Origin of the sequence: Streptomyces sp. NPDC051207 (assembly GCF_040682395.1) — a bacterium.
Classification (GTDB): domain Bacteria; phylum Actinomycetota; class Actinomycetes; order Streptomycetales; family Streptomycetaceae; genus Streptomyces.
Window position 1 is genome coordinate 225,672 of record NZ_JBFBAX010000001.1, and the last position, 115,343, is coordinate 341,014.

At 72.9% G+C, this 115,343-nt stretch carries 88 protein-coding genes, 1 tRNA gene and 6 pseudogenes (2 of these 95 cut by a window edge); 41 read left to right on the plus strand and 54 right to left on the minus strand.

All coding sequences use genetic code 11. From position 1 onward, the window contains the following. Window positions 1-112: the beginning of a GPP34 family phosphoprotein gene (locus tag AB0M97_RS01030; protein WP_365958537.1), read on the minus strand. Its footprint begins 530 nt before the window's first position; 112 of the gene's 642 nt are visible here — the first part of the coding sequence; it begins with the start codon at window positions 110-112; its stop codon lies beyond the left edge, outside the window. A gap of 299 nt (window positions 113-411) precedes the next feature. On the opposite strand from AB0M97_RS01030, the gene AB0M97_RS01035 reads away from it, so the two are divergent. From AB0M97_RS01035 to AB0M97_RS01045, 3 genes are all read left to right on the plus strand, one after another. Next, window positions 412-2,034 (plus strand): ABC-F family ATP-binding cassette domain-containing protein, encoded by a 1,623-nt coding sequence (locus tag AB0M97_RS01035; protein WP_365958538.1) that lies wholly within the window; start codon window positions 412-414, stop codon window positions 2,032-2,034. A 316-nt stretch (window positions 2,035-2,350) separates the two neighbouring features. After that, window positions 2,351-3,127: a dimethylargininase gene (ddaH, locus tag AB0M97_RS01040; protein ID WP_365958539.1), complete on the plus strand. Its 777-nt coding sequence runs from the start codon at window positions 2,351-2,353 to the stop codon at window positions 3,125-3,127. 208 nt (window positions 3,128-3,335) lie between these two features. After that, a complete protein-coding gene (locus AB0M97_RS01045) occupies window positions 3,336-4,313 on the plus strand; it encodes an acyl-ACP desaturase (protein WP_365958540.1) in 978 nt (325 codons plus the stop codon). A gap of 58 nt (window positions 4,314-4,371) precedes the next feature. On the opposite strand, the gene AB0M97_RS01050 is transcribed toward AB0M97_RS01045, so the two are convergent. From AB0M97_RS01050 to AB0M97_RS01060, 3 genes are all read right to left on the minus strand, one after another. Further along, the gene (locus tag AB0M97_RS01050) at window positions 4,372-4,617 is read right to left on the minus strand and encodes a WhiB family transcriptional regulator (RefSeq protein WP_365958541.1); all 246 of its coding nucleotides are present in this window, start codon (window positions 4,615-4,617) and stop codon (window positions 4,372-4,374) included. Between the two features lie 276 nt (window positions 4,618-4,893). Beyond that, a complete protein-coding gene (locus tag AB0M97_RS01055) occupies window positions 4,894-5,931 on the minus strand; it encodes a LacI family DNA-binding transcriptional regulator (RefSeq protein WP_365958542.1) in 1,038 nt (345 codons plus the stop codon). A 198-nt stretch (window positions 5,932-6,129) separates the two neighbouring features. Beyond that, a complete protein-coding gene (locus tag AB0M97_RS01060; protein WP_365958543.1) occupies window positions 6,130-7,089 on the minus strand; it encodes a multicopper oxidase domain-containing protein in 960 nt (319 codons plus the stop codon). 234 nt (window positions 7,090-7,323) lie between these two features. Here AB0M97_RS01060 and AB0M97_RS01065 point away from each other — a divergent pair, with 234 nt between their 5' ends. Together AB0M97_RS01065 and AB0M97_RS01070 are read left to right on the plus strand one after the other, a co-directional pair. Continuing rightward, window positions 7,324-9,807 carry a ThuA domain-containing protein gene (locus tag AB0M97_RS01065; RefSeq protein WP_365958545.1) on the plus strand — a complete coding sequence of 828 codons (2,484 nt, stop codon included), beginning with the start codon at window positions 7,324-7,326 and terminating at the stop codon, window positions 9,805-9,807. 53 nt (window positions 9,808-9,860) lie between these two features. Further along, window positions 9,861-12,011, plus strand: coding sequence for a family 16 glycoside hydrolase (locus AB0M97_RS01070; RefSeq protein WP_365958699.1), 2,151 nt, complete (start codon window positions 9,861-9,863; stop codon window positions 12,009-12,011). Here the strand turns inward: AB0M97_RS01070 and ligD are convergent. Continuing rightward, the gene (gene ligD, locus AB0M97_RS01075) at window positions 12,008-13,024 is read right to left on the minus strand and encodes a non-homologous end-joining DNA ligase (protein WP_365958546.1); all 1,017 of its coding nucleotides are present in this window, start codon (window positions 13,022-13,024) and stop codon (window positions 12,008-12,010) included. The genes AB0M97_RS01070 and ligD overlap by 4 nt on opposite strands. A 73-nt stretch (window positions 13,025-13,097) precedes the next feature. On the opposite strand from ligD, the gene AB0M97_RS01080 reads away from it, so the two are divergent. Further along, window positions 13,098-14,168, plus strand: a complete 1,071-nt coding sequence (locus tag AB0M97_RS01080) for an ATP-dependent DNA ligase (protein ID WP_365958547.1) — start codon at window positions 13,098-13,100, stop codon at window positions 14,166-14,168. Window positions 14,169-14,183: 15 nt separating this feature from the next. Here the strand turns inward: AB0M97_RS01080 and AB0M97_RS01085 are convergent, their stop codons facing one another. Next, window positions 14,184-15,374, minus strand: a complete 1,191-nt coding sequence (locus AB0M97_RS01085; protein ID WP_365958548.1) for a zinc-dependent alcohol dehydrogenase — start codon at window positions 15,372-15,374, stop codon at window positions 14,184-14,186. Window positions 15,375-15,556: 182 nt separating this feature from the next. On the opposite strand from AB0M97_RS01085, the gene AB0M97_RS01090 reads away from it, so the two are divergent. Continuing rightward, entirely contained in the window at window positions 15,557-16,534 is a 978-nt protein-coding gene (locus tag AB0M97_RS01090; protein WP_365958549.1) for a DUF3048 domain-containing protein, read from the plus strand. A gap of 290 nt (window positions 16,535-16,824) precedes the next feature. On the opposite strand, the gene AB0M97_RS01095 is transcribed toward AB0M97_RS01090, so the two are convergent. Further along, window positions 16,825-19,509, minus strand: a complete 2,685-nt coding sequence (locus AB0M97_RS01095; RefSeq protein WP_365958550.1) for an AAA family ATPase — start codon at window positions 19,507-19,509, stop codon at window positions 16,825-16,827. A gap of 297 nt (window positions 19,510-19,806) precedes the next feature. Here AB0M97_RS01095 and AB0M97_RS01100 point away from each other — a divergent pair, with 297 nt between their 5' ends. Beyond that, window positions 19,807-20,760: a DUF2510 domain-containing protein gene (locus tag AB0M97_RS01100; RefSeq protein WP_365958551.1), complete on the plus strand. Its 954-nt coding sequence runs from the start codon at window positions 19,807-19,809 to the stop codon at window positions 20,758-20,760. Here AB0M97_RS01100 and AB0M97_RS01105 read toward each other — a convergent pair. Together AB0M97_RS01105 and AB0M97_RS01110 are read right to left on the minus strand one after the other, a co-directional pair. Further along, the gene (locus AB0M97_RS01105) at window positions 20,748-22,823 is read right to left on the minus strand and encodes a phosphocholine-specific phospholipase C (protein WP_365958552.1); all 2,076 of its coding nucleotides are present in this window, start codon (window positions 22,821-22,823) and stop codon (window positions 20,748-20,750) included. The two genes, AB0M97_RS01100 and AB0M97_RS01105, sit on opposite strands and share 13 nt — an antisense overlap. Window positions 22,824-23,077: 254 nt before the next feature. Further along, window positions 23,078-23,740 (minus strand): hypothetical protein, encoded by a 663-nt coding sequence (locus AB0M97_RS01110; RefSeq protein ID WP_365958553.1) that lies wholly within the window; start codon window positions 23,738-23,740, stop codon window positions 23,078-23,080. 223 nt (window positions 23,741-23,963) lie between these two features. On the opposite strand from AB0M97_RS01110, the gene AB0M97_RS01115 reads away from it, so the two are divergent. The 4 genes and pseudogenes from AB0M97_RS01115 (at window position 23,964) to AB0M97_RS01130 (ending at window position 26,273) form a co-directional block, all read left to right on the plus strand. Beyond that, window positions 23,964-24,629 (plus strand): helix-turn-helix transcriptional regulator, encoded by a 666-nt coding sequence (locus AB0M97_RS01115; protein ID WP_365958554.1) that lies wholly within the window; start codon window positions 23,964-23,966, stop codon window positions 24,627-24,629. Between the two features lie 32 nt (window positions 24,630-24,661). Further along, window positions 24,662-25,195 (plus strand): toxin-antitoxin system, toxin component, encoded by a 534-nt coding sequence (locus AB0M97_RS01120; protein WP_365958555.1) that lies wholly within the window; start codon window positions 24,662-24,664, stop codon window positions 25,193-25,195. Between the two features lie 14 nt (window positions 25,196-25,209). After that, on the plus strand, window positions 25,210-25,803 hold the full coding sequence (locus AB0M97_RS01125) for an NAD(P)H-dependent oxidoreductase (protein ID WP_365958556.1): 594 nt from the start codon (window positions 25,210-25,212) through the stop codon (window positions 25,801-25,803). A 201-nt stretch (window positions 25,804-26,004) separates the two neighbouring features. Further along, window positions 26,005-26,273, plus strand: a pseudogene (locus AB0M97_RS01130) (hypothetical protein). A gap of 43 nt (window positions 26,274-26,316) precedes the next feature. Here AB0M97_RS01130 and AB0M97_RS01135 read toward each other — a convergent pair. Continuing rightward, window positions 26,317-26,997 carry a 4'-phosphopantetheinyl transferase superfamily protein gene (locus AB0M97_RS01135; protein WP_365958557.1) on the minus strand — a complete coding sequence of 227 codons (681 nt, stop codon included), beginning with the start codon at window positions 26,995-26,997 and terminating at the stop codon, window positions 26,317-26,319. Beyond that, a complete protein-coding gene (locus AB0M97_RS01140; protein ID WP_365958559.1) occupies window positions 26,994-27,854 on the minus strand; it encodes a metallophosphoesterase in 861 nt (286 codons plus the stop codon). Before AB0M97_RS01140 ends, AB0M97_RS01135 begins: the two co-directional genes overlap by 4 nt. 340 nt (window positions 27,855-28,194) lie before the next feature. Here AB0M97_RS01140 and AB0M97_RS01145 point away from each other — a divergent pair, with 340 nt between their 5' ends. Further along, complete coding sequence (locus tag AB0M97_RS01145) at window positions 28,195-29,331, plus strand: ATP-grasp domain-containing protein (RefSeq protein ID WP_365958560.1); 1,137 nt, start codon at window positions 28,195-28,197, stop codon at window positions 29,329-29,331. 312 nt (window positions 29,332-29,643) lie between these two features. Further along, window positions 29,644-31,041 (plus strand): glycoside hydrolase family 16 protein, encoded by a 1,398-nt coding sequence (locus AB0M97_RS01150; RefSeq protein WP_365958561.1) that lies wholly within the window; start codon window positions 29,644-29,646, stop codon window positions 31,039-31,041. Window positions 31,042-31,148: 107 nt separating this feature from the next. Here the strand turns inward: AB0M97_RS01150 and AB0M97_RS01155 are convergent, their stop codons facing one another. Both AB0M97_RS01155 and AB0M97_RS01160 read right to left on the minus strand, forming a co-directional pair. After that, window positions 31,149-31,436: a hypothetical protein gene (locus AB0M97_RS01155; protein WP_365958562.1), complete on the minus strand. Its 288-nt coding sequence runs from the start codon at window positions 31,434-31,436 to the stop codon at window positions 31,149-31,151. 205 nt (window positions 31,437-31,641) lie between these two features. Continuing rightward, window positions 31,642-32,369, minus strand: a pseudogene (locus tag AB0M97_RS01160) (helix-turn-helix domain-containing protein); the annotation flags it as partial. A gap of 94 nt (window positions 32,370-32,463) precedes the next feature. Between AB0M97_RS01160 and AB0M97_RS01165 the strand changes: the two are divergent. The 10 genes and pseudogenes from AB0M97_RS01165 to AB0M97_RS01210 form a co-directional block, all read left to right on the plus strand. Beyond that, window positions 32,464-32,967 (plus strand): annotated as a pseudogene (locus AB0M97_RS01165) (transketolase C-terminal domain-containing protein); the annotation flags it as partial. A gap of 27 nt (window positions 32,968-32,994) precedes the next feature. Then, a complete protein-coding gene (locus AB0M97_RS01170) occupies window positions 32,995-33,261 on the plus strand; it encodes a hypothetical protein (RefSeq protein ID WP_365958708.1) in 267 nt (88 codons plus the stop codon). Beyond that, a complete protein-coding gene (gene zwf / locus AB0M97_RS01175; RefSeq protein WP_365958563.1) occupies window positions 33,258-34,937 on the plus strand; it encodes a glucose-6-phosphate dehydrogenase in 1,680 nt (559 codons plus the stop codon). The genes AB0M97_RS01170 and zwf overlap by 4 nt, the downstream gene beginning before the upstream one ends. Then, complete coding sequence (opcA, locus tag AB0M97_RS01180) at window positions 34,934-35,869, plus strand: glucose-6-phosphate dehydrogenase assembly protein OpcA (protein WP_365958565.1); 936 nt, start codon at window positions 34,934-34,936, stop codon at window positions 35,867-35,869. Before zwf ends, opcA begins: the two co-directional genes overlap by 4 nt. Continuing rightward, window positions 35,862-37,511, plus strand: a complete 1,650-nt coding sequence (pgi, locus tag AB0M97_RS01185; RefSeq protein ID WP_365958566.1) for a glucose-6-phosphate isomerase — start codon at window positions 35,862-35,864, stop codon at window positions 37,509-37,511. Before opcA ends, pgi begins: the two co-directional genes overlap by 8 nt. Window position 37,512: 1 nt before the next feature. After that, window positions 37,513-38,394, plus strand: a complete 882-nt coding sequence (gnd, locus tag AB0M97_RS01190; RefSeq protein WP_365958567.1) for a phosphogluconate dehydrogenase (NAD(+)-dependent, decarboxylating) — start codon at window positions 37,513-37,515, stop codon at window positions 38,392-38,394. Window positions 38,395-38,769: 375 nt separating this feature from the next. Then, window positions 38,770-40,233, plus strand: a complete 1,464-nt coding sequence (locus AB0M97_RS01195; protein WP_365958568.1) for a membrane-associated oxidoreductase — start codon at window positions 38,770-38,772, stop codon at window positions 40,231-40,233. A gap of 185 nt (window positions 40,234-40,418) precedes the next feature. Then, complete coding sequence (locus tag AB0M97_RS01200) at window positions 40,419-41,648, plus strand: serine hydrolase domain-containing protein (RefSeq protein ID WP_365958569.1); 1,230 nt, start codon at window positions 40,419-40,421, stop codon at window positions 41,646-41,648. A gap of 48 nt (window positions 41,649-41,696) precedes the next feature. Beyond that, window positions 41,697-41,998, plus strand: a pseudogene (locus AB0M97_RS01205) (hypothetical protein); the annotation flags it as partial. A gap of 64 nt (window positions 41,999-42,062) precedes the next feature. Continuing rightward, window positions 42,063-43,022 carry an ATP-binding protein gene (locus tag AB0M97_RS01210; RefSeq protein WP_365958570.1) on the plus strand — a complete coding sequence of 320 codons (960 nt, stop codon included), beginning with the start codon at window positions 42,063-42,065 and terminating at the stop codon, window positions 43,020-43,022. 31 nt (window positions 43,023-43,053) lie between these two features. Here AB0M97_RS01210 and AB0M97_RS01215 read toward each other — a convergent pair whose 3' ends face one another. After that, window positions 43,054-44,523: a hypothetical protein gene (locus AB0M97_RS01215; protein ID WP_365958571.1), complete on the minus strand. Its 1,470-nt coding sequence runs from the start codon at window positions 44,521-44,523 to the stop codon at window positions 43,054-43,056. A gap of 46 nt (window positions 44,524-44,569) precedes the next feature. Then, the gene (locus tag AB0M97_RS01220; protein WP_365958572.1) at window positions 44,570-44,971 is read right to left on the minus strand and encodes a hypothetical protein; all 402 of its coding nucleotides are present in this window, start codon (window positions 44,969-44,971) and stop codon (window positions 44,570-44,572) included. Window positions 44,972-45,320: 349 nt separating this feature from the next. Here AB0M97_RS01220 and AB0M97_RS01225 point away from each other — a divergent pair, with 349 nt between their 5' ends. Beyond that, complete coding sequence (locus tag AB0M97_RS01225; RefSeq protein ID WP_365958573.1) at window positions 45,321-49,115, plus strand: WD40 repeat domain-containing protein; 3,795 nt, start codon at window positions 45,321-45,323, stop codon at window positions 49,113-49,115. Between the two features lie 127 nt (window positions 49,116-49,242). Here the strand turns inward: AB0M97_RS01225 and AB0M97_RS01230 are convergent, their stop codons facing one another. Beyond that, complete coding sequence (locus AB0M97_RS01230; RefSeq protein ID WP_365958574.1) at window positions 49,243-49,641, minus strand: hypothetical protein; 399 nt, start codon at window positions 49,639-49,641, stop codon at window positions 49,243-49,245. Window positions 49,642-49,960: 319 nt separating this feature from the next. Here AB0M97_RS01230 and AB0M97_RS01235 point away from each other — a divergent pair, with 319 nt between their 5' ends. Together AB0M97_RS01235 and AB0M97_RS01240 are read left to right on the plus strand one after the other, a co-directional pair. Continuing rightward, a complete protein-coding gene (locus AB0M97_RS01235) occupies window positions 49,961-51,748 on the plus strand; it encodes a coagulation factor 5/8 type domain-containing protein (protein ID WP_365958575.1) in 1,788 nt (595 codons plus the stop codon). A gap of 372 nt (window positions 51,749-52,120) precedes the next feature. Continuing rightward, complete coding sequence (locus AB0M97_RS01240) at window positions 52,121-53,419, plus strand: FAD-dependent oxidoreductase (protein ID WP_365958576.1); 1,299 nt, start codon at window positions 52,121-52,123, stop codon at window positions 53,417-53,419. A gap of 226 nt (window positions 53,420-53,645) precedes the next feature. Here the strand turns inward: AB0M97_RS01240 and AB0M97_RS01245 are convergent, their stop codons facing one another. The 25 genes and pseudogenes from AB0M97_RS01245 to AB0M97_RS01365 form a co-directional block, all read right to left on the minus strand. After that, window positions 53,646-54,839 (minus strand): tryptophan dimethylallyltransferase family protein, encoded by a 1,194-nt coding sequence (locus AB0M97_RS01245; protein ID WP_365958577.1) that lies wholly within the window; start codon window positions 54,837-54,839, stop codon window positions 53,646-53,648. Between the two features lie 103 nt (window positions 54,840-54,942). After that, on the minus strand, window positions 54,943-56,292 hold the full coding sequence (locus AB0M97_RS01250; RefSeq protein WP_365958578.1) for a cytochrome P450: 1,350 nt from the start codon (window positions 56,290-56,292) through the stop codon (window positions 54,943-54,945). A 16-nt stretch (window positions 56,293-56,308) separates the two neighbouring features. Then, the gene (locus AB0M97_RS01255) at window positions 56,309-56,902 is read right to left on the minus strand and encodes an ATP/GTP-binding protein (protein ID WP_365958580.1); all 594 of its coding nucleotides are present in this window, start codon (window positions 56,900-56,902) and stop codon (window positions 56,309-56,311) included. After that, window positions 56,877-57,254 carry a DUF742 domain-containing protein gene (locus tag AB0M97_RS01260; protein ID WP_365958582.1) on the minus strand — a complete coding sequence of 126 codons (378 nt, stop codon included), beginning with the start codon at window positions 57,252-57,254 and terminating at the stop codon, window positions 56,877-56,879. The genes AB0M97_RS01255 and AB0M97_RS01260 overlap by 26 nt, the downstream gene beginning before the upstream one ends. Beyond that, complete coding sequence (locus AB0M97_RS01265; protein WP_365958583.1) at window positions 57,251-57,652, minus strand: roadblock/LC7 domain-containing protein; 402 nt, start codon at window positions 57,650-57,652, stop codon at window positions 57,251-57,253. Before AB0M97_RS01265 ends, AB0M97_RS01260 begins: the two co-directional genes overlap by 4 nt. Further along, complete coding sequence (locus AB0M97_RS01270) at window positions 57,649-58,821, minus strand: ATP-binding protein (protein WP_365958585.1); 1,173 nt, start codon at window positions 58,819-58,821, stop codon at window positions 57,649-57,651. Before AB0M97_RS01270 ends, AB0M97_RS01265 begins: the two co-directional genes overlap by 4 nt. Window positions 58,822-59,275: 454 nt before the next feature. Continuing rightward, window positions 59,276-59,360: transfer RNA gene (locus AB0M97_RS01275), tRNA-Leu, on the minus strand. 241 nt (window positions 59,361-59,601) lie between these two features. After that, on the minus strand, window positions 59,602-60,654 hold the full coding sequence (locus AB0M97_RS01280; protein ID WP_365958587.1) for a sugar phosphate isomerase/epimerase: 1,053 nt from the start codon (window positions 60,652-60,654) through the stop codon (window positions 59,602-59,604). 46 nt (window positions 60,655-60,700) lie between these two features. After that, window positions 60,701-62,122 (minus strand): nucleotide pyrophosphatase/phosphodiesterase family protein, encoded by a 1,422-nt coding sequence (locus AB0M97_RS01285; protein ID WP_365958588.1) that lies wholly within the window; start codon window positions 62,120-62,122, stop codon window positions 60,701-60,703. Then, window positions 62,119-63,288 carry a metabolite traffic protein EboE gene (gene eboE / locus AB0M97_RS01290; protein ID WP_365958589.1) on the minus strand — a complete coding sequence of 390 codons (1,170 nt, stop codon included), beginning with the start codon at window positions 63,286-63,288 and terminating at the stop codon, window positions 62,119-62,121. The genes AB0M97_RS01285 and eboE overlap by 4 nt, the downstream gene beginning before the upstream one ends. A 3-nt stretch (window positions 63,289-63,291) precedes the next feature. Further along, entirely contained in the window at window positions 63,292-64,140 is an 849-nt protein-coding gene (locus tag AB0M97_RS01295) for a TatD family hydrolase (protein ID WP_365958590.1), read from the minus strand. Further along, window positions 64,140-64,844, minus strand: a complete 705-nt coding sequence (locus AB0M97_RS01300; protein WP_365958591.1) for an EboA domain-containing protein — start codon at window positions 64,842-64,844, stop codon at window positions 64,140-64,142. Before AB0M97_RS01300 ends, AB0M97_RS01295 begins: the two co-directional genes overlap by 1 nt. After that, window positions 64,841-65,836 (minus strand): sugar phosphate isomerase/epimerase family protein, encoded by a 996-nt coding sequence (locus AB0M97_RS01305; protein WP_365958592.1) that lies wholly within the window; start codon window positions 65,834-65,836, stop codon window positions 64,841-64,843. The genes AB0M97_RS01300 and AB0M97_RS01305 overlap by 4 nt, the downstream gene beginning before the upstream one ends. After that, entirely contained in the window at window positions 65,833-67,314 is a 1,482-nt protein-coding gene (locus AB0M97_RS01310) for an SCO3242 family prenyltransferase (RefSeq protein WP_365958593.1), read from the minus strand. The genes AB0M97_RS01305 and AB0M97_RS01310 overlap by 4 nt, the downstream gene beginning before the upstream one ends. Further along, a complete protein-coding gene (locus AB0M97_RS01315) occupies window positions 67,311-68,555 on the minus strand; it encodes an inositol-3-phosphate synthase (RefSeq protein WP_365958700.1) in 1,245 nt (414 codons plus the stop codon). Before AB0M97_RS01315 ends, AB0M97_RS01310 begins: the two co-directional genes overlap by 4 nt. Before the next feature lie 165 nt (window positions 68,556-68,720). Next, a pseudogene (locus tag AB0M97_RS01320) lies at window positions 68,721-69,068 on the minus strand (family 16 glycoside hydrolase); the annotation flags it as partial. Between the two features lie 93 nt (window positions 69,069-69,161). Next, complete coding sequence (locus AB0M97_RS01325) at window positions 69,162-71,639, minus strand: PQQ-dependent sugar dehydrogenase (RefSeq protein ID WP_365958594.1); 2,478 nt, start codon at window positions 71,637-71,639, stop codon at window positions 69,162-69,164. A 93-nt stretch (window positions 71,640-71,732) separates the two neighbouring features. Beyond that, window positions 71,733-72,731: a sugar phosphate isomerase/epimerase family protein gene (locus tag AB0M97_RS01330; protein WP_365958595.1), complete on the minus strand. Its 999-nt coding sequence runs from the start codon at window positions 72,729-72,731 to the stop codon at window positions 71,733-71,735. A gap of 12 nt (window positions 72,732-72,743) precedes the next feature. Next, on the minus strand, window positions 72,744-73,952 hold the full coding sequence (locus tag AB0M97_RS01335; RefSeq protein WP_365958596.1) for a Gfo/Idh/MocA family oxidoreductase: 1,209 nt from the start codon (window positions 73,950-73,952) through the stop codon (window positions 72,744-72,746). An 82-nt stretch (window positions 73,953-74,034) separates the two neighbouring features. Beyond that, window positions 74,035-75,081: a substrate-binding domain-containing protein gene (locus AB0M97_RS01340; protein ID WP_365958597.1), complete on the minus strand. Its 1,047-nt coding sequence runs from the start codon at window positions 75,079-75,081 to the stop codon at window positions 74,035-74,037. A gap of 17 nt (window positions 75,082-75,098) precedes the next feature. Next, complete coding sequence (locus tag AB0M97_RS01345) at window positions 75,099-76,118, minus strand: ABC transporter permease (RefSeq protein WP_365958598.1); 1,020 nt, start codon at window positions 76,116-76,118, stop codon at window positions 75,099-75,101. Continuing rightward, window positions 76,115-77,635: a sugar ABC transporter ATP-binding protein gene (locus AB0M97_RS01350; protein WP_365958599.1), complete on the minus strand. Its 1,521-nt coding sequence runs from the start codon at window positions 77,633-77,635 to the stop codon at window positions 76,115-76,117. The genes AB0M97_RS01345 and AB0M97_RS01350 overlap by 4 nt, the downstream gene beginning before the upstream one ends. Window positions 77,636-77,887: 252 nt before the next feature. Then, window positions 77,888-79,069 carry an ROK family transcriptional regulator gene (locus AB0M97_RS01355; RefSeq protein ID WP_365958600.1) on the minus strand — a complete coding sequence of 394 codons (1,182 nt, stop codon included), beginning with the start codon at window positions 79,067-79,069 and terminating at the stop codon, window positions 77,888-77,890. 270 nt (window positions 79,070-79,339) lie between these two features. Beyond that, a complete protein-coding gene (locus AB0M97_RS01360) occupies window positions 79,340-80,017 on the minus strand; it encodes a GntR family transcriptional regulator (RefSeq protein ID WP_365958701.1) in 678 nt (225 codons plus the stop codon). 116 nt (window positions 80,018-80,133) lie between these two features. Continuing rightward, window positions 80,134-81,072 carry a beta-ketoacyl-ACP synthase III gene (locus tag AB0M97_RS01365; protein ID WP_365958601.1) on the minus strand — a complete coding sequence of 313 codons (939 nt, stop codon included), beginning with the start codon at window positions 81,070-81,072 and terminating at the stop codon, window positions 80,134-80,136. Between the two features lie 177 nt (window positions 81,073-81,249). Here AB0M97_RS01365 and AB0M97_RS01370 point away from each other — a divergent pair. The 3 genes and pseudogenes from AB0M97_RS01370 to AB0M97_RS01380 form a co-directional block, all read left to right on the plus strand. Beyond that, window positions 81,250-81,357, plus strand: a pseudogene (locus AB0M97_RS01370) (Fe-S-binding domain-containing protein); the annotation flags it as partial. A 23-nt stretch (window positions 81,358-81,380) separates the two neighbouring features. Beyond that, entirely contained in the window at window positions 81,381-82,253 is an 873-nt protein-coding gene (fdhD, locus tag AB0M97_RS01375) for a formate dehydrogenase accessory sulfurtransferase FdhD (RefSeq protein ID WP_365958602.1), read from the plus strand. Between the two features lie 256 nt (window positions 82,254-82,509). After that, window positions 82,510-84,384 carry an exo-alpha-sialidase gene (locus AB0M97_RS01380; RefSeq protein WP_365958603.1) on the plus strand — a complete coding sequence of 625 codons (1,875 nt, stop codon included), beginning with the start codon at window positions 82,510-82,512 and terminating at the stop codon, window positions 84,382-84,384. Window positions 84,385-84,495: 111 nt separating this feature from the next. Here AB0M97_RS01380 and AB0M97_RS01385 read toward each other — a convergent pair whose 3' ends face one another. Beyond that, window positions 84,496-85,509, minus strand: a complete 1,014-nt coding sequence (locus tag AB0M97_RS01385) for a bile acid:sodium symporter family protein (protein WP_365958702.1) — start codon at window positions 85,507-85,509, stop codon at window positions 84,496-84,498. A 184-nt stretch (window positions 85,510-85,693) separates the two neighbouring features. Between AB0M97_RS01385 and AB0M97_RS01390 the strand changes: the two genes are divergently transcribed. The 3 genes from AB0M97_RS01390 (at window position 85,694) to AB0M97_RS01400 (ending at window position 89,687) form a co-directional block, all read left to right on the plus strand. Continuing rightward, on the plus strand, window positions 85,694-86,575 hold the full coding sequence (locus AB0M97_RS01390; RefSeq protein WP_365958604.1) for a LysR substrate-binding domain-containing protein: 882 nt from the start codon (window positions 85,694-85,696) through the stop codon (window positions 86,573-86,575). Between the two features lie 332 nt (window positions 86,576-86,907). After that, entirely contained in the window at window positions 86,908-88,734 is a 1,827-nt protein-coding gene (locus AB0M97_RS01395) for an AMP-dependent synthetase/ligase (RefSeq protein WP_365958605.1), read from the plus strand. Window positions 88,735-88,850: 116 nt separating this feature from the next. After that, complete coding sequence (locus AB0M97_RS01400) at window positions 88,851-89,687, plus strand: aldo/keto reductase (protein WP_365958606.1); 837 nt, start codon at window positions 88,851-88,853, stop codon at window positions 89,685-89,687. 158 nt (window positions 89,688-89,845) lie between these two features. Here AB0M97_RS01400 and AB0M97_RS01405 read toward each other — a convergent pair whose 3' ends face one another. The 3 genes from AB0M97_RS01405 to AB0M97_RS01415 all read right to left on the minus strand — a co-directional run bounded on the left by AB0M97_RS01405 (window position 89,846) and on the right by AB0M97_RS01415 (window position 93,382). Further along, entirely contained in the window at window positions 89,846-90,547 is a 702-nt protein-coding gene (locus AB0M97_RS01405) for an SDR family NAD(P)-dependent oxidoreductase (RefSeq protein ID WP_365958607.1), read from the minus strand. 83 nt (window positions 90,548-90,630) lie between these two features. Then, window positions 90,631-91,524 (minus strand): class I SAM-dependent methyltransferase, encoded by an 894-nt coding sequence (locus tag AB0M97_RS01410; RefSeq protein WP_365958608.1) that lies wholly within the window; start codon window positions 91,522-91,524, stop codon window positions 90,631-90,633. 133 nt (window positions 91,525-91,657) lie between these two features. Beyond that, window positions 91,658-93,382, minus strand: coding sequence for a glycoside hydrolase family 6 protein (locus AB0M97_RS01415; RefSeq protein ID WP_365958609.1), 1,725 nt, complete (start codon window positions 93,380-93,382; stop codon window positions 91,658-91,660). 685 nt (window positions 93,383-94,067) lie between these two features. Between AB0M97_RS01415 and AB0M97_RS01420 the strand changes: the two genes are divergently transcribed. Both AB0M97_RS01420 and AB0M97_RS01425 read left to right on the plus strand, forming a co-directional pair. Next, window positions 94,068-96,980 (plus strand): glycoside hydrolase family 48 protein, encoded by a 2,913-nt coding sequence (locus AB0M97_RS01420; RefSeq protein ID WP_365958610.1) that lies wholly within the window; start codon window positions 94,068-94,070, stop codon window positions 96,978-96,980. Window positions 96,981-97,110: 130 nt separating this feature from the next. Beyond that, complete coding sequence (locus AB0M97_RS01425) at window positions 97,111-99,765, plus strand: cellulose binding domain-containing protein (protein ID WP_365958611.1); 2,655 nt, start codon at window positions 97,111-97,113, stop codon at window positions 99,763-99,765. Between the two features lie 285 nt (window positions 99,766-100,050). Here AB0M97_RS01425 and AB0M97_RS01430 read toward each other — a convergent pair whose 3' ends face one another. Continuing rightward, window positions 100,051-100,800, minus strand: a complete 750-nt coding sequence (locus AB0M97_RS01430; RefSeq protein ID WP_365958612.1) for a class I SAM-dependent methyltransferase — start codon at window positions 100,798-100,800, stop codon at window positions 100,051-100,053. A gap of 5 nt (window positions 100,801-100,805) precedes the next feature. After that, window positions 100,806-101,111: a 4a-hydroxytetrahydrobiopterin dehydratase gene (locus AB0M97_RS01435; RefSeq protein WP_365958613.1), complete on the minus strand. Its 306-nt coding sequence runs from the start codon at window positions 101,109-101,111 to the stop codon at window positions 100,806-100,808. A gap of 717 nt (window positions 101,112-101,828) precedes the next feature. Here AB0M97_RS01435 and AB0M97_RS01440 point away from each other — a divergent pair. Then, the gene (locus tag AB0M97_RS01440) at window positions 101,829-102,668 is read left to right on the plus strand and encodes a helix-turn-helix transcriptional regulator (RefSeq protein WP_365958614.1); all 840 of its coding nucleotides are present in this window, start codon (window positions 101,829-101,831) and stop codon (window positions 102,666-102,668) included. Here AB0M97_RS01440 and AB0M97_RS01445 read toward each other — a convergent pair. Continuing rightward, window positions 102,650-103,075, minus strand: a complete 426-nt coding sequence (locus AB0M97_RS01445) for a hypothetical protein (protein WP_365958615.1) — start codon at window positions 103,073-103,075, stop codon at window positions 102,650-102,652. The two genes, AB0M97_RS01440 and AB0M97_RS01445, sit on opposite strands and share 19 nt — an antisense overlap. A gap of 214 nt (window positions 103,076-103,289) precedes the next feature. Between AB0M97_RS01445 and AB0M97_RS01450 the strand changes: the two genes are divergently transcribed. The 3 genes from AB0M97_RS01450 (at window position 103,290) to AB0M97_RS01460 (ending at window position 106,443) form a co-directional block, all read left to right on the plus strand. Continuing rightward, entirely contained in the window at window positions 103,290-103,502 is a 213-nt protein-coding gene (locus AB0M97_RS01450) for an SAM-dependent methyltransferase (protein WP_365958616.1), read from the plus strand. Between the two features lie 185 nt (window positions 103,503-103,687). Continuing rightward, complete coding sequence (locus AB0M97_RS01455) at window positions 103,688-104,806, plus strand: hypothetical protein (RefSeq protein ID WP_365958617.1); 1,119 nt, start codon at window positions 103,688-103,690, stop codon at window positions 104,804-104,806. Beyond that, on the plus strand, window positions 104,803-106,443 hold the full coding sequence (locus AB0M97_RS01460) for a hypothetical protein (protein ID WP_365958618.1): 1,641 nt from the start codon (window positions 104,803-104,805) through the stop codon (window positions 106,441-106,443). The genes AB0M97_RS01455 and AB0M97_RS01460 overlap by 4 nt, the downstream gene beginning before the upstream one ends. Here the strand turns inward: AB0M97_RS01460 and dnaK are convergent. From dnaK to AB0M97_RS01480, 4 genes are all read right to left on the minus strand, one after another. Then, on the minus strand, window positions 106,440-108,314 hold the full coding sequence (dnaK, locus tag AB0M97_RS01465; RefSeq protein ID WP_365958619.1) for a molecular chaperone DnaK: 1,875 nt from the start codon (window positions 108,312-108,314) through the stop codon (window positions 106,440-106,442). The genes AB0M97_RS01460 and dnaK overlap by 4 nt on opposite strands. A gap of 151 nt (window positions 108,315-108,465) precedes the next feature. Next, a complete protein-coding gene (locus AB0M97_RS01470; RefSeq protein ID WP_365958620.1) occupies window positions 108,466-108,894 on the minus strand; it encodes an OsmC family protein in 429 nt (142 codons plus the stop codon). 131 nt (window positions 108,895-109,025) lie between these two features. Further along, window positions 109,026-111,107 carry an alkaline phosphatase family protein gene (locus tag AB0M97_RS01475; RefSeq protein ID WP_365958621.1) on the minus strand — a complete coding sequence of 694 codons (2,082 nt, stop codon included), beginning with the start codon at window positions 111,105-111,107 and terminating at the stop codon, window positions 109,026-109,028. Between the two features lie 122 nt (window positions 111,108-111,229). Then, window positions 111,230-111,667: a hypothetical protein gene (locus tag AB0M97_RS01480; RefSeq protein WP_365958622.1), complete on the minus strand. Its 438-nt coding sequence runs from the start codon at window positions 111,665-111,667 to the stop codon at window positions 111,230-111,232. An 82-nt stretch (window positions 111,668-111,749) separates the two neighbouring features. Here AB0M97_RS01480 and AB0M97_RS01485 point away from each other — a divergent pair, with 82 nt between their 5' ends. Both AB0M97_RS01485 and AB0M97_RS01490 read left to right on the plus strand, forming a co-directional pair. After that, window positions 111,750-112,523 (plus strand): MBL fold metallo-hydrolase, encoded by a 774-nt coding sequence (locus AB0M97_RS01485; protein ID WP_365958623.1) that lies wholly within the window; start codon window positions 111,750-111,752, stop codon window positions 112,521-112,523. A gap of 2 nt (window positions 112,524-112,525) precedes the next feature. Next, window positions 112,526-113,170: a VTT domain-containing protein gene (locus AB0M97_RS01490; RefSeq protein WP_365958703.1), complete on the plus strand. Its 645-nt coding sequence runs from the start codon at window positions 112,526-112,528 to the stop codon at window positions 113,168-113,170. A gap of 61 nt (window positions 113,171-113,231) precedes the next feature. Here the strand turns inward: AB0M97_RS01490 and AB0M97_RS01495 are convergent, their stop codons facing one another. Both AB0M97_RS01495 and AB0M97_RS01500 read right to left on the minus strand, forming a co-directional pair. Beyond that, window positions 113,232-114,356, minus strand: a complete 1,125-nt coding sequence (locus AB0M97_RS01495) for an MBL fold metallo-hydrolase (RefSeq protein WP_365958624.1) — start codon at window positions 114,354-114,356, stop codon at window positions 113,232-113,234. After that, window positions 114,353-115,343, minus strand: partial view of an aminotransferase class I/II-fold pyridoxal phosphate-dependent enzyme gene (locus tag AB0M97_RS01500; protein ID WP_365958625.1) — the 3' portion only. 257 nt of this gene lie beyond the right edge of the window; only the last 991 of its 1,248 coding nucleotides appear in the window; its start codon lies beyond the right edge, outside the window; the stop codon is at window positions 114,353-114,355. The genes AB0M97_RS01495 and AB0M97_RS01500 overlap by 4 nt, the downstream gene beginning before the upstream one ends.

Here is a 115,343-nt window from a genome sequence, read left to right on the forward strand (position 1 = left end):
CCAGTTCGGTGAGGGCGCCGGCCCGTACCAGGTGGCGCGCCGTCCGCGGCCCCGTGGCGTCGCGCGCCAGCAGCTGGAGCCGGGCGGGCAGGGCGAGCGAACCGTGGAACACGGGGCCTCCTCGGGAAGTCGGGCGGGCGGCGCGGAAATGCGTTGACACCCCACCCGCCCCCTCCTACGGTGAATGGCGGTCCTGTTGCCGTCGATGGGAGAAGGACGTTGCTCCTCTGAGGTCCTGAGACACCGAGTCACACCCGTGTGGGGTGTGCGTCGTGTGCGACCTCGGCGTTCGAGCCGTCCTTGCGGAACAGGGCTTTCCTCATGCGTGCCCTCCCTTCCGGCTGCCGGTCGTGCCTCGCGGTGTCTCGATACGCGATTGCCCCTGACCGCCCCGAGCAACCGCGAGGCAGCATGTCTACTTTCGTCACCTGTACCTCCCTGTCCTTCGCCTGGCCCGACGGGACGCCCGTCTTCGACGGCCTCGACGCCGCGTTCGGCGCCGGCCGCACCGGGCTCGTCGGCGCCAACGGATCGGGGAAGTCGACCCTGTTGAAGCTGATCGCCGGGGAACTCACCCCGGTCGACGGCACCGTCCGCGTCACGGGCGAGGTCGGTCACCTGCCGCAGAACGTCGCGCTCGACACCGCACTGCGCGTCGACGAGGCGCTCGGCATCGCCGCCAAGCGGGCCGCGCTGCACGCCATCGAGGCGGGCGACGTCACCGAGGAGCACTACGAGACCCTCGGCGACGACTGGGACGTCGAGGAGCGCGCCCTGGCCACGCTCGGTGAGCTGGGCCTCGGCCACATCGGCCTGGACCGCACCGTCGGCGAGGTCTCTGGCGGCGAGTCGGTGCTGCTCCGGCTGGCCGCGCTGCTGCTGCGCGGACCGGACGTGCTGCTGCTGGACGAGCCCACGAACAACCTCGACCTGTACGCGCGGCGGCGGCTGTACGCGGCCGTCGCGTCCTGGCCGGGCGTGCTGATCGTGGTCAGCCACGACCGCGAGCTGCTGGACCTCGTCGACCGGATCGCCGATCTGCGCGACGGGGAGGTCACCTGGTACGGCGGGAACTTCTCGGCGTACGAGGAGATCCTGGCCGTCGAGCAGGACGCCGCCGAGCGCATGGTGCGCGTCGCGGAGGCCGACCTGCGCAAGCAGAAGCGCGAACTGGCCGACGCCCGGGTCAAGTTGGCCCGGCGCAAGCGGTACGGGCAGAAGATGTGGGACCAGAAGCGTGAGCCCAAGGTCGTCATGGGGGCGCGCAAGCGCGCGGCGCAGGAGTCCGCGGGCAAGCACCGCATCATGCACGAGGAGAAGCTCGCCGAGGCGAAGGAGCGGCTGGACGAGGCGGCGGAGGCCGTGCGGGACGACGACGAGGTCCGTATCGACCTGCCGTTCACGGCCGTGCCGCCGGGCCGCGACGTCCTCACGCTGCGGGATCTGGAGCTGGTGTACGGGGCCCGGGTGGCCGGCGCCTTCGAGCTGCGCGGCCCGGAGCGGGTCGCGCTGATCGGGCGCAACGGGGCGGGCAAGACGACGTTGCTGCGCACGATCGCCGGGGAGCTGGCTCCGGTGTCGGGCGAGGCGACGGCGCACGTGCCGCTGCGGTTCCTGCCGCAGCGCCTCGACGTGCTCGACGCGGAGCTGTCGGTCGCCGAGAACGTGGCCCGGTTCGCGCCGGGCGCCACCAACAACCGGATCAGGGCGCGGCTGGCCCGCTTCCTGTTCCGGGGCGCCCGCGCCGACCAGCAGGCCGGCACGCTGTCCGGCGGCGAACGCTTCCGGGCGGCGCTGGCCGCGCTGATGCTGGCGGAGCCCGCGCCGCAGCTGCTCATGCTGGACGAGCCGACGAACAACCTCGACATGGCGAGCGTCCGGCAGCTCACCACGGCCCTGGAGTCCTACGAGGGCGCGCTGGTCGTGGCCAGTCACGACCTGCCGTTCCTGGCGTCGCTCGGCATCACGCGCTGGCTGGAACTGGACGGCGAGCTGAGGGAAACCACGCCGGAGGCTGTCGGGGTTTCCGCCTAGGGGGCCGACCGAGCGGGCGGCGGGACGGCTGCCGGGGTGGCCTCCGAAAGGGGCACCGCGGCAGCCGCTCGGCGCCCGCCCCGTTCTTGGCGCAGCATCTCGGGAGGGCCACAGCCCGGCCCCGAGGGTTTTGCCCGCCCGGGCCCGGCGGGCATGATGGCCGCCAACGGCGCACGGGGCGCATCGGCGGCGCACGTCGGCCGACGGGGCGCCCCCATGATCACCGGGGGCGTACGACGGCAGGCCGGATGCGCCTCTTCGCCCCCTGTGCCGCATGATGGCCCCACCAGCACGTCCTCGATCCGGAGACATTCCCGTGCCCAGCAAGAAGGCCCTCGTCCGCCGCCCCGGTCCGCGCCTCGCCGAAGGGCTGGTGACGCACATCGACCGGGAGAAGGTCGACGTCGATCTCGCGGTCGAGCAGTGGGAGGCGTACGCGCAGGCGCTGCGCGGCAACGGCTGGGAGACCGTCGAGGTCGATCCGGCCGACGACTGCCCCGACGCCGTGTTCGTCGAGGACACGGTCGTCGTCTACAAGAACGTCGCGCTGATCGCCCGGCCCGGCGCCGAGTCCCGGCGCCCCGAGACGGCCGGCGTCGAGGAGGCGGTGGCCCGCCTCGGCTGCTCGGTGAACTGGGTCTGGGAGCCCGGCACCCTGGACGGCGGCGACGTCCTGAAGATCGGCGACACGATCTACGTCGGCCGCGGCGGACGCACCAACGCGGCCGGCGTCCAGCAGCTGCGGGCCGCCTTCGAACCGCTGGGCGCGCGGGTGGTCGCCGTGCCCGTGAGCAAGGTGCTGCACCTGAAGTCGGCGGTCACGGCCCTGCCGGACGGCACGGTCGTCGGGCACATCCCGAAGATGGACGTGCCGTCGCTGTTCCCGCGTTTCCTGCCGGTGCCCGAGGAGTCCGGCGCGCACGTCGTGCTGCTCGGCGGCGGCAAGCTGCTGATGGCCGCGAGCGCCCCGAAGACGGCGGAGCTGTTCGCCGACCTCGGCCACGAGCCGGTCGTGGTGGACATCGGCGAGTTCGAGAAGCTGGAGGGCTGTGTGACATGTCTCTCGGTGCGCCTGCGGGAGCTGTACGCCTGAACCCCTGAACGGAACGCCTCATTCGGCCCCCGGCCTGCGGTCGGGGGCCGCGTCGTGCTCCGGGGCGACACGCCGACCGCCCTTGACCATCACCCGGTTGATCAGGCGTCTTTACGTCACACTAACCTACGGCCTCGTAACCTACGGAAACGTAGCCTACGATTCCGTAGGTTCCCGCATTCCGCTCAGCAGTCCCGATGGAGCCTTTATGACGATCACCACTCCCCACCTCGGCAGCCCCGCCGGCACCTGGACCGACGCCCAGCTGTTGCACGCACTGGAGGAAGTGGTCGAGAAGGAACTCAACCGGCATCTGCAGGTCGCCAAGGACTGGATGCCGCACGAGTACGTCCCGTGGAGCGACGGCCGCAACTTCCCCGGCCTCTTCGAGGACGGCGAGGCCTGGGAGAAGGAGCAGTCGAAGGTCACCGAGATCGGCCGCATCGCCCTCGTGGTCAACCTGCTCACCGAGGACAACCTGCCCAGCTACCACCACGAGATCGCCTCCCTCTTCGGCCGCGACGGCGCCTGGGGCACCTGGGTGCACCGCTGGACCGCCGAGGAGGGCCGGCACGGCATCGTGATGCGCGACTACTTGCTCACCTCGCGCGCCGTCGACCCCGACAAGCTGGAGCAGTTCCGCATGTCGCACATGAGTGAGGGCTTCGAGTCCGACAACCGCCACTCCATGCTGCACTCGGTCGCCTACGTCGCCTTCCAGGAACTCGCCACCCGCATCTCGCACCGCAACACCGGCCACCAGTCCGGCGACCCGGTCTGCGACCGCATGCTGGCGCGCATCGCGACCGACGAGAACCTCCACATGGTCTTCTACCGCAACCTGCTGAAGGCCGCCTTCGAACTCGCCCCCGACATGACGATGCAGGCCGTGCGGGACGTCGTGGTCAACTTCCGCATGCCCGGCCACGGCATCCCCGGATTCGAGCGGGCCGCGGCGCAGATGGCCATCGGCGAGGTCTACAACCTGCGGATCCACCACGACGACGTGCTCCAGCCGGTGCTGCGCTTCCTGAGGATCATGGAGATCGACGGTCTCGGCCCCGAGGGCGTGAAGGCGCAGGAGGAGCTGGGCATGTACATGGACGGCCTGGACGCCGAGGCCGCCAAGTTCGACGAGAAGCTGGCGGCGCGCAAGGCCCGCATGGCGGCGCGCGCGAGCGCCTGACGACGGCGCCGCCCGGGCCCGGATGTCCCGGGCCCGGGTGTCCGCGCGGCCCCGCCGGTCAGCGGCCGGTGCGCCTGAGCTCCAGCCGTTCCTTCTCCGACAGGCCGCCCCACACACCGAAGCGCTCGTCGTGGTTGATGGCGTAGTCCAGACAGGCGGAGCGCATCTCGCACATGCCGCAGATGCGCTTCGCCTCGCGCACGGAACTGCCCGGCTCCGGAAAGAAGAAGTCGGCCCCCGTCTGCGCGCACAGGGCGCGCTCCTGCCAGGCGGTGTCGGCCGGGGTGATCGTCTCGAAGTGCATGAGCGCGATCGTGCCGCGCGCTGAAAAACGTTCGATCAACGCGCGATCAACGCCTTCGCGCAGGGCCCCCGGCCGCACCGATGGTCGCGCGGCGCGCGGCGCGACGCACGGCGGCGCGCGGAAGCGGGGGGAAACCCGAGGAGTCCCTCCGTCACCGCCCCCACCACCGAGCGCCGCCCGGCCTTGCCGCGCCGCACCCCGGTGCTCCAGCCCAGACCGCGGCAGGGTGGCCAGGGCTGAGCACCCTCGCCCCGCGCGCCTCCCGGGGCGGGCCGGCTACGCGGACGCGCGGCGCACCAGCGTCGTCGGCAGCACCACGCTCGACGGCGCGCCGACCGGCGCCCCGGACGACTCGTCCCGGTCCAGGCCGCGCAGCAGCAGCCGGGCCATCAGCCGGCCCATCCCCTCTATGTCCTGGCGGACCGTGGTGAGCGCCGGGTCGGTCTGCTCGGCGACCGCCAGCATGTCGTCGAAGCCGATCACGGCGACGTCGTCGGGCACCCTCCGCCCGTGCTCGCGCAGCACCCGCAGCGCGCCGGCGGCGGTCAGGTCGTTCGCGGCGAACACGGCGTCCAGGTCGGGGCAGCGGTCGAGGAGTTCGCGCATGGCCCGCTCACCGCCCGCGGGGGTGAAGTCGGCCTCGGCGACCAGCCGCGGGTCGGCGTCGGCCGTGACGTCCCGGAAACCGTCGAGCCGGTCGACCGCCGACGTCTGGTCGAGCGGGCCGGTGATGTGGGCGATGCGGCTGCGGCCCAGCGCGACCAGGTGCCGCACGGCCTCCCGGGCGCCGCCCCGGTTGTCGCTGTCGACGTACACGACACCGCTCCTGCCGTCGCTCCAGCCGGGCCGGCCGCCGAACACGGTCGGGATGCCGGCCCGCTGAATCAGCCCGGGGAGGGGGTCGTCCAGGTGGAGCGAGAACACCAGCGCCCCGTCGACGTGCCCGCCGGAGAGGTAGCGCGCGACCCGCGTGTGGTCGTCGCGGCCCTCGGTGAGCAGCAGCACGAGCTGGTTGTCGTACGCCGTCAGCTCCTTGCTGATGCCGCGCAGTTGCATGGCGAAGTAGGGGTCGGCGAAGACCCTGGCCTCCGGTTCGGCGATGACGACGGCGACGGCGTCGTGCCGCCGGGTCACCAGGCTGCGGGCGGCCTGGTTCGGCACGTATCCGAGCTCCTCGACGGCTCGCCGGACCCGTTCCACCAAACTTTCGCGTACTCCCTCCGCGCCGTTCACCACCCGGGACACGGTGGCCCGCGAGACCCCGGCCCGCGCGGCCACGGCCTCCAGCGTGGGACGCGGCGCTGTCTCGGTCACTTCGGGGCTCCTGCTCGTTCTCGGCGGCTGCCGCTCAGGATAGCGCCGGGCGGAGCAGGGAGTGACGGCGGACTGAGAGCGCTCTCTCGTTCGGGGAAGGGCGTGGCCGGCTGCCGGTCCCGGCGCCGCACGGGCGCCGCACGCCCTCACGGCGCCGACTGACCGGCCCACCCGCCCCCGCCGTCGGGAAAAGCCGCGTCAGTGCTTGTGCGGCTCGTGCGGCTCGTACCCGGGAATCGTCCCGTCCGCCTTCTTCACCAGGAACAGGCCGACCATCCCCATGTCCGAGTGGCTCTGCACATGGCAGTGGTACATCCACGCCCCGGCCCCGACCCCCTCCCCCGCGATCACCTGGAAGCCGAAGGAGTCGGCGGGACCGACGATCTTGTTGTCGATCACCTGGCTCGGGTCCTCGGGCCCGGTGAGCGTGCCCGTGCGGTTGTCCGCCCAGCGGTGACCGTGCAGGTGGAAGGTGTGGTAGTACTCGCCGTGCGTGATCACCACGAACTCGACGCGGTCGCCCACGGTGGCCTCGAAGTCGGGACCGGTGTGCGGCGGCCTGTTGTTGATCGTCATGTCGTTGAAGACGACCGTGTGCGTCCTGTCGGGCAGTACGTCCCCCTTGCGGCGCACGATCACCGGCCCGTACAGCCCTTTGCGGATGCCGCCCGTGCCGTGCTCGGTGCCCACCACGTGATCGTGGTAGTGCCAGTAGCCCGCGCTGCCCGCCCGCCAGGTGCCGTCCTTGCGGCGGCCGGGTGCGTGGGTGCGCCAGGTGTAGGTCCGGGTGCCGCCGGGCTCCACGTCGCTCTTGTTCGCCTTCGTGCCGTCGCTGAAGATCTCGTAGTCCAGCCCGTGGACGTGCAGGCTCACCGGCACGTCCATCGCGTTCTCGAACTCGATGTGCAGCGTGTCGCCCTCGTTGAGCTCGATCAGCGGGCCGGGGACGCTCGCCCTGCCCTTCTCCAGGCCGTAGCCCATCCGCCCGTCGGCGAGCCTCTCCGCGTACAGCTTGACGCGTCTCACCTCGCCCCCGGCCGGTGCCGTCCTGGCCGGTCCGTCGGCGGCGCCGGCGGTGGACCCAGGGGTGAGGGACAACGATGTCGCGACGGCCGCGCCACCCAGCAGCACCCGTCGGTTGAAGCCGCGTCTGTCCATGCCGAACTCCCCATCCCGATGCGGTAGGTGACGGTCTGTAGGGGGACGTAGCTGTGCGGAACCTGTGCGACGGTACCGACCCGCCGCAGGTTTATCCACACTCAGGACAAAGTTCGTTGAATCCCCTTGTTACCTATTGGCGAACCACACAAAGAGGTCTAGCTTCCTTGGCGCTGTTGCCGCGACCGAGGAGGGGTGGGTGACCACGTGCGATCCACATCGCATCAACGGCCCGTGCATTTACGAGGGTTGAGCGCGAGAAGCACCGGAGGGAGAGTCCGGGTGGCGTCCCTGACCGCCGGATTCGTCGCCGCGGGGCTGCTGTCGGCGCCCGCCGCCGACGCGGGTCCGCTGCCGGAACCGCCCATGACAACGATGTCCGTCGCGTCGCCGCCCGGTGGCGCGAACGTACGGGTGCTGCTGTTCCACGGCTCCGCCGCCGAGGAGGAGAGCCCGGTCGTGAACGCCGGGATCGAGGCCGTGGAGCGGATCGGCCAGTCGGGCCCGGCGGGCGAGCGCTTCCGGGTCGAGGCGACGGACGACGCCTCGGTCTTCACCGACGGGGCCCGGCTGGGGCGTTACCACGCGATCGTGTTCCTGACCGGCGGCGGTGACGTCCTCGACCCGGACCAGGAGGCAGGCCTGGAGGCCTACATGGAGGCCGGCGGCGGCTTCGTCGGCCTCCACGACGCGGCCCGCGCGGAGCCGTACTCGGACTGGTTCACCGGTCTCATCGGTGCCCGGCCGGCCGCGTCCTCCCCGGCGACCGTCCAGCGGGCCACGGTCGAGGTCGGTGACCGGCGGCATCCGGCCACCAAGGACCTGCCGGTGGAGTGGAAGCGGCCGGACCGCTGGCCGAACTGGGTGAAGAACCCCTCCGGTAAGGTGCACACGGTCGCCCGGGTGCGGGAGTCGACGTACCGGCCGGGGCCGGCCGCCAACGGCTGGGACCATCCGGTCAGCTGGTGCCGGGACTACGACGGCGGGCGGTCGTTCTACACCGGCATGGGCGGCACGGTCTCCTCCTACGACGAGACCGACTTCCGCGCCCATCTGCGCGGCGCGCTGCTGTGGGCGACCCGCATCGCGCAGGCCGACTGCAAGGCCACCATCGACGGCAACTACCAGGCCGAGCGCCTCACCCGGCCCAACCAGCCCGGGCAGAACGACCAGATCGGCGAGCCGCACGGGCTGGTCACCGCCCCCGACGGCCGGGTGTTCTTCATCGGCCGGGGCGGCGCCGACGCCTCCCGGCCCGTGATCACCGACTGGAACGACCCCGGCATCGGCAAGGGCACGGGCGAAATCCACGTCTACGACCCCAGGACCGGGAAGGTCACCCTGGCCGGCGAGCTGACCGTCTTCGGCAACAAGGGCGGCGGCGACGAACTGACCAAGGTCGAGGAGGGCCTGCTCGGCATCGAGCTCGACCCCGGCTTCGCGGACAACGGGTGGGTGTATCTGCACTACACCCCGCACTCGGAGATCAACCGCGACACGCACATGGCCGAGCGGCGGGTCTCCCGGTTCACCTTCGACCACGCGGCGGGCAGGCTGGACCTCGGCAGCGAGAAGGTGCTGCTGGCGTGGCCGGTCCAGATCCACAGCTGCTGCCACGCGGGCGGCGGGATGGCCTGGGACTCCAAGGGCAATCTCTACATCGCCACCGGCGACAACAACTCCAGCGGATTCAGCGGGGGTTACTCGGGCAACAACCCGCAGCCCGCCTTCCAGGGCGTGTCGTTCGCCGACGCGCGCCGCACCGCCGGCAACACCAACAACCTCAACGGCAAGATCCTGCGCATCCACCCGGAGCCGGACGGGACGTACACCCTCCCCGACGGCAACCTCTTCACCGGCCGGGAGACCGACGAGGGCGGCGGGAAGACGCGCGGCGAGATCTATGTGATGGGCGTGCGCAACCCGGCGCGCATCTTCGTCGACAAGTCGACCGACATTCTGTACGCGGGCTGGGTCGGGCCCGACGCCGGTCAGCCGTCGCCCACCTGGGGCCCGGCGAAGTACGACACGTTCGCCGTGATCACGGAGGCGGGCAACCGGGGCTGGCCGTACTGCATGGGCAACAAGCAGCCCTACCGGGACCGCAATCTGCCGGACCCGTCCCAGCCGCTCGGCTGGTACGACTGCGACCGGCCGAGGAACGAGTCGCCGCACAACGACGGCCTGGTCAACCTGCCGCCGGTCACCGGCAACAACATCTGGTACGCACCGCAGGGCGGCGCACCGGACTTCCCGCGCGACGCGAACGGCGTCCCGTCGTACAAGGCGGAGGAGGCCGGCTACCGGCTGCCGTGGCTCAAGGGCGGCGGCCAGGCCGCCATGAACGGCCCCGTCTACCGCTACGACGCGGCGGGCACCAGCGCGACCAAGTGGCCGCCGTACTGGGACGGCAAGTGGTTCGTCGGTGACTTCTACGACGCGGGACAACCCCGCAACGCCGTGCTCATGGACCCGCGGACGCAAGGGGACGGCGGGTTGCCGGTGCACTCGGAGTCGCTGAAGGGGATCGTGCCGGTCGGCAACGACGGCATCAAGAACCTCATGGACTGGAAGTTCGGCCCGGACGGCGCGCTGTACGTCCTCGACTACGGGCGGGGCTTCTTCACCTCGGACGCCAGGTCGGCGCTGTGGCGGGTCACGTACACCGGCGGCGGGCCGACGCCCGCCGCCGACCAGCTGGTGAGGAGGAGCCGGTGACACGGCTGACACGGCACGGACGGGTCTGGGCCGCCCTGCTGGCCGGGCTGCTGATGACGCTCGGCCTGCAGACGGGCGCCGCCGGGCAGGACACCCCGTCGGCGCGGGCCGCGCAGGTCCTCACCTGGACCGCGGGCGACGACATCACGGCGTACACGTCCGCTCCCGCGACGGCGGTGGCGGGAGCGGCGACGGTCGTCTTCGAGAACAGCGCGGCGACCGGCAACACCACCGGCATGCCGCACACGCTGACGTTCGTCACGAGCGACCCCGAGTACAACAGCGACGTGCAGCTGAACATCCTGGCGAGCCCCAACGACGACCAGAGGGGCCGGCACACCGCCGAGGTCACGCTGACGCCCGGCCGGTACCTGTACCACTGCACGATCCCCGGGCACGGGGAGATGCGGGGCGTCCTGGTGGTGACCGAGGGTGAGGGCGACGACACCACGGCGCCCGAGGCGACGGCCGAGGTCAGCGGGGTGCGGAACGCCGAGGGGCAGTACGTGGGCTCGGCGAGCGTGGCGATCAGTGCCACGGACGCGGGCGGTTCCGGCGTGGACCGGATCGAGTACGCGCTCGGGGCCGACGGCGCCTGGCAGCCGTACACGGCGCCGGTCGTGGCCGACCGGGCCGGCGACCACACCGTCCGCTACCGGGCGCTGGACAGGGCGGGCAACGTGTCGGCGGAGGAGAGCGTCACGTTCACCGTCGTCGCCCCGCCGTCGGACGACACCACGCCGCCGGACACCTCGGCGACGGTCAGCGGTGAGCGCAACCCCGACGGGACGTACGTCGACATGGCGACAATCACCGTCACCGCCTCCGACACCGGGTCCGGCGTCAACGGCATCGAGTACGCGCTCGGGGCCGACGGCGCCTGGCGGCCGTACACCGCGCCCGTGATGGTGCACGAGGCCGGCACGCACACCGTGCGGTACCGCGCCACCGACCGGGCGGGCAACGTGGCCGCCGTCAAGAGCGTCGAGTTCACCGTCGTCGCGGCGCCGCCGCAGGACACCACGCCGCCGGTGACGGGCGTGACCGTGGAGGGCACGAGGAACTCCGGCGGCGCGTACGTCGGCAGTGCCCGGGTGACGATCGCGGCGACGGACAGCGGCGGTTCCGGTGTCGCCGGTGTCGAGTACTCGCTCGACGGCGGACCGTACCTGGCGTACACCGCGCCGCTGATCGTGGACCGGGCCGGCGCCCACAGCGTCGCCTACCGCGCGACCGACAGGGCCGGCAACACCTCCGAGCCGCGCACGGTGAGCTTCACGGTGGTGGCCGGGGGCGGGGTGCCCGCGCCCGGCTGTCCCGAGTACGACGAGCGGCTGACGGTGATCGTCGGCACGGTCGACTCGGGCGTCCCGAACCGGGTCACGAACAACCGGTGCCGGATCAACGAGCTGATCGAGGACGAGAAGGAGTGGTCCTCGCACGCCCTGTTCCTCAAACACGTGAAGTCCGTCCTGGACGCGCTGCTGAAGGAAGGGGCCGTCGACCAGCGCGAGGCCAACGCCGTCCAGCGGGCCGCCCGACAGTCCGGGATCGGCAAGCCGGGGCAGACCGACGGTTACCGCAGGATCCTGGACGGCACCGCGGAGTCGTTCGCGCGGTGGGAGCAGGTCGGCGGCGGTTCGTTCGCGCTGAACGCGGACGGGTCGATCACCTCGGGCACCACCAAGCCGGGGCTGGGCATGCTGTGGTTCCCGGAGCGCAAGTACGGCGACTTCTCGCTGCGGCTGCAGTGGCGTGACGACGCGCCGGGCACGGGCAACGCCAACTCCGGTGTGTTCGTGCGGTTCCCGTGGGTCCACGACCATCCGGAGGAGCCGCGGCCGGCGTGGGTGGCCATCACGTACGGGCACGAGGTGCAGGTGTTCGACCGGCCCGACGGCGACCTGTACAAGACGGGGTCCGTGTACGGCTTCGACCGCGTGGGCCTGTCCGGTGCGGGCGTGACCCCGAAGGGCACCTGGAACGACTACGAGATCCGGGTGGTCGGCCAGCACTACTCGGTGTTCCGCAACGGCGTGCTGATCAACGAGTTCGACAACACCGGCGGTCAGGTCTTCGAGCCGCCGCGCGCGGACGACCCGGGCACGGACGGGCGGCGCTTCGCCTCCGGCTACCTCGGGCTCCAGGTGCACGGCACGACGGACGTGGTGTCGTACCGGGACGTGCGCATCAGGGAGCTCTAGGACTCCTGCTTCCTGGCCCTGCTCGGCTGCACCCGCCTGGGCTCGCCCGGCATCTTCGGATACTCGGGCGGGTACGGCAGATCGCCGAGCCCGTGGTCGTGCTCGTCCTTCGTCGCCAGCTCCAGCAGGGCGTCGAGGGAGTAGGCATGGTCGTCCATGTCCGCGTGCACGTCGCCGAGTTCGGCGAAGCGCGCGGGCATGGACGCGATGTCGAAGTCCCGCGGGTGGGCCTGCCCGACCTCCTCCCAGCGCAGCGGCGCGGAGACGGGGGCGTGCGGGTGGGGCCGTACGGAGTAGGCGGAGGCGATGGTGCGGTCGCGGGCGGTCTGGTTGTAGTCGAGGAAGATCCGCTCGCCGCGTTCCTCCTTCCACCACTTGATCGTCACGCGGTCCGGCATGCGGCGTTCCATCTCGCGGCCGACGGCGATGGCGGCGCGCCGCACCTGGGTGAAGGTCCAGCGGGGCTCGATGGGCACGAAGACGTGCAGTCCCCGGCCGCCGGAGGTCTTGGGCCAGCCGCGCAGGCCGCCGAACTCGTCGAGGACGGCGCGCAGTTCGTGGGCGGCGCGAGCGGCGTCGTCGTAGTCGGTGCCGGGCTGCGGGTCGAGGTCGATGCGCAGTTCGTCGGGGCGGTCGACGTCGGCGCGGCGTACCGGCCAGGGGTGGAAGGTGAGGGTGCCGTACTGGGCGGCCCACAGCACGGCCGCCTCCTCGGTGGGGCACATCTCGTCGGCGCTGCGTCCGCTGGGGAAGGTGATGTGGGCGGTGGGGATCCAGTCGGGCATGTTCTTGGGGGCCCGTTTCTGGAAGAAGGACTCGCCGGTCACTCCGTCGGGGTAGCGCTCCAGGGTGGTGGGGCGGTCGCGCAGGGCGCGCAGGATGCCGGGGCCGACGGCCACGTAGTACCGGGCGAGGTCCAGCTTGGTGAAGCCGCGCTCCGGGAAGAACACCTTGTCCGGGCTGGACAGCCGTACGGTCCGGCCGCCCGCTTCCAGTTCCACCGCGTCACCCATGCGGCCACGGTAGGCGCAGCGGACGAACCTCGCACACCGGGCGGAGGGGATGTTCCGGGCGCAGAATCGGACCATGGATCTCCCGGTCATGCCGCCCGTGAAGCCGATGCTCGCCAAGTCCGTGGCGAGGATCCCGCCGGGCATGCACTACGAGGCGAAGTGGGACGGGTTCCGCGCGATCGTGTTCCGCGACGGGGACGAGGTGGAGCTGGGCAGCCGCACCACGAAGCCGCTGACGAGGTATTTCCCGGAGCTGGTCGCGGCGCTGCGGGAGCGGCTGCCCGAACGGTGCGTGCTGGACGGGGAGATCGTGATCGCCCGGGAGGGGCGGCTCGACTTCGACGCGCTGACCGAGCGGATCCATCCGGCGGACTCGCGGGTGCGCACCCTGGCCGAGCGGACCCCGGCCTCGTTCGTCGCCTTCGACCTGCTGGCCCTGCACGACGAGTCCCTGCTGGACGTGCCGCTCACCGACCGGCGCGCGCTGCTGGTCCGGGCGCTGTCGGGGGTGACGGCGCCGGTGCACGTGGCGCCCGCGACGACGGACGTGGAGGTGGCCGGGCGGTGGTTCGAGCAGTACGAGGGCGCCGGCCTGGACGGCGTCGTGGCGAAGCCGCTCGGCGTGCGCTACCTCCAGGACGAGCGCGCGATGTTCAAGGTCAAGCACGAGCGGACGGCGGACGTGGTGGTCGCCGGGTACCGGCTGCACAAGAGCGGCCCGGTCGTCGGCTCGCTGCTGCTCGGGCTGTACGACGACCGGGGCGTCCTCCAGCACGTGGGCGTGTCGGCGGCGTTCCCGATGAAGCGGCGCGCCGAGCTGGTGGAGGAGCTGGCGCCGCTGCGGATGGACGACGTGTCCGGCCACCCCTGGGGGGCGTGGGCCGACGAGGCGGCGCACGAGACGGCGCGGCTGCCGGGGGCGCCGAGCCGCTGGTCGGGGAAGAAGGACCTGTCGTGGGTGCCGCTGCGGCCGGAGCGGGTGGCCGAGGTGGCGTACGACCACATGGAGAACGGGGCGCGCTTCCGGCACACGGCGCGGTTCCGCCGCTGGCGCCCGGACCGCACCCCGGAGAGCTGCACGTACGCCCAGCTGGAGGAGCCGGTGCGCTACGACCTCGCGGAGATCTTCGCGCCGCCCGAGTGACGCGGCGCGCGTGGCTCAGGGTTCGATCAGCACCTTCACCGCGCCGTCCTGCTTGCGCTGGAACATCCCGTACGCGTGGGGCGCGTCGGTGAGCGGCACGCGGTGCGTGGCGAAGTCGTCCACGCCGAGGGGGTCCTCGTCCGTGAGGTAGGGCAGGATCTCGTCGCTCCAGCGGCGCACGTTGGCCTGACCCATGCGGATCTGGAGCTGCTTGTCGAACATCGTGAGCATCGGCATGGGGTCGGCCATGCCGCCGTAAACGCCGACGAGGGAGAGGGTGCCGCCGCGGCGGACGAGTTCGATGGCGGTGTAGAGGGCGGCGAGCCGGTCCACGCTGAAGCGTTCGGCGAGCGGGCCGCTCAGGCGGCGGGGCATCATCGCCGCGGCCTGCTGGACCAGGCGGGCGGCGGCACTGCCGTGCGCCTCGGTGCCGACGGCGTCGATCACGGCGTCGGGGCCGCGGCCGTCGGTCTCGTCCCGGATGGCGGCCACGAGTTCCTTCTCGCTGTCGAAGGCCCGCAGGTTGTACGTCTCCACGCCCCGGGAGCGCGCCCGGCGCAGCCGTTCGGGCACCAGGTCGACGCCGAAGACGCGCCCGGCGCCGCGCACCTGGGCGATGCGGCAGGCCATGTCGCCGATGGGCCCGAGGCCGAGGACGGCGACGGTGCCGCCCTGGGGGACATCGGCGTAGGCGACGGCCTGCCAGGCGGTGGGCAGGACGTCGGAGAGGTAGACGAAGCGGTCGTCGGGCGGGCCCTCGGGGACCTTGATGGGGCCGTAGTGGGCCTGCGGGACGCGCAGGTACTCGGCCTGGGCGCCGGGGACGGCGCCGTACAGGCGGGTGTAGCCGAACAGCGCGGCTCCCATGCCCTCGCTGGTGACCTGGGTGGTCTCGCACTGGGTGGGCAGCCCGGTGGAGCACATGAAGCAGTGTCCGCAGGCGATCTGGAAGGGGACGACCACCCGGTCGCCCGGCTTGAGGTGGGTGACCTCGGCGCCGACTTCCTCGACGATGCCCATCGGTTCGTGCCCGAGGATGTCGCCGGGTGTCATGAACGGGGTGAGCACTTCGTACAGGTGGAGGTCGGAGCCGCACAGGCCGGTGGACGTGATGCGGATGACCGCGTCCGTCGGCTCCTGGATCTTCGGATCGGGCACGGTCTCCACGCGCACGTCCCTCTTGCCCTGCCAGGTCACTGCCCTCATCGCGGCCCGCTCCCTCCGTCGGCGTCCGGTCCTCGGGTGCGGCCCGGGTACCCGGCGCCCCTGCGCCGAACCTCGCCGTGGGCCGTTCGGCCCATTCACCGGACGCGACCGTATCCAACCGGGTATGGCCAGATTTGACTGGACAAGCGCACAATCGAGGCAACAGGACAGGGTGGGCGACGGTGGCCAAGGGACGAGGGGCGCGCCGGGGGCGCGCCACGACGACGGCAGCGGTGCTGGCCGGGGCGGTGACGGCGGCACTGGCGGCGGGCTGCACGTCGGGCGGGGACCCGGCGGACGACGGCCGGGCAGCGAGCCGCGGCCCGTCGCGCGGCACGGCGCAGACCACCGCCTCCGTCCTCGCGGTGAAGATCGACAACGCGCCTGCCGCCCGGCCGCACACCGGGCTCGAGGCCGCGGACGTGGTGTACGTGGAACCGGTCGAGGGCGGGCTGAGCCGGCTGATGGCCGTCTACGCGACGCAGTTCCCGGCGGCCGTCGGGCCGGTGCGCAGCGCCCGCGAGTCCGACCTCGAGCTGCTGGCGCAGTTCTGGCGCCCGACCCTCGCCTTCTCGGGGGCGCAGGGCAAGCTCAAGCCGTTGCTGAAGGACGCCCCGCTGCGGGCCGCCTCGCCGGACCAGGAGCGGGACGGCTACTTCCGCGAGCCCGGGCGGGCCGCGCCGCACAACCTCTACGTGCGGCCCCACCGGCTGATGCCGTCCGCGCCGGGCGCGGACGCGCTGACGACCGGCTTCCGGTACGGCGCGGCGCCGGCGGGCGGCCGGGCCGAGCACACGCACACGGTGCGCTATCCGGCGGCCCGCTTCACCTTCACCTGGTCGGACAGCCGCGACGGCTGGCTGGTGGCGATGGACGGCAGGGCGAGCGCGCCGCAGCCGGCTCCGGCGACCGTCGTCGTGCAGTACGTGACCGTCCGCGAGTCCGCCTTCCGTGACTTCCTCGGCAACAACTCGCCGTACACCGAGACGGTGGGCTCCGGGAGGGCGACGGTGCTGCGCGACGGGCGGGCGCACGACGTCGCCTGGAAGCGGCCGTCGGCCACGCAGGGGACGTCGTTCACGCAGGCGGACGGCGCGCCGGTGAACTTCGCCAGGGGCCAGGTGTGGGTGGTGTTCGCGCAGGCTCCCGGCAAGGGCTGAGCGCACTCGTCGCACGGACCCCCACACCGGCGGGTACGGCGGTCAGGGCCGCGTGAGGAAGGGCTCCCCGGGGGTTGCGGGGCCCCTCGGCCGCGTCGGCGACGCGCCGGACGAGATCGAGCAACTGGGCCTGTTCGGCGGCGGATCACCTCGCGGTGCACCACCCGGAGCGGGTGACGTCGCTGGCCGCTGCGGGGTGCCGGCGGCGAACTCGGCGCTCGCGGCGGCGCAGCGGGTGCCGGCCGGGGAGCCCGGAGGGGACGGCGCGTAGCACCCGGCCCCTCCGTCGGTCACCGCAGGGCCGCGCCGGCCGCCAGGAGTTCCTCCGCTCGGGCCGCGAGGCCGTCCGCGCCGCAGGAGCGGGCCAGGGCCAGGCCGCGCTCCAGCTCCGCCGTCGAGCGGGCGGCGATGCCGTACTCGACACGGGCCACGGCGTGTTCGTACTGGCAGGGCGAGGCCTCCAGCCGGGCGACGGCCTGCTCGGCGAGCCGTACCGCGCGCCGGCCCGTCTCCAGGGCCGCCGCGCAGCGCAGCGCCTCCCCTATGGCGGTGTCCGTGCCGAACCGCTCGGCCTGCCGGCGGGCGTCCGCGGCCAGGCGCGCGGCACGCGCCGGGTCCTCGGCGGCCAGCGCGCGGGCGAGGTCGACGGCCCACGGCGTGAGCACCGGGTTGTGGTGGCCGCGCGAGGCGGCGGCCTTCCCGGCCGCCTCCAGCTCGTTGACGCCCTCCTCGGTGCGGCCGGTCGCCAGCAGCAGCCTGCCGCGCACCGAACGCGGGTCCGGCATGACGATCGTCGCCGGGTACGGCGGCGCGAACCCGTGGCGCTCCGCGATGTCCCAGGCCTCCTCGACGTGGCCGCGGGCCAGCAGTGTGTCGACGAGGTTGCACGTCGCCGACCAGTACAGCGGCAGGCCGCGGCCGACCCGCTCGGCCAGGCGCAGGGACTCGCGCAGCGCCTCCTCCGCCTCCCTGAGGCGGCCCCGCCTGCGGTGGCCGAGCCCGACGTAGGCGTACGCCAGGGCGAGGTGACCGCCGCTCCAGCCTGCCGACTCGTACGCCCGCAGCGCCTCGTTGTAGAGGCTCTCGGCGCGGTCGAGGCGGTCCGTGTAGGCGTACGCGGTGGCCAGCATTAGCGGCAGTTCGATGCCCCACTCGGTGTCCGTCCAGCCGATGCCCGGGGCGAGGCGGCCGTTGACCAGGGCGCGGTCGCACAGCTCGGCGACCTCTTCGGCGTTCTCGCCGTGGGTCATGGCGTCGAAGCCGCGCAGCATGAGCAGGGCGCGCTCGGAGTTGTCGCGGCCGACGCAGGTCGCGGCGAGTTCGGCGAGCCGCTCGCTGCGGCCCGGTGAGGTGACCTTTCCGGCGTGGATGCCCTCCCACATGAACTGCACGGCCTGCAGGCGCATCCGGGCGGGGCCCGGTTCGTGCCGGGCGGCCTCGGCCTCGACGGTGCGGACGGCCTCCTCCACCTGGTTGTTGTGGAGCAGCGCCTGCGACAGGCGGACGACGGCGTCGACGCGGGCCTCGCCGTCGAGGCCGGGCATGCCGAGCGCGGTCCGCAGGTGGCCGATGGTCTTGGCGGGTGCGGTGAGCAGGGTGGCGCAGCCGAGTTCGTACAGCACGCGCGCGTGGACGTCGGGGCGGGGCGGTTCGGCCAGGGCGCGTTCCAGGCAGCGCAGGGCCGCGTCCGGGGCACCGACGGCGAGGTGCTCGCGGGCGGCCTCGCGCAGCTGCTCGACGACTTCCTCGTCGTCGTCCGGGTGGACCTCCAGGAGGTGCCGGGAGGCGGCGGCGACACCCCGGCCGGTGTCCAGGACGAGCTGCGCGGCTATGCCGTGCATGGCGGTGCGCAGGGCGCCGGGGATCGACTTGAGGACCGCGGTGGCGATCAGCGGGTGCACGAATTCCAGGTCGCCGTCGTCCACCGGGCCGGACGCCGGGTCGGGGGCGGTCAGGATGCGGGCGTCGGAGAGGAGTTCGGCGCAGCGCACCGCGTCGCTCCTGCTCATGGTGGCGAGCCGGGCCGCGAGGTCGACGGTGATGTCGCTGCCGAGGATGGCGGCGGCCCAGGCGAAGCGGGTGGCGTCGATGCCGAGCTGTTCCAGCCGGGCGACGAGGCCGCCGCCGCGGGCCGAACGGTTCAGGGCGCGCAGTTCGCCGGCCTGCGCCTCGGTGGGCTGCAGCTCGCTGTCCTGGACCTTGGCGAGGAGTTCGACGGTCTCGTACGGGTTGCCGCCGGTGACGGCCCACACCTCGCGGCAGAACGCGGCGTCGGCGTACTCGCCGAGGGTGGCGCGGGTCAGGCCCGCGGTGCCCTCCGGGGTGAGGGCGTTCAGGGCGGCGCCGGGGCGCCCGGAGACGGCGGACACGGTGTCGAGGTGGCGGGCGCTCTCGCCCGCCACCTCGCCGGGGCGGCGCGTCACGACGAGCAGCACGGACAGGTCGTCCATGCGCTCGGCGAACGCGGCCAGCCAGCGCAGCGTCTCCTGGTCGGCCCAGTGGGCGTCGTCGATGAGCAGCACCAGCGGCCAGTCGCGCCGGGCGAGCCGCCGTACGGCGACGACGAGGCCGTCGCACACGGCCTGCGGGTCGGCCTGCCGCTCGCCGGGTTCCGCTATGCCGAGGGCCGGGCCGGCGATGTCGTACCAGTCGGCGAGGTACTCGCGTGCCTCCTCGGGCAGCATCGACACGAGCGCGGGCTGCAGCAGTTGCCGTACCACATTGAAGGGCACGGATTTCAGCGTCTCGCCGCCGCGCGCCGACCACACCGTGCAGCCGCGGGCCTCGGCGATGCGGCGGGCCTCCGCCAGCAGGGCGGTCTTGCCCAGTCCGGCCTCGCCCCGGAACACCAGCACGCTGCCCGACGAGGAGCGGTCCGCGCACAGGATCCCGACCGCCTCCTCGACGGCGGCGACTTCCTCGTCGCGCTCCCACAGGGAAGCCGAGGCGGCGGCCGTGCGCCGTACCTCCGTCATCCCGCTACCTCCCCAAGTCGCCCGAACGACGTACAGAACCCGAGCGTAGCCGCCCGGTCGGCCCAGTGGTGGATGCTCCGCACAGCAGTTGCCGTGACGGGTGACACCTGGTATCGGTGAAGCGACGTCCCTGCCCCGTGACCAGCGGTGCTGCACCTCACGGATCGTCAAATCTGCTTCGCTCAAAGGTGAATTGGCCCAATGGGAGCACGGGGGCCTCACGGGTGGGGGCGGGGCGGGCGGCCGGGAGCGGGGGGTTCTCATCCGGCTTTCACCGATGCCTCATACGGTGGGGGCATGACGCAGGCGACTCCTCCCGGGTGGTACCCCGACCCCGGGCAGACAAGTGACGGTCCGGCCACCGAGCGCTGGTGGGACGGCAAGGCATGGACGGCGCAGACCCGCCCCGCGGGCGGGGCCGCCGTCTGGGGTCCCCCGGGGCAGCCGCAGGCCGGTGGGGCGTATCCGGTGCACCCCGGGTATCCCGGGTATCCGGTGCACCCGCCGGCGGGGGCGCGGCGCGGCCTGCGCACCGGGACGGTCGTGGCGCTGGCCGTGGTGGTGCTGGCGTGCATCGGCGCCGGCGTGTACGTGCTGTCCGACGACGGCGGCCCCGGGAGCAGCACCGCCTCCTCCTCGGGGGACCCGGGCGGCCGGCGGCCCGGCCCCTCCGAGAGTGAGGACGCGAACCCGTCGCCGGACGGGTCGGAGCCGCCGAGGGTCGAGAGCGGTTCCGTGACCGACGGGATGAGCGGGATAAGCCTGCCCATACCCGACGGCTGGTACGGCCAGGCCCTCGACGTCGGCGCGTCGGTGACGTCCGAGGACGCGTACAAGTGCCCCGGCGACACCTCCAAGACGTGCACCAAGGGCGGCGCGTACTCGGCGCCCTCGGTCGCGCTCGGCACGAAGGGCGACACCCCGGAGGAGGTCGCCAAGGCGGACATCGGCAAGAACGCCGAGGAGTCCTACGGCGGCAGGACCTACGGCTCGATCACCTCGCACGACGTGCTCGCGTCCAGGGCCGTCACGGTCGCCGGGCAGAAGGGCTATCTGGTCCGCTGGAAGGCGGTGACCAGCAAGGGCGCCGACGGCTACGTCCAGTCGCTCGCCTTCCCCTCCCCCACCGCGCCCGGGAACATCGTCGTCGTCCGCTTCGGTGTCGACGCCGACGCGTCCCCGTCCGTGATCGACGAGATCACCAAGGGCATCGAGGTGGCGCACGGCGACGGCAGGGGTCAGGAGGTCTGACGGCCGACGCGCTGCTCGGTGGCGATGGCCGGGTCGCTCACCCCCGGCCGCCCGTTCTCCACGTGGCCCGCGAACCGGCGCAGGAACGCGGGGTCGGCCTCCGACGTGACGGTGAGGTCGTACCAGCGGCGGCTCCGGGCGAGGTCGACGGTGTGCCGCGCGGTGGCGCCGGGGCGTACCGTGACCGTCGCCGGCGCGCCGCCGTAGCCGTTGGTGATCTTGAGGCGGACGGTGCCGGGGCCCGCGTTGGAGAGGGCGAGCCGGATGCCGTCGCCGCTGTGGCGGGCGGTCACCTCGGGGCCGGCGGCGCGGCCACGGCCCCGGAAGGCGCGCAGGAAGCCGTTCGGGCCGTGCACGGTGAGGTCGTGGGACCCCTCCGCGTAGGCCGAGTTCCACGTGTCGGAAATGGTCCGGCCGGCCTCGGTGGTGTACGTCCAGGGGCCGTCGGCGCGGTTGCCGGACGTGACGAGGAACGCGGCGCCCGCCTCGGCGCCGGAGGCGAAGGTGAGCGTGAGCGTCCCCGCGCCGGTGTCGGCGGAGGCGTCCACGTACGGCGCGTACTTCAGCGGGCGGGCGGGGCGCAGGCCGCGCTCCTGCCCGGGCAGCCTCGGGTCGGCCGGCGGCAGCGGACGGTAGTCGGGGTGCCGTTCGCGGTCCTGCGGCTCGTACGCGTCGGTGTCCGGCAGCGCCGCCGGCCTGCTGTCCTTGCGGGAGAAGTCGAAGGCGGACGTCAGCTCGCCGCAGACGGCGCGTCGCCACGGCGAGATGTTCGGCTCGCGGACGCCGAAGCGGCGCTCCATGAACCTCAGGATCGAGGTGTGGTCGAAGGTCTCGGAGCAGACGAACCCGCCCTTGCTCCACGGCGACACGACCAGCATCGGCACGCGCGGGCCGAGCCCGTAGAAGCCCTCCACGTGGGTCCTGCTGCCGGGGAAGACGTCGAGGGAGACGTCGACGGAGGAGCGGCCCTGGGCGTCGGACTTCGGCGGCAGCGGCGGCACGACGTGGTCGAAGAAGCCGTCGTTCTCGTCGTAGGTGATGAACAGGGCGGTCCTCGCCCACACCGCCGGGTTCGAGGTGAGCGCGTCGAGGACCTGCGCGATGTACCAGGCGCCGTAGTTCGACGGCCAGTTGGAGTGCTCGGAGAACGCCTCCGGGGCCGCGATCCAGGAGATCTGCGGCAGCGTCCCGGCCCGCACGTCGGCGCGCAGCCGGTCGAAGTAGCCGTCGCCGTTCTTGACGTCGGTGCCGGTGCGGGCCTTGTCGTACAGCGGGTCGCCGGGCCGGGCCGTGCGGTACTGGTTGAAGTACAGCAGGGAGTTGTCGCCGTAGTTGCCGCGGTAGGCGTCCTCGATCCAGCCCCAGTGGCCGGCGGCGTCGAGGCCGTCGCCGATGTCCTGGTAGATCTTCCAGGAGATCCCGGCCCGCTCCAGGCGTTCGGGGTACGTCGTCCAGTCGTAGCCGAGTTCGTCGTTGCCGAGGACCGGGCCGCCGCCCTTGCCGTCGTTGCCCGTGTGGCCGGACCACATGTAGTAGCGGTTGGGGTCGGTGGAGCCGATGAACGAGCAGTGGTAGGCGTCGCAGACGGTGAACGCGTCGGCGAGGGCGTAGTGGAAGGGGATGTCCTCACGCGTCAGGTACGCCATGGTCGTGGTGCCCTTCGCGGGCAGCCACCGGTCGTACGCGCCGTTGTGGTAGGCGGCCTGGCCGTCGGGCCAGCCGTGCGGGAGCCCTTCCAGGAACTGCATGCCGAGGTCGTCGGCGTCCGGGCGGAACGGCAGCACCTCCCGGCCGTCCTGCTCCTGGTGCCACACCGACTTGCCGTTGCGGAGCCGCACCGGCCGGGGGTCGCCGAAGCCGCGGACGCCGCGCAGCGTGCCGAAGTAGTGGTCGAACGAACGGTTCTCCTGCATGAGGACGACGATGTGCTCGACGTCCTCGATGGTCCCCGAGCGGTGGTTCGCCGGGAGGGCCGCGGCCCGCTGGACGCTGGCGGACAGCGCGGAGAACGCCGTGGTGCCACCCGCGAGTTGGAGGAAACGGCGCCGGTTGACTTCGGGCATGACGGGGGCCTCTCGCACGGAAAAGGGGGGTGGGCCGGCCGGGTGCGACCGAGTGCGCGCGAGAGGGAGTGTTCCAGGAGCGTCGAACGTCAGGAAAGGGTGCGATGGCGGACGCGTGAAAGTCGGCGGTACGCCGTCCGACGGGCGGGACCGGCGGGCGATTCTCCCCGCAAGACGGTGCGCGGGCGTTCATGGACGCGGAGTCGTCGTGGCCCTCCACGGAGATGTCGGGCGGCACGCCCGGACGGCCGCCGTCACTCCGGCGCGCCGACCACCCTCAGATGGGCGGCGGTGCGGCGTGCCCCGCGGTCGCGGGCGGCCGGTGCGCGGCGGGTCTCGCGCAGGGCCAGCGTCAGGCGCGTGTAGCCCATGTCCCGCAGTGTCCGCGGGGTCTCCACGACGATCCGGCACTCGGTGCTGCCCCAGCGCGGGTCGGGGTGCAGCAGCGGGCGCACCGCGCCGTCGTGCTCGACGGCGCCCTTGCCCACGGCGCGGATCCAGTGCGGCAGGCCCTGCCGGTAGGCGGCTTCCATGATCGGGTCCTGGGCGATCTCCCGGCGCACGGCCTGCAGGACATGATCGTGCCCGTGCCGCTCCACGGCGTCCGCGAAGTGCGCCAGCATCGGCAGGCACCAGCTCGACTCGTGCTCGCCGAGGACCGTGCCCGCGTCCGGGTGGAAGAGGACGAACCGCAGGAAGTTGTCCCCCGGCATGGCCGTGGGGTGCGGGCCGATGCCACGGAAGAGCGAGCGGAACGCGCTGTTGGCCAGGACGACGTCCCAGCGGTGGTCCACGACGAGGGAGGGGAAGGGCACGGCCTCCAGATAGCCGGCGTAGTCCCGCACGTACGCCTGGTCGTCACAACCTGCGGGGACGGGCCGCGGCGCCGACCGCTGCCCTCCTGCCTGAAACGCCATCGGGAGGTCACCCCTCTTGCCTATGCGGCCTTCACGCGGCGCCCCGATCCTGCTGCCCAGAAGCTTGTCATGTCAACTATCGTGGCATTTCATGCCCGTCGACGGCTGAAATTGGCCACAGTTGTGGCGAGACCTGGATGTGAGTTCGAGACAGGGGCTACTCTCCGGGAAGTTCACGGCAACCGCTTGTGAGAAGCCTGTGAGAGACGTAGGAGATCTGGCGGTGACGGATGGCACGGAGGGCTTCGAGGGTCCGGGCGTCACGTCTTCCGCCACGCTGACGGCCGTCGTCGCCCGCGTCACCGCACTCGCCGACCGGCTCGGAGTGCCGCACGCCGAAGTTTTCGACGTCGTCCGCCTGTCCGTCGCCTCCGGCGTCCCCGAGCCCGTGGTCAAGGCCCTGCTGAACGGGCGCGACGCGGGCGAACCCGATGTGCAGGCCCGCTTCCTCCAGCGCCTCGACCTGCTGCGCCGCACCCGCCTGAAGCCGAACGGCCGCAAGTACACCCAGCAGGAGATCGCCGACGGCGCCGGCATGTCGCGGCAGCAGGCGGGCGCCCTCATCAACGGCGACCGGCGTCCCACCATGGAGCACTGCGACGCCATCCAGCGCTTCTTCCGGGTGCACGCCGGTTTCCTCACCGCCGAGGACCCCGAGGCGCTCACCGGCGCCCTCCAGCGCACCGAGCAGGAACTGCTGCAGAAGCTCGCCGACACCGAGCGCCGCGCCGCCGCGGCCGCCGACGATCCGCTGGAGCGGCTGCTGCAGGACCACGGCGTCCGCGGGATCGCCTGGCGGGCCGCGCAGCTGCCCACCGACCAGCACCGCGACAAGGTCGCGGAGTGGCTGGACATGCTTCTGGAGAGCGTCAAGCGGCCCGAGTCCTGACCGTGGGGAGAAGTGTGGGAACCGGAAGGGAAATGCGCCGCCTGTGCGGCGAACTGGTCGCGGAGCTGACGCTTCCCGCACCGGCACGGCCCGCCGACCTGTACGGCGCGCTGTGCGACGCGATGAGCAGACGCCGCGGCCGTCCCGTCCTCTTCCGTACGGCCGCCTTCCCGCCCGGCACCGCGAGCGGGCTGTGGCTCGACATGGCCGAGCAGGACCTCGTCGTGATCGAGGAACGCACCGCGCCCGACCACCAGTTGGTGATCCTCGGTCACGAGCTGTGGCACATGAAGGCCGGGCACTGCGCGCACCACGTGGAGGGCGCGGCGGTCGCGGCCCGGCTGCTCGACGACGAGGCCGACCTGCACGCGACGGTCCTGAAGGTGGCGGCCCGTACCCGGTTCGACCTCGCGGACGAGAAGGAGGCCGAGAGCTTCGGCCTGCTGCTGGCGAGCAAGTGCCGCACGTGGCTGGCCGGTTCGTCGCTGCGCGGCCCGGTGCAGCGGGACCGGCTGGCCGGCCGCATCGAGACGTCGCTGGGCTATCCGGGCCGTCAGCAGAGCTGAACGGGGACACCTTCATGCGCATCGGCGCCTACCTCGCCCATCCCAGGCCGGGGAGCTTCAACCACGCCCTGTTCGACACCGTCGTGACCGAACTGCGCGGGCGCGGCTGCCAGGTGCTCGCGCACGACCTGTGCGCCGAGGGCTTCCCGCCGGTGCTGTCCGCCGACGAGACGCAGACCGTACGGGAGGCGGGGCGCGCCGGGGACGAGCAGGTGGCGCTGCACCGCGCCGAGGTGGCGGCCCTCGACGCGCTGGTGTTCGTGCACCCGAACTGGTGGGGCATGCCGCCCGCGGTCCTCACCGGCTGGGTGCAGCGGGTCCTCGTGCCGGGCGTCGCCTACAAGCTGGGCACCGCCGAGGGCGAGCCCGCGGGGCTGCTGACGGCGGGCCGGGCGCTCGTCCTGAACACCTCCGACACACCGGCCGACCGCGAGGAGGGCGAGTTCGGCGACCCGCTGGAGAGCATCTGGTCGGCGTGCGTCCTGCCGTACGTCGGCGTGCCCGACGTACGGCGGATCGTCTTCCGTACGGTGTCCGACTCGGCCGACGGGACACGCGCGGCCTGGCTGGCGCGGGCCCGGCGGGAGGCGGCGGCGCTGGTCGCCTGACACGGGCCGGGTGCGGCGCCGCGCCGCCGCACCCGGCAGGGCGCGTTCCGCCAGCGGGGCGTCGCTCCGCCGAGCGGGCGAACCGGCCCGGGACGGGGCCGGATTGTCAGTGGTGGGCGGCAAGCTGGAAGTGCGCCGCCGTACGGGGCGCACGCGCCACGGCGCGGGACATGACGACGCCGACACGGGGAGAGCCGACCGATGCCCACCGCCGTACTGACCGACCGCGAACGCACCGCCGTCCAGGCCTACCTCCGGCTGCTGCACACGGTGCGGGCCGCTCTCGACACGGCGTCGGGCCCGCCGGGCACCGGCCGCGAGCCCGGCGCACGACCCACCGCCCCGCCCGCCATCCCGCCCGTCGTCCCGCCGTCGGTCCTCGCGGAGGCCGAACTGGCCCGGAGGCGGGCCTGAACGGGAACGAGGAGGCGTTCTTCCGGCTGCTGCGCCACTGGTGCCCGGAGCCGTGAAGGCCGGGACGGCGGGCGGAACGCTCGCCGCTCGCCCCGCCGTTCACTCGTGCGTGATCGACACCGCGGTCGCCAGCAGCCCGTGCTGTGCCGTCCAGCGGCCGTCGAAGTGGTCGACGCGGCGGCTGCCGACCCACGGGCCGGGGACGAGGAGCGCGGCGCGGAAGGTGCCGCCAAGGCGGCCGCCCGGGTCGACGGAGATCTCGATGTCGGCCTGGCTGAAGTCCAGCCACTTCCGGGTCAGCGGGAACCACGCCTTGTAGACCGATTCCTTGGCGCTGAACAGCAGCCGGTCCCAGTGCACCTCGGGCCGCTCGGCGGCCAGCAGGCGCAGCCGCTCCGCCTCGGCCGGCAGCGCCACTGCGGGCAGCACGCCGTCGGGCAGCGGCCCGGCGGGCTCGGCGTCGATGCCGAGGGACGCCAGATCGCCGGCGCGGGCGAGGGCGGCGCCGCAGAAGCCCGCGCAGTGGGTCATGCTGCCGACCAGGCCGTCCGGCCAGCGCGGGGCGCCGCGTTCGCCGGGCAGCACCGGCTGCGGGGGCACGCCGAGCTTCTCCATGGCGCGGCGCGCGCAGGAGCGTACGCCGGCGAACTCCCGGCGGCGCTTGGCGACGGCCCGCGCGACGAGCGCCTCCTCCTCGGGGTACAGCGGCGCCTCACCGGCGTCCTCGCCGCCGTGGATCTCCACGACGACGGCGGTGTCCGGCAGCAACTCCTCGATCACGGCGTCCGGTCCTCTCCGGGCAGGATGCGCTTGAGCCGTCCCGGCGGCTGGGGCCGCTTGCGCCACTCACGGGGGTATCCCACCGACACCTCCTCGAAGCGGACGCCGTCGTGCCAGGTGGTCCGGGGGATGTGGAGGTGGCCGTAGACCATGGTGTGCACGCGGAACCGGCGGTGCCAATCCGCGGTCAGCCGGGTGCCGCACCACATGGCGAACTCGGGGTACCACAGGACGTTCGTGGGATGCCGGTCCAGCGGGTAGTGGTTGACGAGCACCGTCGGCAGGTCGTCCGGCAGTTCGGCGAGCCTGCGTTCGGTCTCGGCGACCCGCGCCCGGCACCAGTCCTCGCGGGTGGGGTAGGGGTCGGGGTGCAGCAGGTACTCGTCGTTGCACACGACTCCGGTGCCGTGCGCGTAGGCCAGCCCCTCCTCCTTGGTCGCGGACCCGGCCGGCAGGAACGAGTAGTCGTAGAGCAGGAACAGGGGCGCGACGGCGACCGGGCCGCCCGGGCCCTCCCAGACGGGGTACGGGTCCTCGGGGGTGAGCACGCCGAGGTCGCGGCACAGGGCGACGAGATGGTCGTAGCGTTCCACGCCGCGCAGGGTGACGGAGTCGCTGGGGTGGGTCCACAGTTCGTGGTTGCCGGGCGCCCAGACGACCTTGCGGAACCGGCCGGCCAGCGTCTTGAGCGCCCAGCGGATGTCCGCCACCTTCTCGGAGACGTCACCGGCGACGAGGAGCCAGTCGTCGTCCGAGGCGGGCTGCATCCGCTCGACCAGGGCGCGGTTCTCGGAATAGCTGATGTGCAGGTCGCTGACGGCCCATACCTGTCCGCCGGTGCCGTTCGTTAACGTCACGTCCCCGTCCCCGTCCCCGTCCCCTCCGAGCGCACGTTCGCCATTACGAGATCACATCCCGCGCGCCCGGACAAGGGCGGTCCGGACGCGCCCGCCGCGGCGCGCGGCGGCACCGCGACAGCCACCGGGCCGCACCCGGGCCACGGCACCGGGGCGGCCCCTCGTGATCGTCCGGATCCCTGACACCCGCGTTGCACGCGGCACCCCCCGGAACCCCCTATGATCGGCCCAACACCACCGCCTCGATCGCCTTCGCGCAGGGTGGTTCGGTGTACCTCCATTCGTCCTGCCCGGGCACGGGCCGCTCAGCCCTGCCCGCGAACCGTGAAAGGCGGCCTGCATGGTCTCTCGCGTACGCGTCTGGCTCAACCGCACGTACGCGGAGAACGTGTTCTTCATGGATCAGCTGCGGAGAAATCCCAGCGACCGGGCCGTCGAGATCCATGCCACGCACGGCGACCCCGACTCTCCCGTGCTGGCCGCCGCCGACACCGCCGAACTGGAACCGGACGGGCTGTCCCCGGCCGCGTACGTCGAATTCGCGCTCGACCAGTGCGCGCGGCGCGGCATCGACGTGTTCGTGCCGCGGCTGCACCAGGCCGCGATCGTCGCGCACCGCGCGGAGTTCGAGGCGGCCGGTACGGCACTGCTGGCGCCGCCGCCCGAGGCGGTGGCCGTCTTCCAGGACAAGGTGGTCGCCTACGAGGCCGTGCAGGCGATCGGCGTCCCGGTGCCGCCCTGGTGGCGGGTCCGCTCGGCCGACGAACTGCTCGCCGCCGTCGAGGAGTTGGAGGCGAACGGGCACCGGGCCTGCCTCAAGCCGGCGTCCGGGGCGGGCGGCGTGGGCTTCCGCATGATCACACGCGCCCCCTTCTCGCTCTCGCACCTGAACGGCTTCCCGAGCCCGTACGTGCCGCTGGACCTGGTCCTGGAGGCGCTGCGGACCGCCGAGGAGCCGGTGGACTGGCTGGTGATGCCGCGGCTGGAGCAGCCGGAGGTGTCGGTGGACTGCCTGACCGGTCCCGACAACCGCGTCCGGATGGCCGTGGGGCGCACCAAGAACGGCCGGCGCCGGGGCTTCACGCTGCACGAGCGGTGGCTGGGGCCCGCCCGGCGCATCGCCGAGGGCTTCGGGCTGCACCACCTGTCCAACATCCAGTTCCGGATGTACGGCGACGAGCCGGTGCTCATGGACGTCAACACCCGCCCGGCCGGCGGGCTGCACCAACTGTCGCTGTGCGGCATCAACGCGCCCTGGGCGGCGGTACGGCTGGCCCTCGGCGAGGACCCCGGCGAGGTGACGCCACCGTTCCTCGGGCAGGACTACACGGTGGTGTCCGGGCCGCGCCCGCTGCGCCCGGTGTCCCTGCCGCAGCAGCAGCGCGAGGAGGACACGGGCCCGCTGCTGCCGGCCCAGGCCCTCCCGGCACCGGCCGAGTCGGTGACGACGCATACGGCTCAGGCACTGCCCTTGTAGGCCGCCCGCGTGCGCCGCGGGGTGGAGAGCGGTCCCGCGTCGACTTCTGTCCGGCGGATCACATCCTGTGACGTGATCCGCCGGATGCGGTGACGGCCGCCCCAGGGGGCACCAGCCCGTGCTTTCGGCGCCTTCCCGGCATTCACCGCCTGAACTCTCCCCCACCTCGCGCACTTTCTCGGTTTCACCTCTTGACGGCCGGGCCGTCCGGGAGCACATTGAGCGCGTTTGAGAGCGCTCTCAGAAGATGATCGCGGAGGCGCTCCGCAGACACGCCCGCATCCCACTCCCGTCCCCGAGAGGCACCCCCACATGAGCGATCCCTCCGGCGTTCACGGCGGACGGCGGTCCGTCCGGCGCGCCCTCGTCGCCGTCGTCAGCACCCTCGGCCTCGCCGCCGCCGCGGCCACCGCCGCCTCCCCGGCCGCGACCGCCGCCGCGCCCCCTCCCCCGTCGGGCTGGACGCAGGTCTTCGTCGACGACTTCAACGGCGCGGCCGGCTCCGGCGTCAACACCGCCAACTGGCAGTACGCGACCGGCACCGGCTACCCGGGCGGTCCCGCCAACTGGGGCACCGGCGAGAAGGAGACGATGACGTCCAGCACGAGCAATGTCTCGCTGGACGGCAACGGCAACCTCCGCATCACCCCGCGCCGCGACGCGGCGGGCAACTGGACGTCGGGCCGCATCGAGACCAACCGCACCGACTTCCAGCCCCCGGCGGGCGGCAAGCTGCGCGTCGAGTCCCGCATCCAGGTCCCGAACGTCACGGGCGCGGCGGCGAAGGGCTACTGGCCGGCGTTCTGGATGCTGGGCTCCCCCTACCGCGGCAACTACTGGAACTGGCCCGCCGTCGGCGAGCTGGACATCATGGAGAACGCCAACGGCATGAACACGGTGTTCGCCACGATGCACTGCGGCACGTCGCCCGGCGGCCCCTGCAACGAGACCTCGGGCATCGGCGGCAACACCACGTGCTCCGGCACGACCTGCCAGGCGGGCTTCCACACGTACCGGATGGAATGGGACCGCTCCACCAGTGTCGAGGAGATCCGCTTCTACCTGGACGGGGTCAACTACCACACGGTGCGCGCCAACCAGGTCGACGCGACCACGTGGGCGAACGCCACGAACCACGGCTACTACATCATCCTCAACGTCGCGATGGGCGGCGGCTTCCCGGACGCCTTCGGCGGCGGCCCGGACGCCGGCACGCAGCCCGGGCACGCGATGCTCGTGGACTACGTGCAGGTCCTGTCGTCCGGTGGGAGCGGTACCACGCCTCCGCCGAGCGGCGGCCGGGACGCCTACGGCACCATCCAGGCCGAATCGTTCGACAGCCAGTCCGGTGTGATCACCGAGGGCACCAGCGACACGGGCGGCGGGCAGAACATCGGTGCGATCGCCAACGGCGACTGGGCGCTGTTCAAGGGCGTCAACTTCGGTTCCACGGCGGCCCGGCAGTTCAGCGCCCGGGTGGCGAGCGGTGCCGCGTCCGGCGTCAGCGGCCTCGTGGAGGTCCGGCTCGACAGCCGTGGCAGCGCCCCCATCGGCAGTTTCGCGGTGGGCAACACGGGCGGCTGGCAGTCGTGGCGGACCATCCCGGCGAACATCAGCTCGGTGACGGGAACGCACGACGTGTATCTGACGTTCACCAGCGGCCAGCCGGCCGACTTCGTGAACGTCAACTGGCTCACCTTCGGGCGGTGACCGGCCGACCGGGCGTCATCCGATTCCACCTCGGCCGCCGACCGGCCGGTTCCTCCCCGTGACGCCGGGGGCGGCTCTCGTACGGAGGCCGCCCCCGGTGTCGCTGCTCAGTCGTCCGTGACGCCGGGCAGGGACTGGGTGAAGTCCGGGCCGGGGGTGCGGCCCTGCGGCGGGTACTCGCAGTCCGGCTGGGTCACGTCGAACTCGCGGCTGCCGTCGTCCCCCTCGACGGTCACCACGGCCGTGCACACCCTGCCGTGCTTGTCGGTGAACGTGGCCACGTAGGGCGGTTCCGCCTGGCCGCCGCACGCGGTCAGCGTGAGCGCGGCACCGGCCGCGATCACGGCCGACGCGAGCCGGACGCCTCGTCTGTTCCCTCTGACACTGATCGACACGATTCCCCCTGTCATTCCCCCTGTGACGGCCGGCGGGTTCCCGGCCGCGGGCACCGGGCGGAGCTCCCACCCGTCCGGTGAGCATCACGGGGCGGCACATGGTGAGGGAGAACGGCGGAAGGCGCGGCGGCAACCGGTCGGCGACGGAAAGCCGAACGACCGTCAGGCGGCGGACGACCGGGGGTGACCGGGGGCCGCTCCGGGCTCACCTCCCCCGCAGCTCCGCCCGGAACGCCGCGGGCGTCGCGTCCGTGTGCTGGTGGAAGAACTTGGAGAAGTCGGCCGCGTCCGGGAATCCGACCGCCGCGCCGACCCGGCAGGTCGGTGTGGGCGAGGAGGCGCTTGGCCTCCAGGACGACCCGCTTGTCGATGAAGGCCTTGGGCGTCTCGCCGGTCGCGGCGCACACCGCGCGGACGAGGGGACGGCGGGAGGAGCCGGCGCGTCGGCGTGGGCGCTGACGCTGTGACGGGTGGCGAAGCCTTCCGCCACCGCGTCCCTGAACAGCGTGAACGTGGTGTCGGCCTGCCGGCGCTCGCCCTCGGCGGAGCCGGCCGCGAGGTGGGTGAGACGCAGCAGGAACGCGGTCGGCGTGTGCCGCGGGACCGCCGTGTGCGGGCCGGGCGGCAGCGTGCCGGTGTCCTCGTACTCGCGGCGCAGCTGGGCGAGGCCGTGGCGCAGTGCGGTGGGCTGCGCCCGGTCGGGGGGGGGCAGGGGCGGCAGGTCGTGGCGGTACAGGCCGGTGGCCTCGACGGTGGTGCGGGGCAGGAAGCCGGGCTGCATGGTCAGGACGGTTCCGCGGTACTCGCCGTCCGTGGCGAAGCGGTGGGCCTGTCCCGGGCGGATCCACAGCAGGTCGCCGGCGCGTGCCTCGTACTCTCGGCGAAGTCGATCGTGTGGCGTACGGGGCCGGCGTCGAACAGCATCACGAAGTGACAGGGCCGTTACTCTGCCGCAATCGAGGACTCCTTGAAGATGAGCACGCAGAGCGCACAGAGCCTGGAGGGCTTCGAGTGGACCGACGTGGCCCACATGCGCAAAGCCGTGCGCCTGTCCGCGCTCATGCAGCTGCCGGTGACGTACGTCTGGACGCACGACTCCATCGGCCTCGGCGAGGACGGCCCGACCCACCCAGCCGGTCGAGCACCTGGCCTCGCTGCGCGCCATCCCGGCCCCGGAGGTGATCCTGATCGGCACCGGGTCGGAGGTGCGGCTCGCCGTCGCCGCGCGGGAGCGGCTGGAGGCCGGCGGGACGGTGGTGCGGGTCGTGTCGATGCCGTGCGTGGAGGGGTTCGAGGACCAGCCGCGCGAGTACCGCGACCCGGTTCTGCCGCCGTCCGTGACGGCGCGCGTCGCGGTCGAGGCCGGTGTGGGGCTGACGTGGTACCGGTTCGTGGGCGACACGGGACGCATCGTCTCCCCGAACACTTCGGCGCGTCCGCCGACGCGGACACCCTGTTCGCCGAGTACGGCTTCACGCCGGAGAACGTCGTCGCCGCCGCCCGGGAATCCGTCGCCGCCGCGCGCGGTTGATCCGACCGCAGAGAGAAGATGATCACTGTGACCGAAGCGACCGCGACCGCGGGAGCCCTCCAGCAGCCGTCCGGCTGGGACGTGTCGATCCGGCGGGACGACCTGTCGCGCAGGCGGATCACGCCCACCTCGACGCAGATCCGGCCGTCACGGCCACCGGTCGCCTCGCACACGGAACGCAGAACGCCGGCGGCGGCGCGCACGTCGGCGGCCGTCGGCACGCGGACCGCGTGGCAGGAGCTGCTGGACGCGGGCAGGAAGTCCCTGAACAGCGAGGGAGATGACGCGGAATGAGCAAGAAGCGCACCGAGCCGGGGTCCACGAGGACGTCCGGGGCCACCAAGGCCTCCGGGGCCACGAGGACCGCCCGGAGCGGCAAGGCTTCCCGGAGCCGGAAGGCCGGGTCCGGGCGGCGCACTGCCGGGCAGGCCGCCGCCGTTGCGGCACCGGGGTGGGTGAACCCGCTGCGCGACGCGGGCGACCGGCGGCTGCCGCGGATCGCCGGCCCGTCCGGGCTCGTCATCTTCGGCGTCACCGGCGACCTGTCCCGCAAGAAGCTGGTGCCGGCCGTGTACGACCTGGCCAACCGGGGCCTGCTGCCGCCGGGCTTCTCGCTCGTCGGGTTCGCGCGCCGGGAATGGGAGGACCAGGACTTCGCCCAGGTCGTGCACGATGCGGTCCGCGAGCACGCCCGTACGCCGTTCCGTGAGGAGGTGTGGCGGCAGCTCGCGGAGGGCATGCGGTTCATCCCCGGCGACTTCGACGACGACACGGCGTTCAAGCAACTGCGCACGGCGGTCGAGGAGCTGGACGCCTCGCGCGGCACCAGCGGCAACTACGCCTTCTATCTGTCGGTGCCGCCGAAGTTCTTCCCGAAGGTCGTGCAGCAGCTCGAGAAGCACGGCCTGGCGGACGCCCCGGAGGGCGCGTGGCGGCGCGCGGTCATCGAGAAGCCGTTCGGGCGCGACCTGGCGAGCGCCTGCGAGCTGAACGCGATCGTGCACCAGGTGTTCGAACCGGACCAGGTGTTCCGCATCGACCACTACCTCGGCAAGGAGACCGTCCAGAACATCCTGGCGCTGCGGTTCGCCAACCAGATGTTCGAGCCGATCTGGAACCGGTCGTACGTCGACCACGTGCAGATCACCATGGCCGAGGACATCGGCATCGGCGGCCGGGCCGGCTACTACGACGGCATCGGCGCCGCCCGTGACGTCATCCAGAACCACCTGCTCCAGCTGCTCGCGCTGACCGCGATGGAGGAGCCCGCCTCCTTCGACGCGGAGTCGCTGCTCACCGAGAAGCTGAAGGTGTTCCGGGCCGTGAAGCTGCCGGACGACCTGGGCCTGCACACCGTGCGCGGCCAGTACGCGCCGGCCTGGCAGGGCGGCGAGCAGGTGCGCGGCTACCTGGAGGAGGAGGGCATCGACCCCGAGTCCAGGACCGACACGTACGCGGCGGTCAAGCTGGGCATCGACAACCGTCGCTGGGCGGGCGTTCCGTTCTACCTGCGCACCGGCAAGCGGCTCGGCCGCCGTGTCACGGAGATCGCGGTCGTCTTCCAGCGCGCCCCGCACTCCCCCTTCGACTCGACGGCCACCGAGGAGCTGGGCTCCAACGCGATCGTGATCCGCGTCCAGCCCGACGAGGGCGTCACCGTCCGCTTCGGCTCCAAGGTGCCGGGCACCTCGATGGAGATCCGGGACGTGACGATGGACTTCGCCTACGGCGAGTCGTTCACGGAGTCCAGCCCGGAGGCGTACGAGCGGCTCATCCTGGACGTCCTGCTCGGCGACGCGAACCTCTTCCCGCGTCATCAGGAAGTGGAAGAGTCCTGGAGGATCCTGGACCCGGTCGAGGAGTACTGGGCCGCGCACGGCAGGCCCGCGCAGTACGCCTCGGGCACCTGGGGTCCCCGGGAAGCCGACGAGATGCTCGCACGAGACGGACGGAGCTGGCGCAGGCCATGAAGATCGATCTGACCGACACCACGTCAAGCAAGATCAACAAGGCGCTGGTGCAGGGCCGCCGCGCGATCGGCACGCCCGCCGTGGGCATGGTCCTGACGATGGTGATCGTCACGGACGAGGAGAACGCCTACGACTCGATCAAGGCGGCGGAGGACGCCTCGCACGAGCACCCCTCGCGCACCCTGGTCGTCATCAAGCGCCACGCCCGCACCCCGCGCGACCGCACCCGCTCCCACCTGGACGCCGAGGTGCGGGTCGGCGCCGACGCGGGCACCGGCGAGACGGTCGTGCTGCGGATGTACGGCGAGGTGTCGGAGCACGCCGACTCGGTGGTGCTGCCGCTGCTGCTGCCGGACGCCCCGGTGGTGGTCTGGTGGCCGGTGAACGCCCCGCTGGACCCGGCCAGCGATCCGCTGGGCGCCCTCGCGCAGCGCCGCATCACCGACCTCTACACCACGGAGAGCCCGCTCGCGGACCTGGAGGCCCGGGCCCGCTCCTACGCGCCCGGCGACACCGACCTCGCCTGGACCCGGCTCACCCCGTGGCGGTCCATGCTGGCCGCGGCCCTGGACCAGGCCCGGGTGCCGGTGGTGTCGGCGGCCGTGGAGGCCGAGGCGGACAACCCGGCCGCCGAACTGCTGGCCCGCTGGCTGGAGGCCCGCCTCCATGTGCGCGCCGAGCGGGTCGTCACCGACGGGCCGGTGGTCACGGGCGTCCGGCTGGGCACGGCGGACGGCGACATCGTCATCGACCGTCCCGAGGGCCCGCTGGCCACGCTGACGCTGCCCGGCCAGCCCCCGCGCACCCTGGCGCTGAAGGTCCGCGCCACCTGCGAACTCATCGCCGAGGAGCTGCGGCGCCTCGACGCGGACGAGATGTACGCCGTCGCCCTGCGGGGCGAGGGCACCAAGGAGACTCCCGCCCATGCCTGACTCCCCCGAGCTCACGAAGCGCCCCGAGTGGACGGCCCTCGCGGACCACCGCGCCGGGACGCTGCCCCACCCGGACCTGCGTGAGCTGTTCGCCGCCGACCCCTCCCGCGTGGAGCGGTACGTCGTGCACGTCGGCGATCTGCGCATCGACTACTCGAAGAACCTCGTCACCGACGAGACGCTCGCCCTGCTCCGGGAACTGGCCGCCGCGACCGACGTGTTCGGGCTGCGGGACGCCATGTTCGACGGCGAGAGGATCAACGTCACCGAGGACCGCGCCGTGCTGCACACCGCGCTGCGCGCCCCGGCGGACGCCGTGATCGAGGTCGACGGCGAGAACGTCGTGCCGAAGGTGCACGCCGTCCTCGACAGGATGACCGACTTCGCCCACCGGGTCCGCTCCGGGGAGTGGACCGGGCACACCGGCAGGCGGATCAGGAACGTCGTCAACATCGGCATCGGCGGCTCCGACCTCGGCCCGGCGATGGCCTACGAGGCGCTGCGGGCGTACACGGCACGGGACGTGACCTTCCGCTTCGTGTCGAACGTGGACGGGGCCGACCTGCACGAGGCCTTGCGGGACCTGGACCCGGCCGAGACGCTGTTCATCGTGGCGTCCAAGACGTTCACCACCATCGAGACGATCACGAACGCGACGTCGGCCCGCTCCTGGCTGCTCGGTGCGCTGGGCGACGAGAAGGCGGTGGCGCAGCACTTCGTCGCCCTGTCGACCAACGCGGAGAAGGTCGCCGGGTTCGGCATCGACACGGCGAACATGTTCGAGTTCTGGGACTGGGTCGGCGGACGCTACTCCTTCGACTCCGCGATCGGCCTGTCGCTGATGATCGCGATCGGCCCGGACCGGTTCCGCGAGATGCTCGACGGCTTCCGCCTCGTGGACGAGCACTTCCGGGCCGCCCCGGCGGAGGCCAACGCCCCGCTGATCCTCGGCCTGCTGGGCGTCTGGTACGGCAACTTCCTGGGCGCCCAGTCGCACGCGGTGCTGCCCTACAGCCACTACCTGTCCAAGTTCACCGCCTACCTCCAGCAGCTCGACATGGAGTCCAACGGCAAGTCGGTGGACCGCGAGGGCCGGCCCGTGCAGTGGCAGACCGGCCCGGTCGTGTGGGGCACGCCCGGCACGAACGGGCAGCACGCCTACTACCAGCTGATCCACCAGGGCACCAAGCTGATCCCGGCCGACCTGATCGGCTTCGCCCGCCCCGTCGCCGAGCTGAGCGACGACCTCAAGGCGCAGCACGACCTGCTGATGGCGAACCTGTTCGCGCAGGGCCAGGCGCTGGCCTTCGGCAAGACCGCCGACGAGGTGCGCGCCGAGGGCGTGCCCGAGGAGCAGGTGCCGCACCGCACGTTCCGGGGCAACCACCCGACGACCACGATCCTGGCCCGCGAGCTGACGCCGTCCGTCCTCGGCCAGCTGATCGCGCTCTACGAGCACAAGGTGTTCGTGCAGGGCGCGATCTGGAACATCGACTCCTTCGACCAGTGGGGCGTCGAACTCGGCAAGGTCCTCGCCAAGCGCGTCGAACCCGCCCTCACCGAGGGCGCCGACGTCCCCGGTCTCGACCCGTCCACGGCCGCCCTGGTGGCCGCGTACCGCACGCTCAAGGAAGTGAACTGACATGCAGCTCGGTCTCATCGGCCTCGGCCGGATGGGTGGCAACATGCGCGAGCGGATCCGCCGCGCCGGCCACACCGTCGTCGGCTACGACCGCAATCCGGAAGTCTCCGACGTGGGCAGCGTCGCCGAACTGGTCGAGCGGCTCGACGCGCCGCGCACCGTCTGGGTGATGGTCCCGGCCGGCGCCCCCACCCAGTCCGTCATCGACGAACTCGGCGGCCTGCTGCGGCCCGGCGACACCGTGGTCGACGGCGGCAACTCCCGCTGGAGCGACGACGAGAAGCACGCCGCCGAACTCGGCGCCAAGGGCATCGGTTTCGTGGACTGCGGCGTCTCGGGCGGCGTGTGGGGCCTGGAGAACGGCTACGCCCTGATGGTCGGCGGCGACACCGAGCACGTCGAGCGCCTCCGCCCGATCTTCGACGCGCTCAAGCCGGAGGGCCCCTACGGCTACGTCCACGCGGGCAAGGTCGGTGCCGGGCACTTCTCGAAGATGGTCCACAACGGCATCGAGTACGCCATGATGCAGGCCTACGCCGAGGGCTGGGAGCTGCTGGAGAAGGTCGACTCGGTGACCGACGTCCGGGAGGTCTTCCGCTCCTGGCAGGAGGGCACCGTCATCCGCTCCTGGCTGCTCGACCTCGCGGTCGACGCCCTCGACCAGGACGAGCACCTCGACAAGCTGCGCGGCTACGCCGAGGACTCCGGCGAGGGACGCTGGACCGTGGAGGCCGCCATCGACAACGCGGTCCCGCTGCCCGCGATCACCGCCTCCCTGTTCGCCCGGTTCGCCTCCCGGCAGGACGACTCGCCGCAGATGAAGATGATCGCGGCGCTGCGCAACCAGTTCGGCGGCCACGCCGTCGAGTCGGCGAAGGAGTAACCGCCGTGGGGGACCTCCTCCTGGTCCTCCCCCACTGTCCGAAGGACGTGGGAGGTCCCCCCGCGGCTTGACGGAGGGGGGCAGGTCGGGCCGCCACACCGGCCGGACCGACCTGCCCCTGACCCCGCGCGGCGAGGACCAGGCCCCTCGCCCCGCTGCCCACCGGGCGGCCCGTCTCGCTCGTCCTCACCGGCCCGCTCGCCCTTCCTGCACGTCCTCACCGCCCGCACGGGCGGCTGTTCCGCGTCGAGACAGGCACCCGCGACCGCCTGTCGGCGGAACACGGCAGGCCCGTCGTCGCGGAGTGGAACATCAAGCCGCAGGCAGAAAAGGGCAGTTGACACCCGTGGTGCGGCCGGGCCAGAGTCGCCGCTGATGGAGATCACCGACCTGACACCGGCCGAACTGCGCGTGTGGCGGGCCTTTCCGCGCGGCGAGGCCGTCGACTTCCGCGACCCCGCGCACGAGGACGCCGCCGGGGGCGCCGACTGGGGTCCAGAACGCACCGTGCGCGCCTCGGTGCTGAGGTACCTCCTGGTCAACTGCCCCCGGGAGGACGGCGAGATACCCTCCCTCGCCCTGGCCGGGGCCCGCGTCACCGGCATGCTCGACCTGCAGTACGCCACCGTCGACCAGCCCGTGCGCCTCAGACACTGCCACTTCGACGAGCCGCCCCGCCTCTACGGCGGCCGGCTCCGCGAACTCAACCTCAGCGAGTCCGTGCTGCCCGGCCTCGTCGCGCACGCCGTGACGGTGGACGGCGTGCTGCGCCTGACCCGCTGCCGGTTCCTCGGCCGGGTGCGGCTGGGCGGGGCGCAGATCTCCGGCAGCCTGTACATGGAGAGCGCCACGTTCGGCGACCCGGACATCTCCCAGCCGGTGCTCCAGCTCAACCAGGCCGTCATCGGCGCCGACCTGTGGGCCCCCGGGCTGCGCGCCGAAGGGCCGGTGCGGCTCAACGGCGCCAAGATCACCGGCTCGGTGAGCCTGTCCGAGGCGCGGCTGAGCAACCCCGGGCAGTGCGCCGTCGACGCGGAGACCCTCGCCGTCGAGGGCGACCTGCTGTTCAGGAAGGCGGACGTGCAGGGCTGGGTCGGCCTGCGCGGCTCCCGCATCACCGGCCGGCTGGACCTGTCGTACACCCGGCTGTCCAACCCGAGCGGCACGGCTCTGCGGGCCAGCAGCGCCACCATCAGTGAACTGTGGCTGCGCAAGAGCCCGCCGCTGGAGGGCACCCTCAACCTGCGCCGCTCACAGCTCGAAGTGCTGTTCGTCGACCCCGCCGTGACGCCCCCGCAGGTGCTGCTCAACGGCCTCGTCTACACGACGCTCACCCCGCACGAGCCGGCCGCCCGCCGCCTGCCGATGCTGGAACGCGACCGGGACGGCTATGTCCCGCACGCCTACGAGCAGCTGACCGCCGCCTACCGCCGCATCGGGGACGACGACGCGGCCCGCGTGGTGCAGCTGGCCAAGCAGCGCCGGCACCGCCGCACCCTGCCGTGGTACGCCCGGCTGTGGGGCCTCGTGCAGGACGCCACCGTCGGCTACGGCTTCCGGCCGCTGCGCGCCGCCGGCTGGCTGCTGTCCCTGCTGACCGTGGGCTCCACCGCCTACGCCCTGGACCATCCGCGTGCGCTGAAGGCGTCCGAGGCGCCGGACTTCCACCCGGTGTTCTACACCCTCGACCTGCTGCTGCCGGTGATCTCCTTCGGGCAGGAGGCGGCGTTCGCGCCGGACGGCTGGCGCCAGGTGCTGTCCTACGTCCTGGTCATCACGGGCTGGATCCTCGCCACCGCGGTCCTCGCGGGCGTGACGCGCACCGTCAGCCGCCCGTGACGGCCCGCACCGCGGGCCGGGCGGCCGACCGCGCCGGCGCGTTCAGGGGGCCGCCCGGCCCGCGGTGGGAGCGGTGACGGCCTCCCAGGGCTCCGGTCTGCCGTTTCCTGCGCGACGATGAAGGTTGGAGGGTGCCCGCTCGCGGGTATGCCGGACCGCACCGTGGAAGGTGACGGAGGAGAACGATGGCACAGCTGCGACAAGAGGTGGACCCGGGCGAGGTGGGTCTCGACGCGAAGGCACTGGACCGCCTGGACCGGCATTTCGCCGACGCGGTGGACGAGGGCCGCCTGCCCGGATACCTGGTGGCCGTGGCCCGCGGCGGGCGCGTCGCCCACCTCACGACGCACGGCCTGCGCGACGTCGCGGCCGGGCTGCCCGTCGAACCGGACACGCTGTGGCGGATCTACTCCATGACCAAGCCGGTCACCGCGGTCGCCGCCCTGATGCTGATGGAGGAGGGCCGGCTGTCCCTGGACGACCCGCTCGCCCGGCACCTGCCGGTCTTCGCCGACGCCCGGGTCTACGACAGCGGCTCCGGCCCGGACGTCAGGACGCGGCCCGCTGCCGGGCCGATCCTGCTGCGGCACCTGATGACCCACACCGCGGGCCTGACCTTCGGCTTCTACCACACCCACCCGGTCGACGCGCTGTACCGCGCGGCGGGCCTGGAGTCGTCGGTGCCGCCGGGCAAGGACCTGGCGCAGACGATGGACGTGTACGCGAGCCTGCCGCTGCAGTTCGACCCGGGCACCCAGTGGAACTACTCGGTGGCCAGCAACGTCCTCGGCCGGGTGATCGAGGTGGTCTCCGGGCAGCCCCTCGACGCGTTCCTCGCCGAGCGGATCTTCCGGCCGCTGGGCATGCCGGACGCCGGCTTCCACGTCACCGGCGAACAGGCCGGGCGGCTGGCCGAGTTGTACGGGGAGGCCGACGGCGGCGGCATCAAGCCGATCCCGGGTCTGCCGCTGCACGGCCGGCCGCGGTTCCTGTCCGGCAGCGGCGGCATGGTGGCCTCCGCGTACGACATGCACCGCTTCATGGAGCTGCTGCGCCGCCGCGGCGAACTCGACGGCGTCCGCCTGCTCGCGCCCGGCACCGTGGACCTGATGACGTCCAACCACCTGCCCGGCGGCGCCGATCTGCGCACGGTGGGCAGCCGCCCCGCGCACGACGAGCCCGGCAACGAGGGCGTCGGCTTCGGCCTCGGCGTCTCCGTGGTCATCGACCCGTCCCGCACGCAGGAGCCGTCCGGGCTCGGCACGTACGGCTGGAGCGGCGTGGCGACGACGACGTTCTGGGTCGACCCGGGCCGCGACCTCACGGTGCAGTTCATGACCCAGGTCCGCCCGAAGTCCTCGCACACCGTCTTCCGCGACCTCAAGCGCCTGGTGCACGAGGCGGTCACGGGCTGACCGGCGGGGCGTCTCGCACGGCGGTATCAGCAGGGGCACCTGCTCGGCGCCGCTGGGGCCCGGTTCGCCATGGAGGTCGACGCGTTCCTGATCCTGGTGCTCAGCGTGTACGTGGCCACGCAGCCGGGGTGCGCCTGCTGCCGCACGCGGTGAGCGGCGCGGTCGCGGCGCCGGCGCTGCTGGTGTGGTCGTTCGGCCGGGACGTGCGGTGGCCGTGGCTGCGGCGGCCGTCGCGCACCGCGCTGCCGACGGAAGGGACAGCAGCCACGGCGCACGTACCGGAAGCAACGCCACCACCGCCGACCCCGCGCACGGCCGGAACCATCCTCCACCCCGCGCGCCGGATTTGACACCCTCTCCGCCACCCCCTAGACCTACCTACATGACATTCATTTTCACCAACGGGGAGCGATAGTGCGCGTCGCGTTCGTCGGCAAGGGCGGCAGCGGCAAGACCACGCTGTCGGCCCTCTTCTCCCGCCATCTGGCGGCCTCCGGCGCCCCGGTCCTGGCCGTCGACGGCGACATCAACCAGCACCTGGCCGAGGCGCTCGCCCCGGACGAGGAGCCCGTACCGCCCGCGCCGCTGGGCGCGCACCTCGGTGAGATCAAAGACTTCCTGCGCGGCACGAACCCGCGCATCGCCTCCCGCGAGGCGATGACCAAGACCACGCCTCCGGGCCGCGGTTCACGGCTGCTGCGGCTGCTCGGCGACGACGAGCTGCACGCGCGGCACGTCGGCCGCGCGGGCGGCGTGCCGCTGATGGTGACGGGCGAGTTCGAGGAGAGCGACCTGGGCGTGGCCTGCTACCACTCCAAGCTCGGCGGGGTGGAGCTGTACCTGGGCCATCTGGTCGACGGCCCGGGCGAGTACGTGGTGGTCGACATGACGGCGGGCGCGGACGCGTTCGCCTCCGGTCTGTTCACGCGGTTCGACATCACGTTCCTGGTGGCGGAACCGACCCGCAAGGGTGTGTCCGTGTACCGCCAGTACCGTGACCACGCGCGGGAGTTCGGGGTGCGGATCGCGGTGGTCGGCAACAAGGTCACCTGCGAGGACGACCTGCTGTTCCTCAAGGAGGAGGTGGGTGACGACCTGCTCACCCACCTGGTGCACTCCCCCTGGGTGCGCGCCGCGGAACGGGGCCGCCCGCAGGACGGCGGCCTCGCCTCCCTCGAACCGCACAACCGTCACGCCCTGAACGTCCTGCGCGAGGCCGTCGACTCCCGCCCCCGCGACTGGGAGCGGCTGCACCGCCACGCGGTCGAGTTCCACCTGCGCAACGCCCGCGCCTGGGCGAACGCCGCGACCGGGAGGGACCTGGCCGAGCAGGTGGACCCGGAGTTCGTCCCCGGGGTGACGGCGCACGCCTGAACACCCCTGGACGTGCGGCCAGTTCCTCCTCTCACCGCCGGACGACCGGGGAGAACGCGTCGCGTACGTCGGAGGCCGACGGCGTGACGTACTTGTCGGACGGGGGAAGGCCGTAGTACATGAAGGAGTACGGGCAGCTCGTGCCGCTGATCTGCACCTTGCGGTTGGCCACGAGCCTGCCGGTGCGCAGCTCGTACACCTTCACCGGGATCCGGACCTTGTGGAAGGTGACGTAGGTGATGCCGCTTCCGGAGCCGGACGTCGGCCGGTAGGGGCACGTCCTGACGGCGGACCCGAAATCGCTCGAACCCGTGCACACCACGAGCGCGGCCCGGGCCGGGTCCGTGGTCCGCCACCCGTCGGGCAGCTTCTCCGTGTACTCGCCCTCGCCCAGGAACAGCGCACGGCTGGTTCCCCTGCGGTACGCGGGGGCGCCGCCGTACTTCGCCGGGTCGGCGCAGTACCCGGTCTTCGCGCTGTGCGTCCCGGCCACCAGCTGCCGGACGTGGTCGAGTTCGATGGCCAGGCCGGCCTTCTTGACGCCGCTGCGGGCCTTGCCGGTGCGGTCGTCGCCGGGGTACTGGTCGAGCAGCTGCCGGTAGTGCGCCCGCGCCTGCCTCCAGTCCTCGCGGTTCATGTGGTCGTCGCCGCATTCCAGGAGTGCGGCCGGTGCGGTACGGGCGGCGGCGGCCGACGACCGGTCGAGCACCTCGTGCCCCGGCTTCCTGGCGCGGAGCCAGTCGGTGACGACCACCGTCCGGCAGGGGTCGCCGTCGGGCAGCCGGGCGAGGAATCCGTCCAGGGCCGCGGCGACGGCCGGTTCGTTGGCCGGGTCCTTCAGGAGCGAAACCAGCTTCCGGTAGCCGGATGCGAGCAGGTCGACCTCGGCGTCGAGTCCGCCGGACAGGTCGGCGCGGGCGCTGTCCAGGCGCTCGCAGGCGTCCACCGCCGCGTCGCCCCGCGCGGCCACGGGCGCGCCGGCGAGCCGGTGGCCGGGCCCGATGTCCTCCTGGGCGTCCGCGACAGCCGCACAGTCGCCCTGCTCCCGGGCCTCGTTCACGCGGTCCTGGACGCCGTGGGTGTCCAGCCGCAGCCAGCCGGCGGCCAGCAGCACCGGCACCGTGATGCCGAGCGCGACGAGGCGCTGGCCGCGCGGGGTGCGCCGGGCGCCCTCGTCACGGCCGCGGGCCCCCTGCCAGCCGTGGGCGACGAGCGCCGCCCACCACAGCAGCAGGACGACCTCGCTCCACGTCTCGGCGGTCGCCACGACCGTCCAGACGAGCGCGACGGTGACCGCCCCGGTGGCGAGGAACAGCCCGCGGCGCCCCATGAGGAGGTAGCCCACGCCGAGCAGCGAGGCGTTCCCGGCGGCGACGGCCAGGGGATCGGGTGCGGCGTCCCGGACGACGAGCGGCCGGGAGGGCTCGGGCAGCCCGGGAGGACCGAAAGGTTCGGAGAAGTCGGCGTGGTCCGGATACTCCGGGACGTCCGGGTGGTTCATGGCGTGGCCCCTCGTGCCTCGGTGCGGTTCATGGTCCGGCCGCCCCTCACGTTTCGCTCGCCGGCCCGTCGGCGTGCAGCAGGGCCGTCCTGGCCCGGACGTAGCGCTCGGCCGCCGGCCGGTACAGCAGGACCACCCCCGGGACGGCGAACGCGCATGCGAGGGCGAGGGTCGGGCCGCCGTACAGCGGGTCGGCGAGCGCGAACGGCGCGGCGAGCAGCAGGATCACCGCCGTCAGGCAGGTGACCGTGGTCCGGGCGACCCGCCGACCGCGCCCGGCCCGCACCGCGAACCAGGAACAGGCCAGCACGAGCAGGGTCAGCAAGGTCGGCGCCCGGGACGCCTGCGGGTCGGACATCCCCGCCACGGCGGCCGTCAGCGCCCCCAGGACGAGCAGGATCACGGCGAGGGTCACGCTCCGCGGCCGGCGGGCCTCGTCGAGGTTCAACCGGTGTCCTCCTTGTGCGGGGTACGGGCGTACAGAACGTGCGGGGGTCGGGGACGGCGCGGTCCATGGCCGGCACGGCGTGCGCGCCGTCCCCTGCTTCCCCCTCGGGTGATCCCAGCGCGGAGAAGGGTTGTTCAGCAGCCCGTGCGCCGCGCTGAACAATGCGCGGGCCACCCCGGACCGCGCGAGGGGCGCAAAGGGTGAAGACACCGTGAACCCCCCGTGTGCGGGCCTGCGCCGCTTGCGGCCGCTCCGCGCCGCTCCCTACGGTGGGCGCCCGTACGAACACCGAGCGCACACGGCGGCGGCGTTCGCCGGGCACACACGGACACACACAACGGGGCGGATCGTGGCGGGACATGGGGTGGGACGCCGGGAGCGGGGACTGGATCCGCAGGCCGGGCCGGTGCAGAGGTTCGCCGCGCAGCTGCGCGCCCTGCGGGAGTCCGCGGGGCGGCCGACGTACCGGGCGATGGCGCAGAAGGTGCCGTTCTCCGTGACCGCCCTGTCGCAGGCGGCGGCCGGGCGGCAACTGCCCAGCCTGCCGGTGACGCTCGCCTACGTGGAGGCCTGCGGCGGCGACCTGGAGGAGTGGCGCAGGCGCTGGGAGGAGACGTCGGCGCAGGCGGCCCCGGCCGCCGACGCGGACGACACGCCGCCGCCGTACCGTGGCCTCGCCCGGTACGAACCGGACGACGCCGCCCTGTTCTTCGGGCGCGACCGGCTCGTGGACCGGCTCGGCGAACTCACCCGGCACCGCCGCTTCACCGCCGTCTTCGGCTCGTCCGGAAGCGGCAAGTCCTCACTGCTGCGGGCCGGTCTGATACCCCGGCTGCGCGCCGCGGGCGACGGCGCCCCCGCCGCCGTACGGGTCCTCACGCCCGGAGCGGACCCGTTGAACACGCACGGCGAGCGGCTGACGCCGGTGCCGGACACGGACGCGGACACCTGGCTGATCGTCGACCAGTTCGAGGAGCTGTACACCCTGTGCGCCGACCCGGCGGCGCGGGACGGCTTCGTGGACCGTCTGCTGGCCGCCACCGCGCCGGACAGCCGCCTGCGCGTGGTGATCGCCGTACGCGCCGACTTCCTCGGCCGCTGCGCCGAACACCCCGGCCTGACCGCCGCCTTGCAGGACGCCACGCTGCTCGTCGGCCCGATGACCCGGGAGGAGCTGCGGGAGGCGGTCGTCCGCCCGGCGACCGCGGCCGGCCTGATCGTGGAGCGCTCCCTGACCAGGCGGCTGCTCACGGAGGTCGAGGACGCCCCGGGCGGACTGCCGCTGATGTCGCACGCCCTGCTGGAGACCTGGCGGCACCGCACCGGCCGGACGCTGACGGAGAGCACGTACGAGGCGACGGGCGGCCTGCACGGCGCCGTCGTCCGCACCGCGGAGCAGGTCTACGCCGAACTCACCGAGCCGCAGGCCGACTTGGCGCGCCGCATCCTGCTGCGCCTGGTCGCCCCGGGCGACGGCACACCGGACACCAGGCGTCCCGCGGACCGCGCGGAACTCGCCCTCGGCGACCCCGGCGACACCCGCGCCGTCCTGGACCGGCTGGTGCGCGCGCGGCTGCTGACCCTCGACCACGGCACGGTCGACCTGGCCCACGAGGCCCTCATCACCGCCTGGCCGCGGCTGCGCGACTGGATCGACGCCGAACGCGACCGGCTGCGCGTGCACCGCTCGCTGTCCGAGGCGGCCCGCACCTGGCGGGAGCTGGGCCGGGAGAGCGCGGCCCTGTACGCGGGCTCGCGGCTGGCGGCGGCCCGCGAGGCGTTCCCCGAGGACCGCAGGGACGACGAACTGACGCGTGCGGAACGGGAGTTCCTGTCGGCGTCGGAACGCCGCCTGCGCCGTGGGATGTGGCGGCGGCGGGCGGTGTCGGCCGTGCTCGCCGTGCTGGTGCTGGTCGCCTCGGGCACCGCGGTCGTCGCGCTGCGGCTGAGCGCCACGGCGCAGGCCGAGCGGGACGATGCGGTGTTCGGCCGGATCACGGCGGAGGCGGACCGCCTGCGTGACACGAGCGCCTCCCTCGCCGCCGGCCTGGACGTCGCCGCCCACCGCATGCGGTCGACGCCGGATCTGCACACGCGGCTCATCACGGACGCGGGCCGTGTGCTGTCCACCCGGCTGCCGGGGCACCGGGGGGTGGGCAGTTCCGTGGCGTACGCGCCGGACGGCCGCACGCTGGCCAGCGGCGGCCACGACGGCACCGTACGGCTGTGGGACGTGGCGGGTGGCCGGGACGGAGGCGACGGCGGGCCCCCGTCCCCGGAGGCGGCGCTGGGCGAGCCGCTCCGCTTCCCGTCCGGCCCGGTCGGCGCGGTGGCGTTCTCCCCGGACGGCACGCTGCTGGCGGCGACGGGCCGGGGCGGCGGCATCCGGCTGTGGAACGTGGCGGACCGCACGGCACCACGCCCCGTGGGCGCGCCGCTGACCAGTCACGACGCGGAGAACATCGTCTCGGTCACGTTCGCCCCGGACGGCCGCACCCTGGCCACTGCGGGGGACGACGGCACCGTACGCCTGTGGGACCTCGGCGACCCGGCGCGCCCCGCACCGCTCGGCCCCCCGGCCCGCGCGGACGAACGCAGCGTCCGGGCGGTCGCGTTCACGCCGGACGGCCGCACCCTGGCCACGGCCGGATACACGGGGACGGTGCGCATGTGGCGCGTCGGCGGCACCGACGGCCTGTCACGGCTCGGCAAGCCGCTGCGTGCGCACGACGCGTCGGTGTGGACGGTGGCGTTCTCCCCCGACGGCCGCACCCTCGCCAGCGGCGGCTTCGACGAGACGGTGCGGCTGTACGACGCCACCGACCCTGCACGGGTCGTGCCCCTGGGCGACGCGCTCACCGTGCACTCGGCACCGGTGTGGTCCGTGACGTTCGCACCCGACGGCCGCACGCTGGCCGGCGCCGGGCAGGACGACACGGTCGTGCTGTGGAACGTGGCCAACCCGAAGTACCCGCAGCAGCTGGGCGAACCGCTCACCGGTCACACCGAGGGCGTGTGGGAGGTGGCGTTCGCGCCGGACGGCCGCACCCTGGCGAGCACGGGCGCCGACCGGAGCGTCCGCCTCTGGCACCTGCCCAGGACGACGCTCACCGACTTCACGAACCCCCTCACGTCCGTGGCGTACAGCCCCGACGGCGCACTGCTGGCGGCGGCGAGCACGGACGACGCCCTGGTCCGCCTGTGGGACGTACGGCGGCCGGGCCAGCCCCGCCGCCTGCCGCGCCCCTTGACGGGCCATGAGGCGGAGGTCATGACGGTGGCGTTCGCCCCGGACGGCCGCACGGTGGCGAGCGGTGCGCAGGACGGCACGGTACGCCTGTGGTCGGTGGCGTCCCCGTCCCGCCCGGCGCCTTCCGGGACCCTGCGCGCGGCGCACCCCGGCGGCGTCCTGTCCGTGGCCTTCTCCCCCGACGGCCGCACGCTCGCCACGGCGGGCGGGGACGGCAGGATCCGCCTGTGGGACACGGCGGGCGGCGGCGCCCCGCGCCCGGTCGGCGCACCCCTGCCCGCACACGAGGACGCGGTGACGTCACTGGCGTTCGCGCCGGACGGCCGCACCCTCGCCGGCGCGGGCGAGGACCGGACGGCCCGCCTGTGGGACGTCACCGACCGCGGCACACCCCGCCGGATCGGCCGCCCCCTGCGGAGCCACACGGACACGGTGACGTCGGTGGCCTTCGGCCCGGACGGCCGCACCCTGGCCACGGCGAGCCGGGACCGCACGGTACGCCTGTGGGACGTCGACCGCCTCGACGCACCGCGCCCGGCGGGCAGGCCCCTGACCGGTCACCGCGGCGGCGTCACGTCGGTGGCCTTCTCCCCCGACGGCCGCACCCTGGCAACGGGCGGCGAGGACCACGCGGTACGCCTGTGGGACGCCGCGACGGCCGAACCGCACGGCGAGGAGCTCACCGGCCACCTGGAAACCGTCACGTCGGTCGCCTTCAGCCCCGACGGTCACACCCTCACCTCGGCGAGCAACGACCTGACGGCACGCGTGTGGACGCTGGACACGGACCGCGCGGTCCGCCACATCTGCGCCCGCACCGGGGGCGACCTCACGAAGGCGGCGTGGGGGGAGCTGCTGCCGGGGGTGGGGCACCGGGAGGGGTGCGGGGAGTAGCGCTTCCCGCAGTCTGCCGCGCCCCCGGCCTGCCGACTCCCCGGCCGGCCGCGCTCCCCCGGTCCCGGTGCTCACCAGTCCCGGCGCTCACCGTCCCCGGCGCTTCCGGCCGGCCGTTCGGCGACGGTCAGAGACCCGCCCGCTCCAGCAGCACCGGCAGCGCCTCCGGCTTCACCTTCTGCACCGACCGGACCTGGCCGATGCCCAGTTCGTCGCGGCTCACCGGGTCGCGGTGCAGCGCCTTCGTCGCCTCGGGCAGCAGGCTCACCCCGACCACATAGGTGACGTCGGGGTCGTCCGGGTCCTCCCAGGGCTCCTCGTCGACCTCGGCCACCGCGGCGACCGCCGGGTCCGGGCGGGTGAAGAGGAACCAGAGGCGGTCGCCCGGCTTCATGCGGCTGCGGCGGCCGAGCCAGAACTCCAGCTCCGGTTCTTCCTCCGCGAGTCGGCGGATGGTGTCCCTGCCGGCCGGCTCACCGTCCAGGGTGTCCCTGTGCGGATCGAGGACGTAGATCCAGTCCGCCACGGTTTCCCCCTCGGTCAGGGCACACGGCCCACGGCAACGCGACACGCAGCAACGCAACACAGCAGTGCGCGCCCATGGTGCCAGGATCTCGCCCCGCGCGCGTAGGCATTTTCCCAGCCGGGATCTGCGGCACGGACCGGCGGGGACCGGCACGGCTCCCCCCGGGCGGCGCCGATCCCGCGGGCCGAACGGCCGTCCGGTGCGCACGAGATCCGGTCGGACCTCTTGACTCGTGCTTCTCGCGGATGAAGCATGCACGCCGAGAGAGCGCTCCCAAACCCCCCACCACGTTCACTTCCTGAACCAGGAGAGCCGCCCCATGCCCGCTTCCTCCCCGCACTCCCGGCTGCCCTCGATAGGCCGCCGGACCGTCCTGGGCGCCGCAGCGGCGACCGCTCCCGCCGTGCTCGGCCTGTCCGGTGCCGCCTCCGCCGCCCCCGGGCGGAACAAGCCGCGCAAGCTCAAGGGCGGCGGCGACCTCGGCCCGAACGTCCTCGTCTTCGACCCGTCGACCCCAGGCATCCAGGCGAAACTCGACGAGATCTTCCGTGCGCAGGAGTCGGCGCAGTTCGGTACGGGCCGCTACGCGCTGCTGTTCAAGCCGGGCACCTACCACGGGCTCAACGCCCAGATCGGCTTCTACACCTCGATCACGGGCCTGGGCCTGTCGCCCGACGACACCACCATCAACGGCGACGTGACGGTCGACGCCGGCTGGTTCGACGGCAACGCCACCCAGAACTTCTGGCGTTCCGCCGAGAACCTCGCGCTCGTCCCCGTCAACGGAACCAACCGGTGGGCGGTCGCGCAGGCGGCCCCGTTCCGCCGCATGCACGTGCGCGGCAGCCTCGACCTCGCGCCCTCCGGATACGGCTGGGCGAGCGGCGGCTACATCGCGGACAGCCGCATCGACGGCCAGGTCGGCCCGTACTCCCAGCAGCAGTGGTACACCCGGGACAGCGCGGTCGGCGGTTGGACCAACGCCGTGTGGAACATGGTGTTCTCCGGCGTCGAGGGCGCCCCGGCACAGAGCTTCCCGAACCCGCCGTACACCACGCTCGACACCACCCCGGTCTCCCGCGAGAAGCCGTTCCTGTACCTCGACGGCGAGGAGTACAAGGTCTTCCTGCCCGAGAAGCGGACCGGCTCCCGCGGCGTCACCTGGGGCAACGGCACCCCGCGCGGCACCTCCGTCCCGCTCACGCGGTTCTACGTCGCCAAGCCGGGCGACTCGGCCGCCACTCTCAACCAGGCGCTCGCGCAGGGCCTGCACCTGCTGCTGACGCCGGGCATCTACCACGTCGACCAGCCGCTGCGGGTCGACCGCCCCGACACCGTGGTGCTCGGCCTGGGGTACGCCACCCTGATCCCGGACAACGGCGCCACGGCGGTGAAGGTCGCCGACGTCGACGGCGTACGGCTCGCCGGGTTCCTCATCGACGCCGGAACCGTCAACTCCGAGACACTGCTGGAAGTCGGGCCGCAGGGCGCGTCCAAGGACCACTCCGCGAACCCGACCACCGTCCAGGACGTGTTCGTCCGCGTCGGCGGGGCGGGCGCCGGCAAGGCCACCACCTGCATCGTCGTCAACAGCCGGCACACCGTCGTCGACCACACCTGGGTCTGGCGCGCCGACCACGGCGAGGGCGTCGGCTGGGACACCAACCGCTGCGACTACGGCGTCGTCGTCAACGGCGACGACGTGCTCGCCACCGGCCTGTTCGTCGAGCACTTCAACAAGTACGACGTGCAGTGGTTCGGCGAGCGGGGCCGCACCATCTTCTTCCAGAACGAGAAGGCCTACGACGCCCCGAACCAGGCCGCCGTCCAGAACGGTCCAGTGAAGGGCTACGCCGCCTACCGGGTCGGCGACGGCGTGACCACGCACGAGGGCTGGGGCATGGGCAGTTACTGCTACTACAACGTCGACCCGACCATCGTCCAGCACCACGGCTTCGCCGCCCCGGACACGCCCGGGGTGCGCTTCCACGGTCTGAGCGTCGTGTCGCTCAGCGGGCACGGGCAGTACGAGTGCGTCATCAACGACACGGGCGCGCCCACGTCGGGCACGAACACCGTGCCGTCGACGGTGGTGTCGTACCCGTGACCGCGTGATCCGGTGAGGCGGCGGGTCGCGGTCGACCGTCGGCGGCGACCGCCGCCCCCGAGCGGATGACGGCACATTGCCTACACGTGCCGTCATCTTGTGAACGGTCGGCGCCGTCATGTCAGGGATGGCGCCGACCGTCTCCCCCGACGGGCCGCCGCGCACGCGGCGGCCCGTGACCACCACCGCCGGGGAGCGACACCGGCGGTGCGGTCAGCACGGGGCCTCCTCCCGCACACCCGCTCCTCTGCGGCGCACGGTTGCGTGTGAGAACCGACACGTCCCACCGGCCGTCGCCCTGGTGTGAGGCGAGATCCGGATGGGCAGTGAATGCACGTTCGAGAGGATGGTGTCGGGCTTGTGGGAGTATCCGTGCGAGTGTGCGTGATCGGTGCAGGTCTGTCAGGACTGGCGACGGCGCACGCGCTCAACGCCAGGGGCATCGACGTCGTCTGCCTGGAGAAGGCACCCGACGTCGGCGGCATGTGGCGCCAGCCGGGGGCCGGCGAGCGCAGCCCGGCCTACCTGGCGCTGCACCTCAACAGCGCCAAGCAGCTCACGGGTTTCGCGGACTTCCCGATGCCGTCCGAACTGCCCCTGTATCCCAGCCACAGCGACGTCGCCACGTACCTGAAGTCGTTCGCCGAGTGGGCCGGGCTGCTGTCCCGCGTCGAGCTGCGCACCGAGGTGCGGTCGGTGCGGCAGGAGGCCGACGGGACGTGGACGGTCCTCAGCCGGGACGCGCGGGGCGTGGTGTCGGCGCGGCGTTTCGACCGGGTGGTCGTCGCCTCGGGGCACAACACGGAACCGGCGATGCCGCACCCCCTGCCGCCGGGCGCCGACACCTTCGGGGGCACGATCATCCACTCGATGGACTACCGCACCGGCGAGGACTTCACGGGCCGGCGCGTGGTCGTCGTGGGCCTCGGCGCGTCCGCCGTCGACATCGCCGCCGACCTCTCCCGGCACGCGGCACGGACCCTGCTCTCCGTCCGCCGCGGCCTGCACATCATCCCGAAGCAGCTCTACGGCATCTCCGTCGACCTGATCGCCGAGGCGCCGTGGTTCACGGCCATGTCGCTCGCCGAGCAGCGGCAGTTCGTGGAGCAGGCGCTGCACGTGGCGCGGGGCAGGCTGTCGGACTACGGGCTGCCCGAGCCCGACCATCCGGTCTTCTCCTCGGCCGTGACCATCTCGGACGAGATCCTCAGCCGCATCCGGCACGGCGCGGTGATCCCGAGGCCGGCCATCGCCTCCTTCGAGCCCGGTCGCGTCGTGTTCACCGACGGGACGTCCGAGGAGGCCGACGCGGTCGTCCACTGCACCGGCTACCGGATGGCGTTCCCCTTCCTGCCGCCGGGCTGCCCGGCGGGCCCGCGGGGGACGGTCGAGCTGTACCGGCGCATCGTGTCCCCGGACCGTCCCGGGCTGTACTTCGTCGGGCTGATCCGGCCCGTGGGCTCGATCACCCGCCTCGTCGAGGCACAGGCGCAGTGGGTGGCCCGGCTCGTCGCCGGCGACGCCGCCCTGCCGTCCGAGGAGGAGATGCGCGGGGAGATCACCGCGTACCTGACGGCCGTCGAGCAGCGCTACGGCCGTACCGAGGGCGCCTCGATCCAGGTGGACGTCGGCACGTATCTGCGGGAACTGCGGGAGTTGCAGGACGCGTAGAGGGGCGGCTGCGGAGCGTGTCCGTGGTGCGACGACGGTCCGACGGCCGGTACCCACCCGGCCGGTCCGCCCTTCGGCACGTTGGCAGGCGTCTGTCCCGATGGTGTGGGACCCGGCGGAGGCCCGGCGTCGGCGGGCGGCGTCGTCCGTCCGGCGCGCAGGCCTGCGGCCCAAGCTCCCTGTGGCCGCCCTCCACGGGGAGCTTTCGCCGCCCGGGCCGTGTGTGTCAGTGCACGGCCTGGGGCTGCGGGGCCGGGAGGTTCGGCGGCCTGACCCGGTAGGCCTCGGCGGAGACGTAGACGGTCACCCGGGGCGGCCTGCCCTGCTGGTGGGCGAGCGACACATAGGCGACGAGCCCGACGCCGTCCGTGAGCCGCCGGTCGGTGACCGCGGGGACGGCCCGGATCAGCGGGCCGGCGTCCATGCCGTGGCGTTCGAGGACGGTCACCGCCCGCTCCAGGGCCTCCGCGTCGTGCCGGGCGTGGTCCCGGACGGGGACGTAGAGGGTGAAGCCGCTCGGCAGGCCGCTCGCCGTCTCGGTGAAGGCGTGGCAGGACTGGAAGGGCCGTCGCGTGAGTCCCGGGCCGTCGTGCGTGCCGCCGGTGACGGTGTGGAAGAAGTCCCGGAACTCGGCGTGCCCGGCTCGGCCCGCGGTACGGGACAGCGCGCCGGCTCCGGCGGCGGACACGTCCTGGTGGGCGAGGTAGACCTTCACCCGGGGCTCGTCCCAGTCGCCGAGGTCCAGCGCGAAGAAGAGCAGGCGGTCGGCCGGGGGCAGGGTGGCGAACGCGCGCCGGTGGCCGAGCCGGTGCAGCGCCTCCCGCACGGTCTCGGCGGAACGCTGTGCGCCCCGGGCCGCCGGATTGAGGTACACCTTCACCTTCGGTACGCCGCCGGGACGCAGCTCCAGCGCGCACCACAGGGCCAGCGGTCCCTGCGGGTCCGGCGGCAGGAACAGGTCGGCCAGCTCGTCGAGCCGTTCGGTGGAGAAGTTCCAGCGCCGGGCCATCCGCCGTACGACGTCCAGGCCGACGCGTCCGCCGCGAGCCAGGCTGTCTGCGCCGCAGCCCGGATCCAGCAGTACGCGCAGCACGGGCGCCTCGCCCGGTGTGAAGGACAGCGAGTACTCCACGGGCGTGTGGTCGTCGGACAGGAAGGTGTCGGTGGCGGGCGGCAGGTCGAGGGGCCGCCCGGCCACGGTGCCCAGCGCCGCGACGACCGCGTCGACGTACCCGCGCGTGTCTCCCGGGTCGAGGCCCGCGACCTCGCACAGCCGGCTCAGCTGACCGGCCGTGAGCGCGCCGAGCGTGCCCCCCGGCACGCCCTGGGGCGCAAGAAGACACCCGCCTTTCGGGGCGGGTATCCGGTCCCATCCGGCGGGGTCGTGCATGAAAGCGGCGTCAGTGGATATGTGGTCCATGACACCTCCTTTGCCTCGATAGCATCACGTCGTACCGCGATGCTCACTACCCGTGAGGCCAAACCTTCATGCTCTTGTGCAGAGTTGATGGGTGTTGTGTGAATCACCTCGTGAGCCAGTGGAGGAACTGACTCCACCGTCCCCCGCGTTCGGGCCTGCGCTCCTGCGCGGCGTGGCCGGAAGGCGCCGGGGCCGCCGCCTTCGTCTCGGGGGCGGAGCGCGGGGCGGGCTCCACCGGGGTGAAGCGGGCGGGCAGGGTCGCCAGGCCACGGTTGAACGGGCCGGGGCGCCAGGTCAGGCTGTCCTCGGGCACGGCGAGTTCGACGTCGGGCAGCCGGGTGAGCAGGTTCTCCAGGGCGGTCATGGTGATCTGCCGCGCGGGTTCCTTCGACGGGCAGGCGTGCGGGCCCGCGCTCCACGCCAGGTGGGCGCGGTTGCTGCCGGCCTCCCGGGCCGCCGTCAGCGCCGGGCCGGTGTTGGCGGCGGCGAAGCTGACGAGCACCAGGTCGCCCGACTGGAGCTGCTGTCCGGCGAACTCCATGTCCATGGCCGGATAGTGCGGCGCGAGGTTGGCGATCGGCGGGTTCTCCCACAGCGTGTCGTCGACGGCCTCGTCGATCAGCCCGCCCTTGTGGGCGTACGCGTCGTGGGTGAGCAGCCGGTGCAGGGTGTTGCCGATGAGGTTGCGCAGCGGTTCGGTGCCGGCGCCGAGCAGCAGCGCGACCTGGTGCACCATCTCCTCGTCGGTCAGCTGCGCCTGGTGCTGCATCAGCCAGGTGGTGACGTCGTCGCCGGGCCGGGACCGCTTGAGTGCGACGAGTTCACCGACGGCCTCGAACAGCACCTCGGCCGCCTTCTCGGCGTTGACCCCGTCGAACATGCCGGAGACACCGAACAGCACGCGGTCGCCGATGCCCGCGGGGCAGCCGAACAGCTCGTTGAACACGAACAGCGGGAGCTGCTTGGCGTAGTCGCCGAGCAGGTCGGCGGAGCCGCGCGCGGAGAACTGCGCCATGAGGTAGTCGGAGACCTGCTCGGTGCTGCGGCTCAGCCGCCGCGTGTCGACGCGGGCCATGCTGTCGGTGACGGCCTGGCGCAGCCGCAGGTGCTCGGCGCCGTCGGCGAACATGCAGTTCGGCCGGTACGCCAGCAGCGGCACGACGGGGCTGTCGTGGCCGACCTTGCCCTCGTTGAAGGCCCGCCAGCGGCGCGAGTCCTTGCGGAACGACCCGGAGTCCTGTAGGAGGTGCAGCGCCGCCGTGTAGTCGGTGACGAGGGTGGCCTCCACGCCCGGCGCGAGCTCCACGGGCGCGGCGGGACCGTAGTGCCGCAGGTAGGCGTAGTAGGCCTGGGGGTCGGCCGCGAAGTCCGGTCCGTGCAGCGGCACGCGGGCGCCGGTGCCGTGGGCCGGGCACCCGGGCGGCGGCACCGGGGCGGTGGGGTGAGCGTCCATGTCTGCTCTCAGCTTCCTATTGGGCACGGTCCAGCAAGTAGCGGACGAGGGTGGTCAGTGCGGCGGCCGACGACTTCTCGTCGCGGGCGTCGCAGGTGACGACGGGGGTGTCGTCGAGCAGGTCCAGTGCCTCGCGCAGCGCCCGTTCGTCGCGCGTCGGTGCCCCGTCGAAGTGGTTGACGGCGATGGCGTAGTCGAGCCCGTAGTGCTCGATCAGGTCGATGACGGGGAAGGAGTCCGCCAGCCGCTCCGGGTCGACGAGGACCAGGGCGCCGAGCGCGCCGAGCGCCATGTCCTCCCACATCTGGACGAAGCGCTGCTGGCCCGGCGTCCCGAACAGGTACAGCACGACCCGGTCGCTGATGGTGAGCCGGCCGAAGTCCATGGCGACGGTGGTGGTGGTCTTGCCGTCGACGCCCTTGAGGTCGTCGACCGACTCGGCCGCCCGGGTCATGGTTTCCTCGGTGGTCAGCGGCTCGATCTCGGAGATCGCCCGGATGAACGTCGTCTTGCCGACCGCGAAGTGCCCGACCACGAGGATCTTCACGGCAGTCTGCGACGCCCCGTCGCGGACGTAGTCCTGCTCATCCAAACTTGGCGCGGAGACCATGCAGCACCTCCTCCAGGATCTGCTTGTCCGCGAGGGGCGCGCGCCGCACCGGCGGGCGGGTGATGACGAACCCGGCCTCGGAGAGCGAGGCGAGGAGGATCCTCACCACGCCCAGGGGGAGCCGGGTGTGCCCGGCGATCTCCGCGACCGAGAGGTAGCCGGCGGAGCAGATGTCCAGCAGGTTCTGCTCCTCCGGGGACAGCCGGGTGGGCCGTCGCGCGTGCTCGGGGGCGGCGGTGACCAGGGTGATCAGGGAGAGCTGTTCCTCGTCGGGCAGGCCGCGGCCCCTGGTGATGACGTACGGCCGTACCAGCTCCGGCGCCTCCGGCTCCCAGCCGTCGGGGCCGGTCATGAGCGCGCGCCGAGGTTCTCGCGCGGCGGCGTCGTCAGCTCCTTGCCGAGCTGCGCGACGAGCTGCTGCATACGGAAGGTGATGTCGGCCATGTCGACGTCCGGCGAGGCGGAGACACCGAGGTAGGCGCCCTCACCGGCGGAGATCAGGAAGACCCAGCCGCCGTCGAACTCCACGAGCGTCTGCCGCCACTGCTGGGAGGTGTCCTCGCAGAAGAAGGCGAGGGACCGGCTGAGCGACTGGACCCCGCTCATGGCCGCGGCGACCCGGTCGGCGTCGTCCTTGTCGAAGTCCTTGGTCCTGGCCATCAGCAGGCCGTCGGCGGATATCAGGACCGCGTGCAGGGCCCCGGGAATCTCCAGGGCGCTGTCGAGCATCCAGGAAAGATCGTGCTTCACGAGACCTCATCACCTTCGCTGCTTGCACCGCGGGTTCGGCTCGCCCGCTCCGCTGAGTCGGGTTGCGCGGCGCGGCCGGACTGCGTGCCGCGCTGGAAGGCGCCCATGATCGCCGCCTTCTCCGCGCCGGAGCGGGCGGGTGCGCCGGTGGTCGGGGCGCTGCCCGGCACGATGGCCATCGGCCGCTTGCGGCGCCGCCGGGGCAGGCCGTCCGCGGTCGCGGACAGGGCCGCCGCGGGCTCGGGTCCACTGCTCTGGCCGGCGCCCGCCGCCGCGGGGACGGCCGGCACGGGGGCCTTCCTCTCCGGCATGGCGGTGAGCAGGTCGTGCGGGATCAGGAGCACCGCGCGCACCCCGCCGTAGGGGGAGCTGGAGTCGACGGACACCTCGAAGCCGAAGCGTTCGCAGAGGACGCCGATGACGGCGAAGCCGAACTGCGGCGGGTTGCCGAGCCCGGCGACGCCGGAGGCGATCTCGCTGGAGAGCAGCTTCTCGGCGCGGGCGCGTTCCTCGTCGCTCATGCCGACACCGGCGTCGTCGACGACGATGCAGATGCCCTTGGGCACGGTGCGGATGTTGATCTCGACGACGGTGTCGGGGCTGGAGTAGCTGGTGGCGTTGTCGAGGAGTTCGGCGAGGGCCAGCGCGACCGGCTCGACGGCACGGCTGGTGATGCCGAAGTCGACCTGGGAGAGGATGTCGACGCGGCGGTAGTGCCGGATCCTGCCCTGCGCGCTGCGCACCACGTCGTACACGGAGGCCACGTCGCGCTGGCGGCCGAGCCAGCCGTCGCACAGCACCGCGATGGACTGGGCGCGCCGGCCGAACTGCGAGTTGGTGTGGTCGATCTCCAGCAGGTCCTGGAGCATGTCCGTGTCGCCGTATTTGGACTGCAGGCGGGAAACGACCAGCTGCTGTTCGGCGGCAAGGCCCTGAAGTGTCCGCATCGCGGACTTCAGCACGGTTTTCGTGGCTTCCTCGGCCTCCTCCTGAGCTGCCCGGACGGACTGTGCGTAGTCGTTCTCCAGCTCGGTGTAATGGGACGTGAGCCCTTCGATCTCCTGTCGCAATGCACGCGCCACCCTGCGCTGCCGAACAATGAGGGCGACGGCGAGAACGATGGCGACGAGCAGAGCCCAGAGCACCGGGTTCTGTATGTATTCCGTCATAAGACTCTCTTCAGGCGACCGACGGCCGGCTTGCTGGAATTCCCGTCCATGCGGATGGGTCGGCGGACCGCCTCCGCCCGGGTTGTCACCCGGACGCCCCTGAAGGCCGGACATGTCGTGCTACCCATCCGCCCGCTCCGCAAAACGCGGTGATCGTATCACCGGACAAAGTGCTGAACGGACGTCAGAAGACCTGCGCAGGTGGGTTGTTGAGACAAAATCAGGACGCCCTGGACGGGCCTTGCCCGGCATCCGCGGAGCGGGAACCGTCGTGCACTCCATCGCCTACGGGTTACACCCAGCTGTCCGGATTGTTTCGCCGACACGACATGTTGTGCCAGGAACGGCAAAATGCCGGAACGACGAAAATCCGGACGGCACATTCGGACAGCAAACGGGACGGCAAAAAGGCCCCGACCTCGCGGTCGGGACCTTCTTATTCTGCTCCTGAGAGTGTCCGAGGGGGGACTTGAACCCCCACGCCCGATAAAGGGCACTAGCACCTCAAGCTAGCGCGTCTGCCATTCCGCCACCCGGACCAGGTGCCCGCCGCCCGACGGGAGCTTCTCCCCGCGCGGCGACGAGGACAACAATACCAAGCTTTCGGAGCGCCTTTCACCTGCGTTTCCGTCCACCGGACCGCCACGGGCACGACGCCACGCCGCCTTCACGAGGAGTGATCAACTAGTCACTCTCCGCATATGCGCCCATGGTCAGAGGGACCCTCCCCCGGGTGCGGGGAGGGCTCCTTCGGGTGCGTGCCGGGGGTCGGCCCCGGGGTCAGCAGTCCTCGCGCAGGGAGTGCAGGTGCTCGCTGGAGCGGCGGGCGAAGGTGAAGGACTCGGCCGGGTTGTCGTGCTCGGCCTGCCAGTGGTGGGCGAGGCGCTCGCCGCGCAGCCGGGTCACGCCGGAGATGAACCGCCGGTAGTCGATGTCGCCGTCACCGACGTCCGTCATGCGGTAGCCGTACGGGTTCGACGGGTCGCTCTCGCCGTCCTTGACGTGGAACAGCGGGTAGCGGTGCGGCTGCTTGAGGACGTAGTCGAGCGGCTCGAACGGCGCCGCCGTGCCGTCGGGCCGCTTCGAGAAGCGGAACTGGCCGACGTACGCCCAGTAGATGTCCATCTCCAGGTGGACGAGGTCGGGGTCGGTCTCGGCGAGCAGGACGTCGTAGAGCCGCACCTTGGGGTCGTCGGTGGCGAAGGAGAATTCCTCGGAGTGGTTGTGCTGGTAGAACTTGATGCCGCGGGCCTTCGCCGCCGCGCCGTAGGTGTTGAAGTCGTCGGCGGCGCGCTTCCAGGCGTCGACGGTCGAGCCGTAGCGGAAGGGGCTCGCGGCGGTGCCTATGTGCTTGAGGCCGAGGGCCTCGGCGTCGTCGAGGACCTTGGTGAGGTTCTGCGCGAAGGTGTAGGCGTTCGGGTCGCTGGAGTAGTAGCCGACGTGGCTGCCGATCGGGTTCAGGCCGTGGTCCCTCGCCAGGCGCTTGAGCTGGGCGAGCGTGATGGGGCCCGCCGAACCCTGGCTGTAGCCGGCGAACTCGATCTCGTCGTAGCCGTACTTGGCCAGCTCGGCGAAGACGCGGGCGAAGCCGAGGGTGGAGACCTTGTCGCGCAGGCTGTACAGCTGGATGCCGAGCCGTCCGGGCGGCAGGACGGGACGGCCGCGGCCGGAGGCGCTGGCGCTGGAGGCGGGGGCGGCGGTCGCGGGGGCGGCGGTCGCGGGGGCGGCGGCGCCGAGCAGGGCGGCGGCGGTGGCACCCGCTGCCACGCCGAGCATGCCTCGCCTGCTGAGGCGTTGGGTGAGTTCGGGGTCGGGGTGTGACAAGCGGCTCATGCCTGGGACCTCTCGGAGTCGGAGGGCGTTGTCAGTGGTGAGTGCTTCACTTGTGACCAGTGGGGGACGGGTCGGTCGCCGGCCCGTCGGCGAGACCGGCGAGGTGGAGCAGCAGGGACTTCACGTCGGTGGCCGCGACACGGTCGCCGACCGCATGGGGGGTGGAGCAGATGAGGAGCGGACCGTCGTCGTCGCTCTGCGGAAGGCGGCCGTGGCTGCCGCGAATAGGTGAAGGGTCCAGAGGCACGACCGCCATGCGGTAGCGCATGCCGAGCTTCTTGCGGAGCAGGGCCGCGCCCGCCTTGACCTTCACATAGGGGTCGAGCGGGTCCATGAACAGCTCGACCGGGTCGTAGCCGGGTTTGCGGTGGATCTCCACGAGCTGCGCGAAGTCGGGCGCGCGTGCGTCGTCGAGCCAGTAGTAGTACGTGAACCAGGCGTCCGGCTCGGCGACGGCGACCAGTTCGCCGGAGCGCGGATGGTCGAGGTGGTGGGCCTTCTTGCCCTCGTCGTCGAGCAGCTGGTCGATGCCGGGCAGCCCGTCGAGCGCGGCGCGAGTGGCCGCGAGGTCCTCGGGCCGGCGGACGTAGACGTGGGCGATCTGGTGGTCGGCGACGGCGAAGGCGCGCGACGCCATCGGGTCGAGGTACTCCATGCCGTCCTGCGTGTGCACCTCCAGCAGTCCGGCGCGGCGCAGGGCGCGGTTGATGTCGACCGGGCGGCTGACGCGTGTGATGCCGTACTCGGACAGCGCCACGACGGTGCGGCCCTCGGCGCGGGCGTCGTCCAGGAGCGGGGCGAGCGCCGCGTCCAGGTCGGTGGCGGCCTGCCGGGAGCGCGGGTCGTCGGGTCCGAAACGCTGCAGGTCGTAGTCGAGGTGCGGGATGTAGCACAGGGTCAGGTCCGGGTGCCGGGTGGCCATGATGTGGCGGGTGACGTCGATGATCCACTGGCTGGACACCAGGTCGGCGCCGGGGCCCCAGAAGTGGAACAGGGGGAAGGTGCCGAATTTGTCGGTGAGTTCGTCGTGCAGGGCCGGGGGCCGGGTGTAGCAGTCGGGTTCCTTGCGGCCGTCGGCGTAGTAGACGGGACGGGGGGTGACGGTGAGGTCGGTGTCGGCGCCCATGGCGTACCACCAGCAGATGTTGGCGACGGTGTAGCCGGGGTGGGCGCGGCGCGCGGCGTCCCAGAGCTTGTCGCCGGCGACGAGTCCGTTGTGCTGGCGCCACAGCAGTACGTCGCCCAGCTCGCGGAAGTACCAGCCGTTGCCGACGATGCCGTGCTCGGCGGGGTGGGCCCCGGTGAGGAAGGTGGACTGGGCGGCGCAGGTGACGGCGGGCAGGACCGTGCCGAGCGGGGCGTGGGAGCCGGACCGGGCGAGCCGCTTGAGGTGGGGCATGTGGTCGAGGAGACGGGGGGTGAGGCCGACCACGTCGAGGACGAGAAGCGGGGTGGGGCCGGTGCTCATGGCAGCTCCTTCAGGCCGAGGTCCGTCAGCAGGTCGCGGGCGAGGGTGAGTTCGGCGGCGATGCCGTCGGCGAGCTGGGCGCGGGCGCGGGGCCGCAGCTGCGGCGGGAGGGCCTGCCAGGTGTAGGTCTCGACCTCGAGGTGGTGGGTGAGCGGGCGCGGGCCGCCGACGAGCCGGGTCAGCGCGGCCTTCAGCACCGGGAGCGTGGAGGTGAGGGGTGCGGCGGGGGCCTCGTGCAGGGGGACGTGGAAGTGGGCGCGCCAGGGTGCCGTGTCGGGCAGGGCCCGGCCGGTGAGTGCCTCGCCGAGGTCGTCGGTGCCTCGCAGGCCGGCGTCGGTGGTGGTGCGGGTCTGGTGCAGGAAGCGGGGTTCGGCGAAGGCGGCGAGCGCCTCGCGGACCTCGGGCAGGTGGGGCTGTTCGGCGTGCAGGGCGGCGGACAGCTGGGACTTGACGACGGGGACGTGTGCCTCGGTGAGCGCGTCGAGTGCGGTGTGCGGGTCTTCGAAGGAGGTGGCGAGGTGGCAGGTGTCGACACAGATGCCGATGCGGTCGTGGCCGATCGCGGTGAGCGGGGCGATGGCGTCGCCGGTGGTTTCGATGACGCAGCCCGGTTCGGGTTCCAGGCCGACGCGGACGGACCGGCCGGTCAGTTCCTGGAGCGCGTCGAGGCGTTCGGCGAGGGTGCGCAGGGCGGTGCGGGCCGTGTCGGTGCGGTCGTCGCCGGCCGCGGTGCGCCAGGCGAGCGGCAGGGTGGAGATGCTGCCCTCGGTGACGTCGTCGGGGAGCAGCCCGGCGAGGACGCGGGCGAGGGCGGTGGTGTGGTCGAGGCGTTCCGGGTCGGCCCAGTCGGGCTTGTAGACGCGGTATTTGACCTCGTCGGCGCCGAAGCCCTGGTAGGGGAAGCCGTTGAGGGTGACGACCTCCAGGCCGCGCCGGTCGAGTTCGCGGCGCAGGCCGCGGAGCGCGGACGGCTCGGAGACGAGGGTGTGCGCGGCGTCGTGGGCCAGCCACAGGCCGATGCCGAGACGGTCCCGGCCCAGGCGGCGGCGGACGGGCTCGCAGTGGTCGCGGAGCTGGGCGAGGACGCCGTCGAGGGTTTCGGCCGGGTGCACGTTGGTGCAGTAGGCGAGGTGGACGGTGGAGCCGTCGGGATGACGGAAGCGCATGCCTCACTCCCCGCCGCGCAGTATGGAGTTGCCCTCGTGGGTGGCGTCCGCCGGGGCGACGTCGAGGTTCAGGCGTCCGCTGAGGCCGTAGAAGGCGACGGGGTTGCGCCACAGCACCTGGTCGACGTCGTCCTCGGTGAAGCCCTCGGCGAGCATCAGGTCGCCGACCTTGCGGGTCTTGAGCGGGTCGCTGCGGCCCCAGTCGGCGGCGGAGTTCACCAGGACCTTCTCGAGGCCGTGGCTCCGGAGGATCGCGACCATGCGCGCCTCGTCCATCTTGGTGTCCGGATAGACGGAGAAGCCGAGCCATGCGCCGCTGTCCTTGGCCTCCTTGACGGTGGTCTCGTTGAGGTGGTCGACCAGGACGCGGTCCGTGGGCAGCGCCGACTCGCGCACCACGTCGAGGGTGCGGCGCAGCCCGGCGAGCTTGTCGCGGTGCGGGGTGTGCACGAGCGCGGGCAGGCCGTGGTCGGCGGCGAGCTGGAGCTGCGCGGCCAGGGCGGTGTCCTCGGCCGGCGTCATCGAGTCGTACCCGATCTCGCCGACGGCGACGACACCGTCCTTCACGAGATACCGGGGCAGTTCGTCCAGGACGGGGAGGCAGCGCGGGTCGTTCGCCTCCTTCGGGTTGAGGGCGATCGTGCAGTGGTGGGCGATGCCGTACTGGGCGGCGCGGAAGGGTTCCCAGCCGAGGAGGGAGTCGAAGTAGTCGCGGAAGGAGGCGGGCGAGGTGCGGGGCTGGCCGAGCCAGAAGGACGGCTCCACCACGGCTCTGACGCCCGCGGCGTACATGGCCTCGTAGTCGTCGGTGGTCCGGGACGTCATGTGGATGTGCGGGTCGAAGATGCGCATCAGGATTCCTTGCCGTGAGGGTCGTCCGTGCGGTGCGGCGGCGGGGTCCCGGCCCCCGTCAGGGCCAGGACGCGGTACAGGTCCTCGGGGACGGCGCGGCCGGCGGCCTCGCGTTCGGCGGCGTAGTCGCCGAGCATCCGGGCGAGTTCGGTGTCCTGGTGGGCGCGGCGCGCCAGGTCCGCCACACCGGCCACGGGCACGCCGGTGAACAGGCACTTCAGTACGGCGTGCCGCCACTGGTGGGCGTCCAGGTGCCGGGCGGCGTACGGGCCGACGGCGGCCGCCAGCAGCCGCGTGTCGTTGGTGCGCAGGGCGTCCTCGACGAGCGGCAGCGCCTCGGGGCCGGGCACGAGGTGGGGCAGGGCGTGCAGGACGGCGCGGCGTTCGTCGGCGGTGCCCTGGGCGTACACGCGGCTGAGCGCCTCGAGGTCGGCGCGGGCGGCGAGGAGGATGAGGATGCGCGCGGCGTCGGCGTGGGCGGCGCCGCAGCGGCGGCCGGCCTCGGCGAGGCGCAGCTCCCACACGGAGATCGGCCCGTGGATGCCGGGCTGGGCGGCGGCCTCGTCGAGGGCCTGGTCGAGCCAGGCGCGGGCGGACGCGTCGAGACCGGCGTCGAGGACGTGGCGCAGCTCGGCGACGGGGGCGGTGCCAGGGGTTTCGTCGGGGCCCGGCGCCGGGGAGCCGGGGGTGTGGGACCGAATCATGGGGTGCTGCTCCCTTCGGGGGTGACGGAGGGACGGCCGGGAAGCGGGGCGGCGGGCGTGCTGCCGGACGGTGCGGGTGGTGCGGTCGCCGCGAGGCGCTCGGCGTCGCGGAGGAAGGGCAGGGAGCGGATGGCGTGGTGCGGGCCGGCATGGGAGTGCCGCGGGAGTTCGACGACCGTCAGGCCCCGGTAGCCGACGGCGGCGAGGGCGGCGAGGACGGGCGGGAAGTCGATCTCGCCGTCGCCGAACGGGAGATGGTCGTGGACGCCGCGGCGCATGTCCTCGATCTGGACGTGCCGCAGCCACGGCGCGGCGGCACGGACGCAGTCGGCGGGAGGGAGGGGTTCGAGGCACTGGCAGTGGCCGATGTCCAGCGTGAGTCCGAGGTTCTCGGGGTCACCGAGGGCGCGGCGCAGGTGGTGGAAGTCGGCGAGGGTGGCGAGGAGGTGGCCGGGTTCGGGTTCGACGGCGAGCGGGACGCCGGCGGTGTCGGCGGCGTCCAGTACGGGGGCGAGGGCTTCCGCGAGGCGCTTCCACGCCGTGTCTTCGTCAGTGCCGTCGGGCAGCGTGCCGCTGAAGCAGTGCACGGCGTGGGCACCGAGGTCGGCGGCGACCCGCACGGCGCGGATCAGCAGGTCGACGCGGCGGGCCCGGTCGTCGGGGTCGGGGTCCAGCAGGGACGGGCCGTGCTTGCGGCGCGGGTCCAGCACATAGCGGGCGCCCGTCTCCACGGTGACGCCGAGCCCGAGTGCGTCCAGCCGGCGGGCGACCTGGCGGGTGCGGGCGGCAAGGTCGGGCGCCAGCGGGTCCAGGTGCATGTGGTCGAGGGTCAGGCCGACGCCGTCGTAGCCGAGGTCGGCGAGGAGGCAGAGAGCGTCGTCGAGCCGGAGGTCGGCCAGGCCGTTGGTGCCGTAGCCGAAGCGGAGAGGGCTGGGGGCGGGATGGGGTTCGCCGGGTGCGGTGTGCGGGGATCGCCGAGGCTGCGGGTTCATGTGACGCTCACCTTCCTGGCGAACTTCCGGCCGGCCGGAGCCAGTGCCGCGACGAGCAGGGCGACGCCGCTCGCACCGGAGCGGGCGGCGAGGGCGGCCTGGAGGGGGATGGTGGCGCGGATGCCCGCGCCGACGGCGCGCTGGGTGAGAGGGGGTGACGGGTTGAGGGCGGCGTGGAAGTAGGGGCGCGCGGTGGTGGCCGCGTAGGCGGCGCCGAGAACCGTGGCGAGACGAGGCGCGGCAGCAACCGGTCCCGCTCCGCGGCCTGTTGTGGAGCCCGGCAGGCCGGGGGCGGCTGCTGCCCGTCGGCCTGCCGGTGGCTGGGTGGTGCGGCGGGTCACCAGGTGGGCCAGGAGGCCGGTCGTGGCGAGGGCCGCAAGGGGCGGCAGGGGCGAGCCGTGCCGGGTCTCCTGGCGGGAGACGGTGGTGACCGCGAGGGTGTGCGAGCCCAGGAGGGCGGCGGTGGGCAGTGCCGCGCGGGTGTGGCCGGTGGTGGCGGCAGCGCCGAGGAGCAGGTCGAGGCCGCGGGCCGCCGCCATGGCGAGGGGTCCGGCCGGGGTGTGCTTCAGGGCGAGGTCGTAGGACCAGACGGTCGCCGCGAGGGGTGCGGCGACCGCGAGTGCGGGGCGCCCGGCGCGGGCGGCGAGGGCGAGGCCGGCGCCGGTGAGGGCGCAGGCCGCGGTGAGGGCGGCGGCAGGGCGGACACGGCCGGAGGGCAGGGGGCGGTGCGGGCGTTCGGCGGCGTCCTCGTCGCGGTCGGCCCAGTCGTTGAGGGCCATGCCGGCCTCGTACAGGCAGAGGGAGGAACCGATGGCGAGCAGCACACGCGGACCGGGCCGCGCACCGGCCGCGGCGGCACCGGCGAGGGCGTCACCGGGGACGGTGAACAGGGCGGGGAGCCGCAGCAGTTCGGCCCAGGCACGCCGACGGCCGGCGCCGGGGGCGCGCCGCTGGGTCGGGCGGGGGTGGGCCGGGCCGGGGTCATTGCCGGGGGCTGTGCCGGTACCCCTGCCGGGGTCCGTTCCGGCGTCCGCGCCAACGCCCCTGCCGGCACCCGCGCCGGGGTTTTCGCCGGCCTCCGTGCCAACAACCCTGCCGGGGGCTGCGCCGGTGTCCCTCCCGGGGGCCGTGCCAGTGGCCCTGCGGGGGTCCGCGCCGACGCCCGCGCCGGCGACCCTGTCGGCACCCGCGTCGGGGTTTTCGCCGGCGTCTGCGCCGGCGCCCATTCCGGTGTCTGTGGCGGCGTCCACGCCGGCGCTCACCTCGGCGCCCGCGCCGGGGTCCCTGCTGGGGTCGGTGCCGGCATCCGCGCCGGTGACCTTGCCGGCATCCGTGCCGACGTCCCTGGCGGCGTCCGCGCCAACGCCCCTGCCTAGGCCCGTTCCGGCGTTCGCGTCAGCGCCCCCGTCCGCAGCCGCGCCGGTGGCACTGCCCCGTGCCACCGTCGGCCGGGGCCGCACCCGCTCGTCCCAGCTCATCGGCTCTCCCCGGCGCTGTCGGCTCCGTCGGTTCCGTCAGCCCCGGGCGCCGCATCCGCCCCGGAGGCCACCGCCGGCTCCACCCCGGGCGTCCTGTCCGCCGCCCGGGGTCCGGCCTCGCCCCCCGCGGTCCGCAGCCGCTCCCCCAGCGTCGCCAGTGCCGCGTACTGTTCCGACAGGCCGGCCGGGGAGTCTCCCGTCGGGTCCTTGAAGTAGAAGCCGAGTTCGCCGATGGGGCCGGACAGGCCCGCCTCGTGGGCGCGGGCGAGGATGCGGGCGAGGTCGAGGACCAACGGGGCGGCCAGGGCCGAGTCGCAGCCCTGCCAGATGGTCTGGAGGATCATCCGCGTGCCGAGGAAACCGTCGAAGGCGATGTGGTCCCAGGCGGTCTTCCAGTCGCCGAGCGCGGGCACGTCGTCGATGTGCACCTCGCCCTCGGGGACGGTGCCGAGGGTGTCGGCGAGGACGCGTTCCTTGCCGGCGTTCTTCGCCGCGGCGGCGGCCGGGTCGGCGAGGGCGGCGCCGTCGCCGCCGCCGAGCAGGTTCGTCCCGGACCACGCGCGCACGGCCAGGGCGCGTTGGGTGAACATCGGCCCGAGCACCGCGCGCAGCAGCGTCTGCCCGGTCTTGCCGTCGCGGCCCGCGTACGGCAGTCCGGACGCCTCGGCGGCCGGGGCCAGCGCCGGGTGGTGCAGGCCCGTGGAGGGGGTGAAGTTGACGTAGGGGCAGCCGGCGCGCAGGGCGGCTGCCGCGTAGAGGGAGCTGGCGGGGAGTTCGGGGCCGGTCGGAGCGGGTTCCGTGGAGGCGACGTTGACCACGACCGCGCGGGCGAGCCGGTTGCGTCGTACGAAGTCGTCGATGTCCGCGGCGAAGGCGGAGATCAGTGCGTCGGTGTCGCGGGTGTCGCCGGGCAGGGGGCCGCCGGCGCGGATCTCGCGGTCGGCGGCGTCCAACTCGGCTCGGACGGCGGCGGGCAGGCCGGGCGGGAGGACGCCTTGGGCGGCGAGGGCCTCGGCGCGTTTGGGCAGCGGGCAGTCGACGGTGTCGTGACCGCCGAAGACGAGGTCCGCAAGGGCGGGCAGGCCGCTGTCGGCGAACAGGGGCGTCTCGGTCACCAGGCCTGTCGGCGGGCGCAGCCCCGCGGTCAGTGCGGCGCAGCCCGCCACGACGGTCGTGGCGACGGAGCCGCGGGCCCCTATCAGCCAGACGCCGGTGCGGGAGTCGGAACGGGACGCGGACATTGGCAGCCTCCTTGTCGTACGCGAACCCTGGGGTGGGGCGCGCTCGGACGCGCGCGCCCCTGGGCACGACGTCGAGACGGCGGGCGGGAGTCCGGGGTCTCCCGCCCGCCGTCGCTCGGTCGCCCTGTGCGGGCAGCCACCATACGCGGGCAGTTCACCCCACGCAGGCGGTTCCTTGGTCCGGATGTCCCGGGAGGACACGTGGTCGTCGTGGCGTTGAGCCGGACGCGGAGGCGCTCACCCTCCACGCGGGTCCCGTACGGGTTCCACTCCCCCGGCGGGTTCGGCGCGCGGTCGCGTTTCTTGAGGTCGGCGGAGTGGAAGCCGTAGGCGGAGCCGGTCGTCTTTTCGGACACGTCGGTGGCGTCGGTCCGGATTTCGCGGCCGTTGTGCACGGCCTGGCACGGGTCGTCGGAGGGCGGGAGCCCACGACATCCGGGAGGTGTCGTCGCCAGCCATCCTCCAGTCGGGCTTGAGCGAGCAGGAGCCGAGGTTCTAGGCGGGGTACCAGAGCTTGCTCTTGCCGCCGCGGGGGATGAGGGTGGCGCAGCCCGGCGGGAGGGCGGCGGTGGTGGTGCGTGCTCGTGTGCGCATGGTCTCCTCCCCTCAGCCGGTCGTGAACGTGAAGTCGTCCAGCTCGTACAGGGCTCCGGTGCCGCTGCCCTTGAAGACGAGGTGGAGCGTGGTCGTGCCGCGCGGGGCGCGGGACAGGTCGGCGCCGACGTCCTGGAAGGTGTCCCAGCCGCCGGTGACGGGCACGGTCGCGGTGCCGAGCAGGGTGCCCGTGGGGGAGCCCGCCCGGACCTCGAGGGTGCCGCCGCTGCCGCCGGACGAGACGCGGGCGGTGATCTTCTTGGCGTTGCTCAGTGCGTACGGCGTGAAGGAGATCCAGTCGCCGTCGTGGATGTCGCCGACGGCCCGGCCGCCGTGCGCGCTGTCCCTGGTGACGACGGAGATGCCGGCGGCGTCGCCGTGGTGCTCGGCCTGCCGGTGCCTGGGCTGGGCGACGTTCTGGTCGTGGGTGGTCAGCGCGGCCTGGCCGCCGCCTCCGCCGTCGGTGTACTCGGCGTCGAAGACCCCGAAGATGTCGGCGTCGTCGTCGTGGCCGCCGTCGGCGCTGGTCCGGATGGTGCCGGAGCAGCCGTTCGCGGAGGTCAGCGGGTGGCCGTGGGTGTCGTGGCCGAGGATGAAGCTGACCTTGACCTTGGCGCAGTCGATCGCCGTGCCGTCCTCGGCGTCGGTGACCTTCACCTTGAACGGCACCGCGTCGCCGAAGCTGAACAGTTCCCCGTCCTGCGGCAGTTCCAGGGTCACCTTGGGGGCGGTGTTGCCGACGACGATCCGCACGCTCGCGCTTCCGGTGCGGCCGGAGGTGTCCTTGGCGGTGAGGGTGGCGGTGTAGGTGCCGTTCTTCTTGTACCGGTACGTGGGGTTGGCGGCGGTCGAGGTGCCGCCGTCGCCGAAGTCCCAGCTGTGGGTGAGGGCGTCGCCGTCCTGGTCACTGGTGCCGGTGGAGGAGAACTGCACCCTCAGCGGTGCCTGCCCGGAGGTGCGGCTTGCCGTGGCCCGGGCGACGGGCGAGTGGCCGTCGGTGGCGTTCTCGATGCGGTACAGGGCGGAGTGCTCGTCGCCGCCGAACCAGGCGGTGCCGTAGTCGAGGACGTACAGCGCGCCGTCCGGGCCGAAGGCCATGTCCATGATCTGTGTGCCGGTCCAGGGCACGGGGTTGATCGACTGCACGGTGCCGTCGGCGTCGCTGGTGATCCGCTTGATCCAGCGGCGGCCGAACTCCCCGGCGAAGAAGTCGCCGTCGTAGGCCTCGGGGAACTTGACCGGCGAGTCGAGCGCGGGGTCGTAGTGGTAGACCGGGCCGCCCATCGGGGATTCGGGGCCGCTGCCGAACTCCGGTACGGAGCCGTCGTCGTAGGGGATCCAGGCGGGCTGGGCCGGGGGCAGGTCGGTGAGGCCGGTGTTGTTCGGCGAGGTGTTCTTCGGGGCGGCGCAGTCGAAGGGCGCGCCGGAGGCGCCGGTGGCGAAGTCGTGGTCGACGTAGGCGTCGTTGTCGCCCGTGCAGTACGGCCAGCCGAAGTTGCCGGGGCCGGTGACCCGGGCGAACTCGACCTGGCCGGCCGGGCCGCGCGCCGGGTCGGCGGAGCCGGCGTCCGGCCCGTAGTCGCCCACGTACAGGATGCCGGTCCTCTTGTCGACGCTGAAGCGGAACGGGTTGCGGAAGCCCATCGCGTAGATCTCGGGCCGGGTTTTCGCGGTGTCGGGCGGGAAGAGGTTGCCCTCGGGGACGGAGTACGAGCCGTCGGCGTTGACCTTGATGCGCAGGATCTTGCCGCGCAGGTCGTTGGTGTTGCCCGAGGAACGCTGGGCGTCGAAGGCCGGGTTGCGGTTCGGGCGCTCGTCGATCGGGGTGAAGCCGTCCGACTGGAAGGGGTTGGAGTCGTCGCCCGTCGACAGGTACAGGTTGCCCGCGGCGTCGAAGTCGATGTCGCCGCCGACGTGGCAGCAGATGCCGCGCGAGGCGGGCACGTCGAGGATCTTCTTCTCGCTGGCGAGGTCGAGGGTGCCGTCGAGGGTGAGCACGAACCGGGAGAGCCGGTTGACGCCGTTGAACGGTGCGAAGTCGGCCGCGCTGCCGGTCTCGGGGGCGTCGCCCGCCGGGGTGTTCATCGGGGGCGCGTAGTACAGGTAGATGAAACGGTTCTCCGTGAAGCCGGGGTCGACGCCGATGCCCTGGAGGCCTTCCTCGTCGTGGGAGTACACGTCGAGCTTGCCGGCGAGTCCGGTGTTGCCGGCGGCGTCGGTGAGGCGCAGTTCGCCGTCGCGGGAGGTGTGCAGGACCGAGCGGTCCGGGAGCACGGCGAGCGACATGGGCTCGCCGACCTCCGGCTCGCCCTTGGCGAGGGTGACCTGCTGGAAGTCCTCGGCGGCGGCCGGGGCGGCGGCTGCGCCGGCCTGCGGGGCGGTCAGGGTGAGGGAGGCTCCCGCGAGCAGGGCGCCGCCGAGCAGCGCCACCGCCTTGCGGAAGCGCGCGCGTCGGCCGGGGGTGGGGGTGGTGGGGTCGTTCCCGTGCACGAATGCCTCCAGGAAGGGGCCGGTGGTACGGGGCGGGTGCCTGCGCCGGGATGAGCCGTCATCCCGGCGGGCAAGGCGGTGGGGGCGCCGGGGTCAGTTGCCGAAGGCCGCGTCGAAGGAGGCCGTCGGCGGTTCGAAGTCGAAGGCCTTGAGGCGGGTGAGGGCCTCGGGGGCGCCCTGGAGCCGGTCCATGCCGGCGTCCTCCCACTCGACGGACACCGGGCCCCGGTAGTCGATGGCGCGCAGCATCCGGAAGACGTCCTCCCAGGGCACGTCGCCGTGGCCGGCGGACACGAAGTCCCAGCCGCGGCGCGGGTCGCCCCAGGGCAGGTGGGAGCCGAGGCGGCCGTTGCGGCCGTCGAGGCGCTTGCGGGCCTCCTTGCAGTCGACGTGGTAGATGCGGTCGCGGAAGTCCCACAGGAAGCCGACCGGGTCGAGGTCCTGCCACACGAAGTGGGAGGGGTCGAAGTTGAGGCCGAAGGCCGGGCGGCGGTCCACGGCCTCCAGGGTGCGTACGGTCGTCCAGTAGTCGTAGGCGATCTCGCTGGGGTGGACCTCGTGGGCGAACCGCACGCCCTCCGTGTCGAAGACGTCGAGGATCGGGTTCCAGCGCTCGGCGAAGTCCTGGTAGCCGCGGTCGATCATCGACGCGGGCGCGGGCGGGAACATGGCGACGAGGTGCCAGATGGCGGAGCCGGTGAAGCCGATGACGGTGTCGACGCCGAAGCGGGCCGCGGCGCGCGCGGTGTCCTTCATCTCGGCGGCGGCCCGCTGCCGTACGCCCTCGGGCTCGCCGTCGCCCCAGATGCGGGCGGGCAGGATCGCCTGGTGGCGTTCGTCGATGATGGCGTCGCAGACCGCCTGGCCGACCAGGTGGTTGGAGACCGCCCAGCACTTCAGGCCGTACTTGTCGAGGAGCTGGTGGCGGGAGTCGACGTAGGAGGGGTCGGCGAGGGCCTTGTCGACCTCGAAGTGGTCGCCCCAGCAGGCGAGTTCGAGGCCGTCGTAGCCGAAGTCGCGGGCCAGGCGACAGACCTCCTCCAGGGGCAGGTCCGCCCACTGGCCGGTGAACAGCGTGAAGGTGCGCGGCATCCGTGGGCCTCCTCAGGCGGTGACGGGCGTGTAGACGGAGTTCTTCTCGGCGCTCTCCTCCACCGCGGCCAGCACGCGCTGCACCTGCAGCCCGTCGGCGAAGGAGGGTTCCACCGGTCCGCCCTCGGCGACGGCGTGCACCAGGTCGCGGGCCTGGTGGACGAAGGTGTGCTCGTAGCCGAGGCCGTGGCCGGGCGGCCACCAGGCGTCCAGGTAGGGGTGCTCGGGTTCGGTGACGAGGATGCGGCGGAAACCGGCGTGCGCGGCGGGCTCCGTGCCGTCGTGGTACGACAGCTCGTTCAGGCGCTCCAGGTCGAAGGCGAGCGAGCCGTGCGAGCCGTTGAGTTCCAGGCGCAGGGCGTTCTTGCGGCCGGTGGCGTAGCGGGTGGCCTCGAAGGAGGCGAGGGCGCCGGAGGTGAAGCGGCCGGTGAACACGGCGGCGTCGTCCACGGTGACCTGCCCGGTGCCGCCGGCCGACTCGGCGGCCAGGCCGCGCGGGGCGCCGCCGGGCAGCGGGCGTTGCCGGACGAAGGTCTCGATGAGGGCGGAGACACCGGCGAGGTGCTCGCCCGCGAGGTGCTGCGCGAGGTCGACGACGTGCGCGCCGAGGTCGCCGAGCGCCCCGGAGCCGGCCTGCTCCTTGCGCAGCCGCCAGGTGAGCGGGAACTGCGGGTCGACCAGCCAGTCCTGGAGGTAGGTCACCCGGACGTGGCGCAGCGCGCCGAGCCTGCCCTCGGCGACCATCGCGCGGGCCAGGGCCATGGCGGGCACCCGGCGGTAGTTGAAGCCGACCATCGCCACCTGGCCGCGCCGGGCGGCCTCGTCGGCGGCGCGGGTCATGGCCGCCGCCTCCTCGACGGTGTTGGCGAGGGGTTTCTCGCACAGGACGTGCTTGCCGGCGGCCAGCGCGGCCAGCGCGATCTCGGCGTGGCTGTCGCCGGGGGTGCAGATGTCCACGAGGTCGACGTCGTCCCGTTCGACCAGGGCGCGCCAGTCGGTCTCGGCCGACGCCCAGCCGTGCCGGTCGGCCGCCGCGCGCACCGCGGCGGCGTCGCGGCCGCAGATCGCGGCGAGCACCGGGCGGCGCGGCAGGTCGAAGACGCGGCCCGCGGTGCGCCAGCCCTGGGAGTGGGCGGCGCCCATGAAGGCGTAGCCGACCATGCCGACCCTGAGCGGCGGCTTGCCGGTCTGCGTCCCCTCTTGCTGCTGCGGCTGTCCCATGCGGAAGGTCCTCCTCGTCGTGACGGCGCGGTGGGGGTGGGCCCGCCCCCACGAGGCGCGGGGCCGGGCCTGGCGGGCGCCTCTACTTGAAGCCGGTCGGCATGTACTGGTCGACGTTGGTCTTGTCGACCACGGCCGAGTAGAGGGTGAGGGACGCCGGGATCTCGAACTCGGCGAGGCCGCCGACGCCCTTGCCCTGGCCGAGGGCGCGGGCCAGGTCGATGGCGGACGCGGCCATGGTCGGCGGGTACAGGACGGTCGCCTTCAGGACGCCGTTGTCCTGCTTGATGGCCTGGAACGCGGAGAGGGCGCCGGCGCCGCCGACCATCAGGAAGTCGTCGCGGCCGGCCTGCTCGATGGCGCGCAGGGCGCCCACGCCCTGATCGTCGTCGTGGTTCCACAGGGCGTCGAACTTCGGCTGTGCCTGTAGCAGCTGGGCCATCTTGGCCTGGCCGGACTCGACGGTGAACTCGGCCGCCTGGCGGGCCACCTTCTTGATGTTCGGGTAGTTCTTCAGGGCGTCGTCGAAGCCCTGGGTGCGCTGCTTGGTCAGTTCCAGGTTGTCGAGGCCGGCGAGTTCGATGACCCGGGCGTTCGCCTTGCCCTTGAGCTTCTCGCCGATGTAGTGGCCGGCGTTGAGGCCCATGCCGTAGTTGTCGCCGCCGATCCAGCAGCGGTAGGCCTGCGGGGAGTTGAAGATCCGGTCGAGGTTGACGACCGGGATGCCCGCGCGCATCGCCTTCAGGCCGACCTGGGTGAGGGCCTTGCCGTCGGCGGGCAGCACCACCAGCACGTCGACCTTCTTGTTGATGAGGGTCTCGATCTGGCCTATCTGCTGGGCGGTGTCGTTGGAGCCCTCGGTGATCTCCAGGGTGACGTCCTGGTACTTCTCGGCGCGGCTCTTGGCGTTCTGGTTGATGGCGTTGAGCCAGCCGTGGTCGGCCTGCGGGCCGGCGAAGCCGATGGTGACCTGCTTGCCGGGCTGGTCGTCGGCGGCGGGCTCGTTGCCGGCGGCCTTGTCGGCGCCCTTGTCCGACGGCTCGTTGCTCGTGCAACCTGCGAGGAGCGCACCGGCCGACACGGCGGCGGTCCCGAAGAGCAGTCCTCTGCGACTGGTGAGTGGAGACATGGCGGTGAACCCTTTCCTCAGGTCGTGCTCGCGGTACGGCGCTGGACCAGCACGGCGGCGACGATGATCGCGCCCTTAGCGATCTGCTGGACGTCGCTCTGCAGGTTGTTCAGGGCGAAGATGTTGGTGATCGTGGTGAAGATCAGGACGCCGAGCACGGAGCCGGTGATGGTGCCGCGCCCGCCGCTGAGCAGGGTCCCGCCGATGATCGCGGCGGCGATGGCGTCGAGTTCGTAGAGGTTGCCGTTGGTGTTCTGGCCGGAGCCGGACAGGACGATCAGCAGGAAGGCGGCGATGCCGCAGCACAGCCCGGACAGCAGGTAGAGGTACAGGCGCTGGCGGCGGACGTCGATGCCGGCCAGCCGGGCCGCCTCGCTGTTGCCGCCGACGGCGACGGTGCGGCGGCCGAAGGTGGTGCGGTTGAGCACCAGCCAGCCGATGACCGTGACCACGGCGAAGACGAGGACGAGCGGCGGTATGCCGAGGACGTACGCGTCGCGTTCGCCGAGATCCAGTACGCCCTCGACGGTGACGATCTGGGTGCTGCCGTCGGTGATCTGCAGGGCGAGGCCGCGCGCGGAGGCGAGCATGGCGAGCGTGGCGATGAACGGCACCATCGCCCCGTAGGCGATGAGCACGCCGTTGACGAGTCCGCAGCCCACCCCGACGACGATCGCGGTGAACAGGATGCCGAGGAAGCCGTACTCCTGGGTGGCGACCGTGGTCGCCCACACGGAGGCGAGGGCGACGATCGCGCCGACGGACAGGTCGATGCCGCCGGAGATGATGACGAAGGTCATGCCGACGGTGACGACACCGATCACGGAGGCCTGCGTGAGGACGAGTTGCAGGTTGCGGGTGTCGAGGAACTCGTCGGGCTTGGTGATGCCGCCGATGAGGACCAGGGCGGCGAGCACCCCGAGCAGGGACAGGGTGCGGACGTCGGCGCGGGCGAGCCTGCCGCGCCAGGCGGGCGGCCCGTCCACCGGGGCCGTCTTGCCGGTGCCGTCCCGGGGTGGGGACATGTGCTGCGTCATGACGCCGGACTTCCTTCCATGACGAGGTCGAGGACGCGGTGTTCGTCGAGTTCGCGGGCCGGCGCCGTGTGGACGACGCTGCCCTCGCGCAGGACCAGGACGCGGTCGGCGAGGCCGAGCACCTCGGGCACCTCGCTGGAGACCAGCAGGACGGCGAGGCCCTCGTCCGCCAGCCGGCGGATGACCGCGTACAGCTCGGCGCGGGCGCCGACGTCGACGCCGCGGGTGGGTTCGTCCAGCAGCAGCACGCGGCAGCCGCGCAGCAGCCAGCGGGCGAGGACGGCCTTTTGCTGGTTGCCGCCGGACAGGGTGCGCACCGGCACGGACGGGTTGTCGGGCCGCAGCGACAGTTCGCGGGTCGCGGCCCGGGCGGCGCCCCGTTCGGCGCCGCGGTCGATCCAGCCGCCGCGTGCGAAGCGGGACATGGAGGACACCGACACGTTGCGGGTGACGGACTCCAGCATGAGCAGGGCCTGCGCCTTGCGTTCCTCGGGCGCGAGCCCGAGCCCGGCACGAACGGCGGCACGGACGCTGCCGGGCCTGAGCGGCCGTCCGTCGACGACGACCTGACCGGCCGTCGGCTTGCGGGCGCCGTAGACGGTCTCCAGTATTTCGGACCGCCCGGAGCCGACGAGTCCCGCCAGGCCGACGATCTCCCCGGCATGCACGGTCAGGTCCAGCGGCGCGAACTCGCCCTCGCGCGCCAGTCCGCGCACCTGGAGGACCGGTGTGCCCGCGGACGTGTCCCGCGCGGGCCGCTCGGGGAAGACGTACTCCACGTTGCGTCCCGTCATCAGCGCGACCACCTCCCGGGTCGGCGTCGACTTCGCGGGCAGCCCGCCCGCGACGGCGCGTCCGTCCTTCAGCACGGTGACCCGGTCGCCGATGCGGCGGATCTCCTCCAGGCGGTGGGAGATGTAGACGACGGCGACGCCGTCGGCCGTGAGGTCGCCGACGATGCGGAAGAGGTTGTCGACCTCGTCGGGGTCGAGGGCGGCGGACGGCTCGTCCATGACGATGAGCCGTACGTCGTGGGAGAGCGCCCGCGCCATGGACACGATCTGCTGCTGCGCCGCCGACAACTCCCCCACCAGGCGGCCCGGTTCGATCTCGGGGTGGCCGAGCCGCCGCAGCAGCGCGGCCGTCGAGGCGCGGGCGGCCTTGCCGCGTACGACGAAACCGGCGGTGGTGGGTTCGTGGCCGAGGTGGACGTTCTCGGCGACCGACAGGTGCTCCACCAGGTCGAGTTCCTGGTAGATGGTGGCGATGCCGAGGCGCATGGCGGCGATGGGCGAGCGGAGGGTGACCTTCTCGCCGCGCCACCGGATGGTGCCGGTGTCGGGCTGGTGGGCGCCGGCCAGCACCTTGATGAGGGTGGACTTCCCGGCGCCGTTCTGGCCGAGCAGGCAGTGCACCTCGCCGGCCTGGACCTCCAGGTCGACGCCGTCGAGGGCCCGGACGCCGGGGAAGGACTTGGTGATGCCGTTCATGCTGAGCAGCGGTGGTTCTGGTGCCATGCGATTTCCCCTCGGCGGGCGTGCGGGCCGGTTCCAGGGCGCTTGTCGAGCGGGCCTTCTCGGGGGCGAGCGGGCCGTACGGGCCTGCGCGGGGACAGGCCGTTTCCGGGCAGGGCGGAGCAGGGAGTGGTGCGGGGGTGCCGTGCCGGGCATGGGGGTGCCGTGCCGGGTGCGGTGGAGGCGTACTGCGGGTGCTGGTGTGCTGCGGGTGGGCCGTACTGGGGTTGCGTGTCTGCGCGGGTGCGTGCGTGTCTACGCGGGTGAGAACAGGTGGTCGCTGATGAGCCGGGCCGCGCCGGTGACTCCGGCTGTGGGGCCCAGCTCGCCCAGCACGATGGGCAGGTTGCCGGTCGCCAGGGGCAGTGACTGGCGGTAGACCTGGGTGCGGATCGCGGCGAGCAGGGTGTGGCCGAGGCCGGTCACTCCGCCGCCGATCACCACGAGACCGGGGTTGAAGAAGCTGACCAGGCCGGCGATCACCTGGCCGGTGCGGTTGCCGCCCTCACGGATCAGGTCGAGCGCGGTGGCGTCACCCGCGGCGGCAGCGGCGGCGACGTCGATCGCGCTCAGGGTGCCGCTCTCGTCGAGCATGGCGGCGAGTACCGCCGACAGGCCCTGCTGGGCGGCCTCGGTGGCGTCCCGAGCGAGGGCCGCACCGCTGAAGTGGGCTTCCAGACAGCCCCGGTTGCCGCAGGCGCAGGGCCGGCCGTCGGGCACCGCCTGGATGTGCCCGATGTCGCCGGCGCTGCCCGTCGTCCCGCGGTAGACCTCGCCGCCGACGACGATGCCGCAGCCGATGCCGGTGCCGATCTTGACGCAGAGGAAGTCGGCCACGCTGCGGGCGACACCGGCGTGCTGCTCCCCCATCGCCATCAGGTTCACGTCGTTGTCGACCATGACCGGGCAGCCGAGTTCCTGGCTGAGCGCCTCCCGCACGGGGAAGCCGTCCCAGCCGGGCATGATCGGCGGTGCGACCGGTACGCCCTCGGGGAAGCGGACCGGGCCGGGGACGCCGATGCCGGCTCCGTCGAACCCTTCCGCGAGCCCGGAGGCCTTGAGCTTGCCGGCCATGGCGAGGACCTGCTCGAAGACCGCGACGGGGCCCTCGCGCACGTCCATCGGCTGGTTGATGTGCCCGAGGACCTCCAGTTCGGCGTTGGTGACGGCGACGTCGACGGAGGTCGCGCCGATGTCGACGCCGAGGAACCTCAGTTCGGGCGCGAGGCGGATGTTGTGGGAACGGCGCCCGCCGCGGGAGGCGGCGAGTCCGTCGGCCACGACCAGCCCCGTCTCCAGCAGGCGGTCCACCTCCACGGCCAGCTTGGACCGGGACAGGTCGACCTGGTCGCCCAGCTGGGCACGGGAGTGGGGGCCGCCGTCGCGCAGCAGCTTGAGCAGCCGGGCCTGGTGGGCGTTCGCGGGCCGTGCCGTCATGCGTCTCACGATCCCCTCCCCCGCTTCCATGGGCCTGTGCGCGCCGGATTCCGGCCACACCGTCGGCTGCTTCGTAGGGGAAAGTAGCAGTGGCTGCCCGGGCTGGGAAGAAGTCACGCACAAATTCCCGCCGACTTTCTCCACTCGCAGGACAAAGACTGGTCTCTCCGCGGCTTTTGTGTCGCCGGGAGCGGATGCGGCAGGCGCACGCCGACAGGTCGGGCCGCCGACAGCGACGGTGCGCCGGCCGCTCGGGCCGCCGACGGGAATCTACGACCGGTCGTGCGCGCGGTACGAGCGCCGGGTCTGTTCGATGTGCTCCCGCATCAGCCGCGCGGCGCGCTGCTCGTCGCGGTGCACGACGGCGGTGAGCAGCTCCTGGTGCTCGGCCCAGGACTGCCGCCCGCGCCGCCGGGCGACCGGGGCGGCGTACCAGCGCACTCGCCGGTCCACCTGCGCGGCGAGCCCGGCGAGGACGGCGTTGCCCGCCAGCTCCATGACCTTGCCGTGGAAGCGTGCGCCGAGCGCGACGGCGGTGTCCGTGTCGCCGGACCGGGCGGCCACCAGGCCCTGCTCGACGATCCGGCCCAGGTCGCGGATGCCGTCCTCGTCGGCGTTCAGGGCGGCGAGGCGGGCGGCCTCGGCCTCCAGCAGCGCCCGGACCGCCAGGAGCTGGCCGGCCTCCTCGTCGGTCGGCTCCCGCACGAACGCGCCCTGGGCCGGACGGAGGTCGACCCAGCCCTCGGTGCCGAGCCGCTGGAGCGCCTCGCGCACGGGCTGCCGGGACACGCCCAGCCGGCCGGCGAGTTCGCTCTCCACGAGGTGCCGGCCCGGCTGGAGGGCGTGCGTCGTGATGAGTTCGAGGAGGGCCTCGTAGACGCGGTCGCGCAGCGGCCCGGGCCGTTCGAGTCTGGTTGCCGCTCCCTGCGGCAGCCCTGACGGCAGCATCACGATCCCTCCCCGGCACGTCCCGTGCACCCGCGACCGAGACCCGCCACGGATTGTCTACAGTTTACGGCGCCCAAAGGGGCCGACCAGCAAGGAAGTTGACGAACCGTCACAACTCACGGGCACCGGACGACCTGCCCCGCGTAGGAGAGGTTGCCCCCGAACCCGAACAGCAGGACCGGGTCGCCGGTGCTGATGGCGCCCTGTTCGACCAGCTTGGAGAAGGCGAGCGGGATGCTCGCGGCGGAGGTGTTGCCGGACTCGGTGACGTCACGGGCGACGACGGCGTTCACGGCGCCGATCTTCTCGGCGAGGGGTTCGATGATGCGCAGGTTGGCCTGGTGCGTGACGACCGCGGCGAGGTCGGCCGGGGAGAAACCCGCCCGTTCGCACGCGGCGCGCGCCACGGGCGGCAGTTGCGTGGTGGCCCAGCGGTAGACGCTCTGGCCCTCCTGGGCGAACCGCGGCGGGCTGCCCTCGATGCGCACCGCCCGCCCCATCTCCGGCACCGAACCCCACAGCACGGGCCCGATGCCGGGTTCCTCGGCGGCCTCCACGACCGCGGCGCCCGCGCCGTCGCCGACCAGGACGCAGGTGGTGCGGTCGTTCCAGTCGGCGACGTCGGACATCTTGTCGGCGCCGACGACCAGCGCCCGGGTCGAGGCGCCCGCCCGCACGGCGTGGTCGGCGGCGGCCAGGGCGTGGGTGAACCCGGCGCACACGACGTTGACGTCCATCGCGGCCGGCGACGGCACGCCGAGGCGGGCGGCGACGCGGGCGGCCATGTTCGGGGAGCGGTCGATGGCGGTCGAGGTGGCGACCAGGATCAGGTCGATGTCGCAGGCCGACAGGCCGGCCGAGGCGAGCGCCTTGGCGGCGGCGTGGGCGGCCAGCTCGTCCACGGGTTCGTCGGGACCGGCGATGTGGCGGGTACGGATGCCCACCCGGCTCGTGATCCACTCGTCACTGGTGTCCACCATGCCCGCCAGATCCTGGTTCGTCAGGATGCCGGCGGGCTGGTAATGGCCGACGGCGGCGATCCGCGAGCCGTTCATGGCGTCCCCCTTGATGCTGTGTGGAGCGGGATTCACCAGTCTGATCAGTGACTCGCGAGTAGCGCGGCGGGTGAAGCGACAGGAAAGCCGAGCCCGGCTTGTCGGCTTCCGTCAGACCCTCGGACGACCGAACAACGCCGTGACCGGCCGGGCGGCGCCGACCGCGACCCGCCGCCCGTGCAGGACAATGACACGGTGAAGGTCACCGCCCCGCCGGACGATGCGGTGACCCACGGCAACCTCCGCACCAGGGGCCGCTTCCACCACCAGCACGTACAGACACGTACAGAACCGGGGCTGATCAGGACATGGGACGAGTCACGGAACGACGCAAGGTGCTCCGCATCCGGGACGGTGCCGTCTCGTCCCGCCCGGACACCCTGGTGGCCGAGGAACCGCTGGAGATCCGGCTGAACGGCAAGCCGCTCGCCGTCACCATGCGTACGCCGGGCGACGACTTCCCGCTGGCGGCGGGCTTCCTCGTCAGTGAGGGCGTTCTGGCCGCCGCGTCCGATCTGCGCACCATCGTCTACTGCGCCGGGGCGACGAGTGACAGCGCCTCCTCCGGCGGTGCGGAGGGCGCGAACACGTACAACGTCGTGGACGTACGGACGGCCCCCGGCGTGGTGATCCCGGACATCACCCTGGAACGGAACGTGTACACGACCTCGTCGTGCGGCCTGTGCGGCAAGGCGAGCCTGGACGCGGTCCGCACGTCGGCCCGCTGGCCCATCGCCGACACTCCCCCGGTCCGGGTCACGCCCGGCCTGCTGGCGAGCCTTCCCGACCGGCTGCGGGCGGCCCAGCGGGTCTTCGACCGGACCGGGGGCCTGCACGCGGCGGCGCTGTTCTCCGAGACCGGTGAGCTGCTGGACGTACGGGAGGACGTGGGCCGGCACAACGCGGTCGACAAGCTGGTCGGCCGCGCCCTGCAGAACGGCGACCTGCCGCTGTCCCGGGCGATCCTGCTGGTGTCGGGCCGGGCGTCGTTCGAGTTGGCGCAGAAGGCGGTCATGGCGGGCATCCCCGTACTGGCGGCGGTGTCCGCTCCGTCGTCCCTCGCGGTGGACCTGGCCGCGGAGACGGGCCTGACCCTGGTGGGCTTCCTGCGGGGCGGCTCCATGAACGTGTACGCGGGTGAGGAACGCGTCGCCCTGCGGACCCCGGCGACCCGGGGCTGACGGGCACTCGGCCGTGCCCGTGCACGGCGGGCCGCCCTCGTGAACGGTCCCCCGCCACCAAGCGGGTGACGGGAGTTCGGGTCGCGGCGTGGTTAGGGCGGCGACACGTGCACGGTTCTTGCGGGGCGGGTGGCCGCGCAACTAACGTCGGCCGCCCACCCCTGGACATGGGATGTCCTGATGTTCAGATGTCCGACCCGCCGTCTGCGCCACTGACCGGACCACACGACCAGACCTAAGAAGGGCAGGTCGCACCATGCCGGCACGTCTTCGCACCCGCCTGAGATCCCCCCTCGTCGCCCTGCTCGCCCTCGCGGCGACGGCCGTACTGCCCGCCCCCGCCGAGGCCCAACCCCCTTCGGCCGCGCCGCACTTCGAACAGCAGACCCTCTTCAAGGCGTCCCAGGACCCCGGTTACGCCTGCTTCCGCATCCCGGCGATCGTGCGGACCACGCACGGCACGCTGCTCGCCTTCGCCGAGGGCCGGGTCCTCAACTGCGGGGACGCCGCCGACATCGACATCGTCCTCAAGCGGTCCACCGACGGCGGCCGTACCTGGGGCCCGCTCCAGGTCGTCAACGAGGGCGCCGGCGACACGCACGGAAACCCGGCGCCGCTGGTCGACCGCTCCACGGGCCGGATCCTGCTCGCCGAGACGTACAACACGGGCCGCACCGACAGCGGCAACTGCACGGTGCCCTGCGACCGCACCCCCCATCTGCAGTACAGCGACGACGACGGCCGCACCTGGTCCCGGCCGCGCGACCTGAGCGACCAGATCCTGCCCCCGCACTGGAACTCCTGGTACGCGACCGGCCCCGTGCACGGCATCCAGCTGACCCGGGGCCGGCACGCCGGGCGGCTGGTGTTCGGCGTCAACACCGAGACGTGGGACGGCACGCGCATAAGCGCCAATCACGCGGCGCTCGTCGTCAGCGACGACGGCGGCGACTCCTGGCGGATCGGCGCGACCGACAGCTGGCCGGTCGCCGCGGACGGCACGTTCCGGCAGAAGCCCTCCGAAGTGACCCTCACCGAGCGCGTCGACGGCTCGATCCTGGTCAGCGGCCGGGAACAGGAGGGCACCGATCTCGGCCACCGCTCCCAGGCCGTCAGCCGGGACGGCGGCGACAGCTTCGCCGCGCCCTTCCGTGCCCTCCCCGACCTGTACACACCGCAGGTCCAGGGCGCCGTCCTGCGCCGCGGCGACCGCATCCTGCTGTCCGCGCCCGCCGACCCCGACCGCCGCCGCACGATGATGATCCGCTCCTCCTACGACGGCGGGCGCACCTGGGACAGCGTGGACCGCGGCACGGTCGTCACGCGGGACTGGTCCGGCTACTCCGACCTGGTCGGTATCGACCGGGACACGGTGGGGCTGATGTACGAGGGCGGCACGGCCGACGCCCGGGACGAGATCCGCTTCGCCCGGTTCACGGACGACTGGCTGGCACCGCGCCGCGGCCCCGACCCGACGACCGCCGACCTCGCCGCGCACGGCAGGCCCGCGGCCGTCCTCGGCGGTGCCCGCGCGACGGACGGCGTGCGGGGCGGCGCGCTCTCCTTCGACGGCGCCGACGACGCCGTACGCCTCCCCTACCGTGAGCAACTGCGGCTCGGCGAAGGGGACTTCACGGCCTCGCTGTCGTTCCGGTACACGGCCGCCTCGGGTGAGCAGCCGTTGCTGTGGATGGGCGGCATCGGTACCGGGCAGCCGCAGGTGTGGCTGCGCGGGGAACCCGCGAGCAACCGCGTGCAGGGCCTGATGACCGTCCGCGACGGCGCCGCCGCCCCCCGCTCGGCGTGGGTGCGCACCACGGGCGCGTACAACGACGGCGCGTGGCACCGGCTGGCGCTGCGCCGGGCCGGTGGCACGCTGACGATGTTCCTGGACGGCACGCCGGTCGGTTCCGCGGACGCGCCGGCCGGCTCGGTCAGCCGGAACTCGCCGTTCGGTGTGCACATCGGCCAGCGCATGGACAGCCGGGCGTTCTTCACCGGCGCGATCGACGACGTACGGGTGTGGAACCGGGCGCTCACCGACGAGGAACTCGCCACCGGGCGGACGGCTCCGGCCGCGCGGGGCCCGGTGGCGTGGCTGCCCCTGGACCGGGTGGGGGGCAGCCGCTGACGTCCCCCGGCGGCGCTGCTCGGCGGGGCCCCGTGGGACCGGCGGTGCCGCTCGGCGGGGCCGCCGGGCCGGCCCGTGGCTTCACTCCCCCGCTGCCGGGGACGGGCCGGCTCAGCCGGACGGTGGCGCCGTACCGGCCCCCGCTCCTGACGCTGCGGTTCGCCCCGGCGAGGCGGCGTCCTCGTGGGGGTCGCGCGAGCGGCGCCTGGCGATCACGGCGCACACCATCAGCTGCATCTGGTGGAACAGCATCAGCGGCAGCACGGCCAGGGAGGCGTGGGCGCCGAACAGGACGCTCGCCATGGGCAGCCCGGCGGCGAGGGACTTCTTGGACCCGGCGAACTGGATGGTGATCCGGTCCGCCCTGCCGAAGCCGAGCGCCCTCGCGCCGTACCAGGTCAGGGCCAGCATCACGGCGAGCAGGACGGCCTCGACGGCGAGCAGTCCGGCCAGCCGGGCGGGGCTCACCCGGTGCCAGACGCCCTGCACCATGCCCGCGCTGAACGCGGTGTAGACGACGAGGAGGATCGACCCGCGGTCGACCAGCCCGAGGACCTTGCGGTGCCGGGCGACGAAGCCGCCGATCCAGCGGCGCAGCAGCTGCCCGGCGGCGAACGGCACGAGCAGGTGCAGCACGATCCTCACGACCGAGTCGGCGGAGAAGCCCCCGGCGGCGCCGCCGAGCAGGGCGGCGGCGAGCAGCGGCGTGAGGACGATGCCGACGAGGGAGGAGAAGGACCCGGCGCAGATCGCGGCGGGCACGTTGCCCCGGGCGATGGAGGTGAGGGCGATGGACGACTGGATGGTCGACGGGACCAGGGTGAGGAAGAGCAGGCCCTGGTGGAGGGGGTCGGTCAGGAGCACCGGGACGAGTCCGCGGGCGGCCAGGCCGAGCAGCGGGAACACGAGGAAGGTGCAGGCCAGGACGGTGAGGTGGAGCCGCCAGTGCCTGAGGCCTTCGAGGGCCTCGCGGGTGGACAGGCGGGCGCCGTAGAGGAAGAACAGGAAGGCGACGGCGGCGGTGGAGGCGCCGGAGGCGATGCCGACCGCTGTCCCGCGGACCGGGAGGAGCGCGGCGAGGCCCACCGTGGCGAGGAGCAGCAGGACGTAGGGGTCGACCGGCATCCGGCTCGGCCAGCGCAGGCGTTTCACGGTGCTCCACTTGCTCGGTGACGGGCTCGGGGTGAGGGTTCCCCGGTCCGTCGCGGTCTCTGCCGCCCATCGTGCTCTCTTCCCCGGCGATCGGGAATCCCGCACACCGCACTCACTGTCATCGTGATGCGTGATGGGCGACGGTAGGCTGGCGGGTGTGTACGAGCCTTCCCACCTGCGGACCTTCCTGGCGGTGGCGCAGACGCTGAGCTTCACGCAGGCCGCCCGGCGGCTCGGGCTGCGCCAGTCGACCGTGAGCCAGCACGTGCGGCGGCTGGAGGACGCCACCGGCCGGCAGTTGTTCTCCCGGGACACGCACTCGGTGGAGCTGACCGAGGACGGCGAGGCGATGCTCGGGTTCGCGCGCCGGATGCTTCAGGTGCACGAGGAGGCGACGGCGTTCTTCGCGGGCACCCGGCTGCGCGGGCGGCTGCGGTTCGGCGCGTCGGAGGACTTCGTGCTGACCCGGCTGCCGGAGGTCCTGGAGGGTTTCCGGCACGACCACCCCGAGGTCGACTTGGAGCTGACGGTGGAGCTGTCCGGCACGCTGCACGAGCGGCTGGCGGCCGGGAAGCTGGACCTGGTGCTGGCCAAGCGGCGGTCCGAGGACCCGCGCGGCGAACCGGTCTGGCGGGACCGGCTGGTGTGGATCGGCGCGGAGCGGCTGCGGCTGGACCTGGACCGCCCGGTGCCGCTCATCGTGTATCCGCCGCCCGGCATCACCCGGGCGCTCGCGTTGGAGGCGCTGCAACGGCAGGGGCGCCCGTGGCGGGTCGCGTGCACGAGCGGCAGCCTCAATGGCCTGGTCGCGGCGGCGCGCGCCGGGCTCGGTGTGATGGCGCACGCGCGGCGTCTGATCCCGCCGGGTCTGGTGCGGGTGCCGGAGCGTGCGGGGCTGCCGGAGCTGGGGCGGGTGGACTTCGTGCTGGTGCACGGGCGGCGCAGCACCACGGCGCAGGACGCGGCCGACGCGCTGGCCGCGCGGATCCTGGCGGGCGGCGACCGGCTGCAGCAGCAGCGGCGCGGCGAGGGCCCGTGAGGCCTGGGCGCTCGGAGCAGCTCGGGGTGACGCATGGCGCGGCGCCGACGCTGATGAGGAACAGAGGGCGACACGCCCCGGACGACAGCCACGGGTACCCCGGGGCGCGGGGGCGCGGCCGGGTCGTACAGATTCGGTGGAGGTTACGGCCCCGAACCTCGCTCAACCGTCAGGAATCCGCCCGACCCTTCCCCAAGTGAGCGCATTGTCCCCCGCTGACCAGGGCGGACGGGAGCGCGCCCGGAAACCGGGCCCCTCCCGGCCGGTCGGTGGGTGGGGTAGCTTTCACCGCGCCACAGGCAGACCGGGGGGCCGAGAAGCGGGGAGCGGGTTTGCGCGAGTTCACCAACCCTCCGTCGGCACTGGCACCGCCGGTGGGCGGTCTGGCCGACGCCGTCTTCGAGCACGCCCGGCAGGACCCGCTGCGCATCGCGCTGGGCCGCAAGGACGCGGCGGGCCGCTGGCGGGACGTGACGTCCGCCGAGTTCCGCGACGAGGTGCTGGCCGTCGCCAAGGGCCTGCTGGCGCGCGGGATCAGGTTCGGGGACCGGGTCGCGGTCATGTCCCGCACCCGCTACGAGTGGACGCTGTTCGACTTCGCGCTGTGGGCGATCGGCGCGCGGGTGGTGCCGGTGTACCCGACGTCGTCGGCGGAGCAGTGCTGCTGGATGCTGTACGACGCGCAGGTGTCGGCGGCGGTCGTGGAGCACGAGGACCACGCGATGACGATCGCCACGGTCATCGACCGGCTGCCGCGGCTGCGCCGGCTGTGGCAGCTGGACGCGGGCGCGGTGCAGGAGCTGTACGACGCGGGCGCGCACCTCGACGACGAGGTGGTGCACCGGCACCGGCAGGCCGTCACGCCGGACTCGATCGCGACGATCATCTACACGTCGGGCACGACGGGCCGCCCCAAGGGCTGTGTGATCTCGCACGGCAACCTCATGTACGAGGCGGACACCGTGATCGAGCGGTGGGAGCCGGTGTTCCACTCCAAGAAGGGCGACGAGGCCTCCACACTGCTGTTCCTGCCGCTCGCGCACGTCTTCGGGCGGATGGTGGAGGTCGCGGCGATCCGCGGCCGGGTGAAGTTCGGGCACCAGCCGCAGCTGAACGCGGCGGCGCTGCTGCCGGACCTGGCGGCGTTCCGGCCGACGTTCATCCTGGCGGTGCCGTACATCTTCGAGAAGGTGCTCGACTCCGCGCGCCGCAAGGCGGAGAAGGAGGGCAGGGCGGGGCCGTTCGAGAGGGCCGTCGACGTCGCGGTGCGGTACGCGGACGCCGTGGAGGCGAAGGCGTGGGGCACCGGGCCGGGGCCGTCGGCGGGGCTGCGCGTGCAGCACCAGCTGTTCGACAAACTGGTGTACTCCAAGGTGCGGGCGGCGATGGGCGGGCGGATCCGGCACGCGATGTCGGGCGGTTCGGCCATGGACCGGCGGCTCGGCCTGTTCTTCGCCGGCGCGGGCGTGCACGTCTACGAGGGCTACGGCCTGACCGAGTCGACGGCGGCGGCGACCGCGAACCCGCCCGGACGCACCCGGTACGGCACGGTCGGGCAGCCCATTCCGGGCGTCACCGTGCACATCGCGGACGACGGCGAGGTGTGGCTGCGCGGCCCCACCATCTTCCAGGGCTACCTCAACAACCCGAAGGCGACCGACCAGACCCTGCACGACGGCTGGCTCGCCACCGGCGACCTCGGCTCCCTCGACGGGGACGGCTACCTCACCATCGCCGGCCGCAAGAAGGAGATCCTGGTCACCTCCAGCGGCAAGAGCGTCGCGCCGGGCGTGCTGGAGGAGCGAGTGCGGGACCATCCGCTGGTCGGCCGGTGCATCGTCGTCGGCAACGACCGCCCGTACATCGCGGCGCTGGTCACGCTGGACGTCGAGGCCGTCGAGCACTGGCTGGCCATGCGCGGCAAGCCCCGCCCGGCGCCGGCGGAGCTGGTGCGCGACCCGGACCTGGAGGCGGAGGTGCGGCGCGCGGTGGTGGCCGCGAACACGCTGGTGTCGCAGGCCGAGTCGATCCGGACGTTCCGCGTCCTGGCGCAGCCGTTCACGGAGGAGCACGGTCTGCTGACGCCGTCGCTGAAGCTGAAGCGCAAGGCGATCGAGAAGGCGTACGCCAGTGAGGTCGACGCGCTCTACCGGGCGTGAGCGCCGGGGCCGCACCGCGCGGCGGCGACCGGAAATCCGCGGTCAGGAATGCGGCGCGGCCCGTGATCGTTGACGATGGGAAGGCCATCCGACCACAACCGAAGGATCAAGAGCTCGTGAGCAGCAAGGTCCCCCCGATCATCCTGAACAACGGCGTCGAGATGCCCCAGCTGGGCTACGGCGTGTGGCAGGTGCCGGACGACGAGGCCGAGTCGGCCGTGGTGACGGCGCTGGAGGCCGGGTACCGCAGCATCGACACAGCGGCGATCTACGGCAACGAACAGGGCACCGGCAAGGCCATCGCCGCCTCGGGCATCGCCCGCGAGGAGCTGTTCGTCACGACCAAGCTCTGGAACAGCGAACAGGGGTACGACTCGACGCTGCGCGCGTTCGACGCGTCGCTGGACCGGCTCGGCCTGGACTACGTGGACCTGTACCTGATCCACTGGCCGCTGCCGTCCCGGGACCGGTACGTCGACACGTACCGGGCGTTCGAGAAGCTGCACGCCGACGGCCGGATCCGGGCGATCGGCGTGTCCAACTTCCTGCCGGAGCACCTGGAGCGGCTGATCGGCGAGACGTCGGTCGTTCCGGCGGTGAACCAGATCGAGCTGCACCCGCACCTGCAGCAGCGCGTCGCCCGTGAGTACCACGCGGAGCACGGCATCGCCACGGAGGCCTGGTCGCCGCTCGGCCAGGGCAAGGGCCTGCTGGAGGTCCCGGCGATCGTCGCCATCGCGCGCAAGCACGACCGCACCCCGGCCCAGGTGGTGCTGCGCTGGCACCTCCAGCTCGGCAACGTCGTCATCCCGAAGTCGGTGACGCCGTCCCGCATCCGGGAGAACATCGCGGTGTTCGACTTCAGCCTGGACGACGAGGACCTCGCGGCGATCAGCGCGCTGAACGAGGACCGGCGGCTGGGCCCGGACCCGGCCGAGTTCGACATGGCCTGAGCCCTTCCGCCCCCTGGATGGGAGCGGGGGCGGCCCGTGTGGCCCCCGGACCCGCGTGGTCCGGGGGCCACACGCCGGTCGGGGGCCTTCCTCGACCGGGCCCGGACCGGCGGTTCGGCGTGGACGGCACCGTGGTGCCGCCCGCGCCGCCCCGCCTCTCAGTTCGGCTGTCCCACAGGCCGTACCACGACGGTGTTGACGTCGACGCCCTCCGGTTGGCGGACCGCCCAGGCGACCGAGTCGGCGAGCTGTTCGGCGGTCAGCAGGTGTCCCGGCGGCAGACTCCCGTAGGAGTCCCAGAACGGGGTCTCCACCCGGCCCGGCGCGACGAGGGTCACGCCGACGCCCCACTCGGTGACCTGGCGCCGGGTGTTCTCGGCGAGGCCGGTCACCGCCCACTTGGTCGCCCCGTAGAGGTTGCCGGGCGCCGGCACGAACCCGGCGACGCTGCCCACCAGCACGATCCGGCCGCGTGTCGCCCGCAGCGCGTCGATGGACGCCCGGATCAGCAGCGCGGGCCCGAGGACGTTGGTCAGCACCATCTCCGTCCAGCCGGCGGGGTCACCCTCGGCGACGGTGTCGTGCGTGGCGAACCCGGCGTTGGCGACGGCCACGTCGAGCCGCCCGAACCTGTGCACGGTGGCGTCGACGGCGGCCCGCACCTGCGCGTGGTCGGCGGCGTTCCCGGGAAGCGTCAGCAGCCTGTCCGGCTCGGCCACTTCCGCGGCGAACGCCCGCAGCCGTTCCTCCCCGCGCCCGGTGACGGCGACCCGGTGGCCGTCCGCCAGCAGCCGCCGCGCGATGGCGGCCCCGATGCCGCTGCCCCCGCCGGTGACGAGTGCGACCGGAGTGTCGGTCATGATGAACCCCCTGCGTTTCGGTGAATGCCGGGGAGTCCATCAGCTGGAGCGCTCTCCAGGTCAAGGGCCGCCACGCAGGTGCGTCACACCGGCCGGACCGCCGTGTGGACGGTGTGGGCGGCGAGGACGAACACGTCGCGCCGGTGGTGGACGCTTCCCGGGTCGCCGGGGTCGAGCAGCCGGTCCAGCGTGGCCCGGTCGGAGGCGTCGAGATCGTCGGCCAGGACGTCCCGGGTGCGGGTGAGCGCGGCCACGACGTAGCCGCGGGCGCGGTCCGTGGCCGGGGCGGGCAGGTCGAGGAGGAAGCTGCGGGTCCTGGTGTGCTTCAGGCCCGCCGCCGTGAGCAGCGCCGGCCAGTCCTCGGTCTCGGCGACCGAGCCGGGCAGCTCGGCCCGCATCCGGGTGAAACGCTCCTCGTCCAGGGCGTCGATGCGCGCCTGGAGGCCGGGGCGGCCGAAGCCGATGTCGCGCGGCAGGTAGCGCGGGGGCAGGCCGCCCTCCAGCACGGCCAGGGTGCCGCCGGGCGCGAGGCGCTCGGCGAACGCGGTGAGCGCGGCGCGCTGGTCACCGAGGTGGTGGAGGCTGCGGCTGGCCCACAGCAGATCGGCCGGATAGTCCAGCTCCCCGAGGACGTCGGGCAGTTCGCCGAGCAGCGTGCCGAAGCGGTCGGCGGCGCCCTCGCGGGCGGCGCGGTCCCTGGCCCGTTCCAGCAAGGGCCCGGAGCTGTCGACGGCGACCACCCGGGCGCCCGGGAACGTCTCGGCGAACAGGCAGGACAGCACGCCGGGGCCGCTGCCCGCGTCGACGATCAGGCCCGGCTCGGTGACGTCCTTCGCCAGCCAGGCGAGGGCCTTCTCGTACAGGGGGGTGAACAGTTCCGCCTGCGCCTCCAGCAGCGGCGCCACCTCGGCCCAGTCAATGCCGGTGTGCGCGTGCTGGTGGGAGTGGGTGTGCTCGTGGTGGTGGTCGTGCGCCATGGGATCAGCCTCTCGTCCGGGTGTCGTCAGAGTGCGACGGCACACCGGACGGAGGCCACTGCTGTTGCCGTTCCCGCAAAGCGCGCACCCGGTGCCGGGGCCCGGAAGGCCGGGCCCCGGCGGGGTGCTCCGCTCAGGAAAGCGGCGGGTAGGCGTTCTTCATGAGCTCCTGGAACTGGGCCGAGAACCACTGGCCGGCGATCGGGGCGCCTCCGAGCGCGCCGGTCGGGTTGTTGCCGTTGCGGGCGTTGCCCCCGTACGTCGGGTCGCACATGCGGTCGAACCGCTTGCCCTCGTTGTTCGGGATCTCCTGGCTCGCGCCGTCGGACTCACCCGGGGGCTTCACCCACACGTAGGCGTCTATCCCGGCGGCAGGCGCGGCCTTGGGCCGTTCACCGATGCCGGCGCCGCTCTGGTTGCACCAGTTGCCGGCGTGGATGCGCCGGTCGATGCGGCCACCGTCCACGTAGGCGTCGACCGAGGTCTGCGGGCCGGGACCGGCGGGCCGGGCCGTGCCGCCCCAGCCGTTGCGCGAGGTGTCGATCAGCATGCCGAGGCCCGACGAGAAGCCGGCCGCGACGAGCTTGCTGCGCAGCGCCTGGGCGAAGGACTGCTCGTCCGTGTAGTTGTTCCAGTCGAGCCACTTCGACTGGCGCACCGTCTGCCCGTTGACGGAATCGGTGATCTTGAAGTTGGGCTCCACCGTGGCGCTGTAGTTGGCCGTGTTGGTGACGAAGCCGTGGACGTCGCTCAGGCTCGCGCCGTTGGTGGTGGCCACCTTCTTGAACAGCTGGACGGCGGGGTCGAGGTTGGTGTCCCAGCCGAGCCAGCCGTGGTGGGCGGCGTCGATGTAGTTGTAGACGTTCGGGATGGCGCCGAGCTTGTCGAGGGCGTAGCTGACGCCCTTCTCGTAGTTGCCGTTGGTCTTCATGGTCACGCAGGCGTCGGTGGTGGTGTTGGTGCCGCCGGCGTTGGTGACCAGGTTGGGCAGGGAGTCGGGCTCGATGACGGTGGCGATGCGCAGGCTCGCGTACTTCGGGTCGGACAGGATCGCGGCGATCGGGTCGATGTACTGGGTCTTGTACTTGTCGATCTCCGTCGGGCCGAGCTCGCCGTTGGAGGCGAGCGCCGCGCAGTCACGGCCGGGCAGGTCGTAGATGACGACCTTGACGACCAGCTGGCCGGTGCCCTTCTGCCGCAGGGCCTCGTCGAGGTGCGCGCGCAGGCCCATGGCCTCGCTGGAGCCCGCGATGGCGGCGATGCGGTCCATCCACACGGCGGTGGGCTGGCTGGAGACGCGGCTGCCGCCCGGTTCGGCCGCGGCCTTCTTCGACCAGTCCGGGTTGACGTACATCTTCGCGCCCGTGAACGGGTTGTCGACCTTGTCGCCGGGCGGCGGGTCGGTCGGGTTCGGGGGCGGGTCGGTGGGTCCGCCGCCGGAGTCGACGTTGCAGGTGACGCCGTCGAGGGTGAAGGTCGCGGGGATCGCGTTGGTGCCGCTGTACGAGCCCTGGAATCCGAAGCTGACCGAACCACCGCTCGACAGCGACCCGTTGTACGTCTCGTTGGCTGCGGTGACGGCCGCGCCGCTCTGGGTGATCCGGGCGTTCCAGCCGCTGGTGACCTTCTGGTTGCCTGCGTAGGTCCACTTCACCGCCCAGGAGTTCTTGGCGGCGCCGTTGTTGGTGACGGTCACGGCGGCGGTGAAGCCGGTGGACCACTGGTTCTGGACCTTGTAGTCCACGGTGCAGGGGACGGCGGCGGTGCCGACGCCCCCGGAGGTCGCGGCGAGCGCGGTCCCGGATGCTCCGGCGACCAGCGCCAAGGCGGCGATCATCGCTGTTCTGCTACGGCTCATGAGTGCGGGTTCCCTTGTCCGTTGAGCGGGTGTTGACGGTGCGGGCCGTGGTCGACGCCGGGCGGACGGCTGGTCGTGCCGTCGTGCCGTCGGGCCTGGTGCCGGTCACGCAGGGCGCGGGAGCGCTCCCACCGCCCGGCGGCCCGGCAGGGCCGTCGGTGCGGAGGGAAGGCTCGGCGTCGGCCTTGCCGGTCGTGCCGTGGAACTCTGTGCGAACGAGGTGGAACTCGGTGCGAGCGGGGCGGACGTGCTCCCCGCAGGAACGCGACGGTCCCCGCTCCGGGACGCCGGGCGCACGGGGCGGCCGGGTCGCCGGGGTCCCTCGGGGCAGGCCGGAAGCCGGCGGTGACGCAGTGGCACACCGGGCGGGTTGCCGTGACCGCCCGTGAGGGACGAAAGAGCTGAACGCGGGGGGTGTCGCATGAGCGACTCCTTGCAGTTCGGGCATGCCGTGACAGGCGTGCCGACTGATGGAATCGCTCCCACTGGTGCAACGAAGCTAGCGCCAAGTGACCGGGAAGGACAGAGGAGTTGCAAATTTTCCTGGTCGAAGGCAGTCGAATCTTTTCGACTCTTCAAGCGTCTTGACCCCTTCCGGCCCTTTCCCCACTATGGGAGCGCTCCCACTGGTTCAAGGCTTGTTGCTCCTCCCCCACTTCTCCGAGCCGCAAGGAGGAACCAGCACATGCAACCCAGCCGCAGACGCCGCACGACGCGGCGGCTGCTGACCGCTGTCGTGGCGGCCCTCGCGTTACCGCTGACCATGCTGTCGACCGGGTCGACTCCCGCCCGGGCGGCGGCCGTTCAGTGCAGCGTCGACTACAAGACCAACGACTGGGGCTCCGGCTTCACCGCCGACCTCACCATCACCAACCGCGGTTCGGACGCCATCGACGGCTGGACCCTGACGTACGCGTACGCCGGCAACCAGAAGCTGACCAACGGCTGGAACGGCAGCTGGTCGCAGTCGGGGCAGTCGGTCACGGTGAAGAACGTCTCCTACAACGCGCGGATCGCCGCGGGCGCCGCCGTCACCACGGGCGCGCAGTTCACCTACAGCGGCACCAACACCGCGCCGGCCTCCTTCACGGTCAACGGCACCGCCTGCAACGGCGCGCACCAGCCGCCGATCGCGGTGCTGACCAGCCCCTCGGCCGGTGCGGTCTACACGCAGGGCCAGGCGGTCCCGCTGGCGGCGACCGCGGCCGCCGCCGACCGGGCGACGATCAGCAAGGTGGAGTTCTACGACGACACCCGGCTGCTCGGCACGGACACCAGCTCGCCGTACTCGCTCTCCGTCTCCGACCTGTCGGTGGGCAGCCACTCGCTGGTGGCGAAGGCCTACGACAGCCTCGGCGCGTCCGCCAGCTCCACGCCGGTCGGCATCACGGTGACGTCCGGTCCGACCGTGGTCGCCACGCCGGCCCAACTCGCCGTGCAGCAGGGCAAGACGGGCACCTACGAGGTGAAACTGTCCAAGCAGCCCGCCTCCAACGTCACCGTCACCACCGCCCGCGCGAGCGGCAACACGGGGCTGTCGGTCACCGGCGGCGCGTCGCTGACCTTCACGCCGTCGAACTGGGCCACCGCGCAGAAGGTGACCGTCACCGCCGACGCCACCGGGACCGGTGCGGCCGTCTTCGAGTCGACGGCGCCGGGCCACGGCAAGGCGTCGGTCACCGTGACGCAGATCGGGGCGACGAAGGCGTACGAGGCCCGCTTCCTCGACCTGTACGGGAAGATCACCAACCCGGCGAACGGCTACTTCTCCCCCGAGGGCATCCCGTACCACTCGGTCGAGACGCTGATCGTCGAGGCGCCGGACCACGGCCACGAGACCACCTCGGAGGCGTACAGCTACCTGCTGTGGCTGCAGGCCATGTACGGCAAGGTGACGGGCGACTGGACCAAGTTCAACGGGGCCTGGGAGATCATGGAGAAGTACATGATCCCCACCCGCGCGGACCAGCCGACCAACTCCTTCTACAACCCGTCGAAGCCGGCGACGTACGCGCCGGAGTACGACAACGTGAACCAGTACCCGTCCGCGCTCGACACGGGCGTCTCGGTGGGGCCGGACCCGATCGCCGGTGAGCTGAAGTCCACGTACGGCACGGACGACGTCTACGGCATGCACTGGATCCAGGACGTCGACAACATCTACGGCTTCGGCAACGAGCCCGGCAAGTGCGAGGCCGGGCCGACCGCGACCGGACCGTCGTACATCAACACCTTCCAGCGCGGCCCGCAGGAGTCGGTGTGGGAGACGGTCCCGCAGCCCACCTGCGACGCCTTCAAGTACGGCGGCCGCAACGGCTTCCTGGACCTGTTCACCAAGGACGCGTCCTACGCCAAGCAGTGGAAGTTCACCAACGCCCCGGACGCCGACGCGCGGGCCGTGCAGGCGGCGTACTGGGCGGACATCTGGGCGAAGCAGCAGGGCAAGGGCTCCCAGGTCTCGGCGACCGTCGCCAAGGCCGCGAAGATGGGCGACTACCTGCGCTACGCCATGTTCGACAAGTACTTCAAGAAGATCGGCAACTGCACCAGCCCGTCCTGCCCGGCCGGCACCGGCAAGGACTCCTCGCACTACCTGCTGTCCTGGTACTACGCCTGGGGCGGCGCCACCGACACCTCGGCGGGCTGGGCCTGGCGCATCGGCTCCAGCCACGCGCACGGCGGCTACCAGAACCCGCTCGCGGCGTACGCGCTGAGCAACTACGCCGACCTGAAGCCGAAGTCGGCGACGGGTGCGGCGGACTGGGCCAAGTCGCTGCAGCGGCAGGTGGAGTTCTACCGCTGGCTGCAGGCCGACGAGGGCGGCATCGCGGGCGGCGCGACCAACAGCTGGGCGGGCCGGTACGCGTCACCGCCGGCCGGTGTGTCGACGTTCTACGGCATGTACTACGACGAGAAGCCCGTCTACCACGACCCGCCGTCGAACCAGTGGTTCGGTTTCCAGGCGTGGTCGATGGAGCGGGTCGCCGAGTACTACCAGCAGTCGGGCAACGCGCTCGCGAAGTCGGTCCTGGACAAGTGGGTCGACTGGGCGCTGTCGCACACCACGGTCAACCCGGACGGCACCTTCCGGATCCCGTCGACGCTCAAGTGGTCGGGCCAGCCCGACACCTGGAACGCGACGAGCCCGGGCGCCAACAGCAACCTGCACGTCACGGTGGCCGACTACACCAACGACGTCGGTGTGGCGGCGGCGTACGCCAAGACCCTGACGTACTACGCCGACCGCTCCGGTGACACCGAGGCCGCCACCACGGCGAAGGCGCTGCTGGACGGCATGTGGAAGAACCACCAGGACGACCTCGGCATCGCCGTCCAGGAGACCCGCTCCGACTACAACCGCTTCAACGACAGCCTGTACGTCCCGAGCGGCTGGACCGGCACCATGCCGAACGGTGACGTGATCAACTCGTCGTCGACCTTCGCGTCGATCCGCTCCTTCTACAAGAACGACCCGGCCTGGTCGAAGATCGAGGCCTATCTCGCGGGCGGAGCCGCGCCCACGTTCACGTACCACCGGTTCTGGGCCCAGGCGGACATCGCCCTCGCCATGGGCTCGTACGCGGAGCTCCTCGAATAGTCCCCGCTCTCCGCGTACCGCGCGCCGGGCGGCCCCACCCGCACAGGGGCCGCCCGGTCGTCGTGTCGCTCCCGGACCAGGGAGCGGCGGCAGCCCTCCCCCTTCTCCTCATCGGAAGGACCTCACAGCCATGCGAAGAAAGCGCTTGCTCGTGGCCGTGTCGGCACTCGCCGCCGGCCTGCTGTTCGCGGGCTCCCCGCCCGCACCGGCCGCCGACAGCCCGAGGACGGCTGTGGCGGCCGACACGTACACCTGGAAGAACGCCCGGATCGACGGCGGCGGCTTCGTGCCGGGCATCGTCTTCAACCGCACGGAGAAGGACCTCGCCTACGCCCGCACCGACATCGGCGGCGCCTACCGCTGGCAGGAGGCGACGCGGACCTGGACGCCGTTGCTGGACTCGGTCGGCTGGGACGAGTGGGGCCACACCGGCGTCGTCTCGCTCGCCTCCGACTCCGTCGACCCCGACCGGGTGTACGCGGCGGTCGGCACGTACACCAACAGCTGGGATCCGACGAACGGTGCCGTGCTGCGGTCCTCGGACCGGGGCGCGAGCTGGCGGAAGGCGGACCTGCCGTTCAAGCTGGGCGGCAACATGCCCGGCCGCGGCATGGGCGAACGCCTCGCCGTCGACCCGAACAGGAACAGCGTGCTGTATCTCGGCGCGCCCAGCGGCAAGGGCCTGTGGCGGTCGACGGACTCGGGGGCCACCTGGTCGCAGGTGGCGAACTTCCCGAACGTCGGCAACTACGCGCAGGACCCGAGCGACACGAGCGGCTACGCGAGCGACAACCAGGGCATCGTCTGGGTCACCTTCGACGAGTCCACGGGCACGGCGGGCAGCGCGACCAAGACGATCTACGTCGGGGTGGCGGACAAGGCCAATGCCGTGTACCGGTCGACGGACGCGGGCGCCACCTGGCAGCGGCTGGCCGGCCAGCCCACGGGCTACCTCGCCCACAAGGGCGTCCTGGACACGAAGAACGGCCACCTGTACCTCGCGTACAGCGATTCGGGGGGTCCCTACGACGGCGGGAAGGGCCGCCTGTACCGGTACGCGACGGCGTCCGGCACCTGGACGGACATCAGCCCGGTCGCCGAGGCCGACACCTACTTCGGCTTCAGCGGGCTGACCGTCGACCGGCAGGACCCCGGCACGGTGATGGCGACGGCGTACAGCTCCTGGTGGCCGGACACGCAGATCTTCCGGTCCACGGACAGCGGCGCGACCTGGACGAAGGCCTGGGACTACACGTCGTATCCGACCCGCGAGAACCGCTACACGATGGACGTGTCGTCGTCGCCGTGGCTGACGTGGGGCGCGAACCCGTCGCCTCCCGAGCAGACCCCCAAGCTGGGCTGGATGACGGAGTCGCTGGAGATCGACCCGTTCGACTCCGACCGCATGATGTACGGCACGGGCGCGACGGTCTACGGCACCGAGAACCTCACGAACTGGGACTCGGGCGCGAAGTTCACCATCACGCCGATGGTGCGGGGCCTGGAGGAGACCGCGGTCAACGACATCGCCTCACCCCCGTCGGGTGCCCCGCTGCTCAGCGCGCTCGGCGACATCGGCGGCTTCCGGCACACGGACCTCACCAAGGTGCCGGCGATGATGTACACGCAGCCGAACTTCACCTCCACGACCAGCCTGGACTACGCCGAGAGCAACCCGAACACGGTCGTGCGGGTGGGCAACCTCGACTCCGGTCCGCACATCGCGTTCTCCACGGACAACGGCGCCAACTGGTTCGGCGGGACCGACCCGTCGGGCGTGAGCGGCGGCGGAACGGTCGCGGCGGCGGCCGACGGCAGCCGGTTCGTGTGGAGCCCGCAGGGCGCGGGCGTGCACCACACGACCGGCTTCGGCACGTCCTGGTCGGCGTCCACGGGCATCCCGGCGGGCGCCGTCGTGGAGTCGGACCGGGTCGACCCGAAGGTGTTCTACGGCTTCAAGTCCGGCAAGTTCTACGTCAGCACGGACGGCGGCGCCACGTTCACGGCGTCCGCGGCGACCGGCCTGCCCTCCGGCGACAGCGTGCGTTTCAAGGCGCTGCCGGGCGCGAAGGGCGACGTGTGGCTGGCGGGCGGCGCGAGCGACGGCGCGTACGGTCTGTGGCACTCCACGAACAGCGGCGCGAGCTTCACGAAGCTGCCGAACGTCGAGCAGGCCGACACGATCGGCTTCGGCAAGGCGGCACCGGGCGCCTCGTACCAGACGCTGTTCACCAGCGCCAAGATCGGCGGGGTGCGCGGCATCTTCCGCTCCACCGACAAGGGCGCGACCTGGACCCGCGTCAACGACGACGCCCACCAGTGGGGCTGGACGGGCGCGGCGATCACGGGCGACCCGCGGGTGTACGGCCGGGTGTACGTGGCGACGAACGGGCGGGGCGTCATCTACGGCGACACCTCCGACTCCGGCACCGGCCCGGGCCCCGGTCCGGACCCGGAGCCGGCCGGCGCCTGCTCGGTGACGTACAAGGTCACCAACCAGTGGACGGGCGGCTTCCAGGCGGACGTCCGGCTCGGCAACACCGGCCCGAGCGCCTGGAATGGCTGGTCGCTGGCCTGGTCCTTCGCCAACGGGCAGAAGGTCACGCAGATGTGGAACGCGCAGCACACCCAGTCGGGTGCCGCGGTGACCGCGAAGAACCTGGGCTGGAACGGGACCGTCGCGGCGGGTTCGTCGGTGAGCTTCGGCTTCACGGGCGAGTGGTCGGGCACGAACACCAAACCGGTCGCGTTCAGGATGGGTGACAAGACCTGCGCGGTGCAGTGACCGCGCGGAAAGGGCGCGTGCCGGGTGTCGGCACGCGCCCTTTCCTCATGTGCCGAGGCCTTACGGCGTGTATACGGCGGGCCAGCCGGGTGTCGGACGACGTGCCGTACTTGTCGACGCGGGCCGTCGAGGAGTTCGCGGACGACGTCACCGTCCCACCAGGCCGGGAAGTCGGCGCTGGACGGGGTGCCTCGTGGGAACGGGCCTCCTGGGAGGCGGGGGTTCCGGGGGTGTTCCGTCTCCCAGTCGCCGCCGGGCGCCGCGGGGTTGCCGCCGCCGCGGGGTCTACTTCCCGGGTGCCTTGACGAACGCGCGGAGGGTGAAGACCGGGTCCGCGCGGGGCCGGTCCTGGTCCGGGAGGGCGGCCAGGCGGGCGGCGAAGCGGTCGCTGAGCGGGTCGCCCGGGGGCAGCGTGACGAACCAGCCGCGGCGCAGGTCGGCGATGGTGCGCCGGGGGCTGCGGCCCTGTCCGTGGCCCCGGAAGCGGGCCTGCCCGGCGGGGCTGAGGCCGTGTCCGGCCGCGTACGCCTCGACGGCGGCGGCGTCGTCGCGGGCGGGGCGCGGCGGGCGGGAGGACAGGACGGCGTCGATGTCGCTGCCGACGTTGTGGGCGGCGGCCTTGTCGACGGTGGTGACGTACACGCCGCCGGGCCGCAGGACCCGGGCGCATTCGCCGACGATGCGCCGGACGTCCTCGGCGCGTTCGGCCAGGTGCAGCAGCCACACGCTGGTCACGGCGTCGAACTCGCCGTCTCTGAAGGGCAGTCGGCGGCTGTCGCCGAGGACGACGGCGCCGGGCAGCCGGGCGGCGGCGCGGCGGGCCATGGCCGGGGTGAGGTCGACGCCGGTCACGCGCAGCGCGGGCCGTGCGGCGGCGAGGCGGCGGGTGACGATGCCGGTGCCGCAGGCCACGTCGAGGAGGCTGCGCGCGCCGGGCGGTATCAGGCCGAGGACGGCTCCGGCCGCGGCGGCCGCCCGGGGTTCCCCGCCGCGTGAGGCGTCGTAGCGTTCGGCTTCCCTGTCGTAGTCGAGCACATGCCTCAGTGTGCCCCGTGGCCCGGGGCGAGGTCCGCCACCCTGCGGGCCAGCTCGAAGTCCTTCTCGGTGACGGCGCCGCCCGCGCTGTGGGTGTGCACGGCGAGGGTCACGGTGTTGTAGCCGAGGGTGAGGTCGCTGTGGTGGTCGAGTTCGTCCTGCACCTGGGCGATGTGGACGACCATGGCCGTCGCCGCGAAGTGCGTGCCGAGGCGGTAGGTACGGGTGAGCCGGCCGTCCTGGACGGACCAGCCCGGCAGGTCACCGAGACGCTCCTCGATCTCCTCCTGCGACAGCGGTTCGACGGGCATGGTCCGCGCTCCTTCCGTGACACCGGGGTGCGCCTTCAGCGTGCCACAGACGGTCGGCGGGGGCGCGGGGCGCTGCGCGCTCCTGCGGGGCCTCGGCGTGCCCCGCTGCGGGCGGGACGGTGCCCGACGCCACCGGGCGGAAGGTCGCGCGGGGCGCACGCGCGGCCCTGCGGCACCTCGGCGTGCGCCGCCGCGGGCGGGGCGGCCGTGCGGGTGCTGCGGGCGCGGCCTTGCGGGGCTTCGCGTGCGCCGCCGCAGGCGGGGCGGTCGTGCGGGTGCTGCGCACGGCTCTGCGTTCCCTCGACGTACACCCGCCGCACCCGGGGCGGGTGTGCTGGCGCTACGCGCGGCCCTGCGGCACCTCGGCGTACACCGCCGCGGGCGGCGCGCCGCGAAACGCGGCCTTGCGGGGCTTCGCGCGCGCCGCCGGCGAGGGGGGCCGTGCAGGCGCTGCGCGCGGTCCTGCGGCACCTCGGGTGGGGCGGGCCGTGCGGGGCGCTGCCCGCGCGACCCTGCGGGCCCCGCGCACGTCGGCGGGCGGGAGGCCGCGCGGCGCCCTCGCAGGGCCGCGCCCGCCGCACCCGGGGCGGCCTTGCCGACCGCTGTCCGCGCGGCCCTGCGACCCCCGCGCACGCCGCCGTGCGCGGGGTGGTTGCTCAGGGTGCTGCGGGCGCCCGTGCGCCCCCCGCACGCGGGCCGGTCGACTACCGTCGTGCCATGACCACGATGCCCGTGTCCTCCGCCGCAGCCCCTGCCGCCGGGCGGGGTGTGGGTCCGCTGCTGCGGGCCTGGCGGGAGCAGCGCAGGATCAGCCAGCTGGAGCTGGCGCTGCGCGCCGACTCCTCCGCCCGGCACATCAGCTTCGTCGAGACGGGCCGGGCGCGGCCCAGCGAGGAGATGGTGCTGCGGCTGGCCGAGCACCTGGACGTCCCCGTGCGGGAGCGCAACGCGCTGCTGCTCGCGGCCGGCTACGCCCCCCGCTACCCGGAGACCCCGCTGGACGACCCGGCCCTGGGCGCCCTGCGCGAGGGCATCGAGCGGCTCATCCAGGGCTACGAGCCGTATCCGGCGGTGGTGGTGGACGCGACGTACCAGGTGGTGGCGGCCAACCAGGGCATCCTGATGTTCCTGGAGGGCGTCGCGGACCATCTGCTCGAGCCGCCGCTGAACGCGATGCGGCTGACGCTGCACCCGGAGGGCATGGCGCCCCGCATCCGCAATCTGCGCGAGTGGCGCGGGCATCTGCTCGGGCAGATGGAGCGGCAGATAGCGCTGCACCGCTCCGAGGCGCTGCGGGCGCTGTACGAGGAGGTCGCGGCGTATCCGGTGCCGGACGACGCGACGGGCCCCGAGGCGGCGGCGGGCGAGGGGGCGGCGGCGTATCCGTACGTCGCGCTGCCGATGCTGATCGAGCACGACGGGCGGACGCTGTCGTTCGTCTCGTCGATCTCCACCTTCAACACGCCGATGGACGTGACGGTCGCCGAGCTGGCCATCGAGACGTTCCTCCCGGCCGACCCGGTGACGGCCAAGTACCTTCAGAACCGGTCGGACTGACGTGCCTTCAGCGCCTGGTGCTGGAGCCCGGCGAACCCGGTCACGGTCAGCGCCTGGAGGATCGTCCACACCGTGCCCGCCGCGGACGGCGTGAGCCACAGCGCGAGGGCGAGGAAACTGAGCAGGGCCCAGGCGAGGTTGGCCTCCACCACGATCCGCACGCCGAGGGCCGGTGGATGCGCCCGGGATGCGGTCAGGCCCACGGCTGCCGCGTACACGGCGAGGAACACGCCGAGGACGAGCAGCAGCCCGGGGCGGACGCCGAGGAAGCGGCCGAGCGGGCCGGAGACGGCGAGGTAGGCGACGGCGTTGGTGCCGGTCACCACCGCGTCGAGCGCCAGGAAGCGGCGCAGCATCCGCTGCGGCTCCGGGGTGCGGGCGAGCGCGGCAAGCTGTGTCGCGGTCATGGCGAATCACCCTCCATCGGGGTCGAGTTGCGCTGGTGGCCGGGTCCCGGGCCGGAGTGCGCCGGCCCGGAACCCGGTAGGTCCACGATCGTCGGAGCGGTGCGCGCAGTCGATTACCCCTGAGGTAATGCCGGCGGTGGTGCGCCGGGCGCTCAATGCGCCCGGCAGGTCGGCGAGTTGGCGGCGGGCGCTGTGAGACCTGGGAGGGGCGGGCATGTCGATCGAGAAGGTGACCGGTCTGTGCGCCCGCGGCGGCACCCCGTTCCACCCGCGCACGCTGGCCGATTTCACCCGCTTCTTCGAGGGCCTGGAGCTGCTGGGCCCCGGCGTCGTCGCGGTCACCGGCTGGCGCCCGGAGCCGGAGGACGTGGCGGCACAGGCGGAGGGCATCGTGCCGGTGTACGCCGGGGTGGCGCGCAAGCCCTGACGGGGCCCGGTCAGGGACGTTTTCCGTACGGCCGCGACGGGACGAGCGCGAAATCAGGCCAATGACGGAGCGTCAACCGTTCTGCGCTTGCGAGTAGTTGGAGCTGCGTAATATTCATGAGCCCCCGAACCCACAGGACCCCAAGGCGCCCAGGGCTCGGGGGCACGTGAGGACGGGGGAAACAGTTGGACCACGAGCGTCTTCTCACCCGCATCGTCTCCGGCCTGGTGATGGAGCCGCGGAACCGGCCGAGCGCGGGAAGCAGGCTGCGACGCAAGGGCGGGCCGCCGGTCATCGAGGTGGTGGGACTCGACCGGACGCAGCAGAGCCGCCTCCTGCGCACTTTGCGCGACAAGTACGCGGAACGGCTGCCGGTGAACGTGCCCGAAGTCCCGATGGACAAAGGGGTCGCGGACTCCTTCTGGTATCTGTCGACCCGGATGACCGGCCTGAGCGGTCCCGCCGGCCGCCGCGCCCCGTCCTTCGCGCGTTTCCACCTCGGGCTGCTCGCCCACGCCTGGGCCGCGAAACACGCGGACCTCGAACTGGAGCGGCTGCAGTACGCGCACCGGGCCCTGGTGCGCGACCTGGGCAGGAAGCGGCAGGAGGAGACATCCAGGCGCGACACACTGCTGCAGGAGCTGGAGCAGCCGATGGCGGCGGCCGGCACGGTGGGCGCCGTCCTGGCGTCGCTGTCCACGCTGGTGCGCTTCGTGACCCTGCGCCCGCGGGCCGACCGCGTGGCCCTGCGCTGGTGGGGGCAGGCCCTGAAGGTGCGAACGGGTGGGGCGTTCTCCAGCCGCGAGGCGATCGCCATCAGGATGTTCCACTTCTTCCGGCCGCGCCCGCCGCGCCCCGACGACCCGGAGGAGGTGCGCGAGGAGGCGGCCCAGCAGGAGGAGATCCGGGTCACCCACCGCAACGAATTCCTCATCGCCGCCTTCCTCGCGGACATCGACGCGCACTACGGCCTGCTGCGCCGGCTGAACAGGAACCAGCCCCCGCTGATGCTGCTCGAAGTGCACGACGCCGAGGGTCGGACCGTCCTCGACGCGTACCTCGCCGCCCACAAGCACATGCGCAGCCTGGTGAAGTGGGGAACGATCACCCACCCCGTGGTCCTGGTGGTCAGCGACGACGCGGAGGCGGGGCTCACGGCGGCTCCCCTCGCGGAGCTGGAGACGCTTCTCGACAGCTGGGAGCTGCGTGTGGAGGACGGCAAGCGCGAGCGCAGGCTGCTGCGGGTGACGGTGCGGGATTCGGTGTCGGCGCCACCGCGGGCCACCTTGGGGGAGGCACAGTGACGGAGACTCACGACCACCCCGGGCACGGCCCGGTGTTCATGGCGGCGGTCGCCCTGGGTGTGGTCATGGCGCTGCTGGCCGCATGGCTCCTGTGGGAGGAGTTCGGGCCCGAGACTCCCGATCCGTGCGGCCCCGGCCTGCGGACCACGAACGGCGAGTGCATCGGCGTCAGTGACGGCGGCGGCAAGCCCTTCATGCCCGAGCTCGCCGACGTCATGAAGCGCATCAAGGAGGAGAACGACCGCATCGACGGCCAGCCGCATGCCACCATCGCCCTGATGATCCCGATGACCTCCGACCACAAGGAGGTCAGGAAGCAGATCCTGCACGAGGTCCAGGGCGCCTACATCGCGCAGTACTTCGCCAACGGCGCCACCAGGGCCGAGAAGCAGAGCGGCGGGGAGCACCCCAAGATCCGCATGGTGCTCGCCAACCCGGGCAAGGACCGCAAGCAGTGGCGGCCGGTGGCCGACCAGCTCGCCCGCCTCGCCGAGGACAAGAAGCACAACCTCCGGACCGTGTTCGGCTTCGACCTCAGCGTGCGGCCGACCGCCCAGGCCATCGCGTATCTGACGAAGGAGAAGAAGATCCCCGTCGTCGGAGGCCCCATCACCGGCAACGAGTTCACCGGCTACCCCCTGTTCGCCCGGGTCGCGCCCACCAACAGCGACCAGGCCGACGCCCTGGTGCACTTCGACAAGACGCTGGACCTCGAGCACGCCATCCTGGTCAAGGACACCCGCCAACCGGACCCGTACAACGAGTCGCTGCTGCAGGCGTACGAGCGCAAGCTGAAGAGGTCGCCGCACGAGCCGATGCCCTTCGTTTCCGAGGACACGGACATCGAGGGCGGTCTGTCCAGCGAGTTCAAGCGCATGGCCACGGACATCTGCGTGCTGCGGCCGCAGGTCAACACCGTCTACTTCGCCGGCCGGCCCACCCATCTGCGGCAGTTCCTCAACGAACTGGCCCGGAACCGCCCGTGCAAGGAGGAGTCCTTCACGGTGGTCAGCGGATCCGGCGCGTCCACGCTGTACTCCGACGCCAAGCTGGACTGGAACGCGCTGCGCGGCCTGCGCGGCGACGGCGGCCGGTGGAAGGGCAAAGTGACCGTCCTGTACACCTCCATCGCACACCCCGACGCATGGCTCGGCACACGGCCCCGGCCGCCCGAGACCGGTGGCTCACCGGGTGTCGTGCGCGAGCTGGCGCAGCGGCTGAAGGCGCCGTCGCCCGTCGGGCCGATCGGGCCGTCCGACATCTACGACTCGCGCACCATTTCCGTGCACGACTCCGCCAAGACCGCCATCGCGGGCATCCGGCTGCACGCCGAGGGCAAGAAGAGCGGCCACATCCCGACGCTCCGGGAGATCGGCACCGACTGGAACGCCCTGCGGGGCGTGCACAAGGTCGACGGGGCCAGCGGCTGGATCTGCATCGACAACCAGGGCAACGCGTACAACAAGGCCGTCGCCGTGGTCCGGCTCGATCCGGAAGACACGAGCGAGCGGCCGGTCTTCGTGGGTCTCGCCTGGCCGGAGAAGGTCCCGCCGCCCAAGGGCCAGGAGGGCAGCGGGGCCTGCCAGATCCCCCGCTCCCAGGAAGCGTCCGGGCGAGGCTCCGCGGCTTCCCCCTAGGCCGCGCCGCCCTTGTCGCCGGTCGTGCCGGTGTCCTTCTCGTCGTCCACGATCTCCGCGTCGACCACGCCGTCCTCGGGCGTGCCGTGGTCCTCGCCCGTGCCGCCGGCTGCGGTGGGCCCGGTCTGCTCGTACATGGCGCGGCCCATGCTCTGGCTGACGGTGGCGAGCTTCTCGACGCCGGTCCGCAGCTCCTCGGTGCCGGCCTGCCGTTCGAGGAGGTCCTTGAGTTCGCTGACGGCCGACTCGACCTGCGTCCTCGTCTCCGCGCCGACCCGGTCGCCGCTGTCGCGGAGGAAGTTCTCGGTCTGGTAGACGAGCTGTTCGGCCTGGTTGCGGGTCTCGGCGGCCTCGCGGCGGGCGCGGTCCTCCGCGGCGTACTGCTCGGCCTCCCGCATCATGCGGTCGATGTCCTCCTTCGGCAGCGCGGAGCCGCCGGTGACGGTCATCTTCTGCTCGCGGCCGGTCGCCAGGTCCTTCGCGGAGACGTGCATGATGCCGTTGGCGTCGATGTCGAAGGCGACCTCGATCTGCGGCACGCCGCGCGGCGCGGGCGGCAGGCCGGTGAGGTCGAAGACGCCGAGCTTCTTGTTGTACGCGGCGATCTCCCGTTCGCCCTGGTAGACCTGGATGCCGACCGAGGGCTGGTTGTCGGCGGCGGTCGTGAAGATCTCCGAACGGCGGGTGGGGATCGTGGTGTTGCGTTCGATGAGCTTCGTCATGATGCCGCCCTTGGTCTCGATGCCGAGGGACAGCGGGGTGACGTCGAGGAGCAGGACGTCCTTGACGTCGCCGCGGATCACGCCCGCCTGGAGGGCGGCGCCGAGGGCCACGACCTCGTCGGGGTTGACGCCCTTGTGCGGGTCCTTGCCGGTGAGTTCCCTGACCAGGTCGGTGACGGCGGGCATCCGGGTGGAGCCGCCGACGAGGATCACGTGGTCGACGGCGGAGAGCTTGATGCCGGCGTCCTTCACCGCCTGGTGGAAGGGCGCCTTGCAGCGGTCGAGGAGGTCGGCGGTGAGCTCCTGGAACCGGGTGCGGGTGAGTTTCTCGTCCAGGTGCAGCGGGCCCTCGGCGGAGGCCGTGATGTAGGGCAGGTTGATGGTGGTCTCGGTGGAGCTGGACAGCTCCGTCTTGGCCTTCTCGGCGCCCTCGCGGAGCCGCTGCACGGCCATCTTGTCCTTGGCCAGGTCGATGCCGTACCGGCCCTTGAACTGCGTGACGAGATACTCGACGATCCGCTGGTCCCAGTCGTCGCCGCCGAGGTGCGTGTCGCCGTTGGTGGCCTTGACCTCGATGACGCCGTCGCCGATCTCCAGCAGCGACACGTCGAAGGTGCCGCCGCCGAGGTCGAACACGAGCACGGTCTGCTCGTCGCCGCGGTCGAGCCCGTAGGCGAGGGCGGCGGCGGTCGGCTCGTTGATGATGCGCAGGACCTTCAGGCCCGCGATCTCCCCGGCCTCCTTGGTGGCCTGCCGCTGCGCGTCGTCGAAGTAGGCGGGCACGGTGATCACGGCGTCGGTGACGTCCTCGCCGAGGTAGGACTCGGCGTCCCGCTTGAGTTTCTGCAGCACGCGCGCGGACAGCTCCTGCGCCCGGTAGCGCACGCCGTCGATGTCGCCCTGCTCGGGGAAGCGCCAGCCGGCGTCGCCCATGTGGCGTTTCACGGAGCGCGCGGTGCGCTCGACGTTGGTCACGGCCTGCCGTTTGGCGACCTCGCCGACCAGGACCTCGCCGTGCTTGGCGAACGCCACCACGGACGGTGTGGTCCTCGCGCCCTCCGCGTTGCCGATGACCGTGGGCTCGCCGCCCTCCAGGACGGCCACCACGGAGTTCGTGGTCCCGAGATCGATGCCGACCGCGCGTCCCATCACTGTCCCCTTCCCGCCGCTCCCGAAGACACTTACCCAGAATCCAGCACAAATCCTGAGCGGGACGTTGTCAATGCCACGGGGTGCGGCACGGCGACGGCGCACGGCCCGCCGGGATGGACGGGCCGCGCGCCGCGGTCGGTACGCCGGGTCAGGCGAGCTTCGCCGACAGGGTGATCGGTACGGCCTTCAGGGCCTGGCTGACCGGGCAGTTGACCTTGGCGTCCTCCGCCGCGGCGACGAACGCGTCGTTGTCCACGCCCGGCACGGTGCCCTCCACGGTGAGGTGGATGCCCGTGATGCCCTCACCCGGCTGGAAGGTGACGTCCGCCGAGGTGACGAGCCTGGTGGGCGGGGTGCCCGCCTGGGCCAGGGCGTGCGAGAACGCCATGGAGAAGCAGCTGGAGTGGGCGGCGGCGATCAGCTCCTCGGGGCTGGTCCTGCCGTTCGCCTCCTGGGTGCGGGCGGCCCACGTCACCGGCTGCTGGTCGATCGCGCCGGAGGAGTCGAAGGTGACGACGCCGTTGCCCTCGAGCAGGGCGCCTTCCCAGACGGTGTGTGCGGAGCGCGTGGTAGCCACGATTAGTCCTTTCGCGTGTGGGCCCGTTGCCGGGTTCCGTGTCCCCCATCCGATCACACTCGGGCGCCGCGCATCCGCAAGACCGGTGGGCGCCGCGGTGAACCGCGGGCCGGTCCACCGCGGCGGGGCCCTCACAGCGCGTTCTCCCGCTCGGTCCGCGCCGGCGGCACCTGGGGCCCGTGGGACTCGCGCAGCCAGCGGCGCAGGACCCGGTGGACGTGTTCGGCGCCGGCCAGGTCCTCGCCGTCGGCGACCGGCGCGGACAGCGCCAGCGGCGACAGCAGGAAGGCCTTGCCCTGGGCGCCACCGAGGCCGCCGTGCGAACCGATCTGCTCCTCGAACGCGAGGACCTCCCCGTCGGCCGGGTCGTGGAAGGAGTTGACCATGATGTCGGCGGTGTGCGGGAAGGAGTGCGTGCGCCGTACGGCGTCGGCGGCGCCCGGCCCGAAGCCGGCCAGCGGGCCCTGCTTGTCGTCCAGTTCGGCCAGCGGGATCTCCGCGCCGAACGCGCCGAGCACCACGCCGTCGTGCGCCCGGCTGCGCACCAGCAGGAAGCCGATGCCGGGATGGTTGGCGAGCGTGGACAGCAGCGCCGGGTGGCGGGCGTCGATCTCCTCCTTGGTCATGCGGTGCGGCACGTCGGGGAAGGAGATCAGGCCGAGGTTCCCGGACGCCAGCACGATCGGCTCGGAGCGCCGGGCCGGGCGGTGCTGCTCGCCGGACTCCTCCACCGGGATGCGCAGCGCGGCCCGCACGGCCGCGCGGGCCTCGGCGCCGCTGCGGGTGCGCTGCGCGCGGCGCGGCACGGGCAGCCCGCAGCCCGCCCGGACCAGGTCGCCGAGGGTGAGGCCGTAGCGGGAGCGGAACGTCTCGCCGGGGCTCTGGCCGTGGTCGGACAGCACGACGATGCGGTAGGGGCGCGGCGCGTGCTCGGCGACCTTCTCGATCAGCGCGAGGGAGCGGTCGAGGCGGGCGAGGACCTGTTCGGCGTCCCGGCTGGTGGGCCCGGAGTGGTGCGCGACCTCGTCGTAGGCCACGAGGTCGGCGTAGACGGCGGTCCGTCCGGCGAGCATGTCGCCGGTCACCGCGGCGACCACGACGTCCCGCTCCACGACGGTGGCGAAGGCCCGCACGAGCGGGTAGAGGCCGCCGCGGGAGACGCGCGGGCGCTGCTTGCGCAGCCGGGCGCGGCTGGACTGGCAGATCTCCCGGCCGACCTCGGCGACGAACGACAGGGCGGTGCGCACGGCGTTGGCGGGGTCGGAGAAGTACGCGAAGTAGCCCGCCCGGGACCGGGTTTCCTTGCGGCGCCGGGTGGCGATGGACAGCACGAGGGCCTGCTCGTCGGCGCCGCCGCCGAAGAGGTTCCCGCGGCTGGCGCCGTCGGCGGTGAGCAGGCCCTCGTGGCCCGCGTGCCGCACGGCGCGGCGCTGGAGTTCGGCGGCGCTGGTCGGCCGGTTGCAGACCATCACCTCGCGGGTGTCCTTCTCGTACCAGCGGAAGGCGGGCACGTCGTGGTTGCTGCCGTGCAGGATGCCGAGCTGGCTGGCGCCGGTCTGGCTGGACCAGTCGGTGCGCCAGGGAGTGAGCCGGTGGGTGGTGCGGCGGCCCTCGCCGCCGTGCAGCCAGCGGGCCACGGTGGGCATCAGGCCCTTGGCGACGGCGTCCGCCAGGACGTCGTGGCCGACGCCGTCGAGTTGCAGGAAGACGGTGCCGTGCCCGGCGGGGCTCGGCGGGGCCGTTCTGCGGCGGCGGTCGGCGAGCCGGTACAGGCGGCGCCGGTAGGCGTCGTCGTCGCGCACGGCGAGGGCGCCTCCGGTGGCAGAGGCGACGGCGGACATCACGGCGGCCACGACGACCGCGGTCTCGGGGGCCGCCGCGCCCCGCTCCGACGGGTTCAGGCCGAGGGCGACCAGCAGCAGCGCGCCGTTGAGGAAGAACACCAGCAGGCCCAGCACCAGCGCCGGGACCAGGAGCAGCAGGCGGACCAGCAGGGGCCACACCACGGCGGACAGCAGACCGAAGGCGCCGGCGCCGAGCGCGGCGGTCACGGCGATGGTGGTGGCGCTGTCACCGTCGGCCGACTGGAGCTGGAAGTCCGGCAGGATCCCGGCCAGGACGAGCATGGTGCCCGTGGAGACCGCCCACACCGTGATGCTCCGCCCGACCTGACTGGCGATCCGCCGCCACCGCCCGTCCCGCACGCCGCGCACACCTCACGTCCCCGGGCCCGTCCTCGCCGCGGGTCCCACCCCACACTGACACAACGCCGGGCAGGGCCGGTTCGTCCCCCGGCGCCGCCCGCCGGATGCGGCCGGGCGGCGGCGGGCGGTGGTCAGCGGCCGTCGTAGCCGGCCGTCGGCATCGACAGACGGCGGTGCACGCACGCCTTCATCTCCGCGTCGTACCGCGGCTCGGCGTCCTCCACGGTCACCACCCGCACCCCGCGCCGCGCGCACTCGGCGGTGAACTCCTCGACGGAGGCGAGCGCGCTGCGCAGGACGCGGCGGCTCGGCGCGACGAACAGGTCGACGCCGGGCCGGACGCCGTCCCACAGGGCGCAGTGGTCGGGCCGCAGGCCGCGCACCAGCAGCTCCCGGGTGACGACGTAGCCGTGTTCGGCGGCCCAGCGGGCGCACATGGCGTACTGGCTGCGGGAGTCCACCAGGAACGGGTCGGCGTCCAGTTCCTCCAGCGGTGTCAGGCTGGCGATCGCCGTCACCCGTACCGGCGCCGCGGCCGACCCCCCCGGAAAACCCCGCAGTTGTGCCATGGCGCTCCCCTCACCTCCGGTTTCGCCGCCGACCCTACTCCTGCCCGTAGGCTTCGGGCAGTCGCGCGAAGGAGGCAAAGAGGTGCCGGTGGAGATCACCTGGTGGGGGCACGCCACCTGCACGGTCGCGGACTCGGGCGTACGCGTGCTCACCGATCCCCTGTTCGCACGCCGGCTCGCGCATCTGCGCCGTCGGCGGGGTGCGGTGCCGCCGCCCGGTGCGTGGCGCGCGGACGTGGCGCTGGTGTCGCACCTGCACGCCGACCATCTGCACGTGCCGTCGCTCGCGCGGCTCGCGCCGGGCACGCGCCTGCTCGTGCCCCGGGGCGCACCACGGGCGGTGCCGGGGCTGCGCCGGCTCACTCACCTGCGGGTGACCGAGGTGGCGCCCGGCGACGCGACCCCGGTCGGTGATCTCGTCGTACGGGCCGTGCCCGCGCGGCACGACGGGCGGCGGCTGCCGCTCGGGCCGCACCGCTCCCCCGCGCTCGGGTTCGTCCTGGAGGGCGAGGCCAGGACGTACTTCGCCGGGGACACCGGGCTGTTCGACTCGATGGCGAAGGAGGTCGGGCCGGTCGACGTGGCGCTGCTGCCGGTCGGCGGCTGGGGGCCGCACCTCGGTGAGGGGCACCTGGACGCGGGGCGGGCGGCGGAGGCGCTGGTCCGGCTGGCGCCGCGCTGCGCGGTGCCGGTGCACTACGGCACGTACTGGCCGATCGGGATGGACGCCGTGCGCCCCCACGAGTTCCACGCGCCGGGCGCGGAGTTCGTGCGGCTGGCCGCGCTGCGCGCGCCGGAGGTGGCGGTGCACCGGCTGGAGCACGGCGAGAGCGTGCGCCCGGGAGTCGCGCGGTGAGCCTGCCCGCGGCCTCGGCGACCGTGCTGGCCGCCGCCGCGCCCGCGGCGGTGCCCGCGGAGTCGACGCAGCAGGCGATCGGCTATCCCTCGCTGTTCCTGCTGGTGCTGATCGGGGCTCTGGTGCCGGTGGTGCCGACGGGTGCGCTGGTGAGTTCGGCGGCCGTGGTCGCCGTGCACCAGACGACGCCGTTCTCGCTGGCGATGGTGTTCGTGACGGCGTCGCTGGCGGCGTTCCTCGGCGACGTGGCGCTGTACTGGCTGGGGCGGCGCGGGATGGGCTCGAAGAACGGCTCGCGGTGGCTGGAGGCCCTCCGGTCGCGGGCGCCCGAGGACCGGCTGGCGCAGGCGCAGGAGAAGCTCGCCGGGCACGGGGTGGCGGTGCTGGTGCTGTCCCGGCTGATGCCGGCGGGCCGCATCCCGGTGATGCTGGCCTGCCTGATGGCGCGGTGGCCGCTGCGCCGGTTCGTCCGCGGCAACCTGCCGGCCTGCCTGGCGTGGGCGGTGACGTACCAGCTGATCGGGATTCTCGGCGGTTCGCTGTTCCCGGAGCCGTGGGAGGGCGTGGTCGCCGCGGTCGCGCTGACCCTGCTGATCAGCGCGACGCCGAGCGTGTGGCGGCGGGTGCGGGGGGCGCGGGCGCGGTGAGGCCCCGGGCGGTTTCGCCCGGGGCCGGTGCGCAGGGCTGGGGCCGGTGCGCGGGGCCGGTTCAGCCGAGGTGGGTGTGTGCCAGGACGCGGGAGGCTCCCACCGGCAGGTCCCACAGGTCCTCCCTGGGCAGGCCCGCCTTCTCCCAGGCGGCACGCACGCGCGTGAGCGGTTCCAGGACGGGCTCCGCGGACAGCACGAACGTCCCCCAGTGCATCGGCGCCATGCGGCGCGCGCCGAGGTCCTGGCAGGCCCGGACGGCCTCCTCCGGGTCGCAGTGCACGTCGCTGAGCCACCAGCGCGGGTCGTACGCGCCGATGGGCAGCAGCGCCAGGTCGATCCCCGGGTAACGCTGCCCGATGCGGGTGAACCAGTGGCCGTAGCCGGTGTCCCCCGCGAAGTACACGCGCTGCCCGTCGGGGGCGGTGAGCACCCAGCCGCCCCACAGGGAGCGGCAGGTGTCGGTGAGGGTGCGCTTGGACCAGTGGTGCGCCGGCACGAAGTCGAAGCGGACCGTCCCCCGCCCGCCGCCCGCCTCGGCCGGTGCGCCGTCGGTGCCGCCGCCCGCGGGCAGTTCGGCCGCCTCCCACCAGTCCAGCTCGGTGACGCGGGTGAACCGCCGCCGCTCGAACCAGCGGCCCAGCCCGGCCGGCACGAACACCGGGGTGTCGCGCGGGAGGCGGCGCAGCGTCGGGGCGTCCAGGTGGTCGTAGTGGTTGTGGCTGATGACGACCGCGTCCACGCGCGGCAGGGCGCTCCACTCGACACCGACGGGGGTGATACGGCCCGGGGTGCCGAGGATGCGGCGGGACCACACCGGGTCGGTGAGGACGGTGAGCCCGCCGATGCGCACCACCCAGCTGGCGTGTCCCGCCCAGGTGACGGCGACGGTACGGGCGTCGACGCGGGGCAGCGGGCCGGGCTCGTAGGGCAGCAGGGGGATGCCGGCGAGGCCTTCGCGGTCCGGTCGTACGGCGCCCTCGCGGGCGAAGCGGGCGACGGCCTTGAGGCCGGGCAGCGGGGCGGTCAGCCGGTCGTGGAAGCTCCGCGGCCACACCCGCCGCTCCCCCAGCGGCCGGGGTTCGGGGAGCGGGGGGCCCGGGGGCGCGAGGGGCGACGGGGCCGCCGGCGCGCCGGTGCCCCGGGCGTCCGGGCTGGTGGTGGTCGACTCGGACTGCTGCGTCATCGGGGAGACTCCCATCGCTGAGCGTCGTCGCGGAGATCGTCGAAGACCGCCTTCAGGTGGATCATCGCGCGCCGCGGGTGCGGCAGTTCAAACGGTTCAGCCGTTCTGAGGCATTCCTCGAGTTCCGCGTCGGTGCCGCCGAGCAGCGGGCCGGTCGACAGGCGCACGCGCAGCGCCCCGAGGTCGTCGCCGAACCGGTGCCCGCCCGGCGCGGGCATACCCAGCCGTACCGCCAGGAAATCCTCCAGCTCCTGCGCGTCGCCCACACCCCGCGCGGACAGCGCGGCGCGCAGCGGGTCGAGGTCGGCGTACACGTGCCGGCCGGCCTGCGGGGGGCGGGCCACGGCCCCCGCGTCGACGACGGCGGTGTGCACGGCGGCGGCCACGCGCGCGTGGAGGCGTACGGCGGCGGCGGCCCGGGCGGTGACCGGCTCGGGCTCGGCCAGCGCGTAGGCGGCGGCCGCGGCGACCGGGGCCGCGACGCGGGCGCCGAGCGCGGTCAGCACGTCGAGCACACGCGCGTGCAGGCCGTCCCCGCCGTCGCCCGCCGGGAGCCGGGCCACCGCGGCGGGCCAGCCCGGCGGCAGCAGCGCGCCGGCCAGGTCGGTGACGACGGTGACGTGCTCGGGCAGCATCTCGGCGGGGCTGAGCAGCACGGTGCCGTGCGGGTCGTGCAGGGTGTCGCGCCAGGTCTCGTCGCTCACCAGGTGCAGGCCCTCGCCGGTGGCGGCCTCCAGGGTCTCGTGCAGCACGTCGGGGGGTGCGACGGTGGCGGTGGGGTCGTCGGCGACGGACAGCACCAGCAGCCGCGGGTCGCCGCCCTCGTGGCGCACCCGGCGCACGGTCTCCAGCAGCGCGTACGGGTCGGGTACGCCGCCGCACTCGGCCGGTGTCGCCACGTGGAAGGCGGGCCTGCCCAGCAGCCGGGCGTACGGCGCCCACCAGGCGGCGCAGGGGCGCGGCACGAGGACGTCACCGCCGATGGCC

Excerpts from the sequence above, each read along its gene's own strand:
- AB0M97_RS01035 (WP_365958538.1), top strand. The coding sequence starts at position 412 with ATGTCTACTTTCGTCACCTGTACCTCCCTGTCCTTCGCCTGGCCCGAC.
- AB0M97_RS01045 (WP_365958540.1), top strand. The coding sequence starts at position 3,336 with ATGACGATCACCACTCCCCACCTCGGCAGCCCCGCCGGCACCTGGACC.
- AB0M97_RS01050 (WP_365958541.1), bottom strand. The coding sequence starts at position 4,617 with ATGCACTTCGAGACGATCACCCCGGCCGACACCGCCTGGCAGGAGCGC.
- AB0M97_RS01060 (WP_365958543.1), bottom strand. The coding sequence starts at position 7,089 with ATGGACAGACGCGGCTTCAACCGACGGGTGCTGCTGGGTGGCGCGGCC.
- AB0M97_RS01070 (WP_365958699.1), top strand. The coding sequence starts at position 9,861 with ATGACGCTCGGCCTGCAGACGGGCGCCGCCGGGCAGGACACCCCGTCG.
- ligD (WP_365958546.1), bottom strand. The coding sequence starts at position 13,024 with ATGGGTGACGCGGTGGAACTGGAAGCGGGCGGCCGGACCGTACGGCTG.
- AB0M97_RS01080 (WP_365958547.1), top strand. The coding sequence starts at position 13,098 with ATGGATCTCCCGGTCATGCCGCCCGTGAAGCCGATGCTCGCCAAGTCC.
- AB0M97_RS01085 (WP_365958548.1), bottom strand. The coding sequence starts at position 15,374 with ATGAGGGCAGTGACCTGGCAGGGCAAGAGGGACGTGCGCGTGGAGACC.
- AB0M97_RS01095 (WP_365958550.1), bottom strand. The coding sequence starts at position 19,509 with ATGACGGAGGTACGGCGCACGGCCGCCGCCTCGGCTTCCCTGTGGGAG.
- AB0M97_RS01100 (WP_365958551.1), top strand. The coding sequence starts at position 19,807 with ATGACGCAGGCGACTCCTCCCGGGTGGTACCCCGACCCCGGGCAGACA.
- AB0M97_RS01105 (WP_365958552.1), bottom strand. The coding sequence starts at position 22,823 with ATGCCCGAAGTCAACCGGCGCCGTTTCCTCCAACTCGCGGGTGGCACC.
- AB0M97_RS01110 (WP_365958553.1), bottom strand. The coding sequence starts at position 23,740 with ATGGCGTTTCAGGCAGGAGGGCAGCGGTCGGCGCCGCGGCCCGTCCCC.
- AB0M97_RS01120 (WP_365958555.1), top strand. The coding sequence starts at position 24,662 with ATGCGCCGCCTGTGCGGCGAACTGGTCGCGGAGCTGACGCTTCCCGCA.
- AB0M97_RS01125 (WP_365958556.1), top strand. The coding sequence starts at position 25,210 with ATGCGCATCGGCGCCTACCTCGCCCATCCCAGGCCGGGGAGCTTCAAC.
- AB0M97_RS01145 (WP_365958560.1), top strand. The coding sequence starts at position 28,195 with ATGGTCTCTCGCGTACGCGTCTGGCTCAACCGCACGTACGCGGAGAAC.
- AB0M97_RS01150 (WP_365958561.1), top strand. The coding sequence starts at position 29,644 with ATGAGCGATCCCTCCGGCGTTCACGGCGGACGGCGGTCCGTCCGGCGC.
- zwf (WP_365958563.1), top strand. The coding sequence starts at position 33,258 with ATGAGCAAGAAGCGCACCGAGCCGGGGTCCACGAGGACGTCCGGGGCC.
- opcA (WP_365958565.1), top strand. The coding sequence starts at position 34,934 with ATGAAGATCGATCTGACCGACACCACGTCAAGCAAGATCAACAAGGCG.
- pgi (WP_365958566.1), top strand. The coding sequence starts at position 35,862 with ATGCCTGACTCCCCCGAGCTCACGAAGCGCCCCGAGTGGACGGCCCTC.
- gnd (WP_365958567.1), top strand. The coding sequence starts at position 37,513 with ATGCAGCTCGGTCTCATCGGCCTCGGCCGGATGGGTGGCAACATGCGC.
- AB0M97_RS01195 (WP_365958568.1), top strand. The coding sequence starts at position 38,770 with ATGGAGATCACCGACCTGACACCGGCCGAACTGCGCGTGTGGCGGGCC.
- AB0M97_RS01200 (WP_365958569.1), top strand. The coding sequence starts at position 40,419 with ATGGCACAGCTGCGACAAGAGGTGGACCCGGGCGAGGTGGGTCTCGAC.
- AB0M97_RS01215 (WP_365958571.1), bottom strand. The coding sequence starts at position 44,523 with ATGAACCACCCGGACGTCCCGGAGTATCCGGACCACGCCGACTTCTCC.
- AB0M97_RS01235 (WP_365958575.1), top strand. The coding sequence starts at position 49,961 with ATGCCCGCTTCCTCCCCGCACTCCCGGCTGCCCTCGATAGGCCGCCGG.
- AB0M97_RS01245 (WP_365958577.1), bottom strand. The coding sequence starts at position 54,839 with ATGGACCACATATCCACTGACGCCGCTTTCATGCACGACCCCGCCGGA.
- AB0M97_RS01250 (WP_365958578.1), bottom strand. The coding sequence starts at position 56,292 with ATGGACGCTCACCCCACCGCCCCGGTGCCGCCGCCCGGGTGCCCGGCC.
- AB0M97_RS01255 (WP_365958580.1), bottom strand. The coding sequence starts at position 56,902 with ATGGTCTCCGCGCCAAGTTTGGATGAGCAGGACTACGTCCGCGACGGG.
- AB0M97_RS01260 (WP_365958582.1), bottom strand. The coding sequence starts at position 57,254 with ATGACCGGCCCCGACGGCTGGGAGCCGGAGGCGCCGGAGCTGGTACGG.
- AB0M97_RS01270 (WP_365958585.1), bottom strand. The coding sequence starts at position 58,821 with ATGACGGAATACATACAGAACCCGGTGCTCTGGGCTCTGCTCGTCGCC.
- AB0M97_RS01280 (WP_365958587.1), bottom strand. The coding sequence starts at position 60,654 with ATGAGCCGCTTGTCACACCCCGACCCCGAACTCACCCAACGCCTCAGC.
- AB0M97_RS01285 (WP_365958588.1), bottom strand. The coding sequence starts at position 62,122 with ATGAGCACCGGCCCCACCCCGCTTCTCGTCCTCGACGTGGTCGGCCTC.
- eboE (WP_365958589.1), bottom strand. The coding sequence starts at position 63,288 with ATGCGCTTCCGTCATCCCGACGGCTCCACCGTCCACCTCGCCTACTGC.
- AB0M97_RS01295 (WP_365958590.1), bottom strand. The coding sequence starts at position 64,140 with ATGCGCATCTTCGACCCGCACATCCACATGACGTCCCGGACCACCGAC.
- AB0M97_RS01300 (WP_365958591.1), bottom strand. The coding sequence starts at position 64,844 with ATGATTCGGTCCCACACCCCCGGCTCCCCGGCGCCGGGCCCCGACGAA.
- AB0M97_RS01305 (WP_365958592.1), bottom strand. The coding sequence starts at position 65,836 with ATGAACCCGCAGCCTCGGCGATCCCCGCACACCGCACCCGGCGAACCC.
- AB0M97_RS01310 (WP_365958593.1), bottom strand. The coding sequence starts at position 67,314 with ATGAGCTGGGACGAGCGGGTGCGGCCCCGGCCGACGGTGGCACGGGGC.
- AB0M97_RS01315 (WP_365958700.1), bottom strand. The coding sequence starts at position 68,555 with ATGTCCGCGTCCCGTTCCGACTCCCGCACCGGCGTCTGGCTGATAGGG.
- AB0M97_RS01330 (WP_365958595.1), bottom strand. The coding sequence starts at position 72,731 with ATGCCGCGCACCTTCACGCTGTTCACCGGCCAGTGGGCGGACCTGCCC.
- AB0M97_RS01335 (WP_365958596.1), bottom strand. The coding sequence starts at position 73,952 with ATGGGACAGCCGCAGCAGCAAGAGGGGACGCAGACCGGCAAGCCGCCG.
- AB0M97_RS01340 (WP_365958597.1), bottom strand. The coding sequence starts at position 75,081 with ATGTCTCCACTCACCAGTCGCAGAGGACTGCTCTTCGGGACCGCCGCC.
- AB0M97_RS01345 (WP_365958598.1), bottom strand. The coding sequence starts at position 76,118 with ATGACGCAGCACATGTCCCCACCCCGGGACGGCACCGGCAAGACGGCC.
- AB0M97_RS01350 (WP_365958599.1), bottom strand. The coding sequence starts at position 77,635 with ATGGCACCAGAACCACCGCTGCTCAGCATGAACGGCATCACCAAGTCC.
- AB0M97_RS01355 (WP_365958600.1), bottom strand. The coding sequence starts at position 79,069 with ATGACGGCACGGCCCGCGAACGCCCACCAGGCCCGGCTGCTCAAGCTG.
- AB0M97_RS01360 (WP_365958701.1), bottom strand. The coding sequence starts at position 80,017 with ATGCTGCCGTCAGGGCTGCCGCAGGGAGCGGCAACCAGACTCGAACGG.
- AB0M97_RS01365 (WP_365958601.1), bottom strand. The coding sequence starts at position 81,072 with ATGAACGGCTCGCGGATCGCCGCCGTCGGCCATTACCAGCCCGCCGGC.
- fdhD (WP_365958602.1), top strand. The coding sequence starts at position 81,381 with ATGGGACGAGTCACGGAACGACGCAAGGTGCTCCGCATCCGGGACGGT.
- AB0M97_RS01380 (WP_365958603.1), top strand. The coding sequence starts at position 82,510 with ATGCCGGCACGTCTTCGCACCCGCCTGAGATCCCCCCTCGTCGCCCTG.
- AB0M97_RS01385 (WP_365958702.1), bottom strand. The coding sequence starts at position 85,509 with ATGCCGGTCGACCCCTACGTCCTGCTGCTCCTCGCCACGGTGGGCCTC.
- AB0M97_RS01405 (WP_365958607.1), bottom strand. The coding sequence starts at position 90,547 with ATGACCGACACTCCGGTCGCACTCGTCACCGGCGGGGGCAGCGGCATC.
- AB0M97_RS01410 (WP_365958608.1), bottom strand. The coding sequence starts at position 91,524 with ATGGCGCACGACCACCACCACGAGCACACCCACTCCCACCAGCACGCG.
- AB0M97_RS01415 (WP_365958609.1), bottom strand. The coding sequence starts at position 93,382 with ATGAGCCGTAGCAGAACAGCGATGATCGCCGCCTTGGCGCTGGTCGCC.
- AB0M97_RS01420 (WP_365958610.1), top strand. The coding sequence starts at position 94,068 with ATGCAACCCAGCCGCAGACGCCGCACGACGCGGCGGCTGCTGACCGCT.
- AB0M97_RS01425 (WP_365958611.1), top strand. The coding sequence starts at position 97,111 with ATGCGAAGAAAGCGCTTGCTCGTGGCCGTGTCGGCACTCGCCGCCGGC.
- AB0M97_RS01435 (WP_365958613.1), bottom strand. The coding sequence starts at position 101,111 with ATGCCCGTCGAACCGCTGTCGCAGGAGGAGATCGAGGAGCGTCTCGGT.
- AB0M97_RS01440 (WP_365958614.1), top strand. The coding sequence starts at position 101,829 with ATGACCACGATGCCCGTGTCCTCCGCCGCAGCCCCTGCCGCCGGGCGG.
- AB0M97_RS01445 (WP_365958615.1), bottom strand. The coding sequence starts at position 103,075 with ATGACCGCGACACAGCTTGCCGCGCTCGCCCGCACCCCGGAGCCGCAG.
- AB0M97_RS01450 (WP_365958616.1), top strand. The coding sequence starts at position 103,290 with ATGTCGATCGAGAAGGTGACCGGTCTGTGCGCCCGCGGCGGCACCCCG.
- dnaK (WP_365958619.1), bottom strand. The coding sequence starts at position 108,314 with ATGGGACGCGCGGTCGGCATCGATCTCGGGACCACGAACTCCGTGGTG.
- AB0M97_RS01480 (WP_365958622.1), bottom strand. The coding sequence starts at position 111,667 with ATGGCACAACTGCGGGGTTTTCCGGGGGGGTCGGCCGCGGCGCCGGTA.
- AB0M97_RS01495 (WP_365958624.1), bottom strand. The coding sequence starts at position 114,356 with ATGACGCAGCAGTCCGAGTCGACCACCACCAGCCCGGACGCCCGGGGC.